A 115,343-nucleotide genomic window follows, 5' to 3' on the forward strand; every position below is an offset into this window, starting at 1 on the left:
GTATAGTTTTTTGTACACAGGAGACAAATCATGCGTTTGAGACGGCCTATTGCGTTCATCCTGTCGGCGGCGGTGGCGGCAAGCGCCCTCACCGGCTGCGACAGTTTTTCGGGCCACGCGGCGGCTGCGGCCAACAGCGCCCAGGTGCAGCAGCTGATCGAATTCATCGCGGACCTCGGTCTGGAGCGGGACCTGCGGCAGGCATTGCAGAAGGGCGGCGACCTGCGCCAGGCCCTGCTCACCCTGCTGGGGCTGGAAAGCGCGGTCAACTTCAATGTGGACGATCTGACCGGCGCCCGGCCCGGCCAGCACGCGGTGCAGGTGTGGGAGGTGACCGCCCAGAGCGCCGAGGATGCCGCCGCCCTGGCGGCTTCCCAGATCCGCGCGGTGCTGGAGCAGCTGAAATCCAACGGCGTAACGGAAGGCCGCATCGGCATGGTGGAAGTAGACGGCAAATACTACGTCGTGGTGGACGTGGAAGTGACCGAGGAGAATACCTTTGAGCCGGTAAAACCTGTGAGTGATGATGACGACAGTGAGGATACGCCCTCTGCGTCGGCCCCTACGGCAACGGTTGGCGGCATGACAATCGATTTGTCAGAGCTAGACGACAATGAAATAACGGCTGCTAAAATCCTTGAATTAGCAGGGAAAGTTTCCAGCGAAAAAGACTCCATCACCGAGCTTGATTTGAGCGGCTGCACGAATTTGACCACCATTGACAACAATGCATTTGATAGCTGCAAAAATCTGACAACAGTCACCCTGCCCAGCTCTGTGACCAGCATTGGCAAGGTGGCATTTGCATACAGCGGTCTGACCTCAATCAACTTGAGCGGCTGCAAAAACTTGACCAGCATTGGCTTCGGGGCATTTGGGAAATGCAAAAACCTGACCTCAATCAACTTGAGCGGCTGCACAAGATTGGAAAGCATTGATGAATCTGCATTTATATCCAGCGGTCTGACCGAAATCAACTTGGGCGGCTGCACAAGCTTGCAAAGGATTGGCAACTATGCATTTGAAAACAGTGGCCTGACCTCAATCACCTTGCCCGCGAGCTTAACCACCATTGGCACCGCTGCATTTTGGGGCTGCTCCAGCCTGAAAAATATAACCTTTTACAATGTCCCAGAGATTGGGGATTATGCATTTTACGGCGTCATTTCTGACAATGATCCATCTGACAAGCTCATCATTCATTGCCCCGAAGGTTGCAGTGGTGACCTCCAGCAAAAATTAATAAAGAGCAAAAGTTTTACAGAAGATGACATTAACAATAAAATAAGTTTTGATGAAACCCTCACCCCCCTCGCCTACCTCCTCGGCCTCTGACCCACAGCGCCCCCGCCCTTGCAAAAGGGGCGGGGGTTTTGCTGTGCCGGCGGGTTGGGCGGGCGGCGTGGTGAAACTGTTTCATTTGACAAAACAGTTTTTTTAAACTATACTGTTCTCTATCAGCAGAAAAAGTCTAAGCGGAAAGGATGTTGCAGGGCCAAGCGCCCTGCGTGGTTTACGAGAGGGATTATGCTTACACTGGATAAAATCTATCACGCCGCCTTTGTCCTCAAGGACATCGCCCGCCGCACCGACCTGATCGAAGCGCCGCAGCTGTCCCAGGGATGCAGGCTGTACCTCAAGACCGAAAACCTGCAGGTGACCGGCAGCTTCAAAGTCCGGGGCGCCTACTACAAGATCAGCCAGCTGTCCGAGGCAGAGCGGGCCAAGGGGGTCATCGCCTGTTCGGCCGGCAACCACGCCCAGGGCGTGGCCCTGGCGGCTACCCGGATGGGCATCCGCAGCATTGTCTGTATGCCCGACGGCGCGCCCATCATGAAGGTGGAAAACACCAAGAGCCTGGGCGCGGAAGTATGCCTGGTGCCCGGCACCTACGACGACGCCCACGATTACGCCGTCCAGCTGCAGTCCGAGACCGGTATGACCTTCATCCACCCCTACGACGACGAACTGGTCATCGCGGGGCAGGGCACCATCGGCCTGGAGATCCTGGACCAGCTGCCCGACCTGGACGCGGTGATCGTGCCGGTGGGCGGCGGCGGCCTGATCTCGGGCATCGCCTTTACCATCAAGAGCCTGCGCCCGGACGTCAAGGTCTACGGCGTCCAGGCGGCGGGGGCGCCCAGTATGGTGCTCTCGATGCAGAACCACCAGTACCAGACCCTGGAGGCCGCCTCCACCTTTGCCGACGGCATCCAGGTCAAGACCCCCGGCGAGGTCACCTACCAGATGTGCGAAACGTACGTGGACGGCATGGTCACCGTCAGCGAGGACGAGATCGCGGCGGCCATCCTCTCCCTGATGGAGAATCAGAAACTGGTGGCCGAGGGCGCCGGCGCGGTGCCGGTGGCGGCAGCCCTCTACGATAAACTGCCCATCCAGGGCAAAAAGGTGGTCTGCCTGGTCTCGGGCGGCAACATCGACGTCAATATCCTCAGCCGGGTGATCACCCGCGGCCTGATCATGAGCGGGCGCAAGTCCAATCTGACCATCGCCCTGGAGGACAAGCCCGGCCAGCTGACCAAAGTATCCCGGATCGTGGCCGACTGCGGCGGCAATGTGGTGTCGGTGCAGTACGACGGTTCCGACCCCAATATGCCCATTTCCAGCTGCTTCCTCAAGCTGGGCATGGAGACCCGCGACGCCGCCCAGATCAACCAGATCCGGGCCGAACTGGCCAAAGCCGGCTTCCAGCTGGTGGGCTGACCCAAGAAAGGAGCTTTTACCATGAACGTGATCTCTACATCCAACGCGCCTGCGGCCATCGGCCCTTACAGCCAGGCGCTCGACCTGGGCGATCTGGTGTTTGTTTCGGGGCAGCTCCCGGTGGACCCCGCCACCGGCGCCATGCCCGACACGGTGGAGGCACAGGCCGCCCAGAGCCTGGCCAACATCCGGGCCATCCTGGCCGAGGCCGGCCTAACCATGGCCCACGTGGTCAAAACGGTGATCTTCCTGGCCGACATCAACGACTTCGCCGCCGTCAACCAGGTCTATGCCCAGGTATTCGCCCAGCCCTACCCTGCCCGCAGCTGCGTGCAGGTGGCCGCCATCCCCAAGGGCGCCCGGCTGGAGATCGAGTGCATCGCCAAGCGCTGAACCATCTGCAAAAAAGCAGCGCCCCTGCTCTTCCCTGCGGAAGGGCGGGGGCGCTGTCGCGTCCGGTTCAGGCGGCCAGAGGGGCAGCCGAAGCGGCTGCGGCACTGTCCGCCGTCTGGGCGGTGGGGTCCTCGGGGGTAACGATCTCGGTGTGCGCCACATGGGTGCGCAGATAGCTCACCCAGGCCGCATAACCCTCGGGCAGTAGATGGTAGCCGTCGGGCTGGGCGTACTCGGCTTTCAGGTCGCCGTTGGCGTCGGCCAGCACTTCCCACAGGTCCAGGAAATAACAGCCCTTCTCCACTGCCAGGGCGGCCAGGTCGTTGTTGACCCGGATGAACCGGGCCCCATACATCCCGCTGTGGCCCGCGCCGGCGCTGACCTCGGGCCGCACTGGCGTGATGGACTGGACGTAGATATCCGCGTCGGGCAGCAGCGCCCGGATGTTGTCCAGCATCAGGCTGTAATAATTCAAAAAGCTGGTGTAATCGGTGTCCTGGGTCAGGACGTTGGTGCCCAGCAGGATGTACACCGACTTGGGCGCATAGGAGGCCAGAGCCTCCAGCGGCACTTCCTGTACGCCGTCGATGCGGGTGCAGGTGGTCCCGTTGACCACCGCGTTGGGCCCTACCCCGCGGTAGGCGCAGTAATGGGCGTTGGGCAGGCCGGTGTCGTAGATCTGCAGCCCCTGGGTCAGGCTGTCCCCCAGAAAGACCGCGCTGTCAAAATAACTCAGGTCCACCGGCTCCGACTCGGTCACCGGCATGGACGCCAGCCGGAAATCCATCGCCGTCGAGCCGTCGGCCCGGGTCTGCACCTGCAGGGCGGTGGAGTTCTCATAGCTGAGGGTCCGCCAGGAGGCATCGGGCAGCGCCTGCTCCAGCAGCGTGATCTGGGGTTCCTGCCGGCTGGGCGGGGTGGGATACAGCTGCCTCCACAGCACCCATACGCCGCACAAAAGCACCAGCATCACCAGCGCCAGAAAGGTCGCAAACATCCTGCGCCAGCGCCTGTGCAGCACATGACGCCGGTATTCCTGATAATCTGCCATGAGGCAGCACCTCCCTTGCCCCGGCGGGGGCGAATTTTGTTGATCCTGTTCCTATTGTACCATGCCGGCCGCCGGCAGACAAGATTGGATATTAACTGCCGCCCCCTTTTCCCCAGGGGGATTTTATGTTATACTGCTATATTGATGCATCCGACATTTTTGACAGAAAGCAGGTATTTTTCATGCGCACAGACCCTTCGCTCCACTATCTGGACAATGCGGCCACCACCCTGGTGGACCCTGCGGTGGCCGATGTGATCCACCAGGCCATGCTTGACCACTGGGCCAACCCCTCCTCCCTCTACGGGCCCGGCGCCGAGAGCGAGGACGCCCTTCACCAAGCGCGGGCCGCCCTGGCCCACACCCTCGGGTGCAAAAGCCGCGAATGGTATTTCACCTCCTGCGGCAGCGAGGGGAACAATCTGGCCCTGCTGGGAGGCGTCCGCACCAAGACCTTCGGCAAAAAGATCGTCTGTTCGGGCTTTGAACATCCCAGTGTCCGCCGCCCGCTGGAAGACCTGGCCAGCGCAGGCTGGCAGGTGGTGTTCGTGCCGCCCCACGCCGACGGCAGCTTTGCGGTGGACGAGATGCTCAGCCAGATCGACCGCTCCACCGTGCTGGCGGCCTGCATGATGGTGAACAACGAGACCGGCGCCGTGTGCGACGTGGCCCGCCTGGCCCGGGAAGCCAAAAAGATCAACAGCCGGATGATGGTCCATGTGGACGGGGTGCAGGCCTGGATGCGGCTGCCGGTGCGCCTGGCCGACAGCGGCATCGACAGCTTTACGGTCAGCGGACACAAGATCCACGCCCCCAAAGGGGTGGGCGGGCTGTACCTCAGCGACAAGCTGATCCAGAGCTTCCGCCCGCCCTACCTGGGCGGCGAACAGGAGCGGGGCATCCGCCCCGGCACCGAAAACCTGCCCTATGCACTGGGGCTGGCGGCTGCCGCCCAGAAGCTGGCCCCCACCCTCGGCCAGCGCGCCGCACAGGCCCGGGCCCTCAACCAGCGGCTGCGGCAGGGTCTGGCCGCCTTCCCCACCGTGGAGATCAACAGCCCCGACGGGGCGGTGCCCGAGATCCTGAATTTCAGCGAAAACAAGGTGCGCAGCGAGACCATGCTGGCCTGGCTGGCCCAGGAAAAGATTTATGTATCCTCTGCGTCGGCCTGCGGCCGGGGCGAGCCCAGCCACACCCTGGCGGCCATGGGCCGGCCGGCCCGGGCGGTGGATACCGCCATCCGGGTGTCCTTCTGCGCCGACAACACCGAGGCCGACGTGGACGCCTTCCTGGAGCGGTTCGAGGCGGGCATGAAGACCCTGCAGGGAATTTGACATCTGTATAACAGGAGAGAAATTATGCGTGAAGTAATCATCGGTTACCAGGGGGAGATGTCCCTCAAGGGGCTCAACCGCAACCAGTTCGAGTCGGCCCTCATGAAGATCCTGCGCTACCGCCTCAAGGACGCGGGCCGTTTCCAGGTGTGGTGCGCCCAGTCCACCTTCTACATCGAGCCGGAGGACGACGCGGCGGACCTGGACCTGGCCTTTGCCCGGGTGTCCAAGGTGTTCGGCCTGGCGGCCGTCAGCCGCTGCGCCGTCTGCGACAAGGATTTTGACGCCATCTGCGCCGCGGCCGAGAGCTACCTCGGCCAGGCCCTGCGCCAGGTCAAGACCTTCAAGGTGGAGGCACGCCGGGCCGACAAGTCCTTCCCCATGACCAGCCCCCAGCTGATGCGGGAACTGGGCGCCTTCCTGCTGTCCAGGCATCCCTACCTGCGGGTGGATGTCCACCAGCCCGACTTCAAGGTGATCGTCGAGGTGCGGGACCGCGGGGCCTACGTCCACGGACCCAAGACCCCCGGCGAAGGGGGCCTGCCGGTGGGCACCAGCGGCCGGGCTCTGAATATGCTGTCGGGCGGCATCGACAGCCCGGTGGCGGCCTACCGGATGGCCAAGCGGGGTCTGGCGCTGGATCACATCCACTTCGCTTCCCCGCCCTACACCTCCGAGCGGGCCCGCCGCAAGGTGATCGCCCTGGCCCAGCGCACCACCGTCTACACCGGCAGCTGCAATCTGTTCATCGTGCCCTATACCCGTCCCCAGGAGTGCATCCGGGACAACGCCCCGCCCATGCTGTTCACGGTGCTGATGCGCCGCAGCATGATGCGGATCGCCGGGCAGATCGCCCAGCGGCAGGGCTGCGAGGCGCTGGTCACCGGCGAGAGCCTGGCCCAGGTGGCCAGCCAGACCGTCCAGGCCCTGCGCTGCACCGACGCTGCCCAGGACCTGCCGGTGCTGCGCCCCCTGATCGGGATGGACAAGACCGAGATCATCGAAACGGCCCGCCGCATCGGCACCTTTGAGACCAGCATCCTGCCCTATGAGGACTGCTGCACCATCTTCACGCCGCCCCACCCCAAGCTGCGTCCCACCCTGGAGGAGGTACTGGAGGCCGAGGCCGCCATGCCCGATCTGGCCGCCCTGGAGGCTGAGGCCGCCGCTTCGGCCCAGCGGCTGCGCATCCGCATCGACGACCAGACTGAACTGGACGACTGAAAGGAGGCCGCACCATGACAGCGGAGATCATCAGCGTAGGCACCGAGCTTCTGCTGGGCAACATCCTGAACACCAACGCCCAGTATCTCAGCCGGGAACTGGCCGATCTGGGCATCACGGTCCAGCGGCAGAGCACCGTCGGGGACAACCACCAGCGTCTGGCCGAGTGGGTGCAGTCGGCCAAGGACCGCTGCGACCTGCTGGTATTCACCGGGGGCCTGGGCCCCACCGACGACGACCTGACCAAAGAGACGGTGGCCGCCTGCTACGGGGACACCCTGGCCTTTGACCCCGAGGAGTGGGAAAAGATCACCTCTTTCTTCACCCGGATGGGGCGCCAGACCACCCCCAACAACCGCAAACAGGCCATGGTGCCGGTGCACGGCCGCAAGATCCCCAACGCCCATGGCACCGCGCCGGGAGCCTGGTTTGAGCAGGAGGGCAAATGCGCCGTCCTGATGCCGGGCGTACCGGCCGAGATGAAAGCCATGTGGACCGAACAGATCCGTCCCCTCCTGCTGGCCCGTCAAAACTGCTCCCTCCACTCCCTGACCCTGCGGGTGCTGGGGGGCGAAAGCGAGATCGAGTACCGGGTGCGGGACCTGTTGAAAAACGAAAATCCCACCGCCGCCATCTACTGCAAGACCGGCGAAAGTGAGATCCGGATCACCGCCCGGGCCGCTACTGCCGGGCAGGGTGCGGAAATGTGCCGGGCATATGCCAAAAAGTTCTATGATATTCTGGGCGATGCGGTGTATGATGAAGATGTGCCCAGCCTGGCCCACACGGTGGTGCACACCCTGGAGGCCCAGGGCCGGACCATTGCCACCGCCGAGAGCTGCACCGGCGGCCTGATCGCCCAGCAGCTGACCGGGGTGCCGGGGGCCAGCAACGTCTTTGGCTATGGCTTTGTCACCTATTGGGAACAGGCCAAGGCCCGCCTGATCGGGGTGGACCCGGCGGTCATCCGGCGCTACAACGTGGTGTCGGGGCCGGTGGCGGCCCAGATGGCCCGGGGCGCCAAAGAAGTCTCGGGGGCGGATATCGCGGTGGCGGTCACCGGGCTGGCAGGCCCGGGCGGCGGCGACGCCGTGCGCCCGGTGGGCACCGTCTACATCGCGGGGGCCGGTCCGGCGGGGGTGTATGTGGAGAAATTCCACTATGTCCGGGCAGACCGTGAAAACATCCGCGCCCGGGCGGCTCACGCCGCCCTGGAGCTGGCGCTGCGGCTGGCCCAGGGCAAGGCTCCGGCGGGCTGTTACCGACTGGAAGCCGGCGCCTGCGGGGATGCCCAGGCCCTGGAGGCCCTGAACGAGGCGCTGATCTTGTAACTTTAAAAACGACGGCAGGGGGTATGCGTGATGGCAGCGGCAAACGAGAGCCGGGTGCTCCGCTTTTTTGGGGTGGAACCGGCAGAGGTGGAACAGGCGGCAGCCGGGCTGGCAGGCCGGTGCGGCCTGGCCCATGTGGAAAGCCGGGCCCAGGGCGCCGAGACCCTGCTGGCCCTGACCGCGCCGCCCCGCGCGCTGCACCGGGCCGGGGAGCGGCTGCGCCGCGCCTTTGCCGGAGGGCTGTACGGAGCCGGGGGCGACACCCTGGCCGACTGCACCGCCCAGGCCCTGGTGGGGCGGGACAGGCTGCTGGCCTGCGCCGACCCCGAAGCCCTGGCCCTTCTGGCCTCCCGGCTGGAAGGGCGGCCTGGGATCAGCCGGGTGTTTGATTTTGGGGCGGGCAGCTGCCTGGACGCCGCTCTCATGGCCAAAGTGGATGCCCGGGTAAGCCGCGCTCCGGCCCAGGACCCCCTGGCGGACAAGCTGTGCCGGATGCAGGCCGCCGTCCATCTGACCCACGCCGACCTGGTGGCCGGCGTGCTGGCCCGGGATGGGGATACCCTGGTGCTGCTGGCCCGGCGCAAGGGCTGCTGGGTGTGCAGCGTGCCGCCGGAGGGCAGCCCCGCTCTCTGGCTGCTGGACATGATCCGGCGGGCCGCCAAGCGTCTGCCCCAGGCCAAGGGGGTCCGTTATTGCAGAGCGGGCCGTGCACACGGCGCCGCACGCCGCTGGCGGACGCGGCTGCTGCTGGCCCTTCTGCTGGCCGCGGCCGTGGGTCTGGTGCTGGCTTTGCAGGCCACCGGCGGGGACCTCTCTGCTCTGCCCCAGCTGCTGCGCAGCCTGGCGGGGGCATCCCAGCCGCCCGCCCACTCGGGAGCGATCTTTCTATAAACAAAAACAAAGGCCCCGCCTTCTTGGGAAGGCGGAGCTTTTTCTATGTTCAGAACTTTTTCCACGTCTCCGGGACGAACAGCATCAGCAGGGGGAACAGTTCCAGGCGGCCCGCCAGCATATCCACCGTCAGCACCAGTTTGGAAAAGCCCGAGTACAGCCCAAAGTTTGCCATAGGGCCTACCCCCTCCAGGCCGGGGCCGATGTTGTTGAAGGTGGCCGCCACAGCGGTGAAATTGGTCACCAGGCCCTGGCCGTCCAGGCTGACCAGCAGCACCGACGCCCCAAAGATGATGAAATAGGCCGCCATGAACACGTTGGTGGAGCGCAGGGTGTCCTGGTCCAGAGGCTTGCCGTCCACACGCACCGGCGCCACCACGTTGGGGTGCAGCGTCTGGGCGATCTCCTTGCGGATGCTCTTGGCCAGGATCATAAAGCGGCTGATCTTCATGCCGCCGCCGGTGCTGCCCGCGCAGGCGCCGATGAACATCAGCACCACCAGAATGCTCTTGGCAAAGGAGGGCCACTGGTCAAAGTCGCAGGAGGAGAACCCGGTGGTGGTGATGATGGACCCTACCTGGAAGGCAGCCTGCTGGATGGCGGTGAGGAGGTTGGGGAACAAATCGCGGATGTTCCAGCTGATGAGGGCGATGGCCGCAAAGACCACCCCCAGATACCAGCGCACCTCCTCGATGGCGGCGGCCTTGCGCCACTTGCGCCGCATCAGGTAGAAATAGGCGCTGAAGTTGACGCCGAACAGGATCATAAAGACGGTGACCACCACCTGGATGTAGGTGGAATAGCTGGCCATGCTGTCATTCTTGATGCCAAAACCGCCGGTGCCCGCCGAACCAAAGGTGATCAGCAGGGTGTCCATCAGGGGGCAGCCCCCCGCCAGCATAAAGATGATCTGCAGGACGGTCATGCCCAGGTAGATGCCATAGAGGATCTTGGCCGTGGCCTGCACCGAGGGCACCATTTTTTCCACCTGGGGACCGGGGCTCTCGGCCTTCATCAGGTTGACATGGCTGCCGCCGGTAAGGGGCAGCACAGCCAGCAGGAACACCAGGATGCCCATGCCGCCGATCCAGTGGGTGAAGCTGCGCCAGAACAAAATGCCCATGGGCAGGCTTTCCACGTCGGCCAGCACCGATGCGCCGGTGGTGGTAAAGCCGGACACCGTCTCAAACAAGGCCCCGATGGGGTCGGGGATGGCGCCCGACAGGACAAAGGGCACCGCCCCCATGATGCTGATGACGATCCAGGTCAGGGCGGCGGTGACGCAGCTCTCCCGCATGTAGAAGATCTTGCTGCGGGGCTTGATGCGGGTCAGCAGGCCCCCAATGACCAGGCACAGGGCGATGGTGAACAGGAACACCCCCAGGATGTCCCACTCGCCGTACAGGACGCTGACTGCCGCCGGGAAGGCCATCAGCCCGCCCTCACACAGCAGGATGTAGCCCAGCAGGCGGAACACTATGGCATAGTTCATCGTGCGCCTCCCTGCCCGGCCACGATATCCCGCAGGTCATGCAGGCCGTGCTGCAGGGTGACCACAATGACGGTATCCCCCAGCTGGATGGTGTCGCCGCCCCGGGGAATGATGATCTCATCCCCCCGGGTGATGCAGCACAACAGCAGGTTGGGCTTGAGGTGCAGCTCGCTCAGGGGCACGCCGGTGGCGGCGCTGACTTCGTGGACGGTGAATTCCAGGGCTTCCACCCGGTCGTCCAGGATGCGGTACAGGGTCTTGACATTGCTGCCCGCCGCGTTTTGCAGGGCGCGGACATACTGCACCACAAAGTCGCAGGTCATGTATTTGGGGTAGATGATGCTGCCCAGGTCAAAGCTGGAGAGGATGTCGTCAAACTCCAGACGGTTGATCTTGGTGACCAGTTTGGCTTTGGAGTGGTTGGAGGCGAACAGGGACAGCAGGATGTTCTCCTCGTCCATATTGGTCAGGGCCACAAAGGACTCGGCCGAATCCAGCCCTTCGCTGAGCAGGAAGCCCCGGTTGGAGCCGTCCTCGCAGAGGATCTGGGCCTGGGGCAGTTCCTCGGCCAGGTAGTCGCAGCGCTCGAGGTCCCGCTCGATGATCCGCACCTTGATCTTGCTCTCCAACAGGTACTGGCTGAGATAGAAGGCGATGGCGCCGCCCCCCACGATCATGGCGTTCTTCACCGGCTTGACCGGCAGGCCCAGCTTGACAAAGAACTGCTGGGCCTTCTCCTCGGTGGCCAGGAAGGTGACCAGGTCCCCTTTGCGCAGCACAAAGCTGCCGTCAGGGATGGTGACGGTCTGCCCCCGCTCCACCGCGCACACCAGGATATCGCATCCCATCCGGGAAGGGATATCCCGAATGGGCATCCCATCCAGCTGGTCGGCCAGGGCAAACTTGATCAGCCGCACCCGGCCCCCCGCAAAGGTGTCGATCTTGCTGGCGCCGGGGAAGCGCAGCAGCCGGGAGATCTCCTTGGCGGCGGCCATCTCGGGGTTGATGATGGCCGAAATGCCGGTCTGCTGGCGGATGAAGTCCAGCTCGTGGCTGTACGACGGGTTGCGCACCCGGGCGATGGTATGGCGGCTGCCCGCCTTTTTGGCAAACATGCAGCAGAGCAGATTCAGCTCATCCGAGCCGGTGATGGAGATAAAGACGTCGGTGTCCTCGATGCCGGCCTCGTTCAGGGTGGTGATGGAGGAACCGTTGCCCACCACGCCCAGCACATCGTAAGCCTGTACGATCTGCTCCACGCGGGCCTTGTTGGTGTCGATCACCGTCACGCTGTGGCCTTCCTCACTGAGCTGGCGGGCCAGGGCTGTGCCCACTTTGCCGCCGCCCACAAGTATGATCTTCATACAAAAGCGTCCTTTCTATTCTCACGCAGGGCCGGCCCTTGCCTGTCGGCCAATGGATGGAATACACCTTATTCTAGCACAATCGGACCCAAAGGTCTATAAGCACATGGGCCGGACAGCAAAACGGCCAGCCCGGAAAGGAGCATCCCTCCCGGCTGGCCGCGGTATCGTTTGCAGTTTGGCTGCACTCACAGCCTGGGCGCGGGCCCGGTGGAACCCCGCAGGATCAGCTGGGCGTGCAGCAGCAGGCTGCTGATGGGCACTCCGTTCAAAAGGCTGTCCAGGGCATAATAGCCGCTCTTGCCGATCTGCAGCCGGTCCTGACGGATGGTGGTCAGGGGGGGCGAGGTGTGGGCGCAGAAAGGCAGGTCGTCAAAGCCGATGATGCTCAGCCGCTGGGGCACCTGGATGCCCAGTTCCAGGCAGCGGATCAGGGCGGTGTGGGCCAGCAGATCCGAGCTGCACAGCACGGCGGTCACCCCCATGTCCAGCAGGCGGGGCAGATGGGTGTTGACGCACTCGGAAAAGGAGTAGGCATAGCCCGCCATCGACACCCCACTGGGCAGCTTGCGGCGGCGTATCTCATGGAAAAAGCTCTTATACCGCACCTGGGTGATATGGGAGCCCAGCGCCCCGCTGAGGTAGCCGATCTTCTGGTGGCCCATGCCGCACAGCGCGTTGACCGCCTGGCCGATGGCCTCGTTGTTGTCCACGCCCAGGGTGGAGATGGTGGGGTTGCCCAGGATCAGGTTGTCATACAGCACCGCCGGGGTGCGGCTGGTGGGAAATTCCTTCATCCAGGGGTCGTTCAGGGTGGCCCCCAGGATCAAGGCCCCCAGGTAGCCCTCCTGCAGCATGAAGGTGTCGTAGCTCACCGAGCGCTGCATCTCCTTGCTCATATCCACCACGCGGACGCTGTAGCCGGAAGGCTCTGCCATCTGCCGGAAGCCGGCGATGACATCGTAGCCGAAATCCTCAGGCTTTGCGTAGTCCATGTTCTCGATCAGGACGCACAGGGTGCGTACCGCCCCCCGCCGGGCCCGGGTATAGCCCAGGGTGACGGCGGTCTCGAGGATGGTTTTGCGCAAAGTTTCGCTGATATCCGGCGCGCCGTTCAGGGCTTTGGACACCGTCCCCTTGGACACCCCCACTTTTTTGGCAATATCTTCCATAGTCGGCATCTGTTTGCACCTCCTTTCCGGCCGAAGATAGTCTTTTCATGGTTTTATTATACCCATCCCGGGTCCAAAAGGCAAATGCCGGAGCCTGTACGAAACCTCAAAAAAAGTTTCGTATTTTTGTGCATCGCAGTCGCCCGTTGTTAAATCGCCTGAAATCAATGGATTTTGGTTGTACATGATTCACAAAAAATTCACGATTTTCAAAAAAAGACTTGATTCTTAGCGCAATTTGGTTTATGATAATGCCATCGCGAAACATTACGAAACTTCGCAACGCCCTTCGCACCCGTTTATGAGAAGCAAAAAGGAGGAATTGCTAATGCGCAAAAACTGGTCCGCTCCCCGCCTTCTGTCCAGAAGGGACTTTCTGCGCCTGTCTGCGGTGGCGGCCGGGACTGCCGCTGCGGGCGGCATGCTGAGCGGATGTTCCGAGGGCAGCGGCGAAAATGTCCGTCTGATGGTCTGGAGCCCGTCCCAGGACCAGGCCAAGGACAGCGGTGAATGGCTGCAGACCTGCTGCGACCGTTTTGCCGAGCTGCACCCCGAGTGGAACATCACCTTTGTCTATGGCGTCGCCGACGAGGCCGGTGCGGCAGGCACCGTCAGCCAGGATGCGGAGGCCAGCGCCGATGTGTTCATGTTCGCCAACGACACCCTCACCACCCTGACCGACGCCGGCGCCCTGGCCAAATTCGGCGGCATCTACGCCGATGAGATCAGCGCCAGCAACAGCCCCAGCCTGGTGGACAGCCTGACCATGGACGACTACATCTACGGCGTGCCCTTCACCACCAACACCTGGTTCATGTACTACGATAAGTCCACCTTCTCGGAGGACGACATCAAGAACCTGGACACCATGCTCACCAAGGGCGTGGTCAGCTTCCCCTTCACCAACTCCTGGTATCTGCCCGCCTTCTATTTCGGCAACGGCTGCACCCTGTTCGGGGACGGCACCCAGGAAGAGCTGGGCGCGGACTTTGCAGGCCAGAAGGCGGTGGACGTCACCAACTACCTGATCGACCTGTACAACAACCCCAACTTCACGGTGGACGCCGACGGTTCCGGCATGGCCGGCCTGCGCGACGGCAGCATCAAGGCCATCTTCACCGGCTCGTGGGACGCGGAGGCCATCAAGGAGATCCTGGGCGACAACATGGGCGTGGCCGCGCTGCCCACCTTCACCCTGAACGGGGAGGAAAAGCAGATGTACGCCTACGCCGGCAGCAAAGCCATCGGCGTCAACACCAACAGCAAGTACATGGTGCAGGCCATCCAGCTGGCCCTCTACCTGGGCGGCCCCGAGGCACAGCAGCTGCACTACGACCTGCGCACCGTCATCCCCTGCAACACCGAGCTTCTGGCCGACCCCGCCATCGCCAGCGACGAGCTGGTGGCCGCCCAGAACGACACCTTCAACCGCACCTCGATCCTCCAGCCTTTCGTCTCGGGCATGAGCAACTGCTGGACCCCGGTCGAGAACATGGGCAAGGGCATCCGCAGCGGGACCATCACCCACGACAACGCCGCTGAGCAGACCCAGGCCATGAACGATGCCATGAACAGCGACGGCATCTCATAAGGAAAGGGAGGATTCGTGCATGAATGCCACAAGTGCTTTAAAACTGCGCAGCAACACCCTCAAGATCGACAACCCCATCACCTGCATGGAAGCCATCAAGAACGGCGATATCTTCACCCGGCTGTCCATGGTGGTGATGGGCCTGGGCAATATGGTCCACGGCCAGGTGGTCAAGGGGCTGCTGTTCCTGGCAGCCGAGGTCGCCTACATCGCCTTTATGGTGACCAACGGCTTTTACAATCTGTCCATGCTGGTATCCCTGGGCAGCGTCGAGCGCCAGGAGGTCTGGAACGAGGAGCTCCAGATCTTTGAGTACACCCATGGCGACCAATCCATCCTGCTTTTGCTGTACGGCCTGGCCACCATCCTTGTGACCGGCGTCATGTTCTGGATCTGGCGCGGCACCCTCAAGAGCGCCTACAACGTCCAGCTGCAGGCCAAAGCCGGCAAGCACATCTTCACCTTCAGCGAGGACATCAAGGAGCTGTTCGACTCCAACCTCTACCGTCTCCTGATGACCCCCTCCATGTTCTTCATCACCGCCCTGACCATCCTGCCTCTGATCTTCATGATCTGCATGGCGTTCACCAATTACAGCAAGATCGACAACCACCTGGTCCTGTTCGACTGGGTGGGCCTGGACAACTTCCGCACCCTGTTCGACTCCAACTCGATCCTGGGCTCCACCTTCTGGAAGGTGCTGGGCTGGACGCTGGTGTGGGCCTTCTTTGCCACCTTCACCAACTACTTTGCAGGCATGATCCTGGCCATCATCATCAACCGCAAGGACACCAAGGCCAAGGGTTTCTGGCGTTTCTGCTTCGTTCTGCCCTGCGCGGTGCCCATGTTCGTCTCCCTGCTGATCATGCGCACCATGCTGCAGCCCGAAGGCGCTGTCAACGTGCTGCTGCGGCAGCTGGGCCTCATCGCGGACGGCGTGAGCCTTCCCTTCTTCACCGATCCCACCTGGGCCCGGGTGACCGTCATCCTGATCAACATCTGGGTGGGCGTGCCCTACACCCTGCTGCAGCTGACCGGCGTGCTGCAGAACATCCCCTCCGACCTGTATGAGGCTGCCACCGTAGACGGCGCCAACGCAGTGCAGACCTTCTTCCGCATCACGCTGCCCTATATGTTCTACGTCACCACCCCGTACCTGATCGCCACCTTCACCGGCAACGTCAACAACTTCAACGTCATCTACCTGCTGTCCGGCGGCGACCCCGTCACCGACCTGGCCTCCACGGCCGGCAGCACCGACCTGCTGGTCACCTGGCTGTACAAGCTGACCATCGACAAACAGTACTACAATGTGGGCGCCGTGGTCGGCATCCTGACATTCATCATCCTGGCCATCGGCTCGCTGCTGACTTACCGCCGCAGCAAGTCCTACCGTGAAGAAGGAGGCATCTGAGCATGAGCAACAATGCAAAGCAGTTAAGTGCCAAACGCATCCGGACACGCAACAACGTCATCGTCTACATCGTCCTTTCCATCCTGGCGGTGATCTGGCTGTTCCCGGTGGCGTGGGTGGTCATGACCAGTTTCCGCGCCGAAAAGGGCAGCTACGTCTCCACCTTCTTCCCCAAGAGCTTCACGCTGGACAACTACATCAAGCTGTTCACCGATACGAGCCTGCTCAACTTCCCGCAGATGTTCATGAATACCCTGTTCATCGCCATCTGCTCGTGCATCCTCTCCTCGTTCTTTTTGCTGTCGGCTTCCTTCTGCCTGTCCCGGCTCAAGTTCAAGCTGCGCAAGCCCTACATGAACATGGCCATGATCCTGGGCCTGTTCCCCGGCTTCATGTCCATGGTGGCCGTCTACTTCATCCTGAAGGCCGTGGGCCTGACCGAGGGCAACAACGTCCGTCTGGCTCTGATCCTCTGCTACTCGGGCGGCGCGGCCCTGGGCTTCCAGATCACCAAGGGCTTCTTTGACACCATCCCCAAGGACCTGGACGAGGCCGCCATGCTGGACGGCTGCACCCGCTGGCAGATCTTCACCAAGATCACCCTGCCCCTTTCCAAGCCCATCGTCATCTACACCATCCTGACCTCCTTCACCGCCCCCTGGGTGGACTTCATCTTCGCCAAGGTCATCTGCCGGGCCAACGCCGACCAGTACACCGTCGCCATCGGCCTGTGGCGTATGCTTGAAAAGGAATACATCGACAGCTGGTACACCAGCTTCGCCGCGGGCGCGGTGCTGATCTCGATCCCCATTGCGATCCTCTTCCTCAAACTGCAGAAATACTACGTCAACGGCATGGCTGGTGCGGTCAAAGGCTAATCGGGTATCTCTGAAACACACACCCCTTCTGCAACACAGCAGCCGCCAGACCGTCACTCTCTGGCGGCTGCCCTTTTGTATACATATTATAAAGGACGGTAACCTGATCCATGCAAACTGCCACCCAGAACCCTGCGGCAGCTTCCGCCCGCCGCAGGATGTACGACTCCAAAGCATTCGAGGCCCAATACCACACCGACCAGCCTCTGGGCGCCCTGTGGACCCCCCAGGCCACCCGCTTTGCCCTGTGGGCCCCTACCGCCCGCCGCGTGGAGCTGTCCCTGTATGAGGATGGCTGCTCCGGCGCGCCCCAGCTGACCACGGAACTGGCGCGCGCCGGACGGGGGGTCTGGCAGGTCCTGCTGGAAGGGGATCTGGACGGCCGCTACTACGATTTCTCCGTCACCGACAGCGAAGGCGTCACCCGCCGCACCGCCGACCCCTGGGCCAGGGCCTGCGGCCGGGACGGCGCCCGCAGCATGGTGGTGGACCTGCGCCGCACCGACCCCGAAGGCTGGCAGCAGGACGCGCCCCCGGCCCACGGCACGGAGGACATCATCTATGAGGTGCACGTCAAGGACTTCTCCCACGATCCCCACAGCGGCGTACCCGAGGCGCTGCGAGGCAAATACCTGGCTCTGACCCTCAACGGCACCACTCTGGACGGGGACGGCATCCACCCCACCTGCATCGACTACCTCCGGCAGCTGGGGGTCACCCATGTGCAGCTGATGCCGGTGTACGACTTCGGTTCGGTGCCCGAAGGCCAGGGGGACAACTACAACTGGGGCTATGACCCGGTGAATTACAACGTCCCCGACGGCTGGTATGCCACCGATCCCGACAACGGCGCCGTGCGCATCCGGGAGCTGAAGGCCGCGGTGCAGGCTCTGCACCGCAACGGCTTCCGGGTGGTGATGGATGTGGTGTACAACCACACCTATAAGCTGGATTCCTGGCTGTGGCGCACCGAGCCCTGGTATTTCTACCGCCAGAACCCCGACGGCACCCCCGCCGACGGCTCGGGCTGCGGCAACGATCTGGCCAGCGAACGCAGCATGTGCGCCCGCTACATCCTGGAATCGGTGCTGTACTGGGCCGAGGAATACCATATGGACGGCTTCCGCTTTGACCTGATGGCCCTGCTGGACACGGGCCTGATGAGCCGCATCCGCGCCGAACTGGACCGCCGCTACGGCAAAGGGGAAAAGATCCTCTACGGCGAGCCCTGGAGCGCCCACACCAGCGCCATGCGCCGGGGGGCCATCCCCTCGGGCAAGCGGGCCCTGCCCACCCTGGATGAGAACATCGGCGCGTTCTGCGACGCCACCCGGGACCTGGTCAAGGGGCATATCCTCCACGCCGAACGGCCCGGCTTTGTCAACGGCGGGTCGGCCCGGCTGTCCGCCCTGGCCTCGGCCATCACCGGCTGGGCCGGGGTGCAGGGCGGGCGCTTTGCCTCCCGGGCCCCCTCCCAGACCATCAGCTATCTGTCCAGCCACGACGACTGGACCCTGTGGGACAAGCTGGTGATCACCATGGACCCCCAGCGCGGTTTTGACCAGCCCACCCCCGCCATCCTGCGGGCCAACCGCCTGGCCGCAGCCTTCTGCTTTGGCTGCCAGGGCCATTGGTTCCTGCTGGCCGGCGAGGAGTTCGGCCGCACCAAACAGGGCCTGCAGGACAGCTTCAACGCCCCCGCCGACCTCAACCGTCTGGACTGGACCCGGGCCTGGACCGGCCCCTGGCGTCAGCTGGCGGAATACTATCAGGGCCTGATGGCCCTGCGCAAGCAGCTGCCCGCCCTGTGCGACAAGAGCGAGGCGGCGCCCCGGCGGCTGCTGGGCGCCTGGAGGCCGGGCCGCCAGTGCGCGGCTTTCCTGCTGGACAACAAGGGCCACAGCCACTGGGATCAGCTGCTGCTGATCTACAACGCCGGCCGCGCCCGGCCCGCTCCTCTGCCCGCCGGGCAATGGCAGCTGCTGGCCGACGCCGACAGCAGCACCCTCTGGGCCGAAGCGCAGCCCACCCTGCTGCAGGACCAGGCCGAGCTGCCCGAAAGCGGGGCCCTGATCCTGGGGCGTCTGCACCCATAACACGACAAGGAGCAACAAAACCTATGGATCTTCTTTTTGGAAGGCAGGATTTCGCCAGCGAAGCCTGCCAGCAGAACACCTTTTTGCTGACCAACGGCCTGGGGGGCTATTGCTCCCTGTCGGCGGCCTTTTCGGCCACCCGGGGGGATCACGCCCTGCTGATGGCCAGCCTGCGGGCCCCCACCGCCCGCTTTGACCTGGTGCACCGTATGTCCGAGCAGCTGACGGTGGGCCAGCAGACGGTCTGGCTGTCCACCCAGGACAAGGCCGGCTGTCCCGACGAGGACGGCTGGCGCCACCTGGTCCTGTTCGATGGGGACGGCCCCCGGTGGGTGTACGAGGTCGCCGGCGTCCGTGTGACCCGGCAGCTGGCCATGGACTATGGGCAGAACACGGTGGCGGTGCAGTACACCATCGAGAACCATAGCCAGGCCCCCTGCACCCTGACCGCCACCCCCTGGCTGCGGTTCATCCCCAAGGGGGGCCGCATGACCAGCCGCCGCCGCTTTGACTGGAGCGCCAGCCAGGTGCGCAGCGGCGGGCTCCGGCTCCGCTTTGCCGTGGAGGGAGGCATCGCGGAAGCCCTGCCCGACTGCCTATACGAGACGCTGCGGTTCCGTCACGATGCGCCCGACGGCCGCACCCCCACCGGCCTGTGCGGAGCGGCCGGGCGGTTCGTCTTTACCGCTGCGCCCGGGCAGACCCGTCCGTGCGCGGTGGTGCTGGGCACCGGCGCCGACCTGCCCACCGCAGGCGCCGTGCTGGCTTCCCAGGCCAGGCGCCGGCAGGAGCAGGCCGAGGCGGCCGGGCTGCACACGGCGCTGGGGCAGGCGCTGTCGGCGGCGGCCGACGCCTTCATCGTGGAGCGGGCCTCCACCCAGGGCAAGACCATCGTGGCGGGCTACCCCTTCTTCACCGACTGGGGCCGCGACACCATGATCGCCCTGCCCGGCTGCACCCTGTCCACCGGCCGCTATGAGGACGCCAGGAGCATCCTGCGCACCTTTGCCGCCAACGAACGGGACGGCCTGCTGCCCAACCTCTTTCCCGACCAGGACGCACAGCCCCAGTACAACACGGCGGACGCGGCCCTGCTGTTCATCAACTGCCTGTGGCTGTACTACACCCGCACCCAGGACGATGCCTTTGCAGCCGAGATGTGGCCCTGTGCCGCCCGGATCGTCCAGTGCTACCGGCAGGGCACCAGCCATGGCATCCACATGGACGCCGACGGCCTGCTGTGCGCCGGCGAGGGCCTGGACCAGGTGACCTGGATGGACGTGCGGATCGGCACCCATCTGCCCACCCCACGCCACGGCAAGCCGGTGGAGATCAACGCCTACTGGTACAACGCCCTGCGCATCATGGCCCGGCTGGCGCCCCTGGCCGGCGCCGACGGCGGCCCCTACGCACAGCTGGCCGCGCAGGCGGGGGCCAGCTTCCGCCAGGCTTTCTGGATGCCCGGGGAGCAGCGGCTGCGGGACGTCATCAGCCCCCAGCCCTCCCCTGCCGACACCCAGCTGCGGTGCAACCAGATCTGGGCCGTATCCATGCCCTTCACCCCCCTCACCCGGGACCAGGCCGCCGGGGTGGTGCGCAGCGTCCGTCAGGCTTTATGGACCCCCTGCGGCCTGCGCACCCTCGACCCCGCCGACCCCGACTTCCACCCCGTCTACGGCGGGCCCCAGAAGGTCCGGGATCTGGCCTACCACCAGGGGACGGTGTGGCCCTTCCCCCTGGGAGGCTACTATCTGGCCCAGCTGCGTGTGGGCGATTTCTCCCCCGCGAGCTGCCGCCAGGTGCGCCAGGACCTGGACGCTTTGCTCCCCGCCCTGCGGGAAGGGTGCCTGGGCTCGCTGCCCGAGATCTACGACGGCGGCGTGCCCGGCCCCTCCCGCGGGTGCTTTGCCCAGGCCTGGAGCGTGGGCGAGCTGCTGCGGGTCTGTGAGGCGCTGGAGCGTCCCCAGGCCGCGGGCCTGGAGGGCGGCTGGGCCCAGGCGTGAGATATCCTGCTCCTTTTGTCCATTTATTGATAGGATGTGGCGGTTTTCGCATTGAATTATCCGGCGTTCCATAGTATCCTTATTCTGCAAAAACGAGAAGGTAACGGAAGGGTTTCGATAAGGAGGTTCCCCTATGATGGATCTAGCCGCCATTTTCCACCAGGCGCGGGTGCCCATGTGCTGCGCCCTGGATCAAGACACCCTGCAGATCACCCTGCGCACCGGTCTGGAAGTGGACAGCGTCCAGCTGATCTACGCCGACCCCTACGAGGCCGGCATTGCCGGGGGCGAGGAGAGCTGGGAAGGCCGCCGGATGGCCATGCAGCCATCCTTCCGGCTGGAGCACAGCCGCCTGTGGCAGGCCGTGCTCCGCCCGCCCTACCGCCGGCTGCGCTACTGCTTCGCCCTGCAGCAGGGCCAGGAGACCTGGTACTACTACGAGGACGGCCTGCGTCCGGTGCTGCAGCTGGACGCCCGTGTGCAGTGCTTCGCCATGCCCTGGATGAATCCCGCCGACTGCATCGCCCCGCCCGACTGGGTGCGGCACACCGTCTGGTATCAGATCTTCCCCGACCGGTTCTGCCGCGGCGGCAGCGGCCGGACGGCGGACCAGCCCTGGCGCAAAGGCCCCGTCACCAACGCCCAGCGCTTTGGCGGGGATCTGGCGGGCATCACCGCCAAGCTGCCCTATCTGGCCCGGCTGGGGATCAGCGGCCTGTACCTCAACCCTATCTTTCTGGCCGCCAGCGTCCACAAGTACGACACAGCCGACTACACCCGCATCGATCCCGATTTCGGCTGCGAGGAGGATTTCCGCCGGCTGGTGCACGCCGCCCACGACCAGGGCATCCGGGTGATGGTGGACGCGGTGTTCAACCACTGCGGCCCCCACTTCGGCCCCTGGCGGGACGTGGTGGCCCATGGGCCCCACTCCCCCTACTGGAGCTGGTTCTTCGTCCATCGGTGGCCCTTTGAGGAGGGCGACACCCGGGACGGCCGGTACTACTCCTTCGCCTTCCACGGCGGGATGCCCAAGCTGAACACCAACCTGCCCGCCGTCCAGGATTATCTGATCGGGCTGTGTGAAAGCTGGGTGCGCCAGTACGACATCGACGCCATCCGCTTTGATGTGGGCAACGAGATCTCCCACGATCTCCTGCGCAGGCTGCGGGTCCGGCTGAAGGCCATCAAGCCCGGCCTCTATCTGCTGGGCGAGATCTGGCACGACGCCCCGGCCTGGCTGGAGGGGGACGAGTACGACGCCGTCATGCACTATCCCCTGCAGAGCGCCCTGCGCCGCTTCTTTGAGGACGAGAGCCAGCCCGCCCAGGCCTTTGGCTGGGATGTGGCCCGGTGTATGTCGGTATACGCACCCCAGGTCAACACCGCCCAGTTCATCCTGCTGGACTCCCACGACACCATCCGGCTGCGCAGCCGGGTGCGCAGCGAGGACGAGTACTGGCAGCAGCTGGCGGCCCTGTTCACCCTGCCGGGCAGCCCCTGCGTCTATTACGGCACCGAGGTGGTGCTGGAAGGCGGGCCTGACCCCGACTGCCGCCGCTGTATGCCCTGGGACGAACTGGACACCCCCGCAGGCCAGGCCTCCTGCCAGACGCTGCGCGCCCTCATCGCCCTGCGCCGGCAGGAACCCGCTTTGCAGGGCGGGGAGATCGCGTTCCTGGACGGGCCCGACCGGCTGGTGCGCTACCGCCGCGGCAGCGTCCGTCCGCTGGAAGTCTGCCTGAACGCGGGCCGGGAGCCCGAAGCGCCGGCTCCCACAGGTGAGGTGCTGTTCGCACGGGGCTGGGACGGGAACCGGCTGGCCCCGGGCGGCGTCCTGATCTGCCGCGTCTGATCCATATCATACAATAAGGAGCGTTTTTATGATCGATTTCAGCAAAAAGGACTGGTGGAAGGAAGCCGTCATCTACCAGATCTATCCCAAGAGCTTTCAGGATTCCAACGGGGACGGCATCGGTGACCTGCCGGGCATCCTGTCCCGGCTGGACTACCTGCAAAAGCTGGGGGTGAACGCTTTGTGGATCAGCCCGGTGTTCGCCTCTCCCCAGGTGGACAACGGCTACGATGTCTCCGACTACCGCGCCATCGATCCCATGTTCGGCACCATGGAGGATATGCGCACCCTCATCCGGGAGGCGGGGGCCCGGGGCATCGGCATCCTGCTGGATCTGGTGCTCAACCACACCAGCGACCAGCACCGCTGGTTTCTGGAGGCCTGCAAGGGCCGGGATAACCCCTGCCACGATTATTACATCTGGCGGGACGGCCAGCCCGGCGTCCTGCCCAACGAGATGCGCGCCGCCTTTGGGGGGCCTGCCTGGACCTATGTGCCCCAGCTGGGCCAATACTACTTCCATCAGTTCGCTCCCCAGCAGCCCGACCTGAACTGGGAGAACCCCGCCGTCCGCCAGGAGCTGTACGCCATGATCCGCGCCTGGATGGCCGAGGGGGTCAAGGGGTTCCGGCTGGACGTCATCGACCAGATCGCCAAGGACCCCGACCGCCAGATCACCGCCAACGGCCCCCGGCTGATGGAGTTCCTGCACGAGCTGAACCGGGAGACTTGGGGCGGGGCCAACCTTGTGACGGTGGGCGAAGCCTGGGGCGCGGATATCCCCCGGGCCCGGCAGTACAGCGCCCCCGACGGCAGCGTGTTCAGCATGGTGTTCCAGTTCGAGCAGATGTGCCTGGACCACGAGGCCGACAAGTGGGTGCCCAAAGCCATGGCCCTGCCCGAGCTGAAGGCCAGCATCGCCCGCTGGCAGCAGGGCCTGCACGGCTGCGGCTGGAACAGCCTGTTCTGGGACAACCACGACCTGCCCCGCATCGTCAGCCGCTGGGGCGACGACGGCCAAGCCCGGGTGGATTCGGCCAAGGCCCTTGCGGTGGCGCTGCACGGCCTCCAGGGCACCCCTTATATCTACCAGGGCGAGGAGCTGGGCATGACCAACGCCCCCTATCCCGTGGAGGACCTGCGGGATGTGGAGAGCATCAACGCTTACCACGAGCTGGTGGACGGAGGCAAGAGCCCCGAGGAGGCCCTGGCGCTGATCCACCGGATGATGCGGGACAACGCCCGCACCCCCATGCAGTGGACCGCCGGGGAGAACGCCGGCTTCACCACCGGCACCCCCTGGATGCGGGTCAACCCCAACCACACCGTCATCAACGCCGAGGCCGCCCTGGCTGACCCGGACTCGGTGTTCCACACCTATCGGAAGCTGATCGCGCTGCGCAAGGCATACCCCGTCTTTGTGGAGGGGGATTTCACCCTGCTGTGCCCCGAGGACCCGCAGGTGTTTGCCTATCTGCGCCGGGGCGCGGGCCAGGAGCTGCTTGCCACTGTCAACCTCAGCGGCAAGCCCGCCGCCTTCGCCCTGCCCGAGGCCTTCCGGGGCTGCCAGCCCCTGCTGGCCACCCAGGGCACGCCCGACAGCGGTGTGCTGCGCCCCTGGGAGGCTCTGCTCTACCTGCGTGACGCGATCTGAGAACGTTATCACCAACGTTACAAACAAGGGAGGGTTTCACCATGGAACTCAAACAGCAACTGTCCGCCATCACCAATGCCCGCTTTGGCTGCGGGCCCGAGGGGTGCACCGACGCCCAGCTCTACCAGGCCCTGCTGACCCTGACCCAGCAGCTGGCAGCCGGCCGGCCCGCACCCAAAGGTCCGCGCAAGCTCTATTACTTCTCGGCTGAATTTTTGATGGGCAAACTGCTCAGCAACAACCTGCTGGCCCTGGACCTCTTTGAGCCCGTGCGCGCCCTGCTGGATGCGATGGGCCGCAGCCTGGCCGCTCTGGAGGAGTACGAGCCCGAGCCCTCGCTGGGCAACGGCGGTCTGGGCCGTCTGGCTGCCTGCTTTTTGGACTCCATCGCCGCTCTGGGCCTGCCCGGGGACGGCGTGGGCCTGAACTATCACTACGGCCTGTTCCATCAGAAATTCGTGGACCGCAGGCAGCAGGAGCAGCCCGACCCCTGGATCCAGCCCGAAAGCTGGCTGCTGCCCACCGGAAAGAGCTACACCGTCCCCTTTGGCGGCTTTGATCTGGAGGCCGTGCTGTACGACATCGCCATCCCCGGCGCCCGGAGCGGCATCGCCAACCGGCTGCACCTGTTCGATGTCACCGACCCGGCCCAGCCCCCCGCCAACGGCATCGACTTTGACAAGCGGGATATCCCCCACTGTCTGACCGCTTTCCTCTACCCCGACGACAGCGACCGGGACGGCCAGCTGCTGCGGGTGTACCAGCAGTACTTTATGGTCTCGGCCGGCGCACAGCTGATCCTGGATGAACTGGAGGCGCAGGGCTTTGGTCCCGAGACCCTCAGCCAGCATGTGGCCATCCAGATCAACGACACTCATCCCTCCATGGTCATCCCCGAGATGATCCGTCTGCTGACCGGCAGGGGCCTGACCTTTGACGAGGCAGTGGAACAGGTGGAACAGACCTGCGCCTACACCAACCACACCATCCTGGCCGAAGCCCTCGAGAAGTGGCCGCTGGACTATCTGCAGACGGTGGCCCCCCAGATCGTACCCATCATCCGGGAGCTGGACAGCCGGGCGCGGCAGCGCAGCGGCGACTCCCGGGTGGCCATCCTGGACGATGCCGGCCGGGTGCACATGGCCCACATGGACATCCACTACGGCCATTCGGTGAACGGCGTGGCCGCCCTCCACACCGAGATCCTCAAATCCAGCGAGCTGAAACCCTTCTACGACCTCTATCCCGACAAGTTCAACAACAAGACCAACGGCGTCACCTTCCGCCGCTGGCTGGAGGTGTGCGACCCGGCCCTGTCCCACTGGATCACCCAGCGGATTGGCGACGGCTGGACCCGCGACCCCGAGGAGCTGGAAAAGCTGCTGCCCTTTGCCGAGGACCCCAACAGCCTGAACGCCCTGCTGGAGGTCAAGCAGCACAACAAGCGCAAGCTGCAGGCCCTGCTGCGGCAGCGCCAGGGCGTGGAGGTGGACGAGAACTCCATCTTTGACATCCAGGTCAAGCGTCTGCACGAGTACAAACGCCAGCAGATGAACGCTTTGTGGGTCATCTACAAATACTGTCAGATCAAGGGCGGCAACCGTCCGGCCCGGCCCATCACGGTGCTGTTCGGCGCCAAGGCGGCCCCCGCTTACACCATGGCCAAGAACATCATCCATCTGATCCTCTGCTTGCAGGCCCTCACCGAGTCCGATCCCGATGTCCGGCCCTGGCTGCACGTGGTGATGGTGGAGAACTACAACGTCAGCTGGGCCGAGGCCCTCATCCCCGCCTGCGACATCTCGGAGCAGATCTCCCTGGCCTCCAAGGAAGCCAGCGGTACCAGCAACATGAAGTTCATGGCCAACGGCGCCGTCACCCTGGGCACCATGGACGGCGCCAATGTGGAGATCGCCGGCCTGGTGGGCCAGGACAACATCTTCACCTTCGGCGCTTCCAGCGACGAAGTCATCGGGCTGTATGCCAACGGCGGCTATCATCCCCTGGATCACTACCACCGTCCCGGCATCGAATATCTGGTGGACTTCCTGCTGACCCCCCAGATGCTGTCCATCGGCGACCCCCAGATGCTGTGGGCGCTGTGGAACGACATGAAGTACAAGGACTGGTTCATGGCCCTGCTGGATGTGGAGAGCTATATCGCCGAGAAGGAGCGCGCCCTGGCCGCCTATGAGGACCGCACCGCCTGGGCCAAAAAGATGCTGGTCAACATCGCCCGGTCGGGCTACTTCTCCTCCGACCGCACCATCGCCCAGTACGATGCCGATATCTGGCACCTGCGCCCCGCCAAGGATTGATTTCAACCAAAAAGAGCCGGAGGGCTGTGGAACGTTCCGCAGCCCTCCGGCTTGTTTTTTTCAGCAAAGACTTAATTTGTTTGAGCCAGCAGCACCTCGGCCAGCATCCCGTACACCGCCTCGTCCAGGTGCATGGTCTGCAAAACGCCCAGCAGGGCGGCAGCGCTCATGCCGCCGTGCAGATAGCCGAAGATCTGCTCTTTGAGGTCGTACTTCATCTCTGCCTGGTACAGCAGGCGGTACAGCTGCCCTTCCAGGTCGTTGGGCAGCAGCCTGGGAGCCGCGCCGAACTGCACCTGCAGCCGGTCTTCCGGCCGGATGGCCGGGGCTTCCAGGGTGAGGATGTGCTTTTCGGGGTCATAGGACACCGCGGCCTCTGCCTCCTGCCCGTTGCACAGCAGCCGGGGCGCCTCGGGGCCCACCCCATAGAAGCAGAACGCATAGCTCCGCCGGGCGGGCACCACCGGCCGGTTGCCCTCCACCGGCCCAACGGTCAGACAGCCGGCCTCCTGCTCCCAGGTCATGCGGGTGACGGCAAAGCTGCCCTCTGTGGGGATGCTGATGCCGTCGTCTTCGTACAGCTCGAAGGAGCCGTCCGCCCCCGGGAACACCCGCACTTCCATGCAGGCGGGATTGTCGGTGCTGCTGCCCGGCTGCAGCCGGGCCATGGGCAGGATAGCCCCTGCCCTGGCCAGCACCGGGATATCCTCCAGGCTGCGGTAGAGCGTCAGCTTGCGGCCGCCGTCGTAGATGCGGCCCTCGAACAGGTCGAACCAGCGGCCCGCGGGCAGCCAGGCTTCAAAGGGGGCGGCGCCCGCCTTTTTGTCCATGGGGGTGGTGATGGGGCAGACCAGCAGCTGGGTGCCGAAATAGTACTCGTTGGGCGCGCTGTATGCCTCGGCGCGCTGGGGCTCCAGGTAGTACAGGGGCCGGATGAGGGGCTGGCCCTGACGGCTGGCCAGCACGTTCATGGTGTAGAGATAGGGCACCAGCTGGTGGCGCAGACGCAGATAGCGCTTCATCACGGTCTGGGCGATGAGGTTGTAGTTCCAGGGCTCCTTGCCGGTAAAGCGGCTGTTGGAGCTGTGCAGCCGCATGATGGGAGAGAACACGCCGAACTGCACCCACCGGGTGGACAGCTCATCGTCCTTGCCGCCCTGCATATGCCCGCCGATGTCATGGCTCCACCAGCCGTAGCCGATGTTGCTGGCGTTGGCGGTGAAGTAGGGCTGGAAATCCAGCGACTTCCACGAGATAATGGTATCCCCTGAGAAGCCGATGGGGTAGCGGTGGCTGCCCGGCCCGCTGTAACGGGAGAAGGTCAGTCCGCGCTTGCCGCCCCGCATACTGTCCAGGTAGTGGTAGTGGTTCAGCATCCAGAGGGGGTCCAGCCCGGGGATGCGGGTGCGGGTGCCCTGCTGCCAGTCCACCCACCAGAAGTCCACCCCCATCGCCTCGTTGGGATGGTGCAGGTATTGGAAATAGGCCTCCAGAAAGGCCGGGTCGGTGCTATCGAAGGGGATGGGTTCCTCCTTGCTCCAGTCCAGCCCCAGGGCCTGGGCCATGGGCCGGTAGGCCTCCTCAAAGGGGCGCACCCCGTCGGCGGGGTGGACATTGAGGGTCACTTTGAGGCCGTGCCGATGCAGCCAGCCCATGAACTCGGCCGGATCGGGGAAAAGTTCCCGGTTCCAGGTGTAGCCGGTCCAGCCGCTGCCGTACTTGGGGTCCACGTCCACCAGATGCCAGTCCATATCGATGACCGCCACCGAGAAGGGGATCTGCTCGGCCTCAAACCGCCGGATCAGCGCCTTGTATTCCTGCTCGTCGTAGCGGTGGTAGCGGCTCCACCAGTTGCCGAATACGAACCGGGGCAGCAAAGGCACCGGGCCGGTCAGGTGGTAAAAGTCCCGCAGGCAGTCCTGGTAGGCGAGGCCATAGCCAAAGAAATACAGGTCGGTCCGCTCCCCCTGGCGGGGCTCCACCCAGCCGTCGGAGCGGATCAGCAGAGACTTGCTGTCATCCAGCACCCCAAAGCCGCCCCAGCGGGACAGCAGGCCGTGCTCCAGAGGGATGGCGCCGTCGGCGGTATCCAGCGTCCGGGCGGTGCCGCCCAGGTCCTCCACCTCGTCCCCATAGTGCCACACGCCATTGTGGCTGCCGCCCTTGGCCTTGACGGTGACGGACAGCCCGCTGGGGGAAAACTTCTGCTTGTCGTACAGCAGCTGCACCCCTTCGGTGACGATCTTGAGGGTGTCCTCCGTCTCAAACACCTGGAACGCAGGGGTGGCAAAATCCCGGTTGAGAACGCACTGGGTGGGCCGGTCCTCAAAAACGCCGTCCTCGCTGTACTCCAGCCGGAACAGGCGCGGGGTCAAAACACTGATGCGATACCGCTCCCCCTGCACCACCGACGCGGTCGGGCACAGAGGATGACTTTCGATCCGATACAGTTCTTCCATATGCAGCATCCTTTCCTTCTTATCCGGTGGGGCATTCGCCCCCTCCGCAGCCCTATTATAGCAGATGGACGCAACAGTGCAAGACAAAGTTTCGGATTGTTTCGCCGCTTTTGCCAAAGCCGCCCGCCTGCGGTCTTCCGCCCGGCGCAGCGCATCATTTATTTGTTTTTTGTATACACCTGTCCGCCTTTTTGTGCTATACTGATTTTATAGAAATGTCTTATCCATGTCCTGGGCTGCCGGCCGTTCCAGGCGGAAGGCGCCTGCACGTTTTTTCGATCCGCCAGGCCCTGTGTGCCATCGTTTTCCGTCTGCCGGGCATCGAAAGGAAAGAAGTGTTGTTTGTCTTATGGAAGATCCTGCTGTGACCACCGTCCCGCCGGAGGGACTGCCGCCTCAGTATGAGGAGCTGTTGCTCCGCGCCTCTTACGACGCGCTCTCTGGCCTGCTCAACCGCGGCGCCATGGAGCAGACCATCCATCAAAGGCTCGAGGAACTTGGCCCCGGGCATCCCTGCGCCCTTTTCATCGTGGACCTGGACGACTTCAAAAAAGTCAACGACACCCTGGGCCACCGGGCCGGGGATGAGGCCATCCGCCAGTCGGCCGCCATCCTCGCCAGCATCTTCCGCGTGCACGACATCATCGGGCGGCTGGGCGGCGATGAGTTCGCGGTCTTTCTGTCGGGGGACGGCCTGAACGAGCGGGTGCTGCTGCGCAAGGCCGCCCAGATCTGCGACCGGGTGCAGCTGTCCCTGGGGGACAACGGGACCGTCATCCTGACCGCCAGCGCCGGAGGGTGGATGGGGGACAGTTCCCAGAGCTTCGAGACCATGTACCAGGCCGCCGACCAGGCCCTCTACCGGGCCAAGGAGGCGGGCAAGCACCGCTACTGCCTCAAGTCCAACGAGAGCTACCAGTCGGGCGGGGAGGAAGCCCCCCGCCCCGTGGCCGCCATCCCCCTGAATATCCTGCTGGAATCGATGGCCACCGGGGTGGCGCTGGTGGAGATGGCCTCCCAGCCCCGGCTGATCTATGTCAGCCCCAGCTTCTGCCGCCTGGTGGGGGCGGACCCCGGCGCCTATTCCCTGCCCCTGCCTCTGTCGGCCCTGATCCATCCCGACGACCTGCACGGCCTCATCCAGGCTTTCCAGGAGGGGGTGCGCCTGGGCCAGCCGGCGGAACATACCCACCGCATCCAGTCGGCGGACGGGCGGCGGTGGCTGTGGTGCCACATCCGCGCCGTGCCCATCCCCTACGACAGGCCCCTCCCGGTGCTGCTGGTCACCGCCAGTGACGTATCGGCCTACAAGACCAGCCAGCTGCAGCTGGAGGAATCCAACCAGCGGCTGCGGGCAGCCTTCGACCAGGTGGCCCAGCAGCTGTGGGAGGTGGACCTTTCCACCCGGACCTTGACCCTGTACGGGCGCGGCTCCGGCAGTCCGGACCAGACCTTCCGCTTCCCCGACCAGATGGTGGAAAGCGGGCTGATCCATCCCCGCTCGGCAGAGCCGTTCCGCCGCTTTGCCCGGGAGCTGTTCACCGGCCAGGCCCAGGGCTTTGGCAATTTCATCCTGCGCAGCCATACCAACGAGTGCTTCCGCTGGACCTCCCTGTCCTACCAGATGATCTTCGACGAGATCGGCCACGCCGTCCGGGCCGTGGGCGTGGCGGAGGAGCTGCGCAATACCTTCAAGCGTCTCAACCCCTACCGCAATCCCAAGGGGGTGATCCCCGAGGTCATGCTGGCCAGCCTGACGGCCGAGATGCGCCTGGACCTGACCCAGGACACCATCCTGGAACTGTGGATCGAGGGCAAGGACCTGACCGCCGACTACCAGCAGACCAGCTGCACCCAACTGCTGCGGGCCATCAAGGAGCGCCTGTGCCGGGACAACAGCGTCAACGGGGAGGACGATTTCCCCGCCTGCTTCTCCCCCGCCCAGATGCGCGTCCTCTACCGGGAAGGGCGGCGGTGGCTGTCCGCCGCCTATATGCGCGCCGACGCCGGGGGCAACCTGCGCCGGGTGCGCCATGTGCTGCACCTGACCGAGGACGGCCGCACCCACCACATCCAGGCGGTCGCCTGCATTTTGCAGATGCAGCTGCCTCCTGCCTGGGAGCAGGCCGTGGCCGGCCAGAGCGGCGCCTGCGACCCTGTCACACGTCTGTATACCAAGCAGTCGATGCAGCACGCCATCCAGGCCATGGTCCAGGCAGGGGCCGCCCCCGAGGCGGCGGCTGTCTTTCAGATCATGGGGCTGGCCGTCCGCCCCGGGGAGGACCCCCTGCCCGCCCGGCAGGCCCGCAGCGGCATTGCGGCGGCCCTGTCGGCGGCGCTGGGCGGCAGCTGCCTGCTGGCGCAGTACGGACCGGACCAGATCCTGGCGCTGTTCCCCCAGCAGGCTTCCAGGGAGGACCTGCACCGCCGCTTTGAGGAGGCCTTTGCCTTTGTGCGGCTGGTGGTCAACGAGGGCACCCCGCTGGGCCGGCTGCGCTTTGTGGCGGGCATCGCCCTGCGCACCGAGGACAAAACCGACTGCGACGGCCTGATCAGCCGGGCCCTCTACGCCTGCAGCCTGTGCTGGAACGCGCCGGTGGACATGGCCGTCTTTGCACAGGAGAAGGAGGACCACAGCTGGACCCAGCTGCAGGAGGCCGGCCGGTCGGACGACCAGGTCTCGGTGGGGCCCGGAGAGCCGGGCCGCCCCCTCTCGGAGGGGGAAAAGGATGTGGCGTTCAGCTGTATGTCCGCCATGCTGAACGCAGGCTCCCTGGAGGCTTCCATCCACGGGGTGCTGCAGAACCTGGGCACCTATTACCAGGCCGACCGGGTCTACATCCTCACCCTGGCCCAGGACAGCCGGGTGGTGGCCATGCCCTATGAATGGATCAGCCCCAGCAAATACAGCATCCAGCAGACGGTGTCGGGGATGCAGCTGAGCCGCTTCCCGCTGCTGGAGCGCTGCGTCCGGGAGCAGGCCCCCGTCTTTCTCACCCGGCGGCTGGCCGCCTCGGTGCAGGGCGCGGGCCAGCCCGACCCGCCCGGCCAGTGGCACTTTGCCGCCTTTCCCCTCATCCGGGGCCAGCAGGTGGACGGTTTCCTGTGCATCGAGAACGCCCGCCAGTACCCTGCCGACGCCGCCCTGTCCAGCATCCTGATCCCCTATGTGCTGCGGGAACCCGACCGCTTCAAGCGCAGCGGAGGCATCTCGGGGGACGTGGGCCAGCTGATGGGGATGCCCGACCTGCGCGCCTACATGGGCGCCATCTACTCCGTCCATTCCGGCCATTATGTCTCGCTGGGGGCGGTCTGCCTGGATATCCCGGGCCTGGCGGCCATCAACGGCACCATGGGGTTTGAATACGGCAGCAAGATGCTGTGGTATGCCTCCAAGTCCCTCACCGATGTGTTCGGGCCCTCGATGCTGTTCCGCACCGGAGAGGCGGAATTTGTGGCCCTGCTGCCCAACACCACCCGCCAGGTCTTTCTGGGCCGGTGCGGGCGGCTGCGCTCCATCCTGCAGCGGCGTTATCCCCGGGACATCCGGATGGGCTGCGCCTGGGCCGACAAGGACTTCACCGGCAAAAAGCTGGTGGAGGTGGCCCGGCAGAACATGGCCCTGGAGCCGGCCCACGCCCTCGAGCCCCCCGCCCTGCAGCTCCAGCAGACGGGTCCGACCCTTTTGACCCTGGCCGGCGGCTACCAGGCGACGGTCTACTACCAGCCCAAGGTGGACCTGTACACAGGCCGGCTGGTGGGAGCCGAGGCCCTGGTGCGCGGCATCGACCGCAGCGGCAAGGTGGCCTCCCCTTCCGCCCTCCTCCCCGAGCTGGAGGAAAACGGCGGCATCCGGGAGCTGGACCTGTTCGTGCTCAACGAGGCGCTGCGCCAGGTCGATCGGTGGCGGCAGGCCGGTTTCGGCGTCCTGCCGGTGTCGGTCAACTTTTCCCGGGTGACGCTGCGCTCGGGTTCCATCCTGGCCTCCATCCTGGCCCTTCAGAGCCGCTATCCCCAGCTGCCCGCCGCCGCCCTGGAGCTGGAGCTGACCGAACAGGCGGACGTTTTGCAGACCGCCCAGATCCGGGAGCTCATCGAGCGGTTCCGCTCCTACGGGCTGCGGGTCAGTCTGGATGACTTCGGGGCCCGGTATGCCAACCTCTCCCTGTTCACCAGCGTATCCTTTGACACCATCAAGCTGGACCGCAGCCTGACCATCCAGCTGCCCGAAAACCCCATCAGCCGGATGCTGGTGCGGGACATCGTCCAGATGTGCCAGGCCCGCCGGATGACCTGTCTGGCCGAGGGGGTGGAGACCCCCGAACAGATCGCCGCCCTGCTGGACGCCGGGTGCAGCTACGCCCAGGGCTATTATTACGACCCGCCCCTGCCCGCGGCGGAATTTGAAGAAAAATACCTGCGGCCCCATGGCGGCCCGTCCCCGTCCGACCGCACCCAGGACTTTACAAGGCAAGAAGGAGAAAAAAATGAGCAATCCTGACGACACCCGCATCCCCGCCACCATCATCGGCATCGGCGCGTCCGCCGGCGGGCTGGAGGCCCTGCAGCAGTTCTTCGACTATATGCCGGCCGACAGCGGGCTGGGCTTTGTGGTGATCCAGCACCTCTCCCCCGATTACAAGAGCCTGATGGCGGACATCCTTGCCAAGCACACCGAAATGCCGGTGCGGCAGGCCGAGGACGGCATGCCCGTCCGGCCCGACCATGTCTATCTGATCCCGCCCAAAAAGAATCTGACCATCCAGAGCGGCCGGCTGGTGCTGTCCGACTACGACCCCAGCGCCCTCAACCACCCCATCGACCTGTTTTTCAGTTCCCTGGCGGAGGAGAAGAAGGAGCACGCCATCGTGGTGGTGCTGTCGGGCACCGGCACCGACGGCACCAACGGGGTCAAGGCGGTGAAGGAGCGCGGGGGCCTGGTCATTGCGCAGGCGCCCGAGAGCGCCAAATTCGACGGGATGCCCCGCAGCGCCATCAGCACCGGCCTGGCCGATTTCATCCTGTCCCCCCAGGAGATCGCGGAGGAGATCCTCAATTTTTCCCTGACGCCGGCTCTGCTGCGCCGCCCGGGAGACGCGGCCCTGTCGGAGGAGGATGAGCTGTTCTCGGAGGAGGAGACCCTCTCCCACATCTACGCCATCCTCAAAAACGCCAGCGGCATCGACTTCACCTACTACAAGCGCTCCACCATCCTGCGGCGGATCGAGCGGCGGATGCTGGTGACCCACACCGCCACCCTGGCCGATTTTGCGCGGCTCCTGGGGGACTCGGCCGACGAGGTGCACACTTTGGTGAAGGAGATCCTCATCGGCGTGACCAACTTTTTCCGGGACCCCGCCTTTTTTGAAAAGCTCAAGTACAACGCCATCTACAAGATCGTGGAGCGGGCCGCCGAGGATGAACCCATCCGTGTATGGAGCGCAGGCTGCTCCACCGGCGAGGAGGCCTATTCCATCGCCATCCTGTTCCGGGAAGTGATGGAGGAGATGCAGGTCAGCCGGGATATCAAGATCTTTGCCACCGACGTGGACAGCCGGGCCATCGAACAGGCGGGCCGCGGGTTGTTTTCGGAGAACATCATCGACGACGTCACCCCGGACCGGCTGGCCAAATTCTTCATCAAGCAGAATGACCAGTACCAGATCTGCAAGGAAGTGCGCCGGATGATCGTTTTTGCCACCCACAACATCTTTTCCGACCCGCCCTTCGGCAAGCTGGACCTGATCAGCTGCCGCAACGTGATGATCTATTTCCAGCCGGTGCTGCGGCGGGGCCTGTTCGCCATCTTCCATCAGGCGCTCAAGAACAACGGCTATCTGTTTTTGGGCAAGAGCGAGACGGCGGGCGAGTACATCAACCTGTTCAAACCGGTGTGCAGCACCGAGAAGATCTACATCCACAAGAGCGAGGGCAAGGTGGAGGACCTGACCCCGCCCGCCTTCAACATCCCCAACATCCATGCCATCTCCCCGCTGGGCAGCCGCCAGAGCGGCGCCCATCCGGAGCCTGCCGGGGCCGAGGCGCTCTACACCCATTTCCTGGAGCAGTTCATGCCCGCCTCGGTCATCCTGAACCAGGACGACAGCGTCCTGCACTTCTTCGGCAATTACGGCGATTACCTCACCCTGGCCCCCGGCAAGGCCACCCTCAATTTCTTCTCGATGCTCCACAAGGACCTCAACCTGGCGGCCGCCACCGCCGTCAGCCGCTGCCGCACCGAGCGCAAGGCCGTCACCTACACCGGCATCGCGGTGGACTGCCCTTCGGGCCGCAAGGTGGTGGACCTGAGCGTCCAGCCCATCCCCTCCGAGGACGAGGACAGCGCCCCGCTGCTGGCCGTCCTGTTTTTGGAGAACCGGCCCGCCGCCATGAACGGCACGGTGGAAAAATACGATCTGGACGCCACCGCCGCCCGCCGCATTGCTGAGCTGGAGCACGAGTTCTCGGTCTCCCAGAGCGACCTGCGCGCCACCATCCAGCGGCTGGAGACGGTGAACGGCGAGCTGCAGGCCGCCAATGAGGAACTGCTGACCGCCAACGAGGAATTGCAGAGCTCCACCGAGGAATTGCAGTCGGTGAACGAGGAGCTGTACACCGTCAACACCGAGCATCAGCTCAAACTGGACGAGCTGACCATGATGACCAACGACCTGTCCAACTTCCTGTCCTCCACCATGATCGGTATTCTGTTTGTGGACAGCAACCTGAACATCCGCAAGTTCACCGAGTATGTGGGGCGGGAGTTCCAGCTGATGGATCACGACATCGGCCGTTCGATCCAGATCTTTGCCCACAGCTTCCCGAGCGAGGCCATTGAGGCCGACTGCCGCGCGGTGCTGAAAGACCTGATCTCGATCGACCGGGAGGTCACCGCCATGAACGGCCGGTTCTACACCCTGCGCATCGCCCCCTACCGCACCACCGAGAACAGCATCCGGGGGCTGGTCATCACCATCATCGACAGCCTGGGCGCCTCCCCTGCCCAGAGCCAGCCCAAACAGCCCGCCACCGTCTGACCCGGCAGGCAAAAAGAAAGACCGCTGCACGGCTGTGCGGCGGTTTTTGCCTGTTTGGGAAGGTATACCTTTCCAATTTGCGGACAAATCGTCCCGTTTGCGGTAAAACGCTTGAATGACGGCGCTTTTTCCTGTATACTAAGTTTGCAAAAATCGGAAAACAAACCCTTTCATTTTGTATACTTTTATAGTGCTGTTGCCCCAGAGATTGGAGAGGATGCATTTGAGGGCGTCATTTTGACACTGATCCACCTAACGAGCTCACCATTCATTGCCCTGAAGGTATCAGTACTACGCTCCGGGAAGAGTTAACACAAAGCGAAAGTTTTACAGAATCTGATTTTACTAATGGCAAGGTAGTTATTAAAGAGGACCTCACCCCCCTCGCCTACCTCCTCGGCCTCTGACCCATACAAAAAAGCCCTGCCCTTGCAAAAGGGGCGGGGCCTTTGTGTTTTACCCGTCGATGAGGAGGGCGGAGAGGTCGTTGACGTTGGTGCCGGTGGGGCCGGTGTAGAGCAGGCCGTCCACCGCCTGTAAGGCGTGGTATGCGTCGTTGTCCCGGAGGGCGGCGTCCACCTGCCAGCCCTGCGCGGCCAGCGCCGCCAGGGTGGAGCCGTCCGCATAGCCGCCGGCGGCGTCGGTGGGGCCGTCGGTGCCGTCCGACCCCACGCTGAACACAGCCGCCCGCAGCCCGGCCAGCCCGGGCGCGGCCGCCAGCGCGATCTCCTGATTGCGGCCGCCCAGGCCATGGCCGGTCAGATGCACCACCGTCTCCCCGCCGGCCAGAAAAGCCAGCCGCCTGCCCTGCCCGGCATGGGTGCGGGCCATGGCCCCCAGGAACCGTCCCGCCTCCCGGGCCTCGCAGGAGAGGCAGTCGGTGAGCAGCACCGGCCGGTATCCCCGGGCCTCGCAGGCTGCGGCGGCGGCCCGGCACAGCTGCCGCACGCTGCCGGTGATGCAGGTGGTGACGTTGTCCAGGGACTTGGGGGTCTCCCGGGCCAGCAGGGCCCGGGCCTGGGGCGAAAGGCGCAGCGCATACTTTGCGGCGATGGCCGCGGCCTCGGCGCAGGTGGAGCGGTCGGGACAGGCCGGCCCCGAGGCGATCATGTCCAGAGGGTCCCCCAAAATATCGCTGAGCACCACGCTGAACACCCGGGCCGGGGCGCAGGCCAGCGCGAACCGCCCGCCCTTGACGGCGGACAGCCGCTTGCGGATGGTGTTGATCTCCACGATATCCGCCCCGCAGGCCAGAAGCTGCCGGGTGATATCCTGCAGCTGGCCGGCGGGCAGAAGGGGCTGTTCCAGCAGGGCGCTGCCCCCGCCCGAAAGCAAAAACAGCACCCGGTCCCGGGCCGCAAGGCCCTGCACCAGCGCCAGCGCCCGCCGGGTGGCGTCAAAGCCGGCCTGGTCGGGCACGGGGTGTCCCGCCTCGCAGCAGACCACCCCGGGCAGTTCCCCCCTGACATGGCCGTACTTGGTAATGACGATGCCCGCATCCACATGGCCCAGACCGTCCAGGGCGGCGCGGGCCATCTGCCAGGCGGCCTTGCCGGCGGCCACCAGCACCACCCGGCCGCCGCCGGGGTCGAACCGCTCCAATGCCCGGGCCACCGCCGCATCGGGCAGGACCGCCTCGATACCGGCCCGGACGATGGCGTCGGCTGTCTTTCGCAGCGATCGATCCATATCCCAAACCTCCTCCTTCCGATCCGCCTCTATCGTAACACAAACGGGCGGGGGCGTCCGGCCTTTTTTGTGAATCTTTTGTGAAAAACCGCCTCTCCCGCTTTTTCTGCGCAGTTTATCCAAAACCTCTTGCATTTCGAGCCCCATTCCTGTACCATAGAGACAGATACGCCCCGAAACCAAGAGGAGGAATCCGTATGACCGTACTGGAGCAGTGCCAGGCGTGGCACGAACAAGACAAACACAACGCCATCGTCAACACCCTGGAAGCCCTGCCGGACAGCCAGCGCACCGCTGAGACCGACATGGAGCTGGCCCGGGCCTACAACAACCTGGCCGATCCGGGCAAGGTCAATGCGCGCGACCTGCTGTGGCGGGCCATCCACCGGATGGAGCCCCACCGCAGCCGGCTGCAGGATACGTACAGCTGGAATTTCCGGATGGGCTACGCCTACTACTACCTCGACATGGGGGACGCGGCGCGGCCGTATCTCGAACGGGCTTTGGCCCTGCATCCCGGGGACGACCCCAGCGTCAACACCGTCAGCGAGCTGCGGGAGATGATCGACGGCTGCGTCACCCCGCCTCCCCCGCAGCTGGACCCCGACACCGGCTCCATCCTGACCCGGGAGGACATCGACTTTTTGCGGTCCTGCGATGAAGGCACCTACGGCTATTTCTACAAGATGCTGCACCACCTGTACGAGTTGATCCAGCGCGGGATCGAGGAAGGCCGCTTTACCGAAGTGCAGGCCCGGCAGGATCTCCAGATGGCCCTTTGGTTCTGCTATGCGTGCAACAACATCGGCACCTATGAATATTACTACCAGGCCGCCATGTGGATGCCCGACTCGGAGGCTGCGGCCGACGCCGCCGGCTGCGGGATGTGGTACTACCGCTACGCCTGCGCGCTGGTCTACTGCGGCCGGCTGTCGGAGGCCCGCCGCTATGCCGAGGCAGGCGCCCTGAAAGACCCCGACTATCCCTGGACCTGGCTGCTTTTGGGCAAGCTGCGGGCGCACGACGGCTGCAAGGCGCAGGCCCTGGAAGCGGTGCAGAAGGGTCTGGCCCTGGTGCCCGGGGACTACGAATTCCTGACCTTGCAGCAGGAGATCCTGGCCGGGGCCAGCCTGGAACAGATGGAGTACCACTGGATCGATCCCACCGCGGACGGCGATCTGCAGGACGGCCAGGGCCCGCAGGAGGACGCGGACGAGAAGATGCGCGTCATCTCCTGCATCGTCACCGACCCCAAGCGGCTGCGGCAGTTCTACAAGCTGTTCCGCTGCCAGCCCACCGACTATGAGCGCAACTGCCCTTACTGCACCCTGCACTATAAGGTGCGGCGGAAGTATCCGGTGGACCTGGTGTTCCGGATGAACGAGGCGGCCATTTCCAAGATCGACCCCGACTGGCTGCACCTCCAGAAGGAGCGCCTGGACGATGGCCGCTGGCTGACCCGCCGCGCCCGGCTGGACGTCACCGGCACGCTGGACACCGTCCTGATCGATCTGGGCCGGACCGTCAGCCTGATCTACAAGGTGGACGGCGCAGAGGACCAGTTCTTCCAGGTGTGGCTGGACAGCGACGGCAACCTGACTTCTCCCCCCGACAGCGGCGAGGAGGACGGCGCAGACGATGAAGCATGACATTGGCCCGCAGCATTTTGGGAGGCCCCCATGGACTACACAAAAGAACAGCTGACCGCAGCCCGGCTGGCCGCAGACTAACCAGACAGCACAAAACCCCCGCCTGGAGCGTGCGCTGCGCTCCGAGCGGGGGTCTTTTCTTTTTCCGGCGCCGCACGCCGGAGAGGAAACGCTTTTTTACGGCCGGCCGGAGCCGTCCAGCAGGCCGTATTGCTGATACCACCCAAAGATCTGATTGTATACCAGGCGGTTGCCCAGGTACTGGCGGTAGGTGGCCGACTTCTCTTTGCCGGCCGCCTTCAGCTTTTCCATCTGTTCTTTCTCATAGGCAGCCTGTTTCTGCAGGCCGGCCAGCATGGCTTCAAAGGCTTCCAGACGGTCCATGGTTCAGCCCTCCCCGCCGCATTCTTCCCGCAGGCGCCGGCACAGCAGCAGATAGCGCTGGTGCTTTTCCTCTTTGGCAAAATGCACCTGCCGGGACTGCTCCGGGTTGCCCTCGTAGCACAGCTTCTCGCCGCCGAACTGCTCGCTGGTCAGGTCAAAGACATGGCCGTCCACCACATTGTAGCAGTGGTAGTTGCCGTCGGGGCGGCGGATGCCATACACCTGCCCGCCGAAGATATCCTGTGCCAGAAAGGCCGTGATGGAGCACTGGCCCAGGGTGGGATTCGCCGGCGACCAGCCGTCCCGCAGCCGGGGCGCACAGGTCTCGGCGCACCAGATCCCACGCAGCTTGTCGTAGAGGTCCCGCGGGGTGCGGATGCCCGGGTACGCCCCGCCGGCCGCAGGCACATCCGCCTGCTGCCACCCATAAAAGTGATATTCCTGCATCGGTATTGCCTCCTTTTGCACGAAACGGTCTTTGCCCATCCGTATACCACAAATCGCCGCGCCGTGCCATGGCCCATGTTCAGTTCCCGCCGTCGGTATCGGCGGCCGGACCGGACAGCCGGCTGCCGTCACTGCCGCAGTAATACCAGCCCTCCAGGTCCCGGTGCCAGCCCTCCAGGCTGACCCCCTTCTCCTGGTATACTTCCAGGCCCAGCGCGTCCCGGGTGTCGTCGTCCTGGAAATGCCACCACTCGCTGGTCAGGGGCGCAAAGCCCGCCCCCATCATATAATCCGCCAGCAGCTCGGCGGCTTGGTTGTTTCGGGCCAGCACCGCATAGCAGCTCAGATCGTGCATGGCGGTCTGCATTTGCAGTTCTTCCCCGGTGTCCACATCCACCAGCGTCAGATCCATGGCAATGCCCAGATTGTGGGTGGAGCCGTTCCGCGCCAGGAAGCTGCCCAGATGGTAGCGCCCGCCGGTCATCAGCTGGTAATAGGTCAGGTAGCCCTCGGGCTGCGGGGGCGTCTCGGCGGGGACGTCGGGCTGCGGCACAGTTTCCTCCGGCACGGGCGGCGGCACGGCCTCGCTGGACGCAGCCGCCTCCGAGGAGGCCGCCTCGCTGCCGGCGGACGTCTCGCCGCCCACGGCCCAGTCCAGCAGCCAGCCGTTGGTCGCATCGGACGGCACAGGCGGGTCTGCTTCCTGCCCGGCCAGCAGTTCATGCAGCAGCGGGATGCCCTCGGGCAGGTCGTCCACAGGCTGGCCGGTGTAGGTCTGCTCGGGGATGGGGTCCTGCAGGTGCTCGCCGGTGATGCGGTAGAGCTCCAGAGTGGCCTGCCGCGGCCGGTAGGCATCGTAGATCTTGAGCCGGTAGCCGTCCTCCAGCGCCGCCCGGGCGGCCTGGGCCAGCTTCTGCGCCGAAGGGTAGAGCAGAGGCGCCAGGTACTCCCCCTGCGCCAGGCAGACGTTTTCATACCCCACGATCACGGTGCCGGTGATCTCGGGGATGCCGTAGCCGTGGACCATATACCGGGAGTCATAACTATTCGTGATATCGTACAAGCACAATTCCCCGATGTAATCCGGCAGGTTGATGAGGCAGAGATCGGCGTCGATGTAGCCTTCCCCTTCCGGGGTGCGGACCCGGAACAGGCCCTCCGTTTCCTCCAGCACGCAGCAGGCGGAGACAGCCGGCAAAGTGCCCATCACCTGCTGGCGGCCGGTATCGGCGTACACTTCCAGGTCCTGGATGGGCCACACGGTGGCATAGAGGGTGGAAAGGCCGGTGGTCAGCCGGATGGGCTCGGACCGGGACGCCGCCCCCTCCGCCACCACACGCAGGCTGTAATCGGTGCCGCTGCGCAGCTTGACCTGGCAGCTGGGCTGTTCGGCGGGCTGCACCCGGGCCAGGTCGGTCCACTGCCGGGTCTGGCCGGTCTGGTATTGCAGGATGTAGCCGCTGCCCTTGGCCTCGTTCCAGCGGAAGGTGTAGCAGTTGTCCTCCTGCTGGACGGCGTTCAGGTGGATCTCGGTGCCCAGGAAGTCCTCCCGCACAAAGGTGTGCGGCGCAGACACAGGGCAGCAGAACAGGATATCCCCCTGCAGGCGGCCCAGACTGCCGGCAAACTGGATCTGCTGGCCATAGGCGGGCAGGGGCATCTGCCCCTCCTGTCCCAGATACATGGTATAGGTGGGCATCGGACGCTCCATGACCGTGCCGTCCTCGCCCAGACGGTAGAGCAGATAGCGGTCGGCCCCCTCGCCCTGCCAGGCAAAGTCGATGGCGCAGGCGTCGTCGTTTGCCCTGGCCTCAAAGCCGGTCAGGCTGGGCCAGGGGATGGCGCCGGCGTCCTCCACCTGCCAGGTGCGGGCCGCGCCCCGGCCCCGGGCGCTCAGCGGCCGGATGCGGATGCGCACCCGCCCGTCCTGCACGGCGGGCAGGGTGCAGCCGGGCTGGTCCACCGTCTGTTCCAGCAGGGTCTGGCCCTGGCTTTCCGCCTGGACCTGGTAGCGTTCGGCCCCCTGCACCTGGGGCCAGGCCAGCTGCCAGCCGTCCTCCTGGCGTGTTACGGTCAGCTGGGCGTCCGGGTCAAAGCGGGGCCTGCCCCGGTGCAGCAACAGCGCTCCTGCCGCCGCGATGAGCACCGCCAGCAGCAGGAGCAGCCACCGTTTGCGTTTGCCCCGCATGATCAAAAGACGTCTTCCACCCGCTCGGAGCCGTCGGTGCCCCGATAGGTGTAGACGGTGAAGCCGTCATAATACCAGATGCCGTCCTCCCCGTCTCCGATGCAGCTGGAGGCGTATTCGGTGGAGTTGGGCTGGCCGATGGCAGCCGCCAGTTCGGCGGCGCTGCGGCCCACATAGCTCAGGGCGGTCTGCTTGGGGTCCGCCGCCGGGACAGAAGCCGCCGGGGCGGGGGCCGGAGCGGCCTCGCTCGGAGCGGAAACCGTCGGGGCGGGAGCCGGTTCTGCTGCCGGTTCTGCTTTGGACGAAGGCGCGGCGCTCTCGGCTGCCGGTTCTGCTTCGGACGAAGGCGCGGCGCTCTCGGCCGCCGGTTCTGCCTCGGACGAAGGCGCGGCGCTCTCGGCCGCCGGTTCTGCTTCGGACGAAGGTGCGGCGCTCTCGGCTGCCGGTTCTGCCTCGGACGAAGATGCGTCGTTCTCGGCTGCCGGTTCCGCTTCAGACGAAGGCGCGGCGCTCTCGGCCGCCGGTTCTGCTTCGGACGAAGGCGCGGCGGACACAGCCGAAGGGGCGGCGCTCGGGGCCGGGGAGGCCGCAGTGCCGGCGGCTCCTCCGCAGGCGCTGAGGGCGCAGGCCAGGATCAGGACTGCGGCGATGGGATTGCGTTTGCGCATGGTTTTGGTTTCCTTTCTGTCTTGCTATCGTGTGAGGTCCAGGGGGGCGGCCTGCCAGACGCCGCCGGCCCGGACGGCCAGTTCCAGCCTGCCGTCCGCCGCAGCGGCGGGCAGATAGAGGGTGAAGGGCTCCTCCCCTTCCCCGGCGGGGGTGGCCTCGTAGACCAGGCCGTCGGCTCCCTGGAGATAGATGGGGCTGTCGGGGTCGAGGCCCGGGCACCGGATGCTGCCGGTCATCTCGACATAGCCCTCCAGGCCGGCGGCCTCGGTACAGACGGCGGATGCGGCAAAGTCCCCCGGCTGCCAGCTCTGGTCCACCTGCCGCACCGGGGCGGGCATCCGGGTGGGACGCTCCACCAGCCAGCGCAGGTTGCGCTCCACCAGCTCGATCACCAGGGTGTCGGCCTGTTCCCGTTCCAGATAGGTCAGGTTGTAGGGCATGGCCCGGGAGATGCAGGCCGCGCCATAGCGCTGCGCCAGGAAGGGATACAGCGCATTGCCGAAGGAATCCCGGAACAGCAGCAGGCTGCCGCCGGCATCGGGGTTCTGGGTGCGGATGGTGATATCCTCCGCCGAGCGCAGGCCGTTGGGATAGGTGAAGGTAAATCCCTTTTCAAAGACGGCGTCCGGCTCCAGCTCGGTCCCGGCCGGATAGGCCATGGCATACAGGTCCCCCAGGTGGGACGGCTGGAGGCTGTACCCGCCCCTGTCATCCTCCGGACCCCGGCCCAGCGCATCGGCCAGGGCGTCGGCTGCCAGGGCCGCGCCCAGGTTGTTCCAGTGGCTGTCCCAGGCAAAGTAGAGCCGGGTCTGTCCGGCCTCCTGCCGCAGCACCGAAAACAGGTCCACATAGGCCACTCCCTGCTGCCGCAGGCAGTCCGCCAGACGGCTGGCGTTGCCGGGAGAGGCGGCGGGGCGGTAGCGCGCGGGCATATACTGGGGATAGATGCTGTTCTTGTTGGGCGCGATGGTGAACACAAAGTCCACCCCCTGCCCCTGGCAGTATTCCTGGATGAGGGCCAGGGCGCGGGCTGCGGCCCAGCACTGGCGCTGGGTCAGCCGGGCGGTGCCCTGGTAGTCCGGGAGGGTCTCGGCGTAGTACAGCCAGCCCTCGCGGCCCAGCACCACGTCCTCCCCGGGCAGGGTGCCGAACACCCCGCTGCACAGCCGGGCATAGAGGGTGGCAAACGAATGCCGGAAGGCGATGTGGTCGGCCAGGTAGTCCGAGACTTCGCTCAGATACGCCCGGTTCCAGCCGCCGTCGGCGGTGTGGAGCTGGGGCCACAGGGCCAGCTGCTCATTGCCCACAGCCCGGGTGGTGTGCGCCGCCAGCATCCCGGCGCTGGGCAGGATGCTGAGCGCCAGAAACAGGCCGATGAAGGCCGCAAGGCCCGGCTTTGCACTGCGTTTCATGGGGCGCCTCCTTTAAAACTGGAAATAGATGAAGGGCACGAAGCTGGCCGCCGCCAGGTGCATCACGTCCAGCCCGTACAAGGCCAGCGTCGCCGGGTAGGACAGGCGCTCCAGCACAGGATGCTTTGCCGACAGGGCGCGGAGCTTATCCAGCACGGGCAAACTGACCACGCAGCCCAGGGCCAGCACCGCCAGGTGCAGCGGGTCGATCAGGCCGGCCAGGGCGGCGCTGCCCTCCACCGTAAAGGAGAAGCCGGTGAACATCCGCCCGATGATGGCGCCCGCCTGTTCCAGGCTGGCGGCCCGGAAGAACACAAAGCCCACCACCGCCACCAGCAGGGTGTACAGCCACCCCACCCAGCGCCAGCGGCGGCCCAGCCGCTGCACCGGCAGCAGGCGGTCCTCCGCCACCAGGAACGCCCCGTGCCACAGGCCCCAGACCACATAGGTCCAGTTGGCGCCGTGCCACAGGCCGGTGCAGAAGAACACCAGCAGTTTGTTGGCGTAGGTGCGCCACCGGCCCCGGCGGTTGCCCCCCAGGGGGATGTAAAGATAATCCCGGAACCAGCTGGACAGGGAGATATGCCACCGCCGCCAGAACATCTTGACCGAGGTGCTGGCATAGGGGTGGTCGAAGTTTTCCTTGAAGTGGAACCCGAAGATCCACCCCATCCCGATGGCCATGTCGCTGTATCCGCTGAAATCGAAGTAGATCTGCAGGGTATAGGCCACCGCCCCCAGCCAGGCCAGCCGGATATCCAGAAAAGCCGCGTCCAGGCCAAAGACGGTGTCGGCCACCCCCGCCATGGTGTCCGCGATCAGCAGCTTCTTGCTCAGGCCCAGCACAAAGCGGCGCAGGCCCTGGGCCGTCTCGGGCAGAGTGGCGCGGCGCACCCGGATCTCCCGGGCGATGTCGCGGTATTTGACGATGGGGCCCGCCACCAGCTGGGGGAACAGGCAGATGTACAGCAGCACGTCAAAAAAGCTGCTGGTCTGCAAATCGGGCTCCCGGTAGACGTCGATGACGTACGACAGCCCCTGGAAGGTGAAAAAGGAGATGCCGATGGGCAGTGTGATCTGGGGCACCGGCAGCTGCGCGCCCAGCAGGGCGTTGAGGTTCGCGGCAAAGAACCCCAGATACTTGTAAAAGGCCAGCAGACCCAGGTTGAACGCCACCGCCAGCGCCAAAAACAGCCTGCGCCTGCGGCCGGTGACCAGGAGGCCGGCGGTGTAGTTGCAGAGCACCGACGCCAGCAGCAGCACCAGATTGAAGGGGTCGCCGAAGCCGTAGAAAATCAGGCTGGCGACGGTGAGCAGGGCGTTTTTGCTCCGGATGCCCGGCATGGCCCAGTTGAGCAGGCAGACGGCGGGCAGGAAAAAGCAGACAAAGACGACCGAACTGAACGCCATAGCACCCTCCTTCCGCTCACTGGGGGAAGGTATAGACGAAGGGCGCGGTGGCCGGCGTCATCTGGTACAGGTTGAGGAGGCGGCGGTTGGCGTAGCGGTAGCGGTAGGCATACTCCAGCTCCACATCGAACATATAGGTGGTGCCGTTCCACCAGGGGATCATGACCCAGGCGTGGTCCCGGTCGTCATAGCCCACCCCGCCCGAGACCGGGTAGGCCTGGTAGCCCAGCTGCCGGGCCATGTACAGAAAGGCGCCCGCGAAGCCGTAGCAGTTGCCCCGGTGGTTCTCCAGGAAGAACTGTCCCTCCGCCATCGCCCAGTCCACGCTCCCGCGGGGGTAGTGGCTGCGGGCCAGATACCGGCCGTTGTCCCGCAGGTAGAGGTAGGCGGCGCGGAGCTTCTCCTCCTGGGTCATGGAGGGGTCGCAGCAGGCGTCCAGGGCCTGCCGCACCAGGCCGTCCAGCTGGGCATTGCCGCTGGTGTAGCGGCCGTCCGGGCCGAACTGCAGGCCGTTGTAGACGCCGTTTGTCAGGAATTCGGCGCCGTCTGCGGGGACGCAGTAGACCTCGTCCCCCAAAAGATAGACGCCGGCGGTGCGGCATTCAAAGCTGTACCCGTCCGCCGCCACCCGGTACAGCCTGCCGTCCAGCGTCACAAAGCCGGGCGCAAAGGTCCGGATGGACAGCCCGTCGCTGCTGTAACACACCGAGCCGTCCACCACCGACAGCCCCAGGGGCAGCCGGGTGAAGGTGACGCCGTCCGCTTCCACATGGTACAGCTGTCCCTCCACCGTCACAAACCCCGGCTCGAACCGCTGCCAGTCGCCCCACCCGCTGCGGTAGCGCACCTGGCCGTCCTCCGCCGTGACAAAGCCGCTGCCCTGCAGCGCCTCAAAAAGGCCGGACAGGCAGTTCTCGCTCTGGGCAAACTGCGCCGGACCCGGAGCTGCGGCGGCCGGCATGGCCAGCGCGGCCGCGCAGACCACGCAGAGCCCCATCATCCATTTGTGCTTCATGATCACTCATACCCCTTTTGTCCTGCGGCGGGTTTATGCAGGAAGTCCCGAATGTATGCAGCCGCGCGCGCCCGCGCCCGCCGTCCCGCCTTCGGCAAAAAAGCGCGTCCTGCAAGCTATATTTTCAAAAGTATAGCATCTTTTGCCGCTTTTTGCAAGAAATGTAACAGACTGCATATTTCATGTAATGAACTGCATCTTTTTGCAAAAACGCCCTCCGCCTCATTCTCCCCAAAAGACGGTCCGGGCGTTCTGGCAGAGGTTTGCCATCAGACCCGAGCCGGTGCTCACCTCGAATTTCACCACCCGCAGCCCCAGCTCCTCAAACCGGTGCCGGCAATGCACTGCACCAGGTGGACATGGGCGTCGATGATCTTCATAAGAGTCCTCCTTTGGTTTTTCTTATAGTATACAACGGACCGGGCGCAACTTCCAGCCCGCAGCGCTTGACAGCCGGCGCACGGGCTGTGTACAATAGGCTCGACAAGCGCAAACCGAACAGGCGGAGGGAATGCAGGATGCGAAACGACCGAGTCCATTGGGGCAGGCCGCTGGCTGCGGCGATGGTGCTGGTGCTGTGGGTGGCCGTCGCCAGCTTTTGGGTCACCGAACAGGTCAACCGGCAGGAGGAACAGGCCAGCTTTACCTCCTTGGCCGAAGAAGCGGACAAGCTGGCCCGCAGCATCGAGGAGCGGGTGGACAGCGACCGGGAGAAGCTGACCCTGCTGGCCGAGATCCTGGCGATGGGCGAGGAGGCCCCGGCGGAATATCTGGCGCTGTACCAGGACACCGGCAGCTTCTTTTCCCGGCTGGAACTGCTGCTGCCCGGGGACCGGGTGGTCACCGCCGACGGCGAGGAGGTCAGCGCGGCGGGCCGGCTGTCCTTTGCGCAGGAGGCCGCCCGGGGGGCCCACGTCACCGACCGGGAGACCGACCTGGACGGTCAGAGCCCGGTGGTCCGCCACTATGTGCCGGTGGTCCGCCAGGGGCAGACAGCAGCCCTGCTGTGCGGGGTGATCGAGCTGGGCGAGCTGGCGCGGGAGCTGCCCTACCAGCCCTACGGCGGCCAGACGGCGGTCTACCTCATCGACGGCGCGACCGGCGACTTCCTGGTGGATACCTGGCACACCGGCCAGCAGCCCGGCAACATCTGGGCGCTGGGCAGCCGCCCGATGGCGGAAGGCTACAACGACGCCCAGCTGCGCCAGGGCCTTGTGAACGGAGAGAGCAACTTTGTGGTCTTTCGGTCCCAGACCACCGGCGAATACCTCTATTTTTACTACACCCCCCTCGCGGTCAACCAGTGGCGGGTGGCGCTGTCGGTGCCGGAGCACCTGGTCTTTGCAAGGGCGCAGTACGTCCGCAGCCTGCTCGACCGGATGCTGGCGGCGGAGGGCGCGGCCTTCCTGCTCTACCTGTGCTGGATGGTCTATTACATCCGGCGCGAGACGCGGGAAATGGAGCGCCAGGGGTGGGAGGACGCCCTCACCGGGCTGTACAACCGCAACCGCTACCAGCACGACCTGCCCATTCTGGCCCAGGAGGGCCGCCGGGAACTGTGCTGCATCTTTGTGGACGTCAACGGCCTGCACGAGCTGAACAACACCCAGGGCCACCAGACCGGCGACCGGATGCTGCAGGAGGTAGCCCGGCAGATCCGGCAGGACTTCGGCACCCAGTGGTCCTATCGGGTGGGCGGCGACGAGTTCGTCATCTTTGCGGTGGACCGGGACCGGGAGGAGATCCTCCGCCGCACCCGGACCGCCACCCGGGAGCTGGAGCGCAAGGGCTACTACATCTCCGCCGGCGTCGCCTGGACGCCCGCCCCCGCCCGGGACCTTGCGCCGCTGCTCCAGGCCGCCGAACAGCGTATGTACGAGGCCAAACGCTCCTTCTACCAGAACGCCGCCTTCGACCGGCGGGCACGGTAGCCGCGACGGACGCTGCCTTTTGTTCTTGCGCTGCGGCTGCATTTGTGTTATTCTGTGCATAACAAAGCGCCGCAGGGTGCCCGGGGCCTTTTGCCAGAGGCCGGCCGGGAGAATAGGGAAACAGGTGCAAAGCCTGTGCGGGACCGCCGCCGTAGGGGGAGAGCTCCGGCCAAGGATGTCACTGCGTCCATGACGTGGGAAGACGGGCCGGCGCGCAGGGCAGATGTCTGCCCCCATCCCCGAGCCGGAAGACCTGCCCTGCGGTTCATACTGCGCGCCGCCCGGCTGCCTGCCGGGGCGGCGGGGAGGCAGGAGACGCGCCGCGGACGGACCAAACGCCGGCGTGGAAAATCATGGCGCAGAGCCGTTGTGCGCGCTGCGCTTTGGTTGTGCGCTGTTTTTTGGAGGGGCCGGGCCCCTCGCAGACGCTTTGTCAAGTGCCTTTCTCACAGGGTGAGGAGGGCGCTTTCTTTTTGCAGCGCGGCAGCGGACCGGCAGGCGAAAGGAGCATGAACGTATGAAACGCACCCGCTTTTTGGCATCCCTTGCGGCCCTGACCCTGGCTTTGCAGCTGGCCGGCTGCGGCAGCACGGCCCCCGGCGCGTCCCAGGCCCCGGCGGCCCTCGCCGCCCGGGAGACAGGCCACTATCCCGTGACCATCACCAACTACGACTACGCCGGCAACGAAGTCGCCTATACCTACCACCAGGCCCCGCAGCGGGTGGTGGCGGTGTACCAGGGCTCCATCGAGACCATGATCGCCCTGGGCCTGGAGGACCATGTCATTGCCTCCTACGGGCTGGACAATGCCGTCAAGGAAGAATGGCAGAACGGCTTTGCCCGGATGAACTACCAGGAGGACGTGTTCGCCCCCGACAAGGAGACGGTCACTTTGCTGCAGCCCGATCTGATCCTCTCCTGGGGATCGCTGTTCGGGGAGAAAAAGCTGGGCGACGTGACCGGCTGGAACGCCAAAGGGGTGGCCACCTATCTCAACACCAACACCCGGGCCGGCGGCCATCCCCGCACCCTGGAGAACGAGTACAGCGACATCCTCAGCCTGGGCCGGATCTTTGATGTGGAGGACCGGGCCCAGGCCCTGGTGGACGGGATGAAGTCTGCGGTGGCGGACACTCTGGCCGCCGTGGAGGGCAAAGACTCCGTCCGGGTGGCGGTGGTGGAACCCATCGGCGGGAACGTCACCAACTACGGCGCCAACTCGCTGGCGGGCGACATGGTCACCCAGCTGGGGGGCGTGCTGGTCCAGCCCGAGGGCAGCGAGATGAGCAAAGAGACGCTGGTGGTGGCCGACCCCGATGTGATCTTTGTGGTGTATATGGCCTACTCCGGCGATGACCCCGAAACGGTGATCGCCAGCCAGCTGGCGGCCATCCGGGAAGACCCCGCCCTGGCCAGCCTGTCCGCCGTGCAGCAGGGGCGGGTGTACCCCGTCATGCTGGGGGACATCTACGCCGCAGGTCCCCGCACTCTGGACGGCATCCGCACCATTGCCGCCGGGATGTATGGCGAGGAGGCAGCCTGATGGCCCGGCTGCGCAGCCGCCCGGCCTTCCTGGCCGCACTGGCCGTGCTGGGGGCGGCTTTGCCCCTGTCCCTTTTGGCGGCGGTGAGCCTGGGCACCACTTCCCTGCCGCCGGGACAGGTCTATACCGTCCTGCGGCATGAGCTGGCCCACTGTCTGGCCGGCGTCCCCATCCCCGAGGGGTGGGGCCCCGGCACTCCCCTGCACGACGTGGTCTGGCTGATCCGCCTGCCCCGCCTGGTGCTGGCGGCGGCGGTAGGGACCTGCCTGGCCCTCAGCGGAGCGGTGATGCAGGCCATTGTCCAGAACCCCCTGGCCGACCCCTATGTGCTGGGCATTTCCTCGGGGGCGTCCCTGGGAGCCTCTCTGGCCCTGCTGCTGGGCATCGGGGGCGGTTTTGTGGGCGGCATGGCCTTTGCAGGGGCTTTGGGCGCCTGCGGGGCGGTGATGTTCCTGGCAGGCCTCGGCGGCCGTCCCAATACGGTCAAGCTGCTTTTGGCAGGGTCTGCTCTGGCGGCGGTGTGCGGGGCCTTCTCCAACTTCCTGATCTACCAGGCCGACGCAGACCACGCAGCCAGCCAGGTGGCCCGCTGGACCATGGGCAGTATGGCCGCGGCCAGCTGGCCCTCCAACGGGGTGCTGGTGCCGGCGGCTTTGGCGGGCGCCGTCTTTTTCCTGACCCAGAGCCGCACCCTCGACCGGATGCTGCTGGGGGACGATGCCGCCGTCACCCTGGGGACCGACCTGCACCGGCTGCGGATGATCTATCTGGCGGTGTCCGCCCTCCTGACCGGTCTGGCCGTGTGGGCGGCGGGGATCATCGGTTTTGTGGGTCTGGTGGCGCCCCATGTGGTGCGGATCCTGTTTGGGGCCGGCCACCGGCGGCTGATCCCCCTGACAGCCCTGACCGGGGGACTGTTCCTGCTCTGGGCCGACGTGCTGTGCCGGGTGGTGCTGCCCGGCAACGAGCTGCCGGTGGGCATCCTGACCTCCATGCTGGGGGCGCCGGTCTTTTTGTGTCTGATGGCCCGCAGCCGGTACGGATTTGGAGGGAACGCCTGATGAAGCTGGAGATCCGGGAACTGAAAGCCGCGCCCGGCGGCAAGGAGATCCTTCACGGCATCGACCTGGCCGCCCACAAGGGCCAGTTCGTGGGGATCATCGGGCCCAACGGCAGCGGCAAATCCACCCTGCTCAAGTGCGTCTACCGCACCCTCCGGCCCACCGGGGGCGCCGTGCTGCTGGACGACTGTCCGCAGGAGAGCTGCTCCCCCCGCCAATGGGCCCAAAAGCTGGCCGTAGTGGCCCAGCACAACGCCTGCGCCTTTGATCTGACGGTGGAGGAGATGGTTCGGATGGGACGCGCGCCCCACAAGCGCGCCCTGGAGCGGGACACGCCCCAGGACAGGCAGACCGCCGCCCGGGCGCTGGCCGCCGTGGGAATGGCCGGGTTTGAAACGCGCAGCTTTTCCAGCCTTTCGGGCGGAGAACAGCAGCGGGTCATCCTGGCCCGGGCCCTGGCCCAGCAGACCCCCTGCCTGATCCTGGACGAGCCCACCAACCACCTGGACATCCAGTATCAGCTGGGCATGATGGACCTGGTGCGGGGGCTGGGCAAAACGGTGCTGGCCGCCCTGCACGATCTGAACATCGCGGCGGCCTACTGCGACTGGCTGTACGCCCTCCAGGACGGCCGCCTGGTGGGCAGCGGCCCGCCCCGCGCCCTCCTGACCCCCGCCTTCATCCGCAGGGTCTACCAGGTGGAGGCCCGGGTCCTCGAGATCGACGGCCAGCTGACGGTGCTCTACCGCACCAAACACACACAATAAATAAAAGCGCCCCTGCTTTCCCACAAGGAAAAGCGGGGGTGCTTTGTGTTTGGTTTCAGCCGTTCAGCAGAAATCGGCGGATGGCGTCTGCGGCGCCGCCTTCGGTGTTGCGGCCTGTCACGGTGTGGGCAGCTGCCAGGACTTCCGCCTGTCCGTTGCCCATGGCCACCCCCAGTCCGGCGGCCTGCAGGAGGGCAGCGTCGTTGCCACTGTCCCCCAGGGCCATCACATCCTTCATCCCAAGGCCCAGCGTCCGGACCAGGACCTGCACCGCAGCCAGCTTGCCTGCCCTGGGAGCGGTCAGTTCCAGGCCCCCGGGGCCGCAGTCCAGGATGAGGGCCGCATCCCCGACGGCAGCGGCAAAGCCCGGCCGCAGCTCCTGCGGGACAAAGGGCATATTGATCTTCAGCACGTCCAGGCCGGCCAGTGAGGCCGCCGGGGCGTCCAGCAGGCGGCCATGCCGGGCCACCACATTCTTATGGAACGCGCTTGGGCCCGAGGCTTCCACCCAGCGCCGCGCAGCCGCTGTCAGGTGGTAGCAGCTGCTGCGGTCTATGTACTCAACGGGGAGGTCCCAGCGCGCTGCGGCCTGTTCCACACAGGCCAGGGAGGCAGCGGAAAAGGCTCTGCGCCAAAGGCAGGCGCGGGTCCGGGCGTCCTGTATTTCGGCTCCGTCGCAGAGGATCAGCCATCCGACCCAGTCCGGCATGGGGTCCATCGCTGCAGGCAGACAGGCGGCAGGCCGGCCTGTGGCCACCACCACGGTGCACCCTCCTGCCGCCGCTCCTGCCGCCGCCTCGGCCAGACCGGACGCAAACAGGTCTGGGTCGCCGCCAAGAGCGGTGCCGTCCAGATCCAGAGCCAACAGTTTATAGTTCACAGGTGTCCTCCTTTACCATGCAGAACCGGCTGCCCCTGCGGATGCAGTCCATCAACAGCTCATACCCCGGCTGGATATGGCCGATGACGTTCACTTTCTCATCGGCGGGCAGGTCCTGGCGGATCAGCTGCACCTCCCCGGAATAGCGGCCGTAAAGGCAATTGTCCATGGTGATGCTCCCCCGCCTGCGCTCCTCACAGCGGTCCGGCTGCACCGGCGGACCGGCCTTGGCATAGGCCCGGGACTCCTGGAAGCGGACCAGCCAGCGGGGCGAATCCGGCCGGCAGGTGAACACCTTTCCATACAGCCCCTCCCAATCCGCCGTGAGGCGGACCGGCACCGGCAGCACCCCTTCGGTGCAAAAGCGGGCGATCTGGCCCAGCTGGTATGCGCTGACGCCCGGGTCACCGGCAAAAATGCCGTCCATTCCATAATTGACCGCCAGGTCGGCAAAGGCGGCCAGCGGGGCGGCCCCGCGGTGGGCTTCCAGGGTGGGCAATCCGGCGTGGAGAGGCCCCCGCAGCCCTTCATCCCCCGGGATAAAGGCATAGACCTTCATGCCGGCCGCCTGCAGCATCCGGGTGCTCTCGCGGAGAAAATCGGGGTCCAGGCCGGTCTCAGGGCGGGGATAAAAGTTGTGGATGGCGATGACATCCGGTCCCGCCGCCGCCAGGACCCTGGCCTGCTGCTCCGTGGTGGTAGAGGCATTGACCGCCACCGGCATCCGGGCGGCCAGGGCGCAGGCCTCTTCCAGGGTGAAGCCGTCATCCAGGCGCAGGCCCCACAGGCCCAGCCGCTGCGCCAGCTCCGCGATGTCCCGGCAGCCCAGCTGCCGGGCCGTCACCTCGGACACATCCGCCAGGATGCGCCAGCCCTGCCGGCGCAGCCAGCCGCACATTTCCCCCACACGGGCAGGGTAGTCGGGGGCAAATTCTTCCCCGATATGCAGTGAGATAAAAACAGGCGCACCGCCTGCCGGGCAGGCGGCAAGCGGTGCTTTCTGTTTCTCAAACTCTGTCAGGTAAGCCGACCGTCCGAGAAAATCAGGCATCGGCAACCTCCTCGGGCTTGATCATGGCGTTGGTGATCAGGAAGCCCATCACATAGCTGATGAGCAGACCCACCACATAGCAGCCCACACTGAGGGTGGCGCCGGAAGGCCCGGCCGTCATAACGAAGATGGCCAGCAGACCCGAGGGGCCCCAGGTGGTGGCAGCCACCTGCATGGCCATGACGAAGGCGCCGCCGAAGCCTGCGCCCAGACCGGCCGTGATGAAGGGACGGCCCATGGGGAGGGTGACACCGTAGATCAGGGGCTCGCCAACACCCAGGATACCTGCGGGCAGAGCGCCGGTGATGACTTCTTTCATCCGGGTGTTGCCCACCTTCTTGGCCTTGAGGTAGATGGCGATGGCCGCGCCCACCTGGCCGGCACCGGCCATGGCCAGCGCGGGGTACAGGGTGACATAGCCCAGCGTTTCCAGCTGTACCGAGTACAGGGCCACCAGGCCGTGGTGCATGCCCATGGCCACCATGGGCAGGAACAGGGCGGTGGAGATGTAGCCGGCCACGATGCGCATGATGAGGCTCTCACTCATGCAGACCTGCTGCACGATCCAGCACAGGCCGGTGGAGATGTAGCCGGTGATGGGCATGACCACCAGGATGTAAGGCACCGAGCAGACGATGAGGGTCAGCAGCGGGGTGAACATGATGTCCAGCGACTCGGGCATATACTTGCGGATGAACTTCTCCACATAGCTCAGGCACCACACGCCGATGACAGCGGCCAGGACGCCGCCGCGGCCGGCGCGCAGGATGGAATCCAGAGGCTGCACTTCATCGTACAGACCCAGGATCCGGGAGATCGTGTCGATGTTGCCAAGGCCGGTGATCATGCCCAGCATACCGCCCAGGATGGGGGTGGCGCCGAACTTCTCGGCGGCCCGGTAGCCAGCCCATGCCGTCAGGTAGCTCAGGAATGCGGCGTTGATCAGGGCCAGAAGGTTGTAAACGATGCTCCAGAAGGAGCTTTCGGCATAGTTGGGCATTACCTGGGTCATCAGGGTAGCCAGGCCCGAGCACAGGCCGGCCGCGATGACGCCAGGCAGCAGGGGCACAAAGATGTCTCCGAAGGTCTTGAGCATACTCTTGACCTTGCTCTGCTTCTGGCCCGCCTTGACAGCCGCCTTGTTGGCCTGCCAGTCGTTTTTGGTATTGGCACTGCCCGCAGCGGGGATGCCCATGCTGCGGCAGATGTCGGCGCACTTGCGGCACTTGCCGGGGCCCACCACGATCTCCACATAGCCGGGCCTGTCGTGCACCACCCCGAGGACGCCCTCGATCTTCTTGATGGCTTCCTCGTTGATCTTGCTTGCATCCTTGACCTCGATCCGCAGTCGGGTCATGCAGTTGGTGGCAGAGACGACATTCTGTTTGCCGCCCAGGTTTTCCAGCGACTGCCGGACCAGTTCTTCATTGGTCATTGCTTAGTCCTCCTTTTTGATCCGCATGGTTTTATTCGACAGGCGGCTCGCGCCGCATTGTCCACAATCATCCCTCGATGGCGGCCCGCACATGGCCGTGGGCCTGTTCGAGGCGGCGGGCGGCTTCCTCTGCCCCGCAGCCGGCCAGCAGCATGGTGATGGCGCACTTGACGCTCCCCCCTGCCGCATCGATGGCCCTGCGCGCTTCCTGCCGCTCCACGCCGGTGGCATCTATGACGATATTTTCGGCCCGCACGTGCAGCTTTTCGTTGGTCTGCATCACATCCACCATCAGATTCTGATAAGCCTTGCCGATCCGCACCATCGACGCGGTGGAGATCATATTCAGGATCATCTTCTGGGCGGTGCCCGATTTCATCCGGGTGGAGCCGGTCAGCACCTCGGGCCCTACCTCCACCTCAATAGCGAGGTCAGCAGCTTTCCCCACGGCGCTGCCTGTATTGCAGGCAATGGCGGCAGTGCGGCAGCCCACGCTTTTGGCGTATTCCAGACCTCCCAGCACATAGGGAGTACGGCCCGATGCCGCGATCCCCACCACAAAATCTTTGGCGGTCAGGCCATGGGCCTCCAGGTCGCTGCGGCCCAGTTCACGGCTGTCCTCTGCCCCCTCGATGGCCTTGAGGAAAGCTTTCTCGCCGCCGGCGATCAGCCCCACCACCATCCCGGGATCCACTCCGAAGGTGGGCGGACATTCGGCTGCATCCAGTACGCCCAGCCGGCCGCTGGTGCCCGCGCCCATATAGAACAGCCTTCCGCCCTGTTCAAAGGCTTCCACCGCCCAGTGGGCTGCCTGCGCGATCTCGGGCAGCTTTTTGGCGATCGCCAGAGGCACCCGGGCATCCTCCTCGTTGATGGCACTGACGATCTCCAGCTCGGTCATGGTATCCAGATCCATGGTGCGGGGGTTGCGCCGCTCGGTGGTCATTCCGTTCAGATTCAGTTTCATTTCTTACCCGGCCTTTCTGCTGTTAAATACACCCTGATGGAGCGTTCGTGTGACTGCATTATAGGCCTTTGAAAACAAAATGTCCACATTTTCCGGCAATTGTGGTATAATGTTTCACGATAGGATGATTTCTGAAATTCTTCTCCATGTTTTAGATATTTTTTGTGCAAAAGCCATAATCGAGGAGGTTTTTATGAAGAATGCACTGCTCCGGCTGCGGGAGAGCTGCGCCTCCCTCAGTCCTGCCGAACAGCAGATCGCCCGCTATATCATCTCAAATCCCGAGGAATCCACCCTGCTCTCGGTCCGGCAGCTGGCCCAGCGGACCTTCACGTCCCCTTCCAGCGTGGTGCGGGTCTGCCGGTCGGTGGGCTTTGAGGGATACAAGGAGCTGCGCCGTGCTCTGGTGGGAGAACTGGCCGCCCTGGGAGAGACAGGCCGTCACCCCGAGCAGGAGCTGACCGCCGGGGACAGCGTCCACGAGATCATCCAGAAGGTGACCCAAAAGAATATCCAGTCCCTGTCCGATTCCCAGCGTCTGCTGGCGCCCGACACGGTGGAGCAGTGCGCACAACTGCTGGACAACTGCCGCAGCGTGCTGCTGTTTGGGCTGGGGTCCTCGCTGTGTGTGGCCCGGGACGCCTATCTCAAGTTCCTGCGGCTGGACAAGCCCTGCGTCATCAACGAGGACTGGCACGCCCAGCTCCTTTCGGCCCGCTATGCCACCAGCCGGGACGTGGGGATCGTCTTTTCCTATTCGGGTCAGACGGTGGAAGTGATCGAGTGCATGAAAGCCATGAAGGCAAACGGCGCGCCCCTCATTGCCGTCACCCGCTATTACCCCTCCGAAGTGGCCAAGCTGGCCGACTACAATCTTTACATTGCGGCCAACGAGTCACTTTTCCGCAATGGGGCCATGTCCTCCCGTCTGGCACAGCTCAACGTGGTGGACATTCTGTACACCACTTATGCCAGCCTCCACTACGAGGACACCCTGCGCAAACTGACTCTGACCCATATCTACAAGCCCGGCGAGCCGGAAGACGCCGCGCCATAAAGCTGTATATGCGTCAGGGCGAAAAAAGCGCCCGCCAAAGATGCGGGCGCGCCAGGCTTCTTGTCCGGACTGCGGCCTGTCACGGTTTGGGCCGGGCCTTACAGTTCCAGGCCGCCGACCCATTCGGTCACTGCGGCCGGGGCGTCCAGCACGCTGCTGCGGGAGATGGAAAGCCCGTCCTCCCAAACGGCAGCGCCCGGCTGGAGCTGCTGGATGGTCTGGATGGTGCCGGCAAACCGGCTGCCGCCGTGGACGGTAAAGGGCACGATGGTCTTGCCGCTCAGGTCATAAATAGACTTTTGTGGGATACGAATACGTAAACGCTTGCATGGTTTCTGCCTCCTGTACACATTCGAATGAACAGCTGTGTCCCGCCCGGCTCGTTTGGTCTCTTGTGGAACGGGAAGTTTCCTGCTATAATGCAGAGGGCAGGACCGTTTGCTGCTTCCGATTATAAACTCCGGTTGTAACAACCGGTCAAGTCCCCCATTTTAAATTTTTTGTGAATGAACCGGGAGGCTGCCATGATCTATACCATGATGCAGGTGTGCAAAGAGGCGGATATGACCTATCAGGCCCTGAAATTTTACTGCAACGAGGGCCTTGTGCCCTATGTCAAGCGGGACCACAACAACCGCCGGGTCTTTGATGAGCGGGATCTGAAATGGATCAAGGACCTGGTCTGTCTGAAACGGTGCGGCATGAGCATCCAGGAGATGAAGGAATACCTGGAGCTGTGTTTGCAGGGCCCGTCCAGCATCCCCCAGCGCAAGCAGATGCTGGAACGCAAGCAGGAGGCCCTGCGCAGCACCATCCAACAGCTGGAGGAAAGCGTCGCCTACATCGACTGGAAACAGACCTTCTACGACGAGGTGCTGGCGGGCAAGCGCCCCTACGAGAGCAATCTCATCCCGGCCGGCGGCCAGACAGAATATGCCAAGACGGGGAGGGACCCGAATCTATGAAACTTGAAAAGCTGATCCAGGACAAGGGGCTGACGGGCACCGAAGCCGCCGTGCTGGAATACATCGTGGCAAACCTGGACCATGTGCTGCGCGACGGGGTGCGCGGGGTGGCGCGGGCCAACTTCACCTCCACCTCCACCATCATGCGGCTGGCCAAAAAGATGGGCTATGGCGGGTTTGTGGATATGTGCTACAAGCTGCGCTCGCTGGTGGAGATGCCCCAAAAGACCGAGCAGGAGGAAGTGGACTTTCTCAGCAGCTTCGGCACCGTCTCCCTGCTCAACTACAACACCTACACCCAGGTCAAGAGCTGCGCCCAGCAGATCATCCGGCAGACCGAACGGACCATCTTCATCTATGGCACCGGCTTTTCGGGCACGGCGGGCGAATACCTCTATCATAAGCTGCTGAATATGGGCAAGCACTGTCTGTTTGCCAGCGGCGGCGATTCGGTGGGCATCTTCGAGAACTCCCTGGACCGGATGGGGATGTTCATCGGCATCTCAAAGTCGGGCGAGACCTCCCTGGTGCGGGACAAGATCAAGACCGCCCAGGAGAACGGCGTCTTTACGGTGGCCATCACCGGCGACCATGAGAACAGCGTGGGCCAGTTCGCCGACATCTGGTTCCGGGTGGAGGATCTGTGGAAGCTGGACGATCTGAACGTCATGCCCAACACCTTTTTCCCCCAGACCCTGATGCTGATGGAATTGATCGCGTATGAATACCGCCGCTTGTGCAAGTCCGACAATGACCTGCCGGTGTGATTGTGTATTCCGCACAACCGTTTTCGCGCGCTGGCCGCAACCTGTTACCGATTGGGGTAACAGGTTTTCTTTTGCCCAAAAAGAGTTTACACAGGGCAATTTTTTTGGCATATTGTGTGTAAAGACAGCTGTCGCGCAAACCGGGCGGACGCGCCCCGCGGAAAACACAATGGAAAGAAGGAATCATTTCTCATGAAAGAAAAAGTCATGGACGCCATGCAGCGCTTCTCCAAAGCGATGTTCATCCCCGTCCTGATCCTGCCTATTGCTGGTATTCTGATCGCGGTCGGCAACCTGTTCACCAACACCCGTCTGATGGAAGTGCTGCCCTTCCTCAACAACCCCGTCACCACCGGTTTCGGCACCCTGCTGTCCGGCTCGCTGAACGCCATCATGACCAACCTCGGCGTCATCTTCTGCGTGGGCCTGGCGGTGGGCCTGGCCCACAAGAAGAAGTCCGAGGCGGGCTTCATCGGCCTTCTGGCTTTCCTGGTGTTCATCAACGCCATGAACCGCTTCATGGGCCTGACCGGCATCCTGGTGGAAGGCAACCTGAGCGGCACCGGCCAGACCACCGTGCTGGGCGTGCAGGTGCTGGATATGGGCGTCTTTCTGGGCCTGATGCTGGGCATCATCGTGGCCTGGATCCACAACCGCTTCTGTGAGACCGAGTTCAACAACGCCTTCCAGATCTACGGCGGCACCCGCTTTGTGTTCATCGTCCTGATCCCCCTGATGGTGGTGCTGGCCGTCGTCCTGACCTATGTGTGGCCCTTCGCCCAGGCGGGCATCAACTCTCTGGGCAGCTTCATCCAGGCTTCCGGCAACTTGGGCCTGTTCGTCTACGGTATGCTGGAGCGCCTGCTCATCCCCACCGGCCTGCATCACCTGGTCTACACCCCCTTCCTGTACACCTCCCTGGGCGGCGTCGCTGAGGTGGGCGGCCAGATCTACGAGGGCGCCCGCAACATCTACTACGCCGAGATCGCAGACCCCTCTGTGGCAGTCCTGAGCCAGTCGGTCATCTGGGACGCCCGGGGCATCTCCAAGATGTTCGGCCTGATCGGCGCCTGCCTGGCCATGTACCACACCGCGCGCCCTGAGAACCGCGGCAAGATCAAGGCCGTCCTGATCACCGCCGCCACCACCTCCTTCATCGCGGGCGTCACCGAGCCCATCGAGTTCAGCTTCCTGTTCGTGGCTCCCATCCTGTTCGTGGTCCACGCCGTTCTGGCCGGCTCCAGCATGGTGCTGCTGAACGTGCTGGGCTGCCGCGCCATCGGCCCCAACGGCTTCATCGACTTTCTGCTGTACAATGTGCCCCTGGGCACCGGCAAGACCCACTGGCCCGTCTACATCCTGGTGGGCGTCATCTACTTCGTTCTGTACTACGTCATCTTCCGCGTCCTGATCGTCAAGATGAACCTCAAGACCCTGGGCCGTGAGAGCGAGGGCATGGAGATGAAGCTGCACAGCAAGGCCGAGTACAAGGCCAAGGTGGCCGCGGGCAAGTCCGCCGGTCCTGCTGCGGACAGCGCCGTGGACGCCGCCCTCATCGTCAGCGCTCTGGGCGGCAAAGACAACATCCTCAAGGTCACCAACTGCTACACCCGTCTGCGCACCGAGCTGGCGAACCCCGACCTCGTGCAGGAGGACGTGCTGAAAAACCAGACCGGCGCCAACGCCGTCATCCGCAAGGGCAAGAACGTCCAGGTGGTCTATGGCCTCAAGGTCAATGCCGTCCGCAAGGCCGTGGACCAGGAACTGGGCTTTGCCGACCAGGAATAAACGAAAAGAGGTTTTGAAGATGAAAAAGTTTTCGATCGTCATCGCCGGCGGCGGGAGCACCTACACCCCCGGCATCGTGATGATGCTGATGGACAGCCTGGACCGCTTCCCCATCCGCAGCCTGAAATTGTACGACATCGACGCCGAGCGCCAGGAAAAGCTGGCCAAAGCCATCGCGCTGGCCATGCAGAAGGTGGCGCCGGATGTGGCGTTCTCCTACACCACCGACCCGAAGGAAGCCTTCACCGATGTGGATTTCTGTATGGCCCACATCCGCAGCGGCGGCTACCCCATGCGGGAAAAGGATGAGAAGATCCCGCTGGCCCACGGCGTGGTGGGCCAGGAGACCTGCGGTCCCGGCGGCATCGCCTACGGTATGCGCAGCATCCCCGACATCATGCAGCTGATCGATTATATGGAGGCGTACAGCCCCGACTGCTGGATGCTGAACTACTCCAACCCCGCCTCCATCGTGGCCGAGGCCTGCCGGGTCCTGCGTCCCGGCGCAAAGATCATCAACATCTGCGATATGCCTGTGGGCACCCTGCGGCGGATGAGCTACATCGTGGGCAAGGACCCCAAAGACCTGGATGTACGCTACTACGGCCTCAACCACTTTGGCTGGTGGACCAGCGTCAAGGGCAAGGACGGTACCGACTACACCCCCCAGCTCATCGACTATGTCAGCAAGAACGGCTACCTGACCGCCAAGGCCATCGAGACCCAGCACATGGATTCCAGCTGGCAGGAGACCCACCGCAAGGCCGCCGATCTGCTGGCGGTGACCCCCGACTGCCTGCCCAACACCTACCTGAAATACTACCTCTACCCCGACTATGTGGTGGCCCACAGCGACCCCAACTACACCCGCGCCAATGAGGTGGAGAACGGCCGCGAAAAGACCGTGTTCGGCGCCGCCAAGGCCATTGTGGATTCGGGCCGGTTCAACGGCGACGAGTTCTCCATCGACAACCACGCCAGCTTCATCGTGGACCTGGCCCGGGCCATCGCCTACAACACCCACGAGCGGATGCTGTGCATCGTGGAGAACAAGGGCGCCATCTCCAACTTTGACCCCCACGCCATGGTGGAAGTGCCCTGCCTGGTGGGCAACGAAGGCCCCGAGCCCCTGTGCCAGGGTGAGATTCCCACCTTCCAGCTGGGCATGATGCAGCAGCAGGTGGCCGTGGAAAAGCTGGTGGTGCAGGCTTACTGCGAGCACAGCTACCAGAAGATGTGGCAGGCTTTGACGCTGAGCAAGACGGTGCCCAGCGCCAGGGTGGCCAAAGAGATCCTGGACGATCTGATCGAGGCCAACAAGGACTACTGGCCCGAGCTGCACTAAAATATCCATCGCCCGCCGCCGCAGTGTGCCCCTGCCCTGCGGCGGCTTGTGCGTACCAAAGGAGGAAACAAGATGGAACTGATCAGTCAGAAAATGCGCACCCTGGCCCCCGAGCTGGACCCGCTGCGGATCGGCACCGGGTGGGCCCCGGAGGACCTTGCAAAGCCCCAGGTCATCATCGAGAGCACCGCCGGGGACAGCCATCCCGGCAGCGGCCACCTGCCCATCCTGGTGGAGGAGGTGCGCAAGGGGGTGGCCGAGGCCGGAGGCTATGGCGCCCGGTACGCCTGCACCGACATCTGCGACGGCGAGAGCCAGGGCACCGACGGCATCAATTACAGCCTGGCCAGCCGGGAGATCATCGCCAACATGATCGAGATCCACGCGAACGCCACCCCCTTTGACGCCGGGGTCTACCTGGCCAGCTGCGACAAGGGGATGCCCGCGAACCTCATGGGCTGCCTGCGGGTGGACATCCCCTCGGTGGTGGTGCCCGGCGGCACCATGAACGCCGGCCCCGAGATGCTCACCCTCGAGCAGCTGGGGATGTACAGCGCCAAATTTGAGCGGGGCGAGATCGACCAGGACAGGCTCAACTGGGCCAAGCAGAACGCCTGTCCCAGCTGCGGGGCCTGCAGCTTCATCGGCACGGCTTCCACCATGCAGATCATGGCCGAGGCTTTGGGCCTGGCTTTGCCCGGCAGCGCCCTGATGCCCGCCACCAGCCCCGACCTGCTGGCCTATGCCCGGCAGGCCGGCCGCCGCGCCGTCGAGATGGCCGGCTGCGACGCCATGCGCCCCAGCCGCATCGTCACCATGGACAGCTTTGAGAACGCCATTCTGGTCCATGCCGCCATCTCCGGCTCCACCAACTGCCTGCTGCACCTGCCCGCCATCGCCCACGAACTGGGCATCGAGATCACCGGCGACACCTTCGACCGGCTGCACCGGGGCGCCCGGTACCTGCTGGACGTCCGCCCCGCCGGCCGCTGGCCCGCCGAGTGCTTCTACTACGCCGGCGGCGTGCCCGCCATCATGGAGGAGATCCGGGACCACCTGCACCTGGATGCGATGACCGTCACCGGCAAGACCCTGGGCGAGAACCTGGACGAACTGAAAGCCAATGGCTTCTACCAGCGCTGCCAGAAGTGGCTGGACCAGTTCAACGCGCGCTATGGCGTCCACATCACCCGGGAGGACATCATCCGTCCCTACGACAAGGCCATCGGCACCGACGGCTCCATCGCCATCCTCAAGGGCAACCTCGCCCCCGAGGGCGCGGTCATCAAGCACACCGCCTGCCCGAAAGAGATGTATAAGGCCGTCCTGCGGGCCCGCCCCTTCGACAGCGAGGAGGAATGCCTGGCGGCCGTCCTCCACCACGAGGTGCAAAAGGGCGACGCGGTGTTCATCCGCTACGAAGGCCCCAAGGGCAGCGGTATGCCCGAGATGTTCTACACCTCCGAGGCCATTTCCTCCGACAAGGAGCTGGGCCGCAGCATCGCCCTCATCACCGACGGGCGGTTCTCGGGCGCGTCCACCGGCCCGGTGATCGGCCATTGCAGCCCCGAGGCCGTGGACGGCGGCCCCATCGCCCTGGTGGAGCAGGACGACCTGATCGAGATCGACGTCTTTGCCCGCAAGCTGAACATCGTAGGCGTCCGCGGCGAGCGCAGGACCCCCGAGGAGATCGACGCCATCCTGGCCCAGCGCCGCGCCAACTGGCAGCCCAAGCCCCGCAAGTACACCAAAGGCGTGCTGCGCCTGTTCAGCGAGCTGGCCGCCAGCCCCATGAAGGGCGCCTATCTGGACTACGACGCCCGCTGAACCAAGCCCCACCAGCCCGCAGCCCGAAGGACGGCTTCTGCCGGAATCAAAAGCTGTGAGCTCATTTTTCCCCCGACATTCCCAAACTCCAGCCAAACAGCGGCAGGGACTTCCAACAAAAGGCCCTGCCGTTGTTTTATTATCTTTTGGATGCCAAAAACGTCCCTATCCAAAAGCTGCAAAGACAAAACAGGGCCCCGGAGACCCTGCTGTAAGATACCGGCCATGCTTCATAAAACGCTTGCGCATCGCAGAAGGCATTGCACGCATCAAAAGCAACGCTCCTGCCGGAACAAGGCGGCGCCTGCCTGCTGTGGCACAACGCCGGCGACACTTTGTTCTCTTGCCATCATCATCGCCTGCACCTCGGCCAAGCAGTTCGGCCTCAGCGAGCGCTCCCTGCGGGCGTGGGAAAGCGAGGAGAAGGTTATCAGTAAGAGGTGTTGGGAGAGGTATTTTCAGAAGCTGCTGGGGATACTATGAGCTCTTTCCAGATTCCCTCTGCAAAGGCCCAGTGGCCTTGTTCCGTAAAGTGCACGCCGTCGTACGCCAGGCCCACACCCCACGCTCCGGCGTCGGCAAAACGGACCCCCAATCGCTCCGCCAGCGCTCGATACTGCACGGCCAGCTCTGCCGAGGCATCGATCAGGCGCTGCTCCTGCACCCACGCGCCGAAAGCCACCGGCGGCGGCGCGATGAGCAAGATTTTATCATGTTCCACCGTCAACTCGGCAAGGAAACGCAGCATTCTTTGTGCTGTCTCTGACGGGGTACGGCCCTGCAGCAGGTCATTGGTACCCAGCATTACCATCAATAAATCTGTGTCAGCCGGAAAGGCAGGCGCCTGTGACGGTATCGCCCGGCCATTCATCCCCCAATTCAGGATCTCCCAGCCGGTCCGCCGGGCAAGGATGTCCACCCATCGATTGTCCGCATCATATCGCCCGCCGAGCCAGCCACGCGGGTCGAAACCATAGGTGTTGGAATCACCGTAGCAGATGACTTTCACCGCTTTCCTCCTTGTATCAGTTTCTCCCACACTTCATGGTATACATCGGCCGTTCGGTCATCAAAGCAGGCGAACAGGACCGACATGCCGGCGTCCGGGTAAACCTTCATCCAGTCGGTGACCGCCTTGAGTGTGATCTCAGTCGCCGCCCGCAGCGGATAGCCATAAACACCGGTCGAAATGGCTGGAAACGCAATGCTGTGGATGCCATGCGCCCGGGCCAGCTCGAGGGAGTTCCAATAACAGCTTCGGAGCAATTTGGCGTCCTCGGCTGCGCCGCTGTACACCGGGCCGACGGTGTGGATGACGTACTTTGCCTTGAGACGGTAACCCCCTGTGATCTTTGCTTCGCCGGTTTTGCAGCCGTGCAGGGTGCGGCATTCTTTCAGCAGGTCAGGGCCGGCAGCCCGATGGATGGCTCCATCCACGCCGCCTCCACCCAGCAAACTATTGTTGGCGGCATTGACGATGCACTCTACATCCGCCTGGGTAATGTCCATAGTGCGAATCACGATGTGGTTCTTCCCTGTCAAAGCCCGGAATGTATCGAACCGACGCAGAACCGCTCTCAAGTCATCGGGCAGGTACTGCCGGCATTTTTCTTTCAGCGCATCGGGGACGCCATAAAAGCCTTCCGCTATGCTGCCAGCAATGGCAGTCAGAGTATCGCAGTCACCGCCCAGCGAGACGGCCGTGCGGATAACGTCCTCAAAACTCTCCCCTTCCAGAAATGCAGTGATGGCCTCGGGGACTGTTTCCATGCAGGACTCAACGTGATGATAAACCGGTCGTATCTCGTCACAGGTACGATCCAGCGCATAGCCGAACTGTTTCTTGATGTAATCGCGGATCTCTGCTTTGCTGTGCCCGGTCCGTGCCAGGAAAATGGCACTGGCGGTCGCCTCTGCGCCCTTGATCCCCTCAGGATGATTATGAGTGACCACAGCAGACAGGCGGGCTGCACGACGCACCTCATCCAGCGCATCAAACAGCCATGCTGCCGAAGATACCCGCATGGCCGAACCATTGCCAAAACTGCCGTAGGGCCGTGGATCTTTCTCCCGCAGCCACTGTGAAAACCTGGCGCCATACCCGGCGTCAGGGTAGCGTGCGCCGTACTTTTGCATCGCATATACGACGTTTTCTTTCACCACCTCATCCGTGAGACCTGTACTGCCGGTTTGAGCAAAGTGCCTACCACAGGCTTCAACGGTATTCATCAGTGCCTCGGCGACAGCCAGGGTCATGACGCTGTCATCGGTGAAGGTGGAATCTTTGGAGAAAAGTGGAAAATTCTTCGTCTTTCCACCTTGGTCAAACTCATAGGGGCTGCCAATGATATCTCCTAAAATGGCGCCATACATAAAATCGCTCCTTTTAACGATGTGTTTCATTGAGTGCTGTTCCACCTATTTCTCGATTGCTGTTTACAGAAATCGGTGTCTTATTCACAATTCATTTTATACTCGGCTATAGGCAATTCGGTCGATCTCTATTGCTATCATCTTTTTCGAATCCGATCGATCCAAGATTTTTTAAATGGAATGTCAAAAAACTCCCGTGCTTCCTCCAGGTTTATAACGATCCAATCGCGAGACTTATGAGGCTCCAACGTTTCCGGCAATTCTTTCAGGATGCGGTCTGCTTCCCAAGTAGCCCCAGCATTGTAACGCAATTCATTGGCTCGTTCGGAAATTTCAAAGGAGGAACGGCTCGTCTGCCAGGCATTACGGATCGTTTCCATGACATAACGGCCGGTTACTTTCTCACTGAAATAATCTTCAAGCGTCAGAGGCCGCACATAAGCAGGAAGATCACTTCCCGCGCACTCAGAAAAAATATCCAGCAACACTTGGGAAGAAGCTGCCAGAATATCGGGAGCACTTTCTGATGCATCGTCCTTTATTTCTTCCAGCAAATCAGCTACAATTGTCATCATCCGACGAAGGTACTCCCGGTAGAAAGCAGTCCCGATTTCACGCTGTACAGTGCGCACCACACTGCTGCGCATCACTTCTGTGTTTGTCAATCCTGCCTGAACACGGCAAATCACCGTGCGTCGAATCACTTCCGGTGCAACAGCTTTTACATCCTCATTGGCGCTGATCACAACAGCGGGATAATGCAGCAATCCTTCAGCTACGCCGAAATCATCATTTTTGATGGTTTCGATAGCATGTTGATTAAAGCGCGAATTTGTAAGATCATCAACAATAATAGGTGCCCCCTTTACGGTATGTTTCAGCTTTTCAATACCGGAACGTGTAAAGTCAGGAGCTGAGAGTTTGGGCTTTTGCCCAATCATCATTTTAAGAAGTGTTTCCAAAAAACTGGTTTTCCCAGCTTTGCTTTGTCCGTAAACCAGGCCGAATACCGGATAAGGAAGCAGATTTTGATTGTAACGGACCGCCATATCACGCATACAAGCCATAAACGGGGAACAGAAAAACCAGTTGGCAAACTCAAAATAACGCCGCTGCATACCAACAACATCACCATGAAATTTTTCATAGCCTGCCATATAGCTTAAAAAGAGTTGCACATCTTTGGCGACTTCTTCCTGTTCTGGATGTAAATCCAAATCGGTTCCATTGAGCCGAGCTACCGACTCATCCGGAAAAACTTCCAGTTCTGGATATTCGCTTTGGAGTTCTTTTTCTTTGGTTTTATTCACGGCAACTTGGCGACGGATCGTCTTTATTTTTTCTGGAGAAAGCAAAAGTTTTCCCTTTTTGTCTGGCTTTGGCACAGAAGGCGCCAGCTTGGCGGTCAGATTTTTAACATCCAACGCAAAGCGCACCTCTTCCCTTGCTTCTTCCAGCGGTTGAAGTACCAACGCTTTTTTGATTTGAACCGTTTTTGCAATAGGAAGCTTTTCCAGATTTTCTCCATCATCGGCAAAAAGCAAGGATTCTTTGGCTATTTGGTCCGTACTCTCATCCCGTAGCTGACAGTAACACTCCCAATACCAGTTATAAGCATCTTCATCATCCATATAACAAATATTTTCCCGCTGGCGGCCACCAAAAGCCGCATAAGACAAATTTGCGGAACCCATAATCACACGTTTTCTGCCATCCGCCGCAGAAAGAAGATAAATTTTTTCATGCGATAGCACACTATGCGCCACATAGAGACGCAGTGTTCCCTGATCAATGCGGGAAACCAGATTAAGCTTTGTCTTACTTGCAGTTTCTCTTATACGTTCTACCATCTTGCATTGGTATGCCATTACCTCCTGCAAGGAGTAGGAAATCACCTCATCACAGCCGAAAATGATCTCTGCCTCCACAAACAGATCCAAAAGGCGGTAGACAAAATCAATTCCAGAGGAGTATGTAATAGCATACAGTGTATCAAAGCCAGAAAAGAGATCTTGCCACGACATCGTCTCAACGCCAGAAAATTTCATCTTCACGACATCGAGGTTTCCGCTCTGTGACACTTCCATCTGCGCTTGTGCATCTTCCATCATGCCGAACATAGATAGGTTTTCCATCATTTCCCGCCTTTCCGTTGATTTTTTATTTTTAGAGATAGGTAAAGCAAATTGAGCAAATCGTCCTTACCTGGGTCAGTTCAGCGTTCCGCAGGAACGCGCAGCCGCAGAAAGAACTTCTGCGTTCAACTGGGGTTTGGGGCATTCTCTTGCGCTTAGCCGGTTTTTGCTGCGGGTCTTTCGACCTTGCAAAAACCGGAGCGCGGCGCCAGCGACAGCTCGCTGTTTCGTCCGCAGGACGCGCTTCGCTGTCGCTGCTCCAACAAGTATCGTCTGGCAAAGTGGATAGCCAGGCGAATTGCTTGCTGGAACTTTGGTACCAGCAAGCACTGCTTGCCGCGTCACCTGAATCTATATGGCATTCATTTCTATCGATCGATCTTTCATGACTCCTCCGCAATAGGCTCACCCGGATCAAGCAAACCAAAGTATTTTTCAAAGAAAGTTTTCAGCTTTTCAATAACAGTTTGTTTCTTCTTATCTCGTGGACTCCCGCCGCCAAAACGTGAGACCGGAGGCATCATTTGATCTATATCTGTTCCAGTCGTTTTTAATACACCGTCACGGAACGCATTGGACATAAACTTACAGGTTTCTTTCGGTTTAAGTTTTTCTTCTTGGATGAGGGTCTGGATATCTTTCTGCCGCTGCTGGCGGACAAACTTCTGCCAGTCTGCGCTGACATTGGTACTGGCATTGATCGTCTCCAGGAACTGCTCGATCAATTCTTTCTTGGAGCGCAGCTGCAGACTGGAACGGATGGCCTTATCAATGGCCACCAGAATTTCCTTATCCTTGCAGTTGTCCTTTCGATACTTCTCCACCAGCACCAGAATGTAGTCAATGTTGACCTCCACCTGCTTGACCAGTTCCATCTCAAAAACAACATCATCCATGATACTGTCTTTGTCGCCGGGCTTGGGCTTGATCTCCTCGTATACGTCGTGGTATGTACCGGTATAGTCCTGAAAATCGATCTCGGACAGAATCTCATGCCCCACAAAACGATCAAACGCAGACAAGATATTCCGTAGCCGCAGAATGTTGCCGAACAGAACGATGAAATCCTTTTTGTTTTGCTCTCCCAGAATGGGCTGTCCCAGCGGGAAGCGCTCCATCAGCTCCTCGATTCGCTGCTTATACCCCTTCTGTTCCTTGCCCTTGTCGTCGGTGTAGCCATAATAGTAATCTTCATAGGACTTCAGCAGGACGATGCCGCCCGCATCCTTATTGCCAAACAGCGCGATGGCATCATTGGTTTCTTTTTCCAGATCCCGGAAACAGACAATATTGCCGAAGGTTTTGACCGAATTCAGAATACGGTTGGTCCGGGAAAATGCTTGGATCAGGCCATGCATCTTCAGATTTTTGTCTACCCAAAGGGTATTCAAGGTGGTGGCGTCAAAGCCAGTCAGGAACATATTGACCACGAGCAGAAGATCCACTTCCCGCTTTTTCACCCGGTTGGAGAGATCTTTGTAATAATCCTGGAATCCCCTACTGGAGCTGTCATAATTGGTCTTGAAGATTTTGTTATAGTCGCCAATGGCCATGTCCAGGAAATCTCTGGAACTCTGATCCAGCAGATCTGTTTCAAAGCCTTCCTCGGCCAGCATACCGTCTGCAGGATCTTCTTCGTTGGCCGCATAGGAGAAAATGGTGGCAATGGTCAGGTCCCGATGCCGCTGAGCGATCTGCTTTTTCAGTTCCAGATAATACTTTTTGCAGACAGGAATGGAACTGACTGCAAAGATGGAATTAAATCCATTCACCCGCTGACCTTTCAAGCTGTACCAGGAATTCCGCATGGTCTTTTGATCAAAGTGATCCAGAATATATGTTACCACTTCTGAGATACGCTCCGGTGAGGACAACGCTTCCTCGGTGTCGATGGCGGTCACCTGCTTATCCCGGCCGGTATCCTTCTGTTTCATGGTGTTGATGTAATCAATGCGGAAGGGCAGCACATTGCCATCGTTGATAGCATCCACGATGGTATAGGTGTGCAGTTTCTCTCCAAATGCTTGGGCAGTGGTTTTCAAATGGGGGTTGCCGCCGCTGGCAGCATTCTTGGACATGATGGGCGTGCCGGTAAAGCCAAAAATATGGTAGTTTCTGAAATACCGGTCCACCTTGATGTTCCTGCCGCCCTTTTTGATGACGCCCCCTACGATGCGGGTGTGCATATCGCCAAACTGGCTGCGGTGGCACTCATCGAATACCAAAACAATGTGCTTATCCCGGACGGGATGGTTCGGGTTCTTAGTGATGAACACATCCAGCTTCTGGATGGTGGTGACAATGATGCGGTAAGGGTGGAAATTGCCCTTTTCGTCCCGATCCTCCAGCTGGCGCTGCAGCACCGCAGTGCTGCGGTTGCCGTTGGCCGCGCCCTTCTCGAACCGGTCGTATTCCTTGATGGTCTGGTAGTCCAGGTCCTTGCGGTCTACCACAAACAGCACCTTGTCAATGTAGGGCAGGGCCGTGGCAAGCTGCGCCGTCTTGAAGGAAGTCAGGGTTTTGCCGCTGCCTGTGGTGTGCCAGATGTAGCCGCCGGCCTCCAGGGTGCCGGTTTTCTTATAGTTGGTGGATACTTCGATCCGGTTCAAGATCCGCTCGGTGGCTACAATCTGATAGGGCCGCATCACCAGCAGAAGATTTTCCGAAGTGAACACGCAATACCGGGTCAGGATGTTCAGCAGCGTATGCCGGGCAAAAAAGGTCTTGGTGAAGTCCACCAGATCCGGGATGGTTTGATTGTTGGCGTCCGCCCAATAAGAAGTAAATTCAAAGCTGTTGGAGGTCTTTTTGCTGCGGTTCCGGGCAGATTTGTCCTGCTCCCGGATGTGGCTGTCCCGGGTTGTATTGGAATAGTACTTGGTGTGGGTGCCGTTGGAAATGACGAAGATATGCACATACTCATACAGCCCGCAGCCAGCCCAGAAGCTGTCCCGCTGGTACCGGTTGATCTGGTTGAAGGCTTCTTTGAGAGCCACGCCCCGGCGTTTCAGCTCCACATGGACCAGAGGCAGACCATTCACCAGAATGGTCACATCGTACCGGGTATCGTGGCTGCCGCCGCTCTCCTCATACTGGTTGATGACCTGCAAGAAGTTATTGTGGATGTTCTTCTTGTCGATGAGGGAAACATTCATAGTTGTGCCGTCCTCGCGGGTGAGGTTCTGCACAAAATCTTCCTGGATCATCCGGGTCTTTTCCACGATGCCATCGTTGGCGTTGGCCAGCTTGGTCTTGAAAAAGCCGTCCCATTCCCGGTCGGTAAAGCTGAAATGATTGAGCCTTTCCAGCTGACGGCGGAGATTAGCCACCAGGTCCGCCTCGCTGTGGATGGTCACATATTCGTAACCCTGCTCCCCCAGCATCTTGATGAAGGCCGCTTCCAGCGCCGCCTCACTCTGGTAGGCATCGGAGCGCTTGGTCTGGGGTTCGTATTCTGTTACTACAGTACTTTCGCTGGAGGACAGTACAAGGTTATAGGTGCTCACAGGCTCCTCCTTTCGTCAGGTTAAAGGCTTAAAAGTCAATAGCTTGTCCCGGTAGTATTCATATTGTTTTTTCCGGGCTTCAATCTCAGCGGGCAGGCCACTGGTCAAATCGTTGCAAAGGTTATCAAAGCGGTCAAGCATTTCAACTATTTCCTGCTGTTTTTGAAGTGCAGGAAGCGGAATGATTGTATTTAATATCAAAGATGAGTTTAAGTCTCCTCGCGCTCCTTGCTTCTTGGTGAGCAATTCATCATAACTTCGGCATACACAATAATAAATATAGCGATATGAAGCTACTCTATCATCAATTTCAAGATTCAAGCAATGCTGATTTGTTGTTGCCCGGATCTTATTAATTGCACACCTACCGGCAGATGCTCCTGAGATGGCAATTATTACACAGTTTTCAGGAATCCACTTTGCGGCTGTTTCAATAACTGCTTTCTCAGTAATATAGCTATCAACCTCTGTAATCTCATTAAATTTTACATCTTGTGTCCTAATCCATGGAATCCTGCCACCTTCATAATAATTCCGGTTGGATTTGCTCGGTGTGGCACCAGAACTTCTGTGAGCAACAACCTCAGCTAATTCAACATAAACAACCCCAAACACATACTGAATGAGCTTAATTATACTCTGTCTGTCTGTCTGTCTGTCTGTCTGTCTGTCTGTCTGTCTGTCTGTCTGTCTGTCTGTCTGTCTGTCAAGATTGTCGCGCCGGTCGCGGTATATGTCAAGAGGGCATCGCGGTAATATTCATACTGTTTTTGCCTTGCTTCAATCTCAGCGGGCAAGCTAATACTCAGGTCGGAGCAGATAGCTTCAAAGTTGTCAAGCACCTTAGCTATCCGGTTCTGAACATCAAATGGTGGAATAGGCAATTCCAATGATTTAACAATATCAGCATTCAGATTCTGTACCGTTCCTCTAGAAGCTTTTTGAGCCAGGGTATTTTGAATCGTTGTACTACTCAAAAGATGATAAAGGAAATCCGGGACAAATGAATCCTCAAAATCGCTGATGGATAGCCAGCCGTCATGAATACATCCGTGTATTTTGGAAATATATGGACGCCCAAAACTCATGGAGTTGGAAAGGACAAAATCTCCCGGATTTATGTGTCTGGATTTTTTTGTTCCTTCTTCCGTAATTTTTTCAGCTGTTTCAGTAATATACTTACTACCAACAGGAACATCGCCAATTTTAATCCATGGAACGCCGTTTTCGTCGGCCGTAATATAGGATTGAATTGGCCGTGGCGAAGCCCCTCTAACAATCGTAGCCACTTCGCCGAATGTCCGCCGCACAACGTTACTTGTCCCTCCCTCGCAGACATCAAAGGCCAGCAGCCTATTTTGATAATACTCATACTGCTTTTTCCTAGCGGCCAGCTCCGCAATCAGCTTTTCGGTCAACTCTGCGGTCAGCTCTGTGAAATTGTCCAGAATGCGGACAATTTCACGCTGGATTTCCAGAGGCGGAATCGGAACACAATACTTCATAACCGCTTCTTTACTTCCTCTAGGCATTTTTGCCCCTTTTGAATTTTGCATATCATACATGAAAAACTGATCTGATGATAAAACATAATAAAGAAATTTGGGCAGCAATTTGCTTATATCATTTATTTGCACGGTTAGAACATCTCCGTTTGTTCCTCCAGAACAATCAGCCAGCCATATTTTTTTCAAGTAGGGGCGAATATTTCCTATAAGAATATTTCCTTTTTCAAAAGCAATTATTTTTCCTGTTTCGGGAACGGTACTTGCGGAAATTTTTCCCAGTTTATTTTGGAGTAAATTTTCCACTCCTACATAATTATCACAGCTAACTTCAGTAGCATCGATTCTCGTCTTCGAATAATGTGCCACCTCTTTTAGCTGTACTATCGCTACCCCATCCGGGCAAAGCTGCTGGATCAATGTTTCAAGTTTGCTCATACCCACACTCACCCTTCGATCTCCCCGATGATCTTTGCAATCTCATCCCGCAGCACCTGCTCTCGGGCCACGATCTGTTCGATCTCGGCGTTGAGCTTGACGATGTCGATGACCTCCCGGGTGTCTTCCGGCTGCACATAAGTGCTGACCGAGAGGTTATATTCGTTCTGGGCGATCTCCTCGTAGGGGACGCAGCGAGCAAAATGGTCTACATCTGCCCGGGAGACAAACTCGTCCACGATGCGGCGGATGTTCTCCTCGGTCAGCTTGTTGTTATTGGTCACCTTGATGCACTCCGCCGAAGCGTCAATAAAAAGGGTGCGGTTGTCCGCCTTGCTCTTTTTCAGCACTATGATGCAGGTGGCAATGGAGGTGCCGTAGAACAGGTTGCTGGGCAGCTGGATAATGCAGTCAATGAAGTTGTTGTCGATCAGGTACTGGCGGATTTTCTTTTCCGCACCGCCACGGTACATGATTCCGGGGAAACAGACAATGGCAGCCGTGCCATTGGTAGCCAGCCAGGCCAGGGAGTGCATGATAAAGGCCAAATCCGCCTTGGACTTGGGTGCAAGGACGCCGGCTGGCGAGAATCGTGGGTCGTTGATCAAAACCGGGTTGCCGTCCCCCTCCCATTTGATGGAATAGGGAGGATTGGAGACGATGACCTCAAAGGGTTCATCGTCCCAGTGCTGGGGATTGACAAGGGTATCCTCGTGGGCGATATCGAACTTGTCGTAGTCGATATCATGCAGGAACATATTGATCCGACAAAGGTTATAGGTAGTCAGATTGATTTCCTGGCCGAAAAAGCCTTGGCGGACGTTATCCTTACCAAGGATTTTGGCCGCTTTCAGCAGCAGTGACCCTGAACCGCAGGCAGGGTCATAGACCTTATTGACCTCGGTTTTGCCTGCAACTGCCATCCGGGTAAGCAGTTCAGAAACCTCCTGCGGTGTAAAAAATTCACCACCGCTTTTACCAGCATTGGATGCGTACATACCCATCAGGTACTCGTAGGCATCGCCGAACGCGTCGATGGAGTTGTCCTTGTAATCCCCCAGTTTCATATCTGCAATGCCGTTCATCAGCTTAACAAGATTGGCATTTCGCTTGGCCACTGTAGCTCCAAGTTTGTTGCTGTTAACATCAAGGTCATCAAACAGTCCGGCAAAATTGTCCTCACTGGGACTGCCTTTGGCCGATTCCTCAATATGGCGGAAGGCTGCTTCCAGGGTCATGTTCAGGTTTTCATCTTTTCCTGCCCGTGCTCTCACATTGCAGAACAACTCCGAAGGAACCATGAAAAATCCTTTTGTGTTAATCATGTCCTTGCGGGCCTGTTCAGCATCCTCATCCGACAACTGCGTATAATCGAATCCGTCGTTGCCTGCCTCCCATTCTCCCTCGTTGATATAGTTGGTCAAGTTCTCAGAAATATAGCGGTAAAACATCATGCCTAGTACATAGGCCTTAAAATCCCAACCGTCCACACTACCCCGTAGTGCATCGGCAATGGCCCAGATGGCGCGGTGCAGTTCGTCCCTTTCTTGTTCCTTCTTCATATCGACCATTTCTTAGATTCTCCTTCGTTAATCTCCATCTGCATCGTCCATGTCTGATCCCAAAAATCCTCAAATTGCAAACCGCTCTCCATTACCCACAGGTCGGGAAAACGCACATCATTTTTTACGTTGTGTGCAGTTTTGTACACAACGTTTTCCTCTTGCCCTTTCATCCGTACGCCCCGTGCCCCATCAAACCAGCGGGAGTGCCGGTAATGTCTCCCAAAAATGGCGCCATGCAAATGGATACTCCTTTTTTGAATAGAATAACGCAGTTTCTATACTATAAAACGGACTTTTGTACACAAATGGGCAGATGGTTTTTTCTTTATTATACACAACCGAGCGAAGTACTTCAATTCCGACAACCCTTTTCCTGGGCAGAAGGGTTCTTTCATAGACCAGGCTATCCCTACATCGCCCCTCAAAAGGTGTACTATCAGTACCCCCTAAAGCGCAAAAAAGGGTACTCCCAGTCACTCCCCCAACATCAGAAACTGTGGTATCCTATTTACAAGCTCCTGTCAGGGTTGTCTACGAGACAACCTAAGGCTCTCTACGAGACACTCCCGGAACCCCAAAAAACATGGTATCCTAATCATAGCATCCCCCTTCAACCGCCCAGGTGGTACTAAGAGACACGGTAACCGGTACTACGAGACACTCCCGTCAGGGCAAATTCCCTGGTAAACTTGAATCAAACTCTCAGAACCTTGAAAAGTGAACATGCAGCCCTTTGGTACTTCCAGATCATGATACTTCCGTAACACGCGGCCCGGCCAAGAGAAGGCACGAACGGCGACCGCGTCCAGTGGACGAAACAGGGAGCCGTGAGTGGCGCAGCGCTCCAATTTTTGCAAATGGACTCTAATCCACGCAGCAAAAATTGGACAAGCGCAAGAGGAATCAACAAGATTATGGAGCGGTGCAAATCCGCCGCCAAAGGGTTCCCACTCTCAGGGATGCCGGGGGGCAAATATGAGAGAACCGTCCCATTGGGGCCGTATAGGCCCTACAAACCATTCCGCATCCAGTCAAACCGTAAACCACAAATGTGAAAGGAGGCCGTTCTATGTTGAAAAAATTAAAAATCGACCCCGAGTTTCAGAGCAAGATCCCGCCCTTGACCTTCCATGAACGCAACCAGCTTGAAACCAACATCCTGGAGGAAGGCCGCATCCTGCATCCCTTGATCGTCTGGAACGGCCTCATCGTGGACGGTCACACTCGCTACGCTATTTTAAGGCAGCACCCCGAAATCCAATACACCATTCTGGAAAAGGACTTTGCAAACCGCCATGAGGCGATCATCTGGATCTGCAAAAAACAACTGGGCCGCCGCAACCTGACGCCAGAGCAGCGCAATTATGTCCTGGGCAAACAGTATGAGGCCGAAAAACTCTCCCGCGGCGGCGCACACCCGCGCAGCGTTGCCCCGCCGTCAGAACCACCAATTGCTCAATTGAAAGGGACTGGCAGCGCCACTTGCGACCGCATTGCAGCGGAGTATGGCGTGAGCAGAAGCACGGTGCTCCGTGCAGAAACCTTTGCCAAAAGTGTGGATGTCGCAGAGAAGGCTGTTCCCGGAACACGGCAGGCCATCCTCTCCGGCAAGCTCAAAACCACCGACAAAGCTATTTCTGCCATTGCCAAGGCTCCGCAGGAGGAACGGCCCGCTCTGGTCCAGCAGCTTTATCAGCCAAAGCCGGACAAGCCCATGCGCCGCACTCCCAAAGGCGCCGCGGCCGCCCAGTACAAGGCCATCGAAGAAATATCCGCCAAGATGGAGCAGCCCGCTGGCCCCCTTGAACAAAACGATATTCTGGCCGAGTTGGAAGATGCCCTTCGCCTCATGATATCCCGCTGGAACACCTGTCTGGCGCACAACCCGGATCATCGTTCTGCCTGCCAAGCAGGCATCCGCCGCCTGGCCGAAGAGGGGGTCCATTACCTCCAGACCATGGCACAAGATGACGCCGGGCCGTCATATCAGACAGGCATTCCGCAATAAATTGCAGCAAACAGACATACCAGGAGGTGACCCGGTGAGGAAAACGCCCCCCATCAAAATCATTGTACACTATCCCCAGACCCAGCAGGGCATGCAGGAGCTGGCGCAGCGCCTGGCCGATGTCCACGCTGATGCCGTAGTTTCGGCCATCAACAAGCTGGACTGCCCCCTCAAGCAAAAGCTGGACCTGCTGCAAGCCGTGATCGACACCACCAGGGGGACCTATCAGCCCAAAAAGTCTGCCGAAGCAGAGCGTTAAAACCATGCGTCCCAGAGAGAAAACTCTTCGGGACAATTCCATAAATACGCAAATAAATCAAAACCAGAGAGCAAAGCCATTGCCTTATTGGTGTCCAATGGATATAATAAGTGCAGAGGTGATATCCATGAGCATCCAGGAGCGCAAGGCGCGCATCCTCATCAACAAGGCGGGCGGGAACGCCGGACCTGAAGGAAAAACTTACCGAGTCGCCCTGCCCGCGGCATGGGTCAAGCAACTGGGCGTCACCAGCGCTGACCGGGAGGTACTTTTGCAGTTTGACGGCGAGAGCATCACCATCCGCCGGGCCGCGGCCGCCGGCTACGACGGCTTTCTCGCACAGGCACGAAAGCACGGGCATGACCTTTTGATCTTATATTTTTACGACGGGGACACCCTCTGCACCAAGATCTGCGCCGACCGGACAAGCCGGCAGCTCGCCGTCGAAAACCTGACAGACGACCCGCTTGCCACTGCCTTTGGCGTCAACTTTTCCCCCAACTGGGAGGACCTGCGCATCTTTTTGGAGAGCCGCTGCGTCCCGTGCCAGCGGGACGGGTTGTCCCACTACCTGGCGGAACTGGGGCTGGACCGCTACGACCCGCTGGAGATCATCCGCAAGACGGCAGGGCGGATGGCGGAGGATCACTTTTGGATCAAGATTTTGGAGGGCTGACCATGTCGATCAAGTTGACCACCGGGGACCGCATCGCGGAGACCTCGTCCAAGGGCAATCAGGAAAAATGGCGGGAAAAGGGCCGCTGGTACAAACTGGACCTGTTCGGGTACGAGGGGATGGCCGAGACAGTCATCTCCACTCTGTTGGGGCAGACCAACGTGGAGGCGTTGGGGTTCCGGTATGTTCCCTACCGCATGGAGCGTCTGGAAGTCCATCGGCGGGTCCGCAACGGCTGTTCCAGCCCCGACTTTTTGCAGCCCAGCGAGAGCATCCTGACCCTTGCCGATCTCTTTCGCAAGGGAGTCGGCCCTGACTGGCAGGCCACGGTGGCCCGCCAGCCTAACTTTGCTGGCAAGGTGCGCTGGATGGTCGAGCAGACCGTCCGGCTCACCGGCCTGCAGCGGTTTGGCGCTTATCTGACCCTGTTGTTCGAAGCGGACATGCTGTTCGGCAACGAGGACCGGCATCTCAACAACATCGCCGTCCTCCGCCGGGGCGATGGATTCGACTACTGTCCCCTCTTTGATTTCGGGGCCGGGCTGCTCTCCAACATCCGGGACTACCCGCTGGACATCGACCCCAAGGCCCACGTCCGGCTGCTCCGGGCCCGCCCGCTGGATACCACCTTCACGCGGCAGGTCCATGCGGCACAGTCTCTTTACGGCCCGCAGCTTGCGTGGCATTTTACTCCCGCCGATCTTGCAAACGCCCTGGCTGAGGCCCTGACGTTCTACGCCCAGCGGGACGCCGCTTACATCGCCGAGCGGGCGGCTGTTTGTGTCGAAATGCAGCAGAAAAAGATGAAGCAGTAGGTTTGTGCTTCCCAAGCAAAATGCACCATCGTGTGTTTTAGGACGAAAATCCTTATTTGTTCTTCCGCACTCCGGCCAGGTCTCTCCCCCTGCAAAACTGCCTCCTTATTCTCATAAGATGAAAGAGGATGCGTTCCGCTCTGTGCACAAGGAGGCTTTTGGTATGTTGTTGGCTCTGCTTCACTTTTTCTCCGCCCAGTTTCTGTATCTTGCCCTGCATCTCGAATCCGGCAGCTTTCCCCGTCCCATGACCCCCCGGGAGGAAGCCGCGGCCTTTCAGGCCCTGCGCGGCGGCGACCCCGACGCCCGGGAGAAGATCATCCGCCACAACCTTCGTCTTGTGGCCCACATCGCAAAAAAGTACTATTCCCTGCCCGGCGACCAGGATGACCTCATCAGCATCGGCACCATCGGCCTGATCAAAGCGGTCAATACCTTCGACTGTTCCCGCCAGGCCCGCTTTTCCACGTATGCCAGCAGGTGCATTGAAAACGAGCTCCGCATGCAGTTCCGGCGCGAGAAAAAGACCGGGCCATCCATCTCGCTCCAAGAGGCCCTGGACACCGGCAAGGATGACTCGGCGCTGACTTTGTCGGATCTGCTGCAGGACACTGCCTGCATGGAGGAGAACTGCGAGAAAAAGGACGAGGCCGCCCGGCTGCGCGGCCTGATCTGCGCTCTGCCCCAGCGGGAACAGCAGCTCATCCGGCTGCGGTACGGCCTGGATGGCAGGCCCCCTCTCACCCAGCTGGAGACGGCGCGGCTGATGGGTATCAGCCGCAGCTATGTGTCCCGTTTGGAAACGCACGCCCTCAAGCTGCTGCGCCAGAACTGGCAGGCCTGAACCCGGACTGCAAATCGGGCGGAGCCGCCTGGCCCCGCCCTTGCTTGTTTATTTCACCACGTCATACGGCCAGGTCATGATCCCGCCGAACTCGTAAACGTCCGTGTACCCCAGCTCGGCCAGCGCCTTGGCCGCCCTCTTGCTGCGGCTGCCGCTGCGGCAGTAAACCAGCACGGTATCGTCCTTTTCCGGGATCGCTTCGGCGGCGCTCTCCCCGTCGATGGCGCCCAGCGGCAGCAGTACCGCGCCGGGGATATGGCCGCTGTCGTACTCCTCCTGCTCCCGCACATCGAGGACGATGACGTCCCCGGCCTCCATCCTCTCCCTGGCTTCTTCCTGGCTGATCTTCTGATCATGTTCCATGGTTTTTCCCTCCAAATCTTAAAAGTAAAGCAGTGAACCGTGTTGACACGATCCGTTTCATTTTGCAAACTCCTTTGCGATCTCTGTCCCTGTTTTATTCTATACAATAAGGCCCTTTGATCCCATTCCGCCGCTCCGCCTGCCTTGTAGTCTCCCTGCCCCGGTGCTATCCTATGGCTGTATGTGGGGCGCAAAGCAGGCGTTTCCGTACCGGAACGCTTCCCTCCCATCCTTAAATTTGTCTAAAATCATACTCTTAAATTCGGCAGTCTGCCAAAACTTTCTGCATTGTGCGGAAAATGATTGACAAGATTCGGACGACATGGTATTGTAGAACCGAACATAAAAGAAGGCAAGCCTGCACAGCAGGCTTTTGGTTGGATTGTTACCGGTCGTGCGGGCTAGACCAACTCCGTGGATGCTCTTGGCTTTGGATAAAGAGTGTTTGAGGGGTTTGGTCTTTTCTTTTTGCCTGGCGGTGCAAAGGGAGGCAGCGGGGTGCGCATCAAAAAGGTCATCAACAACAACATCCTATGCGTCATCGACGAAAAAGGCATCGAGAGCATCGTCACAGGCCGGGGACTGGGCTTTGGCCGCAAGGTCGGGCAGTTTGTGGACCCCGAGGCGGTGGAAAAGGTCTACCGGATGGAGGACAAGACCGTTCAGCACCGTCTGCGGGAGCTGGTGGAGCAGATCCCCCTGGAACATCTGCGCCTGACCGAGAGCCTGATCGAGGAGATCCGGGCCGCCGTTCGCCAGCCGCTGAACGAATCCCTGCTGATCACCCTGGCCGATCACATCAGCTTCGCCATCCAGCGCAAGGCTCAGGGCATCGAGTTCAAGAACCCGCTGGCCGGCAGTATCTTCTGTTATTACCCCACCGAATACCATCTCGGGCAGAAATGCCTGGACATGATCCGCGACACCTGCGGTGTGGAGCTCAACCCCGACGAGGCTGCCTTCATCGCGCTGCACATCGTCAACGCCGAGCTGAACACCGACATGAGCGAGATGTACGACATCACCCGGCTCATCGACGGCGCGGTGGAGGTGGTGGAATACTTCTATCGCGACCGGGGCGTGTTCGACCGGGAATCTCTGGATTTCAGCCGCTTTGTGGTGCATCTGCGCTACTTTGCCCAGCGGCTGTTCCAGGACAAGATGATCCCCGACAGCTCCAGCGAGGAGGACGCGGCCTTCCGGGCCACCATCGCCCGCAGCTGCGCCGAGCACTATAAATGTGCCCAGTGCATTGCGGCCTACATCCAAAACACCTGGCACAAGGACCTCTCCCAGGAGGAACTTGTCTATTTGACCATCCATCTCAAACGGGTGGCCGGGGGCCTGCGGCCAGCCACCCCGTAAAGCCACACAGGATAGTGACTGCATCGATCGTTATGTAGGCTAGACCTGTACATTTTGCCGCGGCAGTGCGCCCTGCCGGCGCCGGCAATGTGTACAGGTCTTTTTTATACCGACAGACCAAAGGAGGATTTTCATGAAAGACAAGATCTTTGGCGTATTGCAGCGTGTCGGCCGCTCCTTCATGCTGCCCATCGCCCTGCTGCCAGTGGCGGGCCTGCTGCTGGGCATCGGCAGCTCGTTCACCAACGAGACCATGCTGGAGGCCTATGGCCTGACCGGCGTCATCCACCCCGGCACCATCCCCTATACGGTGCTGGATATCATGAACCAGTGCGGCAGCGTGGTCTTCAACAACCTCGCGCTGCTGTTCGCCATGGGCGTGGCCATCGGCATGGCCAAAAAGGAGAAGGAAGTGGCCGCCCTCTCCGGCGCCATCGCCTACCTGGTCATGAACACGGCCATCTGCGCCATGATCAACGCCAGCGGCGGCGTGGAAGCCATGGCGGCCAACACCACCACCTCGGTGCTGGGCATCACCTCTTTGCAGATGGGCGTGTTCGGCGGCATCATCGTGGGCCTGGGCGTGGCGGCTCTGCACAACCGCTTTTATAAGACGCAGCTGCCCCAGGTGCTCTCCTTCTTCGGAGGCACCCGCTTTGTGCCCATCGTCTGTACTGCGGTCTACCTGCTGGTGGGCATCGCCATGTTCTATGTCTGGCCGGTGGTGCAGCACGGCATCGGCCTGCTGGGCAACCTGGTCATCAGCTCGGGCTACGCGGGCACCTTCATCTACGGCCTGATCGAGCGTGCCCTGATCCCCTTCGGCCTGCACCACGTCTTCTATATGCCCTTCTGGCAGACTGCCGTGGGCGGCACCGCCGTCATCGACGGGGTCACCGTCCAGGGCGCGCAGAACATCTTCTTTGCCGAGCTGGCTTCCAAGACGGTCACCGAGTTCTCGGTGGACGCCACCCGCTTTATGGCCGGCAAGTTCCCCCTGATGATCTTTGGCCTGCCCGGCGCAGCTCTGGCCATGTACCGCACCGCCCGTCCCCAAAAGCGCAAGGTCGTCTTTGGCCTGCTGCTGTCGGCTGCCCTGACCTCCATGGTCACCGGCATCACCGAGCCGCTGGAATTCACCTTCCTCTTTGTGGCCCCCCTGATGTACGCGGTCCACTGCGTGTATGCCGGTCTGGCCTATATGCTGATGCACATTCTCAACGTCTGCGTGGGCATGACCTTCTCGGGCGGCCTGATCGACCTGACCCTCTTTGGCATCCTGCAGGGCAACGCCAAGACCCACTGGATCTGGGTCGTGATCGTGGGTGTGGGCTACTTTGTGCTGTACTACATCACCTTCACCCTGATGATCTGCCTGATGGACCTCAAGACCCCCGGCCGTGAGCCGGACGACGAGGAGCCCAAGCTCTACACCCGCAGTGACATGAAGGAGAACGCCGGCCCCGGCGCTGCTCCCGCCGGCGACAACGTCTCGGCCACCATCCTGCGGGGCCTGGGCGGCAAGGCCAACATCTCGGATGTGGACTGCTGCGCCACCCGTCTGCGCGTGACGGTGGTGGACTCCAACAAGGTCAGCGACGGCCTGCTCAAGCAGAGCGGCGCTTCGGGCGTGGTCCACAAGGGCAACGGCATCCAGGTCATCTATGGCCCCCAGGTGGCGGTGATCAAATCCAATCTGGTGGACTTCATGGAGACTCCCGCCGCCGACAAGCTGGAGGCCGCCCCCGACTACGCCGCAGCTCCCGCTCCGGCGCCGGCGCCTGCCAAGGCCGCCCCTGCCAAGGCCGCCCCTGCCAAAGCCGCGCCGGCCACTCTGGGCGCACATATGGCCGGCACCGTGGTGCCCATGAACGAGGTGCAGGACGAGGCCTTTGCCTCCTGCGCTTTGGGCGAGGGCGTGGCCATCGAGCCCAGCGAGGGCAAGCTCTACGCCCCCGCCGACGCCCTGGTGGACAACCTCTTTGACACCCATCACGCCGTCAGTCTTGTGACCTCCACCGGCGCAGAGATCCTGCTGCACGTGGGCATCGACACCGTCAAGCTGAATGGGCAGTATTTCACCCCCCATGTCCAAAACGGACAGAAGGTCAAGAAGGGCGATCTGCTGATCAGCTTCGACCAGCAGGCCATCAAGGCCGCAGGCTATCTGTGCACCACCCCCATGATCGTCTGCAACACCGACGACTACGCCGCCGTCAAAGTCCTGACCAGCGGCGCCGTCCAGCCGGGCCAGGACCTTGTGCATCTCGAGTAACCCCTTCCGTTACACCCTGAAACCAGAAACCGGGCTTCCCTTTTACAGGGAGGCCCGGTCTTTTGTTTCCGGTTTTGGTTTTATGCCAGAGAGCCCATGGGGTCCCAGGGGGCCAGCTCGATGGGCTCGCCTTCCAGGGCCTGGCGCTGGGCATCGCTCAAAAAGCGCTTGTGGATCACGGCCTGGTAAACGAACTGGTCGAACCACTTGTCGCTGGCCACAAAGTAGCCCTTCCGGCCGGCGGTCTCACCCCAGCTGTTCTCGATCTTCCAGCGGTCGGGCCGGCCGGCTGCGTCCAGGTTGACGCCGCAGAGCACCATGGCGTGGTTCATGGCGCTGTCACGGTAGTCCAGGCGCTCGGCCTTGGTGAGGCTCAGGTCCAGCCCGCCCAGCAGTTCGCCGTACAAAAAGCTGTCGGGGTCCCAGATGCCGTCGTCGCGGCTGCCAAACTTGCCGCAGTCGCTGCCAAACCACACCGGCTCGCCCGCCTTCAGCTGGGCCACCGCCAGGGCTTTCATCTCCTCCATGGGCAGGTTGAGATGGCGCACTCGGCCTTCCACCACATTGCCCAGGTATTTGACGGTGTAGGTCTTGCCAAAGGGCTTGTCCTGGGTGGGGGCGTGGATGACGCTGACGTAGTCCTCCAGCTCCAGCCCGATGTACTTTTCATAGAAGTCCACCGGCGTCAGATCCCGGTCCACATGGTAGACGCCCTCCTTGTCGGTGTAGGCAAAGTCGAAACGGTCCACCGGGCGTCCAAAGCAGATGCACAGGGCCTTGAACAGCTCGGCCAGCATCTCGTCCTTGCGGGCGGCCGTGTCGCCGCCGGCGGCAGCCAGGGCCCGCAGCTCGATGGCGTCCTTGCGCAGCTTGGTGTTGAGCAGGCGCATCAGCTCGGCCGTGCCGCAGGACTGCGCCGTCTCGGGCATGACGCTGGCCGGCACGATGCCATACTTCCTGACGATGCTGACCATCATATCCCACTGGCCGCCGTCGCTGATGCCGTTCAGCACCCAGTCGAGGGTCCGGTCCGCCACCGGCCGTTCGGCGCAGTCCAGCACGCTCTCCAGAAAGAAGTTGATCTTCTCAAACTTGTCCCAGAAGCCCAGCCAGTTGCCCGACAGCTCGAACTTGTCCAGGCCGCACTTTTCCGCCACGATCTCCCGCATCACGTTCATGGATGCGAACAGCCAGCAGCGGCCGCTCTTTTGCTGCGCGGTGATGCCCCGGGTCTTGACCTCGACCGAAAAGCTGTCCTCCAGTTTGGCGGCCGCCATGGGATCCATGGCCGCCTTGCCCAGCGGACTGTGGGTGACGGCTGCCGTCAGCACCCGGGCCTCCCTGTCTGCGTCATAGTCTGCCTTGAAAGCGGCGATCATGGCAGGAGTGATCGATCTTGCGTGTTCCATTGCTTTTTACCTCATTTGTTTTTTCATCCGCAGCCGGCAGAGCGCCGGCGTGCTTTTTTGTTCCAAACCGGATCGGCTGCGGTCCATCGTAATACTATAACGTCCCGCCGGGCTTGTCAATCTTTTTTGGCCAAAGTCGCCCCAAAGGCCCTGCGCAGCGCATCGGCGCGGCGTGCGATCTGCACCCGGGCCGCCGGCGAATCCCGGAAGAAATCGAAACCGTGGAAGGTGCCTTCCACCTTTTCCAGCTGCACCCTGGCGCCGGCGCGGGCCAGGGCCGCGGCATAGGCGATCCCCTCGTCCCGCAGGCAGTCGAACTGCTCCACCTCCACATAGGCGTCGGGCAGCCCTGCAAAGCTGTCCGCCTCCATGGGCGAGGCGTAAGCCCGGCGGCTGCCCCAGCCGTTGCGCAGGTACAGCCGCCACATCCTCCGGTTCAGACGGGCGTTCCAGCAGGGACTGTCGGTGAACTGCCGGATGGAAAGGGTCTGCATCCGGGCGTCCGTCACCGGGTAGACCAGCAGCTGGAAGCAGAGCCGGACCTCCCCCGTATCCCGCGCCCAGAGGGCACAGGCCGCGGCTAGGTCTCCCCCGGCGCTGTCGCCTCCCACCGCGATGCGGTCCCGGCAGACCCCCAGCCGGCTGCTGTGTTCCCAGACGAACTGCATTGCGTCGCAGCAGTCCTCAAAGGCCGCCGGGAAAGCGGCCTGTTCGCTGGTGCGGTAGTGCACAAGTACCACCTTGCACCCTGCGCCCAGGCTGTAATCCATGACGTTCTGGTGGATGTAGCCCGCGTCGGCAAAGCAGAACCCGCCGCCGTGGAAGTAGACCAGACAGGGCAGCTCCCCCTGCGCCCCCACCGGCTCATAGACCGTCAGGGGCACTTTCCGTCCGTCCCGGCCGCGCGCTGTCTGCCTGGTCCGCCGCAGGCCGGGTCCCACCGGCGGCAGGGGCATCCGGGCCAGTACCCGGTTGCCCAGGGCCGCCGTCCGAGGCCCCACCAGCACACCCGGCACTACAAACAGGTGCAAAGGCGGGCAGCCCCTGGCCAGAGGATATTTGCGGTCCCGGCAGAATTTCCAGGCGGCCGCCCCCAGTGTCAGGGCCGCCGCCCATCGGATCTTTTGATGCATGACAGTTCCTCCCTTCGCTGTTTCCATTATAGCAGTCCGGGCCGCATCTGAAAAGACGCAGTGTTTCGGCGCGCCGGGGATGGCGCTTTGCGGCAAAGCGTGATACAATACAGAAAAAGGACACCGCCGCGCCTGCGGGTACGGCCCTGCACAACACCAGGAAAGGAAATCGAGCTATGAAAATCGCAGTTCCCTATGAAAACGGCAATATCTTCCCTCATTTCGGCCGCACGGTCCAGTTCAAGCTGTACGAGGTGGAAAACGGCCAGGTGACCGCCACCCGGGTGCTGGGCACCCACGGCCAGGGCCACGGCGCTCTGGCCGGCCTGCTGGAGCAGACGGGCGTTGACGTGCTGATCTGCGGCGGCATCGGAGGCGGAGCGCAGACCGCCCTGTCCACCGTGGGCATCCGGCTGTACGGCGGCGTGTCCGGCCCGGCCGACCAGGCGGTCCAGAACCTGCTGGCGGGCACCCTGGCCTATGACCCCGCCGTCCATTGCGACCATCACGGCCAGGAGCACGGCCAGCACAACTGCCACAGCGAGGAAAAGCACGGCTGCGCCGGCAACGGCGGCTGCGGCCGCTGACCCGCTATCCAGCCCGGGCTGCAAGGAGGAGGCTATGTCCAATATCACCAAAAAAGCGCTGGAGGCATCCCTGAAAAAGATGATGCTGAAAAAGCCACTGGCCAAGATCACCATACGGGACATCACCGACGACTGCGGCATCAGCCGCATGACCTTTTACTACCACTTCCAGGACATCTACGACCTGATCGAATGGTCCTGCATCGAGGACGCTACCCAGGCATTGCAGGGCAAAAAGACCTATGACACCTGGAGCGAGGGCCTGCTGCAGGTCTTTGAGGCCGTGCTGGAAAACAAGCCCTTTGTGATGAACGCCTACCGCTGCATCAGCCGGGAGCAGATGGAGAATTTCCTGTTCCGGATGACCTATGACCTGATCCGCGGCGTGGTGGACGAAAAGAGCCAGGGCGTCCCCATCACCGAGGAGCAGAAAGCCTTCATCGCCGGCTTTTACAAGTACAGCTTTGTGGGCCTGATGCTGGACTGGATCAAGCGCGGCATGACCCAGGACTACCGCCTCCTGGTCCAGGATATCACCCTGACGGTCCAGGGCAGCGTCTCCCTTGCCATCCAGAATTTCGCCCAGGCCGGCCGCTGACGGCCCGTCTGCCCCCTTACAAACCCGCCCCGGTGTGCAGTTTTTGCGCACCGGGGCTTTTCTGCCCATACCACCCCGCCGTCCTTTTATGCTACCATTCAGGCAACACCTACACATCACCCGGAAAGGACGGTCTATCTTATGTCGAACCATTTCTCCAAGCTCACCGCAGCCGCAGCCCTGGGGGCCGCCGGAGCCGGTACCGCCGTGCTGCTGCGCCGGAAATACCAACAGCAGCAGCGGGCCTGCGCAGTCCGCCAGGCCCGGCAGCTGGCCGGCTACCGCAACACCGAACGGGGCAAACAGCACAAAAATGCCAAAGGCATCTACTACACCAGCGGCAACTACGAGGCCTTTGCACGGCCCGAAAAGCCCGCCGGGGTGGAGGACAAGCAGGCCTGGATCGTGGGCAGCGGCCTGGCCGCCCTGGCCGCCGCCTGCTTCCTGGTGCGGGACGGCCAGATGCCGGGGGACCACATCCACATCCTGGAGGCCATGGACGTGGCCGGCGGGGCCTGCGACGGCATATTCGACCCCACCCGGGGCTACATCATGCGGGGCGGCCGGGAGATGGAGGACCACTTCGAGTGCCTGTGGGACCTGTTCCGCTCCATCCCCTCCCTCGAGAAGCCGGGGGCCTCGGTTCTGGACGAATTCTACTGGCTGAACAAGCACGACCCCAACTACTCCCTCTGCCGGGCCACCGTCCGCCGGGGGCAGGACGCCCACACCGACGGCCGGTTCAACCTGAGCCAGAAGGGCTGCATGGAGATCGTCAAACTGTTCATGACCCCCGACCAGGACCTCTACGACAAGACCATCGAGGACGTCTTTGACGACGAGGTGTTCCAGTCCACCTTCTGGCTGTACTGGCGCACCATGTTCGCCTTTGAGAACTGGCACAGCGCCCTGGAAATGAAGCTCTATTTCCAGCGGTTCATCCACCACATCGCCGGTCTGCCCGATTTCAGCGCCCTCAAATTCACCCGCTACAACCAGTACGAGTCCCTGATCCTCCCCATGCAGAAATACCTGGAGGACGCCGGGGTGGACTTCCGCTTTGGGGTGGAGGTGACCAACGTGCTGTTTGAGCACCGGGACGGCAAAAAGACAGCCACCGCCCTGGAATGCCGCTGCGGCGGCAAGGAACAGGGGATCCCTCTGACCGAGAACGACCTGGTCTTTGTCACCAATGGCAGCTGCACCGAGGGCACCATCTACGGCGACCAGGACCACGCCCCCAACGGGGACGCCGAGGTGCGCACCAGCGGCTGCTGGAGCCTGTGGAAAAACATCGCCCGGCAGGACCCCGCCTTTGGCCATCCCGAGAAATTCTGCTCCGACATCTCCAAGACCAACTGGGAGTCGGCCACCATCACCACCCTGGACGGCCGCATCCTGCCCTACATCGAGGCCATCTGCCAGCGGGACCCCCGCTCGGGCCGTGTGGTCACCGGCGGCATCGTCAGCTGCCAGGACTCCAGCTGGCTGCTCAGCTGGACCATCAACCGCCAGGGCCAGTTCAAAGAGCAGGACCCCGGCAAGGTCTGCGTCTGGGTCTACGGCCTGTTCACCGACGTGCCCGGGGACTACATCAAAAAGCCCATGAAGGACTGCACCGGCTGTGAGATCACCCAGGAGTGGCTCTACCACATCGGGGTGCCGGTGGACCAGATCCCCCAGCTGGCCGCCCACAGCGCCGTCTGCGTCCCCACCATGATGCCCTATATCACCGCTTTCTTTATGCCCCGCGCCAAGGGGGACCGCCCCGACGTCATTCCCGACGGCTGCGTCAACTTTGCCTTCCTGGGCCAGTTTGCCGACACCCCCCGGGATACGGTGTTCACCACCGAATACTCAGTGCGCACCGCCATGGAGGCCGTCTACGGCCTGCTGGGAGTGGACCGCGGCGTGCCCGAGGTCTGGGGCAGCGTCTACGACATCCGCACCCTGCTGGAGAGCACCGTCTGTCTGATGGACGGGCGCAGCCCGCTGGACGCCCTGCCCGGGCCGGTCCAGATGGCCGCAAAGCCTCTGCTGCGTCTGGTGCAGGGTACCGTGGCCGAACAGCTGCTGCGCCGCTACAACATCCTGCGGCCCGGCATGATGGAATAAGCCACGCAAAAAGCCCCCCGGCCGCGGTCAGGCCGAGGGGCTGTCCTGTACCAGGGCCGGTCCTTACTGGAACCAGAAGCCCTTATAATCGTACTTGAAGGTGCGGTAGCCCTGCATGGTGCACTCGTAGGCATACTGGCGGATCAAATTGCCCTGGCTGTCGTATTCGCCATACACCATGGCCACGCCGCTGTTGACCGCCCAGTGCCCGGTGTCCGGGTCGAGGGTAGCGTTGGACACGATGCTGGAATAGGGCACCGGGAAGGAGTCCACCAGCTCCACCGTGCCTGCGTTTTCGTCGATGCGGTAGGTGTAGCTGTAACTGGCGTCCCCGTTCCCGCCGTACATCTCGGTGCTGACCGTGTCGGGCAGGTCGGGCTGGTAGCCGTCGCTGCGGGAGGACAGGGCCCAATAGTTGTTGTTGAACATCCGCAGGTAGCACACCCCTTCTTCTTCCGCGGGGGCGTATTCGACGCTGTGCTGGCCGTACTGCCATGTAAAGTCGTTCACCGGTTCCAGGCAGTATTCTTCATAGCCGGTGCCCTCCCAGAAGGCGGGATCGCCGCAGAACCAGTCGATGGCCGCCTGGCCATGGACGTCCCCCACCTTGATGGCGGTGGAGGTCTCCCGGGAGGAGACCACCAGGCTGTCGCTGTCGGGCAGGTACTGGATGGTGTTCAGGTGGATCCAGTCCTGCTCCCCTGCCTGCCAGAAGAAGGGATCGGTGGCGCCGATGGGCCGGGTCTGGCTGTGGTAGTCCGCCATCAAGTCCTTGAAATCCAGCAGCAGATCCACCTCGCCGCTGGCCAGGTCCACTTCCACCACCAGGTCTTCCACATCCACCGCGCCGGTCTGCTCCACCAGAGCCACCACCGTGCCGTCCCGGCCATAGTTGATGTCGTGATGCAGTTCATACTCGCCCAGAGGGTACACCTGTTCCACCTCGCCCAGCCCGTTGATCCGGGCCAGCTTGTTGGCCGACACGCAGGTGACGATCTCATCCCCATAGGTCAGGATGCGGTCCATGCCAAAGCCTTCCAGCACCATCTCATAGCGCATGACGCCGGCGTTGTCGAACAGGAACCCGTATCCCAGATGGCCGTTGGTGCGCATCATGGTGAACAGGCCCTCGTCCAGCGGCTCGGTGCTCGTCCCGTCGGTCACCTCCAGGACGGTGTCGTAGCCGGAATAGGGCTCGGGCATCTCGATGGTGAAGCGGACGGTCTGCCGGACGTTGCCCCAGCTGCCCCGCAGTGTCATGGTGACCTCGTTCACCTCACCGGGCACCAGGCCGATCATCTGGAACTCATGCCGGGTGGAATACTCCCGGCCCGAGCTGTCGGCGGCGACGGCGGTGAAATCCGGGATGCGCTCATCCTCCACCCGGATGGTGTACTCCACCTGGGTGGGGAAATCCGTCTCAAAATACAGATACAGACCATTGGCCCCGGTGCCGAAGGGATTCAGCACCGCCAGAGGGGTCTCTGCGGTCCAGTTGAGGTTCTGGGTGGTCTGGCCCTTGTCCAGCACAGCCCGGATCCGCTGCTGGACGGCAGTGTCATAATAAGTAAAGCCTTCCTGGTCGATGTCGGTGGGGACCAGCTGCAGCACCGTGATGCTGGCATCCGCCGAGGCGGTGCGGATCTCGATCTGGTGTTCTTCCTCCACGCCGATCAGATCTCCCACATCCACGGCCCAGCCGTCCCGTATGGCAGTCTCCTGGGAGGTGAACCACTTGCCCACGGCCGGCGCCACGACGGGAACCAGGGCCGCTATGGCCAGCAGCACCGCCAGCACTACCACAATGGGTATCCAAATGCGCCTTTTCTTTTTTGGTTTTGTATTCATCTGCATCTATCCTTTCTGGATCGCCAAATCTTTCAGAAACCGGCGCCCCGCGCTGCCGCCGGGCGCCCAAAACCATCCTAAGTATAGCACTCCATTTTTGCAACGGTATGGCCAAAACCTATATTTTACGTTGCCCATGCCACCAAAGACCGGAAAATCTTCCCAAAGCTCCCTTTTGATCCTGGCGGGCCGTTTTTGGGGACAGACAGGGTTTGACTTCCCCCGCAGAGCGTGTTATGATTCCTCTGGCACATTCGCCTTTGCAGGGAGGGTTACGCATTGAATGATAAAAAAACGGTATTGACCAGGCTCTTTTTCTCTACGCTGTATCTCAGCGCCTTCACATTTGGGGGCGGCTATGTGATCGTCACCTTGCTCAAGAAAAAATTTGTGGACGAATACCACTGGATCGGCGAGGACGAGATGCTGGATCTGGTGGCCATCGCCCAATCCGCCCCGGGCGCCATCGCGGTGAACGGGGCCATCGTGGTGGGCTACAAGCTGGCAGGGATGCTGGGGGCCGTGGTGGCCATCGTGGCCACCATCATCCCGCCTTTCCTCATCATCTCGGTGATCTCGGTCTTTTATGAGGCCTTCCGGCACAACTTCATCGTCAGCCAGATGCTGGCGGGGATGCAGGCCGGGGTGGGGGCCGTCATCGCCTCGGTGGTGTGGGAGATGGGGGCGGACGTGGTCCACAGCAAAAGCGCCTCCTCCATGGCCATCATGGCGGGGGCCTTTGCGGCCACCTGCTTCCTGGGGGTCAATGTGGTGGCGGTGGTGCTGGTGTGCGCCGGCATCGGCGTGCTGCGGGTCCTGCTGGCCCGCCGGAAAGGGGGCGCAGGGCAATGATCTACCTTCAGCTGTTTCTGAGCTTTTTGCAGATCGGGCTGTTCAGCTTTGGGGGCGGCTATGCGGCCATTCCCCTGATCCAGGGCCAGATCGTGGACCAGCACGGCTGGCTGAGCATGGCCGAATTCACCGACCTGATCACCATTTCCCAGATGACCCCCGGCCCCATCGCCATCAACTCGGCTACCTTTGTGGGCATCAAGATCGCGGGGCTGCCGGGGGCGGCCGTAGCCACCCTCGGGTGCATCCTGCCTTCCTGCGTCATCGTCACCCTCATCGCCAAACTCTACCTCAAGTATCGCAATCTGGCAGTTCTACAAGGTGTATTGGGTTCTCTGCGGCCTGCGGTGGTGGCCATGATCGCCTCGGCGGGCATTTCCATCCTGGTCACCGCCTTTTGGGGCTCCTCGGCCATCTCCCTTGCCTCCACCCAGTGGGTGATGGCAGCCATCTTCGCGCTGTGCGTTTTCCTGCTCATGAAGTGCAAGCTGGACCCCATCCTTGTCATGGTGCTGGCGGGAGTGCTCAAGCTGGTTACGGCGGCTCTGGGCCTCTCCTGACCGCTTTCCGGAGCGCGGGGCCTCCCATTTTTATACAAACAGCATTACGTCATACAGCATACAACCATTCGTATAGCATCATTTTACGATTTCCTGCAAAAAAGGACCGCTGCACAACGGCTTTCGTTCTGCAACGGTCCCTTTCTTTTTATTTTTCCAGCACGCCGGCAGCCAGGTATACCTCCCGCAGCTGGTCGTAGGCTTTTTTGGAGCTGCTGCGGCGGGCCTGGCCGATCTTATACCGCTCCTGTGCCACGATCCGGACGGCCCGGACGGCCCAGTAAGCGGGCAGCAGCCAGGGCGCCTTTTCCAGGCGGGGGTACCGCTTATGCAGCACCTCGGCGGAGGGGAAGCACTGGCGCAGCACCTCCCGGGGCATATTGTGCAGGTAGGTGCCCTGGCCTCTCTGCTGTACCTGCAGGGCCCGCTGTACCTCCCGGTTCCCGTGTACCCCTGCGCTGACGAGGTAGTCCACCACCAGGGCGGCGTCCCGGTCCAGGGCGGGAGTACCCGTCCCATCAAAGCAGGCGTTGGCGATCCGCTCCATCTGGCGGGCGAAGGCGGTCATGTGCACCGCTTCCAGCTGGCTGCGGATGCGGGCGGCATCCAGGGGCAGCCGCTGCTGACGGAACACATAGATATCCGCCAGAAAGCGGATGCCCACCCCCGAGCCGGTGAAGTGCTTGCGGAAGTGCAGCAGGCTGTGGACATAAAAGTCCTCCATCCCCATGCGGTAGATGTGCTTTTTGCCCGGCAGCAGGTTCTCCGGGTCCCACAGCCCCTGTTCCTTCTGCTCGACCCAGGCGGCCTCGTCCGCCGGCAGGCTGCGCCGGTCGGTGGCGCACTGGTGCAGCTCCACATACATGAAGGGCAGCTTCCAGTATCCATCGTGGAATCCCTTTTCGGTGTCGTCGTAGACATAATCCCGGGCTTCCATCCAGGTCCGCATCCGTCCGCTGTCCATCTGCCGGATCACCACATCCAGGTCCGCCATGCTGCGCATCAGCGGGTCGGGATAAAAAGTGCGCGTGATCCAGCCCTTTATGGGCATACAGTCGACGCCCTCCTGCTCAAAGCTGTCCAGCAGGGCCTGGATCTCATATTCCTGCATGACCCCCAGCTGGATCATCTTTTCATAGGGACGCTTCATGCTCTGCTGCAAAGGCGCCCAGGCCGCGCCCTTCTGGTTTTTGAGCACCGGGTAGATCATGCTCACCAGGCTCTGCCGCAAGATCAGATCCTCCAGCTTCTGGGTGCTGCACCCTGCGGGCCAAGGCAGCTGCGCCTGCCAGTCCTGGTGCAGGGCAGCCCGCATCAGAGCCAGCAGCAGTCCCGTTTCATTGAGATGCTTCAAATCCTCCTCGTTCCTTTCATACCTCATCCGTGCTTCGGCTTGCTCTTGCCGCCGGCTTTCCGGCCGGTCTTTTTGGTGCCGTTCAGCTTTTCCAGCAGGGCGTTCTTCCGCTCGGCCCGCCGGGCTTCCTCGTCCGGCTCGGGGGCGGGCTGGGGCGCGGCAGGCGGGGCCTGTTCCGGCTCGGGGGCAGCGCCCACGGTCTGGTACACCTGCTGTTCCTCCTTCACCTCGGGCTCCTGCACCGGGGCGGCTTCGGGCTGCTCTTGGGGACGGTCGGCCGGTTCCGGTTCATCCTGTGCCGGAGCGTCCTCCTGGGACTGTTTCCAGCTGCCCTCGGCGCCCATCTGGAGCAGCGCGTCGATGGCCTCGTCGTCCGACAGCACCTTATCCTTGCCGTCCTGGTCGCCGATCAGCTCATCCAGCACACTGCGGGGCTCCTCCGGAGCCTGGCCGGGGGTGGACCAGCCCGCGTCGCTCTGCTGGGGAATGGCCGGGCGCTGCTCGTCGGCCTCCATGGCCGTATCCGCCGGGGGCGGAGGCGGGGGCGACTGCCACGAGCGGAAGCCCCGCATCTGCTTGGAGGCGTTGACGATGCAGCCCAGGATCCGGATGCCCGACTTATCCAGCTTGTCGATGGCCTCCTGGATGGCGGGCATGGGCACCGTGTCGTAGCGGATGACCATCAGCGCCGCCTCGGCGATCTCGTTCAGACGCAGCACGTCCGAGGACTGGCCGATGGAGGGCGTATCGACGATGATGTACTCATAATGGGGGATCATCTGTTTGAGGAACTCGAACAGGGCGCCGTCCAGGTTGACCGCGTTGCGCTCCAGCACGGCGGGCAGCAGATCCAGATACCCCGTCAGGGACACCACCGCATCCTGTACGGTGGCCTCCCCTTTATACAGCGCGTTCAGGGTGCGGTTGTAGTCCACCGTCTGGAGGAACATCCCGCCCAGGCTGGGATTGCGCAGGTTGAGGTCCACCAGCAGCACATGGCGCTCCAGGTTGGAGATCTGTACCGCCAGGTTGGCCGCAACGGTGCTCTTGCCCTCACCATCCTCCGCGGAGGTAATGTAGAAGCAGTGGTTCTTGTTTTTGCCGCTGAGGCGGTTGCAGAGGATGTAAGCCGCGGCGGCAAAGTTCTGTTCGATGGAAGAGTTGCCCGTGGGCTCGCTGCTCAGCAGCTCCTTGGTGCTCTGGAAATAGGGCACATCCCGGGGGATGATGCCCAGCATCTCCAGTCCCAGGGTATCCTCCACGCTTTTGGGATCCATCAGGGTGGGCCGCACCAGGAACTCGATGCCCACGATGCCCAGGCCCAGCACCAGGCCGATCAGGCCGGTGATCCACCACCGGATGCTGACGTATCCGCCGCCGCCCGGGGTGAAGTAGGCCGCGGGCGCGTCGATCTCCATCAGGGAGCCCTGCATCAGGGTCAGGGGCATCATCCGGCGTGTGACGTTCAGGATGGAATTCATCAGTTCCACACCGGCGTCGGCGTTGGTCCACCAGAGGGTCATCTCCAGGATCTGGGTGTCGTTGTAGCGCCGGATGCTCAGGTTGCTGGCCACATCCTGGGGCGTCACCGAGATCACCTCGGCCTCGTCGATGGCGGCGCTCAGCACCCGGTAGCTGGTCATCAGATAGGCGGTGGCCTCGGTCATATCCTCGGCCAGGTTGAAATCGTGGCCGCCGGTGGTGGCGTCCTCTGAGGTCACAGCCACCGAACAGTAGATCTCATAGCTGGTGTAATTGCCCCGCACAAAGGAGATGCTGTTCAGCACAAAGCCGATGGCAAATCCCAGCACCGTCAGTCCCACCAGCAGTTTCCACCGCTTGAGGAGGGTACTCAGCAGATCCCCGATCCGGATCTCGTCTTGATTCATATCCGTTCACCTCCGTCCTTTCTGCCTGTCAATGCTTGGGCGCAGGGGGTGTTTCCTTCTCCTGCTTTTCCTTGGGGGGTTCCTCCTGCTTTTTCCTGCGGGCCTCCTCGTGTTTGCGGGCGGCCAGCCGGATCAGGAACACCATCAGGCCGATGACTCCCACCGTCAGCAGGGCCGCCAGCACCAGAGCCACGACGCTGCGCAGGGTGAACAGCGAGATGGTCCAGGTCTGCACGCTGGCCGTATCGGTCACGCGGAAGGTGTATCTCTGCTCCGCATCGCCGTTGTGCAGGATGTAGTAATCCCCCTCGGGCAGGTCGGTCAGCACCAGGTCCTGACCGTCGGAAGTCCAGGATTCCAGCATATTGTCCTGGCTGTCGTACAGGGCAAACTGCTGGTCCAGGGTGTTGGTGCGCAGCACCGCGTCCACCGGGTGGATCACCACCCGCAGCACACGGTTGGTGATCTCCAGCTGAGCGCTGCTCTCGCCGTTGACCCGGCCGTCCGCCGTCACCACCATTTCATAGGTGTCGCTGTCCGGCCGGTAGTCCCCCACCGTCTGGCTCTGCTGGATGGTGTAGGTGACGCCTTTTTCCAGGTTGGTCAGCACGGCGTTGCCGGCGCTGTCGGTGGTCAGCTGCTGGGTGAGGCCGGTGCGCTGGTTGGTGACGGTGAAGCGCGCTCCGCCGATGTTCTGGTCGGCGTACAGCTCATCCGCCACGTGCAGCACGATCTGGGTCTTTTCGGCCTCCACCTCGTGCACCTCGGGCAGCGCGCCGGTCCTTTGCTCCACCTCGGCGGTGAAGGTCTCGGTCATCGAGGCGTAGTACTCGGGCGCTCCTACCTGCTGCACCGTATAGGCGCCCAGGTACAGCTCGTCGCTCTCCCCGTAGCCCTCCTCGTCGCAGTAGATGGTATCCACCACCTGGCCGGTGGTGTAGCGCACCGTGCCGTCCATGGTGATGATGTTCTCCGCCGCGATCACCCAGAAGGTGCCGCCGCCCACCGGCAGCTGGGTGTCGGCGTCGTTCATCTGGATCCGGATGATGTTTTTGGCCGGGGACAGGCGGATCTGCACCACATAGGGCTCGGGCCAGTCGAACAGCTCATTGACATCAAAGTAGGTATCCGCCGCCAGGTCATAGCCTTCCGGCGCGTTCAGTTCGTGGAAATAATAGTTCCCCTGCCAGATCTTTTCGGGCAGATAGAAGGTGCCGTCCTCCCGGGTGGCGTACAGCCGGTAAGAGACCTTTTCGGGGTAATAGGTGTTCAGGATCTGGAGGGAGCCCTCCTGCAGGTGGGTGATGTCGGTGCGGTACAGCTCAAAGCGGATGTTTTCCTCCTGGATGGGGCGGTCGGTCTCCGCGTCCACCAGTTCCACATACACCGCCGACTTGACCCCTTCGTCGGGGTAGGCTCCTCCGCCGCCGGCGACGATCTCCTCCTCGTCGTCATCGCCACCGCCGCCGTCCCAGTCATCCCAGTTCCAGCCGCCGTCCCAGTCGTCCCAGCTGTCGCCCTCCCATTCGTCCCCGTTGGGGTAGCTGGAAGCGCCGCTGGAGGCGCCGTAGTCCTCCAGATAACCGGTGTAGTCGCTGAGGATGTACAGGCCCAGCAGTGCGATGACCAGGATCAGCACGAATACCAGGCCGCTCATCATATCGGTAGCGGGCTGCCAGAAATTGTATCTGGAATCTCCCCGTCTCTTTCTGGGCCTCATCGATTCTGCCCCACTTTCAGCATCTTCTCAAACTCCTGCACCGACAAAGGCTGGGAGAAGAAGTACCCCTGGCCCTCGGTGCAGCCGCACTTGCGCAGCATGGTCAGCTGCTCCATGCTCTCGATCCCTTCAGCCAGAAGGTTCAGATGCAGGGTCTTGGCCTGTTCAAACACCGGGGGCAGGGCCTCGGGCTTGCCGTCCAGCCCTTCGCTGCGCAGGTCCAGCTTGAGCTGGTCGGTGCTCATCTGCCCCACGCTGCTCAGCTTGATGTAATCCCCGTTGAAGCCGTCCAGAATGACCCGGAAGCCCGCCTGCTGCAGCCGGGCCACCACGTCGGTCAGCACGCCGTAGGCTTCCAGATAGGCGTGCTCCGAGATATCGATCTCCAGGTATTTGGGCGGGATGCGGTACTTTTTGAGCATATCCAAAAAGAAGTCCGCCACATCCATGGCCAGCACGTCGGTCTTGGTGACGTTCACCGACACCGGCACCGGATGCAGCCCGCCGTTGATCCAGATGCGCACCTGCTGGCACACCTTTTCCCATATGTACTGGTCCAGCTTGGTGATGTAGCCGTTGCCCTCCAGCACAGGGATGAACACCGCCGGCGAGATCACGCCCAGAGCGGGGTGGTTCCAGCGCACCAAAGCCTCCGCCCCGATCACCTTGCGGGTGTTCAGCTCATACCGGGGCTGGAGGAAGAATACGAACTCGTTGCGCTTCAGGCCGTCCAGGATCTGGGGCATCAGGATCTGCTCGTTGCCCGACGGGCGGCCCGCCGCCGCTCCGACCATGGTGCTGCGCTTGGGCAGCCGCTCCAGCAGCTCCACGATCTGCCGGGACTCCCGCCGGTCGCTGTAACGGCTCTGTTCCTCGGTGGTGGGGATGATGGTCTTGTGGAACTCCTCCAGGAACAGGGACATCTCCCGGTTCATGACATTGCGCAGGATATTGTTGGCGATGTTGAACAGGATGGACAGGATGACGCCGGCGATGGAGGTATAGAAGGCGGTATTGATGCCCGAAAGGATGTTCTCCACGCTGTTCAAAGCCGCGTCCACCGTGGTGAAACTGACCCCCTGCAGGCCCATCAGCAGGCCGATGAAGGTGCCCAAGATGCCCAGGCCGGTCATAACGCCGGGGATCTGGGCCGCCACGCTCTGCCAGCTGTACAGCCCCAGCACGTCCTCGTTCATACTGTCATCCAGGTCGCTGACGATCAGGCCGCTGTCCCGCTGCTGGCGCACCTTTTCGCGGTATTCCTGGAACAGCAGGTCCAGCCGCTTCTGGCGGAAGAACCGGTCGATCTGGAACGCCGCGATCCAGGCGGAGTTGCCCTCCGAACTGGCCGCCTGGGCGATGTTCTCCTGCCCGTTGCGCAGGCCGTTGGTGAATGAGATCACCGGCGCCAGGCAATAGATGCTGCCCAAAACGGAAATGATGCACATTCCCCCGACGACGATCAAGGACAGCAGATCGGGGGAATAACCCGCCAGCAGCAGACTGCTGACGATGATCACAACAATGAACAAATACGAAAGTCGTCTCACGACGTCGTCCACCTCCTGCAACATACCCCGGCCCTGGCGGGCAAGGCCTTTCACCAAAAAACAAAACGGCCGCAATCCAGACAAGAATTGCGGCCGAACCACCTTTCGCCGCATCTCCAGTCCCGCTTGATCTGCGTCGTTTAAGGCTTCCAACTTTGCGTCCCCACATTTCTATGGGTTTGCCAAAACGATATCCAATTTATGGGTGCACCATTGTGCTTATTCCTGAAAACATTTTATAATGTCATTTCTTTTTTGTCAAGCGGTTGGAAGCGTTTCCTGCATCTCATTTCAGAAATATACATTTTCCGAGAACTTTATGCATGGTTCCGGCCCTCGGGGGCCATCTCCACCTGCCGGTCGCAGATGGACAGGGCCGCAGGCCGGTGGGTGATGATCAGCACGGTCTTTTGGGTCATCCGGCGCAGGTTGGTCAGCAGCTTCTGTTCGGTGTCCTCGTCCAACGAGCTGGTGCACTCATCCAGGATCAAAATGGGACGCTCCGAAAACACCGCACGGGCAATGGCGATCCGCTGCATCTGCCCTTCGGACAGGCCGCTGCCGTGTTCGCCCAGGGCGGTGTCCAGGCCGTGTTCCAGCTCCCGTACAAAGCCGTCGGCGCAGGCCACCTCCAAAGCACGCCACAGCCGCTGTTCCTGGCGCATGGCGGCCGGCTCCCCAAAGGCCACGATCTCCCGGATGGTGCCGCTCATCAGCTGATTGCCCTGGGGCACATAGGCAAACAGCCCCCGCCACGCCGCTGTCAGCGGGTACTCCGCCGGGCCGGCGGCGGTCCTGGCCTTGAGGTAGCGCTGCCCTTTATCCAGGGGATACAGGCACATGAGCAGCTTGAGCAGGGTGCTCTTGCCGCAGCCGGAATGGCCGGTAAAGGCCACATACTCCCCCTTGCGCACCTCCAGGTCCAGCCCGTCGATGACGGCCAGCCGCTCCGAGACGTGGCTTTCCCCCTCAAAAGTGCGGTAGGAGAAGCTGGCGCCCCGCACGCCCAGGCTCTCAAAGGATTCCCGATAGAAGCGGGCGATCTCCCGGGCGGGGACCGGCGCCTCTCCGCCGTCATCGGGGTAAGCTTCAGCCTCCATCAGCCGCTCGGCGCTGGCGGTCATGGCATAGTATTGGGGCACCACTCCGGTGATGCCCGCCACCGGGGACTGCACTTGTCCCACCAGCTGCAGCACCGCCGCAAAGGTGCCGTACGAGATGGTCCCCTGCATGATCCCATAGCCGCAGTAGACCGCCGCCAGCAGATACCCGCCGTTGACGATCCCTCCAAAGCCGAAATAGCACAGATTGGAAAAATGGTTGCGCCGCAGCCGGGCGGCCTTGTGGGCCTCCATCTTTTGGGCGGCCTGCCGGCCGGTGCGCTCCTCCATGGCAAAAACATGGACGATCATCATACTTTCCAGCCGCTCCTGCAGGAAGGACAGTACCGCCCCGCTGGCCTCCTGGATCTGCTTGTGCAGCCGCTTGAGGACCTTTCGCAGCAGGGTGGTCACCGCCAGCACCGCCAGCCCGGCCGGCAGCACGACATAGACAAAGGCGGGCTGCAGGTACAGCAGCATCCCCAGCGCCCCCGCCAGCCGGGCCAGCATCCCTGCCAGCCCCGGCAGGATGTTCACCAGATCGTTTGCCACCACCACCGTATCCGATGTCAGCCGGGACACCCACTCCCCCGAGTGCTTGGCCTTTACGGTGGCAAAGTCCTTGTGCAGCAGGCAGTCGAACAGCCGGCTTTTCAGCCGGTTTTCCACGGTAGCCCGGGTCCACTCGGCCAGCAGGCTTACCAGTGCGTCCAGGATCATCTGCGCCAAAGTCAGCCCGGCCAGCAGCACGGCCGCCCACACGAAGGTGCGCATCCGCCCTGCCGCCGCCCCGTCGATCATCTCCCGAAACAGCATGGCATAGGCCACCCCGCTGGCCCCCAGGGCCGCTTCCATCAGCATCAGGCCCGCAACACAGCCTCTGTATTTTCCGGCCACCCGCCACAGCCACCGTGCAGCCCCCTGGCTGCGCCTGTTGTGGTTTTGCTCCATGCCCCGTCCCCTACCTTATTATAATGTGTTCTGTGCAGCGCCGTATTTGGCTTCGGCCTCGTCCGCCACTTGCCGGATACGGTCCACATAGCCGCCTTTCCACAGCAGGCACATCGTACGGTCGCAGCCCATGAGCTGGCGGTTTCCGTCCAATAATGCCGTTGCCCGGCACCCGCCGCCGCACTTATAGCGATACTGGCAGGCGTTGCACTCTGCATTTTCTGCAAGAAGGTCCCTGATGCGCCCGTTCACAAACTGCATATAATAGCTGTCGCTCAGGCCCTGTTTCAGACCAATGTCCTGCACCAGCGGGAATTTTTCCTGCTGGGGACTGGCTGTCATGGGCATACAGGGCAGCAGTCTGCCCTCTGGGGTGATATAACAGGACATCCGGGCCGCACCGCACATATAGCAGTTCAAACATTTTTCAGTTCCATCATGAGGTTCTGCAACAATTTTATAGGGCCTATTCCGACCAAGGTCTGCCACATTGCATAGAACCAAACGCTCGATAGGTTGTCCTGCTTGATAATACCAGGTGATATAAGGAATCATCGCTTCGACAAATTCTTGGTCTGTCATGGCATTGCCATCACAGTTGCGGCACCAAAGGTCTGTCATTGCAACATTGCCCACTTTTACATTTTGGACATCGCTTTTTTTCAGTGCTTCGATCGTCTGTGGCAAGGTATCCACATTGCCACGATGAATGCATATTTCAACATCGGTATAAAATCCTCGCTGGCTGCATAAGCGCAGTGCACGCAGCGCCGCCTCCTCTGCACCGGGAACACCCCGCATCCAGTCATGCCAGCCTACCCCATCAAAACTGATGGAAAAAGCAGGTTTTATCCCGCGCTGCTCAAATGCATCCAGAATCGCTTCATGCAACAGCCAGCCGTTTGTATAAATCTTTCCTATTACCATCCCATAGGAACGGATCCGGTCCACCAGCTGCCAGAAATCCTTCCGCACAAAGGGCTCGCCGCCCGTGATATCGACCTGCAGCACACCGCATTCCGCCATCTGGTCAATGAGGTCAAAAGCCTGCTGGGTGGACAGCTCCCCCAGCGCTCCCTCCGGCGCATCCATAAAGCAGTGACGGCAGCGATAGTTGCATTTTCCTGTGATGGACCAGAAGATGCTTCGTACATACCGGTTATGGTAATATTTGTAATACTGTCGTTTTTCTATTGGCTGCGGCTCTTCGCAAGATTCCACAACGCCGTTTTCCTCATACTGTTTCAGCGCCTTTTCCATTGCGTCATCCAACAGGCCGCCAGGCAGCTCTGTTTCTCCATCGCAGAGCAGCAGGGTCTGAAATGCTTCTTGTGACAGCTGATCGACCTGATTTTCGGGCTGTTTGACCAGCACCCAGGCCATTCCCTCCCAGCCACGCAGCGCATAGGGGGATTTTAGTCTATAAAACATAGGTCGTTCCTTTCGTAAATGCAGTTTACAAAAATCGGCAAACAGATCAAAAATCTGTTTGCCGATTCATTTATTTGTTTGTTTTTATGATGCTGTCAAACCATAATAACAAGACACGCCATTCTGGTTAGACCATGTTAAGCAACCGCCATTTTCACCATCCGAGGTCACCACTACATCATTGTTATCAAATAACACCAATTCAGCAGTGGCCGGCTCATATTGCGTATAACCCTTTTTCGAATCCATTACAATTCCTCCTTACTCATCGAAATAGAATCATCCAAAGCATTGTATTGTGTCAGCAGCATGTCATTTTTAGTGTTGCCCGTACTGGTTTCCCACTGCATTGTTGCACATACCATTGCTCTGTCCATGTGTGCAACCGCCATTTTCACCATCCGAGGTCACCACCACATCGCTATTGTCAAACAGGATCAGCTCGGCAGCCGCTTTGCGGTATTCCTTTTCTTATCTATATGCCTTCACCCCTCCTTCGGTTGACAATGCGTTGCAGTTTTCTATAAACACGTCCCGGAAAGGCCCGCAGCCACAAGGCCGTATAGCGCAAAGGGACGGTTTTGACATATTTCCGATAAGCCGGGCTGTCGCAGCTGGTGTATGTATCCCGTTCATCCTGATAGAAGCCGGTCATCACGCCGATCACCCAGCCGGCAGGCACCTTCTCGGACCGATAACAGTTGTCGCCCCGGATGCGGTAAGCGCCGTCCAATACCTTGACGATGCGGTGCAGCACATACTCCCCCGCCGGGCGGCGGTAGAGCACCACATCTCCCCGCTTGAGCGGCCCTTTGGGAGGTTCCAGCACCACGGTGCTCTTGCGGGCGTGGAGCAACGGCTCCATGCTCACCCCTACCGTCCAGGACAGGGCACGGTCTCCGGCAGCCAGCTGCTGTTCAATGGTCCGCTCCATCGCTCTCCAGTGCCACCTCAATGCTCTCCAGGAACGCCTGCACGTCCCGGCGGGCCGTTTCTGCGTCCACGCCCTCGTAGCGCTCCAGGGTCTTGGCTACAAGCTCCTCGGGGGTGGCGCCCTGCTCCAGCTCCTTCCAGTAGAAAGCGCCGGTCTCATTCAGCCGAATCATCCCGTTGAAGCTCTTGCTGGCCTCGCCGATGGCCACCACCATGGCCTCATCCCCCAGATGACGCAGCAAAAACCCCTTTTTGGTTTTCAGCATCTTGTTTCCTCCTCATCGTCTCATAAGAAAGCTGTGCAGCTGCCGGTTCACGGTTGCATTGCAGCAGGTAAAAGTCCACGGTCGTCATCATACGCTCCAGCAAGGTCCAGAAGCAATCGAAGCAAGGCTCCTTTTTTGGGATCAGCACCTGCTGGAAAATACGCCTGCCCGCCTCTGACATGGTCAGCCTGCGGATGCTGTTTTGGGGACTTTGCTCCAGAAAGCAAACGCCCCGCACTGGCAGCATGATGTTGCAGCCCAGCCTTTCTTTTCCCTGCCAGGGGGTGCCGCACGCATAGACCCCCTCTTTCTCCACACGGATCAACGGCTTATCGCCATTGACCACCTGGGCGCGGTCACCAAACAGATCCAGCCAAAGCCGGATGTGGGTCGTCTTGCCTGTACCACTGGGTGCAGCAAAAATATATGCCTCGCCGTCCACAGCCACCACCGCTGCGTGCATCAGAAATGCGCCATACTGCGGCATCCGGCAGCAAATGGCCCGGTAGATGCAGAGGCTTTCACAGTATCCCAGCGAAGCCGCCGGCATGGAAGCACGCTCCGTTTCGATCTCGTCCGCACTGGCACATACGGCAAAAGCCGGAGCTTCTTCTACACGATATCCCTCGCACATCTGCCAAATGTAGGAATACCTGCACCGGATCTCCACCACAACGCCCGCCAGCTTGATACAGAACTTCAAAAACCCACACGCTCCACTTCCTGGCCGGCGCACATGGCCCGGCGGATGAAAAAAGGCTGCAATGGCACCCGGATAACCAGGTCATTGCAGCCGAACCACCTTGCGCCGCAGCCAGCTGCAGACACGTCAGGCTTCATGCTTTGCGCCCCTGCATTTCTACAGGTTTGCCAAACAGATATTCTTTTTACAGAAGTATGTCACTTCTTTGTATCCATTTTAATCTTTCCCTGGCCGGTTGTCAAGGGCAAACGCCACTTTTGCGCCAAAAAGCCCCGAAGGTTCCTACCTTCGAGGCTTTTTGCACTGCATATGGAGCTGCTATCCAGATTTGAACTGGAGACCTCATCCTTACCAAGGATGCGCTCTACCAACTGAGCTATAGCAGCACAGCTGCGAGGTGTATTATAGCACACCGGGCGCAGCTTTGCAAGAGGGAATTTCAAGATTTTCTGGTTTTTTCCCGTTTTTCCCGCTCCGGGGTCTGGGGCAGCGGGGGCGCGCCGTCGGGAGCCACCTCCAGAGCGGCCTTGGCCCGCTGATCCCTGCGGTAGTGGGTGGGGGTCTGGCCGGTGGCACTCTTGAACATCTTGGTAAAGTAGTTCACATCCAGGATGCCCACCTTTTCGGCCACCACGGCCACCCGGGCGTTGGTGGTCAGCAGCAGGCGGGCGGCCCGCTCCATCCGGCGGCTGCTGATGTAGTCGGTCAGGGTCTGGCCTGTCTCCTGCTTGAACACGTTGGACAGGTAACTGGGGCTGATGTAGCACTGGGCCGCCAGGCTCTTGAGGGAAAGGCTGGAGTCCATGTGCAGGTTGACCTCGTTGATCACCTTCTGGATCAGGGGGCTGTACTGCTGCAGGGAGTATTTCTTTACATACAGGCAGTATTCCTTCACCATCCGCATCCGCAGCCGTTCCCCTTCCTCCAGGCTGGCCAGTGCCTCGATCTCAATGGCGAACCGGGACGAGATCCGGTCGATGTAATACGGGTGGACGCTGGCCTGCTCGATGGCCTTGCGCAGCAGGCTGTTCAGGATGATGGAAAAGTTCTTGAAGTCCCGCAGGGGGCTGTGCAGGCGCGGCGTCAGCTGGAACCGCCGGAAATTCTCATAGGCGGCCATGGCCTCCTCGTTGTCGCCTTTGGTCACCGCCTGCAGCATCCGGTTCTCACTGGCATAACGCTCGGCGATCAGTTCGGCGGGCAGCTGTTCGGTGAAGGACGTGTCGCTGAAACTTTCGATGCTGAGCCGAAAATGCAGGGGCATAAACTCCCGCCACTCCTCGGTGCGCAGCTCCCCCTCGGGAAAAAGCAGAGAGATGATGGCAAACAGGAGCGTCTTGATGGCGTTGTCGTCGATCTGCCGCACCCGGTTGTGGTATTCCTCCACCACCTTCTGGGCCTTTTCGTCCAGGTAAGCGCTGCACCAGGCGATGGATTCCTTGCTGCGCGGCCCCGAGGCCCAGGGCCCAATGCAGTACAGGGTATTCTTTTCGTCCGGCGAAAGGAAAAACGCGAACCGCAGCTCGAACACGCCCCGCACAAAAACCAGCCGTTTTTCGGGCACCTGATGGAGCATCATGTCCCCGAAGCCCGGCCAGTCGAACTCTGCATCCAGGGCCCGGCGCAGGCCGTAATCAAAATTCTCGATCCCCTCGAAGGGCGGGGTCATCCTGGTCAAGCCCACATTCTGCGCGCCAGTCAGCTTTTCCAGCACGCGGCTGATCTCGACCTTCATCCAATCACCTTCCGTTTCCTCAGTCTTTGATCTCGATGCTTTTCCGTATTGCCCCTTCCGCCGCGGAAGTTGTTCTCTCAAGTTTCTGTAAATACGGCCCTATTATAGCACAAAAGTTCATTTGAGAAAAGACAGGCGGCTTTGCGTGCGGGCATTTTTCACACTTCAAAGGCCCGAATTTGTTCTGAAGTATACGATTTCTTTGCCCAAAAGCCGGTAAAATCGGGCAGAATGAAAAAATTATACGGATTCCCCCAAAAATAATCCTTTCCTTTTGGGCTTCTTTTGTGCCATAATAGGAATAGTGATATATCGCCCGCCGCCGGCTGTGTCCGGCCGGCCCATACCCCCAGAAGGAGGAACGCTTCATGGCAAAAAAAGCATCCGACAACCTTACATATTACCACAATCCCAACGGCCCTACCATCGGCACGGTGTCCCGCCGGGTCATCGAGCAGGACGGCCTCACCTTTAAGGATATCGACGGCACCGGCCAGCTGACAGCCGTCAACGACTGGCGTCTGGACCCCGCCGACCGCGCCGCCGCCTATGTCAAGACCCTGACGGTGGACGAGAAGATCGCCCAGCTGTTCATCTCGGACTGGCGGATGGGCCCCGCCTGCCCCGCACCCGGCGCCGGCCACACGGTGGTCCCCGATGAGTCCGGTGTTCTGGATGACGCCGAGTTCAACGGCAAGACCATCTTTGGCGAACAGCACCTGCCCGGCACCACCACCCTGATCAAGGATTGGTTCAACCGCCATCTGATCCTCCGGGCCAACCCCACCCCCTCCTACATGGCCGACTGGCTCAACCAGCTGCACGCCGTGGCCGAGGAGTGCGAGCACTTCGTTCCCGTGCAGGTGGTCTCCAACTCCCGCAACGAAAACGGCGAGGTGGTCTTTGGCATGAACGACGCTTCGGGCGTCTTTGCCACCTGGCCCGGCACCATGGGCATTGCCGCCGCCGTCCGGGGCGAGGACGGCGACATGGCCATCATCGACAAGTTCGCAGACTGCGTCCGGCGCGAGTGGTCCGCCTGCGGCCTGCGCAAGGGTTATATGTACATGGCCGACTGCGTCAGCGACCCCCGCTGGCAGCGCACCTTCGGCACCTTCGGCGAGGACCCCGAGCTGATCGAAAAGATCTTCGAGCACCTGATCCCCGGCATCCAGGGCAGCACCGACGGCGTCACCAAGGACGGCGTGTCCATGACCGTCAAGCACTTCCCCGGCGGCGGCGCCCGCGAAAACGGCTTTGACCCCCACTATGCCGCCGGCCAGTGGAACGTCTACGCCACCGAAGGCTCTTTGCAGAAATACCACATCCCCGCCTTCCGTCCCGCCATCCAGTACCATGCGGCTTCCATCATGCCCTATTACTCCAAGCCGGCAGCCGCCAAGAGCGGCCCCCAGACCGACTGCGAAGGCAACGCCCTGCGGATGGACCCCTACGGCTTCGCCTACAATAAGGTGTTCATCGACGGTATCCTGCGCCATCAGATGGGCTTTGCGGGCTACATCAACTCGGATACCGGCATCACCCACAACATGAGCTGGGGCGTGGAGGCCCTGGATGTGCCCGAGCGGATCGGCTTTGCCGTCACGCAGTCGGGCGTGGACCTGATCAGCGGCCTGTTCGACAACGCCGAGGGCCGTGAAGCCTACGACCGCGCCACCAACGGCTACTACGACACCCACCCGGTGCCCGAAGGATTCCGCAAAGAGGACCTGGTCCTCACCGACGAGAGCCTGGACCGCGCCGTCACCCGCACCCTGACTGAGCTGTTCCAGCAGGGTATGTTCGAGAACCCCTACGCCGATCCCAAGCACGCCGCCGAAGTGGTGGCCAACGAGGAAGACTGGAACGAGGCTTCCCTGGTGCACCGTGAGAGCGTCGTCCTGCTGAAAAACCAGGATCACACCCTGCCCCTGACCAGCGACAAGCTGTCGGGCGCCAAGATCTACGCCGAAGCCTTTGCCAAGGAGGCCGAAAAGGGCGAGGCTGCCACCAAGGCCCTGCGCGAGATGCTGGCCCACTACCACCTCACCGACGATCCCGCCCAGGCCGACTACGCCATCCTGATGGTCAGCCCCTCCTCTGGCGCTTACTTCAACGCCACCCCCGGCTATCTGGAGCTGGACATCTGCGAGGACAAGACCGTCTGCGACGTCGGCCCCGACGGCAAGCCTCTGGCTCAGACCCACGTCGAGACCACCCTGTCCGGCGCCAAGTGGATCCCCGCCATCGCCGCGGCGGTCCATGCCCACGGCGGCAAGGTGATCACCAACATCAACTTCCCTCTGGCCTGGATGGTGGGCAACGTGGAGCCCTACGCCGACGCCCTCACCGCCGGCTTCGACACCTACCCCTCCGCCACCCTGGATGTCATCTTCGGCCGCTTTGAGCCCATCGGCCGGCTGCCCATCACCCTGCCCCGCGGGGACGAAGTCCTGGCGGTCAATGCCGACGGCATCTGCGCCAGCCCCAACGATGTGCCCGGCTACGACAAAGACCAGTACATGGCCGATTCCCTCAAGGACGAGAACGGCAAGGCTTACGCCTACCGCGACGCCGCCGGGAATTACTACGAGCTGAACTTCGGCCTGCGTTATTGATTTCTTTCTCTGCGGATTCCCTTCCGTATACCTGCCCGGCCGGCGCCCTCCGCTGGCCGGGCAGGGCTTTTTCGGCGCGCACCCGCAAAAAGCGGCCCCTGTCTCTGCCTGTACAGAGCCGGGGGCCGCTTCGTTTTGGGTGTTTGGGAAGGTATACCTTTCCGGTTTGCGGACCAATCGTCCCGTTTGCGGCAAAACGCTTGATTGGCGGCGCTTTTTCCTGTATACTAAATTTGTAAAAAACAGTAAATCCAATCTTTCATTTTGTATACTTTTTTGTACACAGGAGGCAAATCATGCGTTTGAAACGGCCTATTGCGTTCATCCTGTCGGCGGCGGTGGCGGCAAGCGCCCTCACCGGCTGTGACAGTTTCTCGGGCCACGCGGCGGCTGCGGCCAACAGTGCCCAGGTGCAGCAGCTGATCGAATTCATCGCGGACCTCGGTCTGGAGCGGGACCTGCGGCAGGCTTTGCAGAGCGGCGGCGACCTGCGCCGGGCTTTGCTCACCCTGCTGGGGCTGGAAAGCGCGGTCAACTTCAATGTGGACGGTCTGGCCGGCGCCCGGCCCGGCCAGCACGCGGTGCAGGTGTGGGAGGTGACCGCCCAGAGCGCCGAGGACGCCGCAGCCCTGGCGGCCTCCCAGATCCGCGCGGTGCTGGAGCAGCTGAAATCCAATGGCGTGACCGCAGGCCGCATCGGCATGGTGGAAGTAGACGGCAAATACTACGTCGTGGTGGACGTGGAAGTGACCGAGGAGAATACCTTTGAGCCGATAAAGCCCGTGAGTGATGACGATGATGGCGGGGAAGAAAACAGCGGCAGTCAGGACAAAACAATCATAGATGGCGTGACCGAAAATGCAAGCGGCTTGCTTACCATTGATGTGGCAAAGCTGGGGCTGAATGAAGATGATATAAATGCTGCGGCTATCATAGAAGAAATCAATACGCAGGCCGAAACACAATACAATTACAATCATATCGTCGAGCTTGATTTGAGCGGCTGCCAAAACTTGACCATTGACAACGGTGCATTTTTGGGCTGCACCAGCCTGCAAACCGTCAAGATGGGCAATGTAAACACCATCGAGCAGGGTGCATTTTCTAGCTGCACCGGCCTGCAAACCGTCAAGATGGGCAATGTAAACACCATCGGGCAGGGTGCATTTTCTGACTGCGACAACCTGCAAACCGTCAAGATAGACAATGTAAACACCATCGGGCAGGGTGCATTTTCTTACTGCGACAACCTGCGAACCGTCACCATGGGCAATGTGGACACCATCGGCGACTCCGCATTCCGGAACTGCATTACCCTGCAAACCGTCACCATGGGCAATTTGGACACCATTGAGCCCTATGCGTTCAGTGATCTCCGGGAGCTGCAAACCGTCACCATGGGCGATGTGAACACCATCGGGCGGGGTGCATTCAGTCACTGCTCTAAACTGCAAACTGTCAAAATGGGCAATGTAGACCTATTTTTCAATTATGCGTTCGCTGACTGCATCAGCCTCACAAACATTCGCTTCAAAATCAGTAATTTTTCAAGGATAGACCCTAATGCATTTTATAGTGCCGGCTCCAGTCCTAAAGTAACCAAGGTCAACATTTACAGCAACATAAGTGAAAATGATAAGGAAGCTGTTAGAAGCTGGTTTGATTCAGACGTTCAAGACAAAGTTGAATTTCACTCCTACGATGCGTGGGACCCCTCTCTCCTGAACATCCCCGCCCTGCCAAGCCTGTTGTGACACATACCCCCGGCTCCCGCTTGAAAGCCGGGGGCTTTTGTTTTTGAATTTTTTATGAACATCATCCAGAATTTCACACCTTGTAAGCAAAGATTATACAGAATTTTCCTAAAATTTTCCTACCTTCCCGCCGCCCAAAGTGATATACTTGTTGCAGCAAAAGTACACACGCTGTCTGGGGGCGGGGCCTTCCCGCTCCCTTCTGTTTCACCGCTTGACACCGCTCAAAGCTGAAAGGAGCATCCCTCATGCGCACTACCACTCTGCTCACCTGTGCACGCTTTGCCAAGGAGGGCGAAGCCTTCGCCCCCGTCTCCCTCCCCCATACCTGGAACGCCAAAGACGGCCAGGACGGCGGCAACGACTATTGGCGGGGCGTAGGCACCTACCAGATCGATCTGCCCGACCCCACCGACGGCAAGCGCCAGTTCATTGAGTTCAAGGGCGCCAATCATGTGGCCACCGTCTACTGCAACGGCCGTCTGCTGGGCCAGCACAAGGGCGGCTTTTCCACCTTCCGCTTTGACCTGACCGCCGCCATGCGGCCCACCGGCAACGTGCTGCGGGTGGACGTGTCCAACGCGCCCTCCGACATCTACCCCCAGACCGCCGACTTCACCTTCTTTGGCGGCCTCTACCGCGAGGTCAGCTTCATCGAGACCGCCCCCGCCCACTTCGACCTGCTCAAGACCGGCACCAGCGCCGTTTTTGTCACCCCCATGGTATCGGGTACCACCCGCCTGGACCTGTTCCCGGTGGACGCCGATGGCTGCACCGTCTCGGTGGACCTGAAAGACGCCTCCGGCGCCGTGGTGGCCTCCGCCTCCGCCCCCGCCGAGGCCCATACCGTCCTGACCCTTTCGGTCAAGGCGCCCCATCTGTGGAACGGCATGGCCGACCCCTACTGCTATACCGCCGAGGCTTCCCTTCTGCGGGGGGATGAAGTGCTGGACACCGTAGCGGTGGATTACGGTTACCGCTCCTTCCATGTGGACCCCAACACCGGCTTCTGGCTCAATGGCAAAAACACCCCGCTGCACGGCGTGGCCCGCCATCAGGACCGCCTGGACAAGGGCTGGGCCATCAGCCGCGCCGACCACGAGGAGGATATCGCCCTCATCAAGGAGGTGGGCGCCAACACCGTCCGTCTGGCCCACTACCAGCACGACCAATATTTCTACGACCTGTGCGACCATACCGGCTTTGTGGTCTGGGCCGAGATCCCCTTCATCAGCCGCTTTATCCCCGGCCAGGAGGCCCACGACAACACCCTCAGCCAGATGACCGAGCTGGTGGCCCAGAACTACAACCACCCCTCCATCTTCTTCTGGGGCATCTCCAATGAGATCCTCATCGGCAAAGACCGCGAGGACCTGCGCCAGAACCTCCGCGAGGTCAACGCCCTGGCCAAGCGCCTGGACCCCAGCCGCATGACCACCATGGCCCAGGTCACCATGACCCCCATGGAGAGCGAGCACAACATCATCACCGACGTCGAAAGCTACAACCACTATTTCGGCTGGTACTTCGGTGAGGCCGCCGACAACGGCCCCTGGCTGGATCAGTTCCACGCCATGTATCCCGACCGCTGCCTGGGCGTCTCCGAGTACGGCGCCGAGGCCATCCTCAAGTGGCACTCCGCCTACCCCGAAAACCACGACTATACCGAGGAGTACGCCTGCGAGTACCACCACGACATGCTCAAGACCTTCGCCACACGTCCCTATCTGTGGGCCACCCATCTGTGGAATATGTTCGACTTTGCCGCCGACGGCCGTGACGAGGGCGGCGTCCAGGGCCGCAACAACAAGGGCCTTGTCACCTACGACCGCAAGACCAAAAAGGACGCCTTCTACCTCTACAAAGCCTATTGGACCACCGAGCCCATGCTCCATGTCTGCGGTGTCCGCTTTGTGGACCGCGCCCCCGGCGAGCGCAATGTCACCGTCTACACCAACTGCCCCTCGGTCACCCTGATCCTCAACGGCGCCGAGGTGGCCACCCTGGAGGCCGTGGACCACGCCGCCGTCTTTAAGGACGTGCCCCTGAAGGACGGTCCCAATACCGTCAGCGCCCGGTGCGGCGACGTCGCTTCCAATACCATCATCCTCAACGGCGTGGCCGAGCACAACTACGCTTACGACCTGCCCGAGGGCAACGACGCCGCCAACTGGTTCGATGACCCCAAGGCCCGCGAGGCCCGCAAGCCCCTCAACTATCCCGAGGGCTTCTACTCCATCAAGGATAAGGTCACCGACCTGCTGGCCAACAGCGAAACGGCTGCCATCATTCACGACGCCATGGAGGTCTTTTCCAAGAGCAGCATGATGAGCATGATGGGCAGCAGCAAGGAGGACGGCGCCGGCGGCATCATGGGCACCATGCGCCTGACCGATATGATGAAGATGGCGGGCAAGTCCTTCTCCGCCGACGTCAAGCGCCAGATCAACGACGCCCTCACCAAGATCCGGAAAGGCTGACCCTTCCCTTCTGATTTCCTCTCCATTTTCACATTCCTTTCTTTTCCAACCCTCGCGAAAAGGGGCGCACCCGCAAAGGTGCGCCCCTTTTCAGTATGCCGCAAAACGGCCGCGTTCCTGCACACGCGGCCGGAAATCCCTTCCCCCGGCTGCGCTGCCTCTCACCGGTTCTGCCGCATCACGTCGAACATCTCCTTGATCTCGCTGATGGTATACCCGCGCTCCCGCATGGTCCGTGCAAAGTCGGTGTAATCCATGTCGCTGCCTGCGGTGGGCAGGACGGTGCTCTGGGAGCCGCTGCTCTTGCCGGCGCTCTGGCTGCGGCTGCCCGTGCCCTTTGTGCCGCTGCTGCGGCTGGCCGCCCGCATACTGGCTGCGGCCGCCTCCTGCTGCGCCTGGGACCGCTTGAACGCCCATTCCTCCTGGGCCAGGGCCAGCTTCTGGCTCGTGATGTCGTTGTCGAACCGCTGCTGGGCCAAAGCGTCCTGATACTGCCGCTCGGCGCTCTGGGATTCGTAGGCCTGCTGGGCCAGACCGTCCTGGCGCAGCTGCTCCTGCATCTGCCGCTCCCACGCAGCGTCGGCCTGGGCCGCCTCGTAATCCCGGTTGTCGGCGTACATGCTGTACCCGGTCTGTGCCAGCCCGCTCAGCAGCGAACCCAGACCCGTGGTGCCGCTGATGGCCAGCTGCGCGATGTTGCCGATCAGCCCCAGCACGCTCATCACATTGTTGAATCCCTGCTGCTTGCGCGCTGCCTGCTCCTGCTCCTCCTGGCTGTAATAGCCGTACAGGGTGTCCAGGCTGGACAGGTAATCGTTGTAGCGGGCGTAGTCCTGGGCCTGGGCGGATTCGTAGGCGTCCTGCTTTTGCTCCAGCTGGGTGTAGTAGTCGTCCAGCTGCCGCTGGTACAGATCCTGCGCGTTCTGTTCCTGCTGGTTCAGGGCGTCCAGCTGATCCATCAGCAGATCCCCTTCGCTGGTATAACTGTCCAGCGCCAGGTTGTACAGGGTGGGGATGATGCTGTTCAGCCCGTTCATCTGCTGCTGGTAGGCCTGCTGGGCGGCGCTGGTGGCGTAGCTGGAGCCATAGCCCCCGGTCAGGG

Annotated in this window: 86 protein-coding genes, 1 tRNA gene, 1 pseudogene and 3 riboswitches (1 of these 91 running past the window's edge); of the genes and pseudogenes, 43 read left to right on the top strand and 45 right to left on the bottom strand. The window is 61.8% G+C overall.

The genetic code is table 11. From position 1 onward, the window contains the following. Positions 1–30: 30 nt before the first annotated feature. The 3 genes from B5E66_RS01320 to B5E66_RS01330 all read left to right on the top strand — a co-directional run bounded on the left by B5E66_RS01320 (position 31) and on the right by B5E66_RS01330 (position 3,117). Positions 31–1,335, top strand: coding sequence for a leucine-rich repeat domain-containing protein (locus B5E66_RS01320; RefSeq protein WP_087228177.1), 1,305 nt, complete (start codon positions 31–33; stop codon positions 1,333–1,335). Between the two features lie 192 nt (positions 1,336–1,527). Then, on the top strand, positions 1,528–2,724 hold the full coding sequence (ilvA, locus tag B5E66_RS01325) for a threonine ammonia-lyase (RefSeq protein WP_087228178.1): 1,197 nt from the start codon (positions 1,528–1,530) through the stop codon (positions 2,722–2,724). A gap of 21 nt (positions 2,725–2,745) precedes the next feature. Then, on the top strand, positions 2,746–3,117 hold the full coding sequence (locus B5E66_RS01330) for a RidA family protein (protein ID WP_087228179.1): 372 nt from the start codon (positions 2,746–2,748) through the stop codon (positions 3,115–3,117). 67 nt (positions 3,118–3,184) lie between these two features. Here B5E66_RS01330 and B5E66_RS01335 read toward each other — a convergent pair whose 3' ends face one another. Next, positions 3,185–4,168, bottom strand: coding sequence for a GDSL-type esterase/lipase family protein (locus tag B5E66_RS01335; RefSeq protein ID WP_087228180.1), 984 nt, complete (start codon positions 4,166–4,168; stop codon positions 3,185–3,187). Between the two features lie 182 nt (positions 4,169–4,350). On the opposite strand from B5E66_RS01335, the gene B5E66_RS01340 reads away from it, so the two are divergent. Genes B5E66_RS01340 through B5E66_RS01355 form a run of 4 tightly spaced genes read left to right on the top strand, consistent with a single transcriptional unit; the run spans position 4,351 to position 8,948 of the window. After that, positions 4,351–5,502 (top strand): cysteine desulfurase family protein, encoded by a 1,152-nt coding sequence (locus B5E66_RS01340; RefSeq protein ID WP_087228321.1) that lies wholly within the window; start codon positions 4,351–4,353, stop codon positions 5,500–5,502. Between the two features lie 24 nt (positions 5,503–5,526). Then, a complete protein-coding gene (gene thiI / locus B5E66_RS01345) occupies positions 5,527–6,726 on the top strand; it encodes a tRNA uracil 4-sulfurtransferase ThiI (RefSeq protein WP_087228181.1) in 1,200 nt (399 codons plus the stop codon). 14 nt (positions 6,727–6,740) lie between these two features. Continuing rightward, on the top strand, positions 6,741–8,057 hold the full coding sequence (locus tag B5E66_RS01350; RefSeq protein WP_087228182.1) for a competence/damage-inducible protein A: 1,317 nt from the start codon (positions 6,741–6,743) through the stop codon (positions 8,055–8,057). 30 nt (positions 8,058–8,087) lie between these two features. Beyond that, on the top strand, positions 8,088–8,948 hold the full coding sequence (locus B5E66_RS01355; RefSeq protein WP_087228183.1) for a hypothetical protein: 861 nt from the start codon (positions 8,088–8,090) through the stop codon (positions 8,946–8,948). Positions 8,949–8,997: 49 nt separating this feature from the next. Here B5E66_RS01355 and B5E66_RS01360 read toward each other — a convergent pair whose 3' ends face one another. The 3 genes from B5E66_RS01360 to B5E66_RS01370 form a co-directional block, all read right to left on the bottom strand. After that, positions 8,998–10,440: a TrkH family potassium uptake protein gene (locus B5E66_RS01360; RefSeq protein ID WP_087228184.1), complete on the bottom strand. Its 1,443-nt coding sequence runs from the start codon at positions 10,438–10,440 to the stop codon at positions 8,998–9,000. Beyond that, positions 10,437–11,804: a Trk system potassium transporter TrkA gene (gene trkA / locus B5E66_RS01365; protein ID WP_087228185.1), complete on the bottom strand. Its 1,368-nt coding sequence runs from the start codon at positions 11,802–11,804 to the stop codon at positions 10,437–10,439. The genes B5E66_RS01360 and trkA overlap by 4 nt, the downstream gene beginning before the upstream one ends. A 188-nt stretch (positions 11,805–11,992) precedes the next feature. Beyond that, positions 11,993–12,985: a LacI family DNA-binding transcriptional regulator gene (locus B5E66_RS01370; protein WP_087228186.1), complete on the bottom strand. Its 993-nt coding sequence runs from the start codon at positions 12,983–12,985 to the stop codon at positions 11,993–11,995. Between the two features lie 319 nt (positions 12,986–13,304). Here B5E66_RS01370 and B5E66_RS01375 point away from each other — a divergent pair, with 319 nt between their 5' ends. From B5E66_RS01375 to B5E66_RS01410, 8 genes are all read left to right on the top strand, one after another. Next, positions 13,305–14,567: an extracellular solute-binding protein gene (locus B5E66_RS01375; RefSeq protein WP_087228187.1), complete on the top strand. Its 1,263-nt coding sequence runs from the start codon at positions 13,305–13,307 to the stop codon at positions 14,565–14,567. A gap of 19 nt (positions 14,568–14,586) precedes the next feature. Continuing rightward, positions 14,587–15,981 carry a carbohydrate ABC transporter permease gene (locus B5E66_RS01380; RefSeq protein WP_087228188.1) on the top strand — a complete coding sequence of 465 codons (1,395 nt, stop codon included), beginning with the start codon at positions 14,587–14,589 and terminating at the stop codon, positions 15,979–15,981. A gap of 2 nt (positions 15,982–15,983) precedes the next feature. Continuing rightward, entirely contained in the window at positions 15,984–16,859 is an 876-nt protein-coding gene (locus B5E66_RS01385; RefSeq protein WP_087228189.1) for a sugar ABC transporter permease, read from the top strand. A gap of 110 nt (positions 16,860–16,969) precedes the next feature. Next, entirely contained in the window at positions 16,970–18,955 is a 1,986-nt protein-coding gene (gene pulA / locus B5E66_RS01390) for a type I pullulanase (protein ID WP_087228190.1), read from the top strand. 23 nt (positions 18,956–18,978) lie between these two features. Then, positions 18,979–20,958: an amylo-alpha-1,6-glucosidase gene (locus B5E66_RS01395; RefSeq protein ID WP_087228191.1), complete on the top strand. Its 1,980-nt coding sequence runs from the start codon at positions 18,979–18,981 to the stop codon at positions 20,956–20,958. 133 nt (positions 20,959–21,091) lie between these two features. Next, positions 21,092–22,813, top strand: coding sequence for a glycoside hydrolase family 13 protein (locus B5E66_RS01400; RefSeq protein ID WP_242958054.1), 1,722 nt, complete (start codon positions 21,092–21,094; stop codon positions 22,811–22,813). A gap of 28 nt (positions 22,814–22,841) precedes the next feature. After that, positions 22,842–24,467 (top strand): glycoside hydrolase family 13 protein, encoded by a 1,626-nt coding sequence (locus B5E66_RS01405; RefSeq protein ID WP_087228192.1) that lies wholly within the window; start codon positions 22,842–22,844, stop codon positions 24,465–24,467. 41 nt (positions 24,468–24,508) lie between these two features. Continuing rightward, positions 24,509–26,785: a glycogen/starch/alpha-glucan phosphorylase gene (locus tag B5E66_RS01410; RefSeq protein ID WP_087228193.1), complete on the top strand. Its 2,277-nt coding sequence runs from the start codon at positions 24,509–24,511 to the stop codon at positions 26,783–26,785. A gap of 71 nt (positions 26,786–26,856) precedes the next feature. On the opposite strand, the gene B5E66_RS01415 is transcribed toward B5E66_RS01410, so the two are convergent. Then, the gene (locus B5E66_RS01415) at positions 26,857–29,244 is read right to left on the bottom strand and encodes a glycoside hydrolase family 31 protein (RefSeq protein ID WP_087228323.1); all 2,388 of its coding nucleotides are present in this window, start codon (positions 29,242–29,244) and stop codon (positions 26,857–26,859) included. A gap of 349 nt (positions 29,245–29,593) precedes the next feature. On the opposite strand from B5E66_RS01415, the gene B5E66_RS01420 reads away from it, so the two are divergent. Continuing rightward, complete coding sequence (locus B5E66_RS01420; protein WP_158098300.1) at positions 29,594–33,745, top strand: EAL domain-containing protein; 4,152 nt, start codon at positions 29,594–29,596, stop codon at positions 33,743–33,745. Beyond that, positions 33,732–36,281: a chemotaxis protein CheB gene (locus tag B5E66_RS01425; protein WP_158098301.1), complete on the top strand. Its 2,550-nt coding sequence runs from the start codon at positions 33,732–33,734 to the stop codon at positions 36,279–36,281. Before B5E66_RS01420 ends, B5E66_RS01425 begins: the two co-directional genes overlap by 14 nt. A 456-nt stretch (positions 36,282–36,737) precedes the next feature. Here the strand turns inward: B5E66_RS01425 and B5E66_RS01430 are convergent, their stop codons facing one another. Then, on the bottom strand, positions 36,738–37,970 hold the full coding sequence (locus B5E66_RS01430) for a glycerate kinase type-2 family protein (protein ID WP_087228196.1): 1,233 nt from the start codon (positions 37,968–37,970) through the stop codon (positions 36,738–36,740). A gap of 197 nt (positions 37,971–38,167) precedes the next feature. Here B5E66_RS01430 and B5E66_RS01435 point away from each other — a divergent pair, with 197 nt between their 5' ends. Next, a complete protein-coding gene (locus tag B5E66_RS01435) occupies positions 38,168–39,619 on the top strand; it encodes a tetratricopeptide repeat protein (protein WP_087228197.1) in 1,452 nt (483 codons plus the stop codon). Positions 39,620–39,796: 177 nt separating this feature from the next. On the opposite strand, the gene B5E66_RS01440 is transcribed toward B5E66_RS01435, so the two are convergent. The 8 genes from B5E66_RS01440 to B5E66_RS13500 all read right to left on the bottom strand — a co-directional run bounded on the left by B5E66_RS01440 (position 39,797) and on the right by B5E66_RS13500 (position 47,489). Then, positions 39,797–40,003 carry a hypothetical protein gene (locus B5E66_RS01440; protein WP_087228198.1) on the bottom strand — a complete coding sequence of 69 codons (207 nt, stop codon included), beginning with the start codon at positions 40,001–40,003 and terminating at the stop codon, positions 39,797–39,799. Between the two features lie 3 nt (positions 40,004–40,006). Next, a complete protein-coding gene (locus B5E66_RS01445; RefSeq protein WP_087228199.1) occupies positions 40,007–40,450 on the bottom strand; it encodes a YunG family protein in 444 nt (147 codons plus the stop codon). A 79-nt stretch (positions 40,451–40,529) separates the two neighbouring features. Beyond that, positions 40,530–42,638 carry a M15 family metallopeptidase gene (locus B5E66_RS01450; protein ID WP_143406912.1) on the bottom strand — a complete coding sequence of 703 codons (2,109 nt, stop codon included), beginning with the start codon at positions 42,636–42,638 and terminating at the stop codon, positions 40,530–40,532. A gap of 2 nt (positions 42,639–42,640) precedes the next feature. After that, positions 42,641–43,306 carry a hypothetical protein gene (locus B5E66_RS01455; RefSeq protein WP_087228201.1) on the bottom strand — a complete coding sequence of 222 codons (666 nt, stop codon included), beginning with the start codon at positions 43,304–43,306 and terminating at the stop codon, positions 42,641–42,643. Positions 43,307–43,330: 24 nt separating this feature from the next. Beyond that, positions 43,331–44,719 (bottom strand): alginate O-acetyltransferase AlgX-related protein, encoded by a 1,389-nt coding sequence (locus B5E66_RS01460; protein WP_087228202.1) that lies wholly within the window; start codon positions 44,717–44,719, stop codon positions 43,331–43,333. Between the two features lie 12 nt (positions 44,720–44,731). Continuing rightward, complete coding sequence (locus B5E66_RS01465; RefSeq protein ID WP_087228203.1) at positions 44,732–46,129, bottom strand: MBOAT family O-acyltransferase; 1,398 nt, start codon at positions 46,127–46,129, stop codon at positions 44,732–44,734. Positions 46,130–46,145: 16 nt separating this feature from the next. Beyond that, positions 46,146–47,144, bottom strand: coding sequence for a transglutaminase-like domain-containing protein (locus tag B5E66_RS01470; protein WP_087228204.1), 999 nt, complete (start codon positions 47,142–47,144; stop codon positions 46,146–46,148). 222 nt (positions 47,145–47,366) lie between these two features. Next, positions 47,367–47,489 carry a hypothetical protein gene (locus B5E66_RS13500; RefSeq protein ID WP_255396620.1) on the bottom strand — a complete coding sequence of 41 codons (123 nt, stop codon included), beginning with the start codon at positions 47,487–47,489 and terminating at the stop codon, positions 47,367–47,369. Positions 47,490–47,662: 173 nt separating this feature from the next. Between B5E66_RS13500 and B5E66_RS01475 the strand changes: the two genes are divergently transcribed. The 4 genes from B5E66_RS01475 (at position 47,663) to B5E66_RS01490 (ending at position 52,446) form a co-directional block, all read left to right on the top strand. Further along, positions 47,663–49,075, top strand: coding sequence for a GGDEF domain-containing protein (locus tag B5E66_RS01475; protein ID WP_143406913.1), 1,413 nt, complete (start codon positions 47,663–47,665; stop codon positions 49,073–49,075). A 57-nt stretch (positions 49,076–49,132) separates the two neighbouring features. Further along, positions 49,133–49,350: riboswitch (cobalamin riboswitch) on the top strand. Positions 49,351–49,592: 242 nt separating this feature from the next. After that, complete coding sequence (locus tag B5E66_RS13535; protein WP_087228206.1) at positions 49,593–50,618, top strand: ABC transporter substrate-binding protein; 1,026 nt, start codon at positions 49,593–49,595, stop codon at positions 50,616–50,618. Beyond that, complete coding sequence (locus tag B5E66_RS01485) at positions 50,618–51,679, top strand: FecCD family ABC transporter permease (protein ID WP_087228207.1); 1,062 nt, start codon at positions 50,618–50,620, stop codon at positions 51,677–51,679. Before B5E66_RS13535 ends, B5E66_RS01485 begins: the two co-directional genes overlap by 1 nt. Beyond that, positions 51,679–52,446, top strand: a complete 768-nt coding sequence (locus tag B5E66_RS01490) for an ABC transporter ATP-binding protein (protein WP_087228208.1) — start codon at positions 51,679–51,681, stop codon at positions 52,444–52,446. The genes B5E66_RS01485 and B5E66_RS01490 overlap by 1 nt, the downstream gene beginning before the upstream one ends. Positions 52,447–52,501: 55 nt before the next feature. Here the strand turns inward: B5E66_RS01490 and B5E66_RS01495 are convergent, their stop codons facing one another. The 4 genes from B5E66_RS01495 to murQ all read right to left on the bottom strand — a co-directional run bounded on the left by B5E66_RS01495 (position 52,502) and on the right by murQ (position 56,779). After that, positions 52,502–53,326, bottom strand: coding sequence for an HAD hydrolase family protein (locus B5E66_RS01495; RefSeq protein ID WP_087228209.1), 825 nt, complete (start codon positions 53,324–53,326; stop codon positions 52,502–52,504). Continuing rightward, positions 53,316–54,377 carry a MupG family TIM beta-alpha barrel fold protein gene (locus B5E66_RS01500; RefSeq protein ID WP_087228210.1) on the bottom strand — a complete coding sequence of 354 codons (1,062 nt, stop codon included), beginning with the start codon at positions 54,375–54,377 and terminating at the stop codon, positions 53,316–53,318. Before B5E66_RS01500 ends, B5E66_RS01495 begins: the two co-directional genes overlap by 11 nt. Then, on the bottom strand, positions 54,370–55,812 hold the full coding sequence (locus B5E66_RS01505) for a PTS transporter subunit EIIC (RefSeq protein WP_087228211.1): 1,443 nt from the start codon (positions 55,810–55,812) through the stop codon (positions 54,370–54,372). The genes B5E66_RS01500 and B5E66_RS01505 overlap by 8 nt, the downstream gene beginning before the upstream one ends. 67 nt (positions 55,813–55,879) lie before the next feature. Continuing rightward, entirely contained in the window at positions 55,880–56,779 is a 900-nt protein-coding gene (gene murQ, locus B5E66_RS01510) for an N-acetylmuramic acid 6-phosphate etherase (RefSeq protein ID WP_143406914.1), read from the bottom strand. Between the two features lie 193 nt (positions 56,780–56,972). Between murQ and B5E66_RS01515 the strand changes: the two genes are divergently transcribed. Next, entirely contained in the window at positions 56,973–57,836 is an 864-nt protein-coding gene (locus tag B5E66_RS01515) for a MurR/RpiR family transcriptional regulator (RefSeq protein ID WP_087228212.1), read from the top strand. A 98-nt stretch (positions 57,837–57,934) separates the two neighbouring features. Here the strand turns inward: B5E66_RS01515 and B5E66_RS13055 are convergent, their stop codons facing one another. Continuing rightward, positions 57,935–58,102 (bottom strand): hypothetical protein, encoded by a 168-nt coding sequence (locus B5E66_RS13055; RefSeq protein WP_158098302.1) that lies wholly within the window; start codon positions 58,100–58,102, stop codon positions 57,935–57,937. 258 nt (positions 58,103–58,360) lie between these two features. Between B5E66_RS13055 and B5E66_RS01525 the strand changes: the two genes are divergently transcribed. The 5 genes from B5E66_RS01525 to ilvD all read left to right on the top strand — a co-directional run bounded on the left by B5E66_RS01525 (position 58,361) and on the right by ilvD (position 64,528). Then, positions 58,361–58,801: a MerR family transcriptional regulator gene (locus B5E66_RS01525; RefSeq protein WP_087228214.1), complete on the top strand. Its 441-nt coding sequence runs from the start codon at positions 58,361–58,363 to the stop codon at positions 58,799–58,801. Beyond that, positions 58,798–59,568: a MurR/RpiR family transcriptional regulator gene (locus B5E66_RS01530; protein ID WP_087228215.1), complete on the top strand. Its 771-nt coding sequence runs from the start codon at positions 58,798–58,800 to the stop codon at positions 59,566–59,568. The genes B5E66_RS01525 and B5E66_RS01530 overlap by 4 nt, the downstream gene beginning before the upstream one ends. Positions 59,569–59,760: 192 nt before the next feature. Continuing rightward, a complete protein-coding gene (locus B5E66_RS01535; RefSeq protein ID WP_087228216.1) occupies positions 59,761–61,356 on the top strand; it encodes a PTS transporter subunit EIIC in 1,596 nt (531 codons plus the stop codon). Positions 61,357–61,375: 19 nt separating this feature from the next. Next, positions 61,376–62,701, top strand: coding sequence for a 6-phospho-alpha-glucosidase (locus B5E66_RS01540; RefSeq protein ID WP_087228217.1), 1,326 nt, complete (start codon positions 61,376–61,378; stop codon positions 62,699–62,701). 78 nt (positions 62,702–62,779) lie between these two features. Further along, entirely contained in the window at positions 62,780–64,528 is a 1,749-nt protein-coding gene (gene ilvD / locus B5E66_RS01545) for a dihydroxy-acid dehydratase (protein ID WP_446718499.1), read from the top strand. Positions 64,529–64,958: 430 nt separating this feature from the next. Here the strand turns inward: ilvD and B5E66_RS01555 are convergent, their stop codons facing one another. The 9 genes and pseudogenes from B5E66_RS01555 to B5E66_RS01590 form a co-directional block, all read right to left on the bottom strand. Continuing rightward, entirely contained in the window at positions 64,959–65,537 is a 579-nt protein-coding gene (locus B5E66_RS01555; RefSeq protein WP_087228220.1) for a GDSL-type esterase/lipase family protein, read from the bottom strand. Further along, on the bottom strand, positions 65,534–66,070 hold the full coding sequence (locus B5E66_RS13200; RefSeq protein ID WP_342394990.1) for an O-acetyl-ADP-ribose deacetylase: 537 nt from the start codon (positions 66,068–66,070) through the stop codon (positions 65,534–65,536). The genes B5E66_RS01555 and B5E66_RS13200 overlap by 4 nt, the downstream gene beginning before the upstream one ends. Positions 66,071–66,169: 99 nt before the next feature. Continuing rightward, a pseudogene (locus tag B5E66_RS13205) lies at positions 66,170–66,931 on the bottom strand (ADP-ribosylglycohydrolase family protein); the annotation flags it as partial. A gap of 107 nt (positions 66,932–67,038) precedes the next feature. After that, positions 67,039–69,039, bottom strand: coding sequence for a phospholipase D family protein (locus tag B5E66_RS01565; RefSeq protein ID WP_087228222.1), 2,001 nt, complete (start codon positions 69,037–69,039; stop codon positions 67,039–67,041). Positions 69,040–69,419: 380 nt separating this feature from the next. Next, a complete protein-coding gene (locus B5E66_RS01570; RefSeq protein ID WP_087228223.1) occupies positions 69,420–72,542 on the bottom strand; it encodes a type I restriction endonuclease subunit R in 3,123 nt (1,040 codons plus the stop codon). A 15-nt stretch (positions 72,543–72,557) separates the two neighbouring features. After that, a complete protein-coding gene (locus B5E66_RS12720; RefSeq protein ID WP_158098303.1) occupies positions 72,558–73,157 on the bottom strand; it encodes a restriction endonuclease subunit S in 600 nt (199 codons plus the stop codon). A 17-nt stretch (positions 73,158–73,174) separates the two neighbouring features. Beyond that, positions 73,175–74,485 (bottom strand): restriction endonuclease subunit S, encoded by a 1,311-nt coding sequence (locus B5E66_RS01580; RefSeq protein ID WP_087228225.1) that lies wholly within the window; start codon positions 74,483–74,485, stop codon positions 73,175–73,177. A gap of 8 nt (positions 74,486–74,493) precedes the next feature. Continuing rightward, complete coding sequence (locus tag B5E66_RS01585) at positions 74,494–76,056, bottom strand: type I restriction-modification system subunit M (protein ID WP_087228226.1); 1,563 nt, start codon at positions 76,054–76,056, stop codon at positions 74,494–74,496. Beyond that, entirely contained in the window at positions 76,044–76,289 is a 246-nt protein-coding gene (locus tag B5E66_RS01590) for a hypothetical protein (RefSeq protein ID WP_087228227.1), read from the bottom strand. Before B5E66_RS01590 ends, B5E66_RS01585 begins: the two co-directional genes overlap by 13 nt. Before the next feature lie 830 nt (positions 76,290–77,119). Here B5E66_RS01590 and B5E66_RS01595 point away from each other — a divergent pair. The 5 genes from B5E66_RS01595 to B5E66_RS01615 all read left to right on the top strand — a co-directional run bounded on the left by B5E66_RS01595 (position 77,120) and on the right by B5E66_RS01615 (position 80,652). Then, positions 77,120–78,058, top strand: coding sequence for a hypothetical protein (locus B5E66_RS01595; RefSeq protein ID WP_087228228.1), 939 nt, complete (start codon positions 77,120–77,122; stop codon positions 78,056–78,058). A gap of 34 nt (positions 78,059–78,092) precedes the next feature. Further along, positions 78,093–78,317 (top strand): hypothetical protein, encoded by a 225-nt coding sequence (locus B5E66_RS01600; RefSeq protein WP_087228229.1) that lies wholly within the window; start codon positions 78,093–78,095, stop codon positions 78,315–78,317. Positions 78,318–78,444: 127 nt separating this feature from the next. Continuing rightward, positions 78,445–78,993: an AbrB/MazE/SpoVT family DNA-binding domain-containing protein gene (locus B5E66_RS01605; protein ID WP_087228230.1), complete on the top strand. Its 549-nt coding sequence runs from the start codon at positions 78,445–78,447 to the stop codon at positions 78,991–78,993. Positions 78,994–78,995: 2 nt separating this feature from the next. After that, the gene (locus B5E66_RS01610) at positions 78,996–79,808 is read left to right on the top strand and encodes a hypothetical protein (protein WP_087228231.1); all 813 of its coding nucleotides are present in this window, start codon (positions 78,996–78,998) and stop codon (positions 79,806–79,808) included. Between the two features lie 163 nt (positions 79,809–79,971). Next, positions 79,972–80,652, top strand: coding sequence for a sigma-70 family RNA polymerase sigma factor (locus B5E66_RS01615; protein WP_087228232.1), 681 nt, complete (start codon positions 79,972–79,974; stop codon positions 80,650–80,652). 48 nt (positions 80,653–80,700) lie between these two features. On the opposite strand, the gene B5E66_RS01620 is transcribed toward B5E66_RS01615, so the two are convergent. Beyond that, positions 80,701–81,015, bottom strand: coding sequence for a rhodanese-like domain-containing protein (locus B5E66_RS01620; RefSeq protein ID WP_242958055.1), 315 nt, complete (start codon positions 81,013–81,015; stop codon positions 80,701–80,703). A 498-nt stretch (positions 81,016–81,513) separates the two neighbouring features. Between B5E66_RS01620 and licT the strand changes: the two genes are divergently transcribed. Beyond that, a complete protein-coding gene (licT, locus tag B5E66_RS01625) occupies positions 81,514–82,380 on the top strand; it encodes a BglG family transcription antiterminator LicT (RefSeq protein ID WP_158098304.1) in 867 nt (288 codons plus the stop codon). Between the two features lie 133 nt (positions 82,381–82,513). After that, positions 82,514–84,655, top strand: coding sequence for a PTS transporter subunit IIABC (locus B5E66_RS01630; protein WP_087228234.1), 2,142 nt, complete (start codon positions 82,514–82,516; stop codon positions 84,653–84,655). A gap of 80 nt (positions 84,656–84,735) precedes the next feature. On the opposite strand, the gene B5E66_RS01635 is transcribed toward B5E66_RS01630, so the two are convergent. After that, on the bottom strand, positions 84,736–86,064 hold the full coding sequence (locus B5E66_RS01635) for an aminopeptidase C (RefSeq protein ID WP_087228235.1): 1,329 nt from the start codon (positions 86,062–86,064) through the stop codon (positions 84,736–84,738). Positions 86,065–86,180: 116 nt separating this feature from the next. Next, complete coding sequence (locus B5E66_RS01640) at positions 86,181–87,197, bottom strand: alpha/beta hydrolase (protein WP_158098305.1); 1,017 nt, start codon at positions 87,195–87,197, stop codon at positions 86,181–86,183. A 176-nt stretch (positions 87,198–87,373) separates the two neighbouring features. On the opposite strand from B5E66_RS01640, the gene B5E66_RS01645 reads away from it, so the two are divergent. The 3 genes from B5E66_RS01645 (at position 87,374) to B5E66_RS01655 (ending at position 90,497) form a co-directional block, all read left to right on the top strand. Next, positions 87,374–87,784, top strand: a complete 411-nt coding sequence (locus B5E66_RS01645; protein ID WP_087228237.1) for a NifB/NifX family molybdenum-iron cluster-binding protein — start codon at positions 87,374–87,376, stop codon at positions 87,782–87,784. Between the two features lie 34 nt (positions 87,785–87,818). Next, positions 87,819–88,382 carry a TetR/AcrR family transcriptional regulator gene (locus tag B5E66_RS01650; RefSeq protein ID WP_087228238.1) on the top strand — a complete coding sequence of 188 codons (564 nt, stop codon included), beginning with the start codon at positions 87,819–87,821 and terminating at the stop codon, positions 88,380–88,382. A gap of 141 nt (positions 88,383–88,523) precedes the next feature. Continuing rightward, positions 88,524–90,497: an oleate hydratase gene (locus tag B5E66_RS01655; protein WP_087228239.1), complete on the top strand. Its 1,974-nt coding sequence runs from the start codon at positions 88,524–88,526 to the stop codon at positions 90,495–90,497. Between the two features lie 63 nt (positions 90,498–90,560). Here the strand turns inward: B5E66_RS01655 and B5E66_RS01660 are convergent, their stop codons facing one another. Beyond that, on the bottom strand, positions 90,561–92,345 hold the full coding sequence (locus B5E66_RS01660; RefSeq protein WP_087228240.1) for an aryl-sulfate sulfotransferase: 1,785 nt from the start codon (positions 92,343–92,345) through the stop codon (positions 90,561–90,563). Positions 92,346–92,624: 279 nt separating this feature from the next. On the opposite strand from B5E66_RS01660, the gene B5E66_RS01665 reads away from it, so the two are divergent. Together B5E66_RS01665 and B5E66_RS01670 are read left to right on the top strand one after the other, a co-directional pair. Continuing rightward, positions 92,625–93,197: a chromate transporter gene (locus B5E66_RS01665; RefSeq protein WP_087228241.1), complete on the top strand. Its 573-nt coding sequence runs from the start codon at positions 92,625–92,627 to the stop codon at positions 93,195–93,197. Next, a complete protein-coding gene (locus tag B5E66_RS01670) occupies positions 93,194–93,757 on the top strand; it encodes a chromate transporter (RefSeq protein ID WP_087228242.1) in 564 nt (187 codons plus the stop codon). Before B5E66_RS01665 ends, B5E66_RS01670 begins: the two co-directional genes overlap by 4 nt. A 148-nt stretch (positions 93,758–93,905) precedes the next feature. Here the strand turns inward: B5E66_RS01670 and B5E66_RS01675 are convergent, their stop codons facing one another. The 12 genes from B5E66_RS01675 to B5E66_RS01725 form a co-directional block, all read right to left on the bottom strand. Next, a complete protein-coding gene (locus tag B5E66_RS01675; protein ID WP_158098306.1) occupies positions 93,906–95,111 on the bottom strand; it encodes a nucleotidyltransferase family protein in 1,206 nt (401 codons plus the stop codon). Between the two features lie 23 nt (positions 95,112–95,134). Beyond that, on the bottom strand, positions 95,135–97,000 hold the full coding sequence (locus B5E66_RS01680; protein ID WP_087228244.1) for a polysaccharide biosynthesis tyrosine autokinase: 1,866 nt from the start codon (positions 96,998–97,000) through the stop codon (positions 95,135–95,137). Between the two features lie 28 nt (positions 97,001–97,028). Next, positions 97,029–98,720, bottom strand: coding sequence for an MSCRAMM family protein (locus B5E66_RS01685; protein ID WP_087228245.1), 1,692 nt, complete (start codon positions 98,718–98,720; stop codon positions 97,029–97,031). Further along, the gene (locus B5E66_RS01690; protein ID WP_158098307.1) at positions 98,717–100,270 is read right to left on the bottom strand and encodes an EAL domain-containing protein; all 1,554 of its coding nucleotides are present in this window, start codon (positions 100,268–100,270) and stop codon (positions 98,717–98,719) included. Before B5E66_RS01690 ends, B5E66_RS01685 begins: the two co-directional genes overlap by 4 nt. Before the next feature lie 85 nt (positions 100,271–100,355). After that, positions 100,356–100,464: riboswitch (cyclic di-GMP riboswitch) on the bottom strand. Between the two features lie 123 nt (positions 100,465–100,587). After that, on the bottom strand, positions 100,588–102,321 hold the full coding sequence (locus B5E66_RS01695; protein ID WP_087228247.1) for an ABC transporter ATP-binding protein: 1,734 nt from the start codon (positions 102,319–102,321) through the stop codon (positions 100,588–100,590). 18 nt (positions 102,322–102,339) lie between these two features. Continuing rightward, entirely contained in the window at positions 102,340–103,752 is a 1,413-nt protein-coding gene (locus tag B5E66_RS01700) for a radical SAM/SPASM domain-containing protein (RefSeq protein WP_087228248.1), read from the bottom strand. An 84-nt stretch (positions 103,753–103,836) separates the two neighbouring features. Further along, on the bottom strand, positions 103,837–104,001 hold the full coding sequence (locus B5E66_RS13060) for a hypothetical protein (protein WP_158098308.1): 165 nt from the start codon (positions 103,999–104,001) through the stop codon (positions 103,837–103,839). A gap of 226 nt (positions 104,002–104,227) precedes the next feature. Further along, a complete protein-coding gene (locus tag B5E66_RS01705; protein ID WP_087228249.1) occupies positions 104,228–104,686 on the bottom strand; it encodes a S24/S26 family peptidase in 459 nt (152 codons plus the stop codon). Further along, positions 104,670–104,951, bottom strand: coding sequence for a PqqD family protein (locus B5E66_RS01710; RefSeq protein WP_242955967.1), 282 nt, complete (start codon positions 104,949–104,951; stop codon positions 104,670–104,672). The genes B5E66_RS01705 and B5E66_RS01710 overlap by 17 nt, the downstream gene beginning before the upstream one ends. Then, positions 104,905–105,654 (bottom strand): hypothetical protein, encoded by a 750-nt coding sequence (locus B5E66_RS01715; protein ID WP_087228250.1) that lies wholly within the window; start codon positions 105,652–105,654, stop codon positions 104,905–104,907. Before B5E66_RS01715 ends, B5E66_RS01710 begins: the two co-directional genes overlap by 47 nt. 82 nt (positions 105,655–105,736) lie before the next feature. Next, positions 105,737–105,833, bottom strand: a riboswitch (cyclic di-GMP riboswitch). A 131-nt stretch (positions 105,834–105,964) separates the two neighbouring features. Then, positions 105,965–106,040 (bottom strand) — tRNA-Thr (locus B5E66_RS01720). A 53-nt stretch (positions 106,041–106,093) separates the two neighbouring features. Further along, entirely contained in the window at positions 106,094–107,389 is a 1,296-nt protein-coding gene (locus tag B5E66_RS01725; protein WP_087228251.1) for an AraC family transcriptional regulator, read from the bottom strand. Between the two features lie 368 nt (positions 107,390–107,757). Between B5E66_RS01725 and B5E66_RS01730 the strand changes: the two genes are divergently transcribed. From B5E66_RS01730 to B5E66_RS01740, 3 genes are all read left to right on the top strand, one after another. Continuing rightward, on the top strand, positions 107,758–110,007 hold the full coding sequence (locus B5E66_RS01730; RefSeq protein WP_087228252.1) for a glycoside hydrolase family 3 N-terminal domain-containing protein: 2,250 nt from the start codon (positions 107,758–107,760) through the stop codon (positions 110,005–110,007). 296 nt (positions 110,008–110,303) lie between these two features. Further along, positions 110,304–111,761: a leucine-rich repeat domain-containing protein gene (locus B5E66_RS01735; protein WP_087228253.1), complete on the top strand. Its 1,458-nt coding sequence runs from the start codon at positions 110,304–110,306 to the stop codon at positions 111,759–111,761. A gap of 248 nt (positions 111,762–112,009) precedes the next feature. After that, entirely contained in the window at positions 112,010–114,241 is a 2,232-nt protein-coding gene (locus tag B5E66_RS01740; protein ID WP_087228254.1) for a glycoside hydrolase family 2 protein, read from the top strand. A 161-nt stretch (positions 114,242–114,402) separates the two neighbouring features. Here B5E66_RS01740 and B5E66_RS01745 read toward each other — a convergent pair whose 3' ends face one another. Next, positions 114,403–115,343, bottom strand: partial view of a cell envelope biogenesis protein TolA gene (locus B5E66_RS01745; protein WP_087228255.1) — the 3' portion only. 328 nt of this gene lie beyond the right edge of the window; 941 of the gene's 1,269 nt are visible here — the last part of the coding sequence; its start codon lies off the right edge, out of view; the stop codon is at positions 114,403–114,405.

Origin of the sequence: Faecalibacterium sp. An121, assembly GCF_002160915.1 — a bacterium.
GTDB lineage: Bacteria > Bacillota > Clostridia > Oscillospirales > Ruminococcaceae > Faecalibacterium > Faecalibacterium avium.

Excerpts from the sequence above, each read along its gene's own strand:
- B5E66_RS01320 (WP_087228177.1), top strand. The coding sequence starts at position 31 with ATGCGTTTGAGACGGCCTATTGCGTTCATCCTGTCGGCGGCGGTGGCG.
- ilvA (WP_087228178.1), top strand. The coding sequence starts at position 1,528 with ATGCTTACACTGGATAAAATCTATCACGCCGCCTTTGTCCTCAAGGAC.
- B5E66_RS01330 (WP_087228179.1), top strand. The coding sequence starts at position 2,746 with ATGAACGTGATCTCTACATCCAACGCGCCTGCGGCCATCGGCCCTTAC.
- B5E66_RS01335 (WP_087228180.1), bottom strand. The coding sequence starts at position 4,168 with ATGGCAGATTATCAGGAATACCGGCGTCATGTGCTGCACAGGCGCTGG.
- B5E66_RS01340 (WP_087228321.1), top strand. The coding sequence starts at position 4,351 with ATGCGCACAGACCCTTCGCTCCACTATCTGGACAATGCGGCCACCACC.
- thiI (WP_087228181.1), top strand. The coding sequence starts at position 5,527 with ATGCGTGAAGTAATCATCGGTTACCAGGGGGAGATGTCCCTCAAGGGG.
- B5E66_RS01350 (WP_087228182.1), top strand. The coding sequence starts at position 6,741 with ATGACAGCGGAGATCATCAGCGTAGGCACCGAGCTTCTGCTGGGCAAC.
- B5E66_RS01355 (WP_087228183.1), top strand. The coding sequence starts at position 8,088 with ATGGCAGCGGCAAACGAGAGCCGGGTGCTCCGCTTTTTTGGGGTGGAA.
- B5E66_RS01360 (WP_087228184.1), bottom strand. The coding sequence starts at position 10,440 with ATGAACTATGCCATAGTGTTCCGCCTGCTGGGCTACATCCTGCTGTGT.
- trkA (WP_087228185.1), bottom strand. The coding sequence starts at position 11,804 with ATGAAGATCATACTTGTGGGCGGCGGCAAAGTGGGCACAGCCCTGGCC.
- B5E66_RS01370 (WP_087228186.1), bottom strand. The coding sequence starts at position 12,985 with ATGCCGACTATGGAAGATATTGCCAAAAAAGTGGGGGTGTCCAAGGGG.
- B5E66_RS01375 (WP_087228187.1), top strand. The coding sequence starts at position 13,305 with ATGCGCAAAAACTGGTCCGCTCCCCGCCTTCTGTCCAGAAGGGACTTT.
- B5E66_RS01380 (WP_087228188.1), top strand. The coding sequence starts at position 14,587 with ATGAATGCCACAAGTGCTTTAAAACTGCGCAGCAACACCCTCAAGATC.
- B5E66_RS01385 (WP_087228189.1), top strand. The coding sequence starts at position 15,984 with ATGAGCAACAATGCAAAGCAGTTAAGTGCCAAACGCATCCGGACACGC.
- pulA (WP_087228190.1), top strand. The coding sequence starts at position 16,970 with ATGCAAACTGCCACCCAGAACCCTGCGGCAGCTTCCGCCCGCCGCAGG.
- B5E66_RS01395 (WP_087228191.1), top strand. The coding sequence starts at position 18,979 with ATGGATCTTCTTTTTGGAAGGCAGGATTTCGCCAGCGAAGCCTGCCAG.
- B5E66_RS01400 (WP_242958054.1), top strand. The coding sequence starts at position 21,092 with ATGATGGATCTAGCCGCCATTTTCCACCAGGCGCGGGTGCCCATGTGC.
- B5E66_RS01405 (WP_087228192.1), top strand. The coding sequence starts at position 22,842 with ATGATCGATTTCAGCAAAAAGGACTGGTGGAAGGAAGCCGTCATCTAC.
- B5E66_RS01410 (WP_087228193.1), top strand. The coding sequence starts at position 24,509 with ATGGAACTCAAACAGCAACTGTCCGCCATCACCAATGCCCGCTTTGGC.
- B5E66_RS01415 (WP_087228323.1), bottom strand. The coding sequence starts at position 29,244 with ATGGAAGAACTGTATCGGATCGAAAGTCATCCTCTGTGCCCGACCGCG.
- B5E66_RS01420 (WP_158098300.1), top strand. The coding sequence starts at position 29,594 with ATGGAAGATCCTGCTGTGACCACCGTCCCGCCGGAGGGACTGCCGCCT.
- B5E66_RS01425 (WP_158098301.1), top strand. The coding sequence starts at position 33,732 with ATGAGCAATCCTGACGACACCCGCATCCCCGCCACCATCATCGGCATC.
- B5E66_RS01430 (WP_087228196.1), bottom strand. The coding sequence starts at position 37,970 with ATGGATCGATCGCTGCGAAAGACAGCCGACGCCATCGTCCGGGCCGGT.
- B5E66_RS01435 (WP_087228197.1), top strand. The coding sequence starts at position 38,168 with ATGACCGTACTGGAGCAGTGCCAGGCGTGGCACGAACAAGACAAACAC.
- B5E66_RS01440 (WP_087228198.1), bottom strand. The coding sequence starts at position 40,003 with ATGGACCGTCTGGAAGCCTTTGAAGCCATGCTGGCCGGCCTGCAGAAA.
- B5E66_RS01445 (WP_087228199.1), bottom strand. The coding sequence starts at position 40,450 with ATGCAGGAATATCACTTTTATGGGTGGCAGCAGGCGGATGTGCCTGCG.
- B5E66_RS01450 (WP_143406912.1), bottom strand. The coding sequence starts at position 42,638 with ATGCGGGGCAAACGCAAACGGTGGCTGCTCCTGCTGCTGGCGGTGCTC.
- B5E66_RS01455 (WP_087228201.1), bottom strand. The coding sequence starts at position 43,306 with ATGCGCAAACGCAATCCCATCGCCGCAGTCCTGATCCTGGCCTGCGCC.
- B5E66_RS01460 (WP_087228202.1), bottom strand. The coding sequence starts at position 44,719 with ATGAAACGCAGTGCAAAGCCGGGCCTTGCGGCCTTCATCGGCCTGTTT.
- B5E66_RS01465 (WP_087228203.1), bottom strand. The coding sequence starts at position 46,129 with ATGGCGTTCAGTTCGGTCGTCTTTGTCTGCTTTTTCCTGCCCGCCGTC.
- B5E66_RS01470 (WP_087228204.1), bottom strand. The coding sequence starts at position 47,144 with ATGAAGCACAAATGGATGATGGGGCTCTGCGTGGTCTGCGCGGCCGCG.
- B5E66_RS01475 (WP_143406913.1), top strand. The coding sequence starts at position 47,663 with ATGCGAAACGACCGAGTCCATTGGGGCAGGCCGCTGGCTGCGGCGATG.
- B5E66_RS13535 (WP_087228206.1), top strand. The coding sequence starts at position 49,593 with ATGAAACGCACCCGCTTTTTGGCATCCCTTGCGGCCCTGACCCTGGCT.
- B5E66_RS01485 (WP_087228207.1), top strand. The coding sequence starts at position 50,618 with ATGGCCCGGCTGCGCAGCCGCCCGGCCTTCCTGGCCGCACTGGCCGTG.
- B5E66_RS01490 (WP_087228208.1), top strand. The coding sequence starts at position 51,679 with ATGAAGCTGGAGATCCGGGAACTGAAAGCCGCGCCCGGCGGCAAGGAG.
- B5E66_RS01500 (WP_087228210.1), bottom strand. The coding sequence starts at position 54,377 with ATGCCTGATTTTCTCGGACGGTCGGCTTACCTGACAGAGTTTGAGAAA.
- B5E66_RS01505 (WP_087228211.1), bottom strand. The coding sequence starts at position 55,812 with ATGACCAATGAAGAACTGGTCCGGCAGTCGCTGGAAAACCTGGGCGGC.
- murQ (WP_143406914.1), bottom strand. The coding sequence starts at position 56,779 with ATGAAACTGAATCTGAACGGAATGACCACCGAGCGGCGCAACCCCCGC.
- B5E66_RS01515 (WP_087228212.1), top strand. The coding sequence starts at position 56,973 with ATGAAGAATGCACTGCTCCGGCTGCGGGAGAGCTGCGCCTCCCTCAGT.
- B5E66_RS01525 (WP_087228214.1), top strand. The coding sequence starts at position 58,361 with ATGATCTATACCATGATGCAGGTGTGCAAAGAGGCGGATATGACCTAT.
- B5E66_RS01530 (WP_087228215.1), top strand. The coding sequence starts at position 58,798 with ATGAAACTTGAAAAGCTGATCCAGGACAAGGGGCTGACGGGCACCGAA.
- B5E66_RS01535 (WP_087228216.1), top strand. The coding sequence starts at position 59,761 with ATGAAAGAAAAAGTCATGGACGCCATGCAGCGCTTCTCCAAAGCGATG.
- B5E66_RS01540 (WP_087228217.1), top strand. The coding sequence starts at position 61,376 with ATGAAAAAGTTTTCGATCGTCATCGCCGGCGGCGGGAGCACCTACACC.
- B5E66_RS01565 (WP_087228222.1), bottom strand. The coding sequence starts at position 69,039 with ATGATGGAAAACCTATCTATGTTCGGCATGATGGAAGATGCACAAGCG.
- B5E66_RS01580 (WP_087228225.1), bottom strand. The coding sequence starts at position 74,485 with ATGAGCAAACTTGAAACATTGATCCAGCAGCTTTGCCCGGATGGGGTA.
- B5E66_RS01585 (WP_087228226.1), bottom strand. The coding sequence starts at position 76,056 with ATGGTCGATATGAAGAAGGAACAAGAAAGGGACGAACTGCACCGCGCC.
- B5E66_RS01595 (WP_087228228.1), top strand. The coding sequence starts at position 77,120 with ATGTTGAAAAAATTAAAAATCGACCCCGAGTTTCAGAGCAAGATCCCG.
- B5E66_RS01605 (WP_087228230.1), top strand. The coding sequence starts at position 78,445 with ATGAGCATCCAGGAGCGCAAGGCGCGCATCCTCATCAACAAGGCGGGC.
- B5E66_RS01610 (WP_087228231.1), top strand. The coding sequence starts at position 78,996 with ATGTCGATCAAGTTGACCACCGGGGACCGCATCGCGGAGACCTCGTCC.
- B5E66_RS01615 (WP_087228232.1), top strand. The coding sequence starts at position 79,972 with ATGTTGTTGGCTCTGCTTCACTTTTTCTCCGCCCAGTTTCTGTATCTT.
- B5E66_RS01620 (WP_242958055.1), bottom strand. The coding sequence starts at position 81,015 with ATGGAACATGATCAGAAGATCAGCCAGGAAGAAGCCAGGGAGAGGATG.
- B5E66_RS01630 (WP_087228234.1), top strand. The coding sequence starts at position 82,514 with ATGAAAGACAAGATCTTTGGCGTATTGCAGCGTGTCGGCCGCTCCTTC.
- B5E66_RS01635 (WP_087228235.1), bottom strand. The coding sequence starts at position 86,064 with ATGGAACACGCAAGATCGATCACTCCTGCCATGATCGCCGCTTTCAAG.
- B5E66_RS01640 (WP_158098305.1), bottom strand. The coding sequence starts at position 87,197 with ATGCATCAAAAGATCCGATGGGCGGCGGCCCTGACACTGGGGGCGGCC.
- B5E66_RS01645 (WP_087228237.1), top strand. The coding sequence starts at position 87,374 with ATGAAAATCGCAGTTCCCTATGAAAACGGCAATATCTTCCCTCATTTC.
- B5E66_RS01650 (WP_087228238.1), top strand. The coding sequence starts at position 87,819 with ATGTCCAATATCACCAAAAAAGCGCTGGAGGCATCCCTGAAAAAGATG.
- B5E66_RS01655 (WP_087228239.1), top strand. The coding sequence starts at position 88,524 with ATGTCGAACCATTTCTCCAAGCTCACCGCAGCCGCAGCCCTGGGGGCC.
- B5E66_RS01660 (WP_087228240.1), bottom strand. The coding sequence starts at position 92,345 with ATGAATACAAAACCAAAAAAGAAAAGGCGCATTTGGATACCCATTGTG.
- B5E66_RS01670 (WP_087228242.1), top strand. The coding sequence starts at position 93,194 with ATGATCTACCTTCAGCTGTTTCTGAGCTTTTTGCAGATCGGGCTGTTC.
- B5E66_RS01680 (WP_087228244.1), bottom strand. The coding sequence starts at position 97,000 with ATGAATCAAGACGAGATCCGGATCGGGGATCTGCTGAGTACCCTCCTC.
- B5E66_RS01685 (WP_087228245.1), bottom strand. The coding sequence starts at position 98,720 with ATGAGGCCCAGAAAGAGACGGGGAGATTCCAGATACAATTTCTGGCAG.
- B5E66_RS01695 (WP_087228247.1), bottom strand. The coding sequence starts at position 102,321 with ATGGAGCAAAACCACAACAGGCGCAGCCAGGGGGCTGCACGGTGGCTG.
- B5E66_RS01700 (WP_087228248.1), bottom strand. The coding sequence starts at position 103,752 with ATGTTTTATAGACTAAAATCCCCCTATGCGCTGCGTGGCTGGGAGGGA.
- B5E66_RS13060 (WP_158098308.1), bottom strand. The coding sequence starts at position 104,001 with ATGGATTCGAAAAAGGGTTATACGCAATATGAGCCGGCCACTGCTGAA.
- B5E66_RS01705 (WP_087228249.1), bottom strand. The coding sequence starts at position 104,686 with ATGGAGCGGACCATTGAACAGCAGCTGGCTGCCGGAGACCGTGCCCTG.
- B5E66_RS01710 (WP_242955967.1), bottom strand. The coding sequence starts at position 104,951 with ATGCTGAAAACCAAAAAGGGGTTTTTGCTGCGTCATCTGGGGGATGAG.
- B5E66_RS01725 (WP_087228251.1), bottom strand. The coding sequence starts at position 107,389 with ATGAAGGTCGAGATCAGCCGCGTGCTGGAAAAGCTGACTGGCGCGCAG.
- B5E66_RS01730 (WP_087228252.1), top strand. The coding sequence starts at position 107,758 with ATGGCAAAAAAAGCATCCGACAACCTTACATATTACCACAATCCCAAC.
- B5E66_RS01735 (WP_087228253.1), top strand. The coding sequence starts at position 110,304 with ATGCGTTTGAAACGGCCTATTGCGTTCATCCTGTCGGCGGCGGTGGCG.
- B5E66_RS01740 (WP_087228254.1), top strand. The coding sequence starts at position 112,010 with ATGCGCACTACCACTCTGCTCACCTGTGCACGCTTTGCCAAGGAGGGC.